Below are 115,343 nucleotides of genomic sequence, written 5' to 3'. Positions count from 1 at the left end.
TGCATTGGTGGTTACGGATGACATAATGAGTTTTGGTGTGTTGAGAATGCTTGATGAAATGGGTGTTAAAGTTCCTGAAGATTTATCTCTCGTTAGCTTTAATAATGTTATGATTTCTGAGTTTTCTTCTCCACCGATGACAACGGTTGATATTCATATTTATGACTTGGGATTTCGTGCAACAGAGCTACTTATCTCAGATGTTTTGCACCCTGAGCAAGCAAAGAGAAAGGAAATTATTTCTCATAAGCTTATTAAGCGTCAAACATGTAGTAAAGTTAAAAAAGGATAATAGGAAGGGCTTTGCATATCTTTATGCAAGCTCTTTTTTTTGAACGTAAATAGTAATTAATGATAAATTAACGAAGCATTTAACTTAAATTTGTAAAATGTAAACATTTGGATATTATACTTAGTTAAGGATAAGGGATGTCCCCAAGCACTCTTGAGATCCTTCGCATAATGTGAAGAATACAGGTATTTAAAATACATGATATGATTTCTGACCGAAATCAAGAATAATCAGGTTTAACCAACTAAAATAAGGGAAAGGAAAAAAAGTGGTTACACAATGTATGAAAAACCAAAATAACGAGAATCATAGGAATAATTTAATAGAAGCTAGGACAAAAACGAAGGAGGTATGTGAATGAAACAGTATATCTTTTTCAGTGATGTCGATCGGAAAAATGTACCGTGCCAGGAATATATAATTGAAGCTAGTGGTATGATGGAAGCTTTGTTAAAGGCAAAAGAAATGAAGGCTAGTCTTGAAGCGGAATCCTCCTCACAAATAAAGCTTCAGTTCAAAGGTGTTGTTTATTAAATGACATTCTTTGAAATAAGGAAACAAAAAACCGGGATTATTCCGGTTTTTTTGTGTTTAAGATTGAAAAATTGTATTACGTACGTTTCTAAATGAAAGAAAAAAGGATATCAATATAGTGCACCTTTTTAGTCAATTGCGTCACTATTTATACCGCTTGTAGGTGACTATAATGAAAGTAAGGAAAGCGATTACAAGATTAGGTGGTGAAGCTACGTGGGAAAGACCGTGAATGTTGAATTGAAAACGGATACAAAGGTGGGAGCAGTTTCGAAGAATAAACTAAAATGGGACAAAATTTTATCCTTTGTTGCTTTTGTGGGTCCGGCACTAGTATTATTCCTAATCATTCAAATTGTTCCTTTTTTTATGGGGGTTTATTATTCTTTCACCTCATGGAATGGTGTAAGTTCAACAGTTGAATGGGTAGGTTTAGATAATTATATAAAATTATTTACAAATGATCAGCGATTCTTTAACTCATTTATGTTTACTTCGAAATTTATGATTGCGGCTGTTATTATTAGTAATCTAATAGGGTTTTCACTTGCTTTACTATTAAACGCTGCTTTAAAAACGAGAAATATCCTCCGAACAGTGTTTTTTGTTCCAAATGTAATCGGCGGCTTATTACTCGGTTTTATCTGGCAATTTATTTTTGTTCGTGGCTTTGCTGCAATTGGAGATATTACAAACATTCCATTTTTCCAGCAGCCATGGCTTGGGGATGCAAGTACAGCATTTTGGGCAATCGTCATTGTTTTTGCTTGGCAAATTAGTGGCTATATGATGGTTATATATATAGCTGCGCTTCAAGGGGTAGATACATCACTACTAGAAGCTGCGAAAATTGATGGGGCAAATTCTTTTACAACGCTAACGAAAATTATCATTCCATTAATTTTACCAGCCTTTACTATTTGTTTCTTTTTAACGATATCAATGGCATTTAAAATATTCGACTTGAATCTTTCGTTAACTGGTGGTGGGCCGTTTAATTCGACACAATCGGTAGCAATTAATATTTATCAAGAAGCGTTCACAAATAATAACTATGGTTTAGGTTCAGCGAAATCAATATTATTCTTTATCATTGTAGCCATTGTAACAACTGTTCAGGTGATGGTTACGAAGAAAAGGGAGGTTCAAGCGTAATGAACCGATACACAAAAAAGACGTTTGGATTGGAAGTAATAGGAATTGTCTTAGGGATTATCTTTCTCATACCGTTTTACTTTGTTGTTGTTAATTCTGTTAAGAGCTTTGCAGAAATCTTAATTGATGCAGCTGCTTTACCAAGTGAAATTCTATTATCGAATTACGCAAAAGTATGGGAGATTTTAAACTTCCCATCAGCATTTATGAATTCATTTATCATCACATTCCTTAGTATCGTTGGATTAATTATCATTAGTTCTATGGCTGCGTGGAAGCTTGTCCGAACACCAGGTAAATTTAGTAGCTTTCTCTTTATCATGTTTGTTTCGGCAATGGTTATTCCCTTTCAAGCGGTCATGATTCCACTTGTGAAGCTTGGTGGAATACTCGGGATTATGAATAGCATTCCTGGTATAGTCATGATGTATTTTGGTTTCGGAGTTCCGCTTTCCATTTTCCTTTATCATGGGTTTGTGAAAACGGTCCCAATCGAAATTGAGGAATCGGCCCGAATCGATGGATGCTCGCAGTTTGGTGTGTTTTGGAGAATTGTTTTCCCGCTTCTTAAACCGATAACTGTCACAGTTATCATATTAAATACACTGTGGATTTGGAATGATTACTTATTACCGCTTCTTGTCTTGCAGGATGCATCATTACGTACAATCCCTCTAGCAACAAGCTCTTTCTTTGCACAGTATACGAAGCAGTGGGATATGGGGCTGGCGGCGTTAGTGCTAGGTATTACGCCCATTATCATTTTCTTCTTATTTCTTCAGAAACACATTATTAAAGGCATCGCAGCAGGCTCCATTAAGTAACTGAATCGTAGTTATGAATTTTGTAGTGATAAACACTGCAAAAGTTAAAATAGTAAGATAAAATGAAAATTTTAAGGAGGGCAATTATCTTATGAAACGTTTATTAATGCTATGTTTAACAATGCTATTGGCAATTGGGGTTCTCGCTGCATGTGGTGGAAACTCAGATACGTCCAGTGACTCTTCAACTGGAGGTGACGATGCAAGTACAGATAAAGAAGCGACAACAGGAAATGAAGAGCCTGTCACATTAGAATTCTTCAATTTTAAGGTTGAAATTGCTGACCAATTACGTGCGATGCTTGATGAATTTGAAGCTGAGCATCCTCATATTACTGTAAATCTTGAGACTGTTGGTGGTGGAGCCGATTACGGTGCTGCTCTACGTGCGAAATTTGCTTCTGGTGAAAAACCTGATATCTTCAATAATGGAGGTTTTAATGAGTTAAACCTTTGGAAAGAGCATTTAGCAGATCTTTCAAATGAGCCATGGGTTGAACATTTACTTCCGATTGGAGCTGTTCCAACGACAGATGAAGAAGGTACTCTTTACGGAATGCCTGTTAACCTAGAAGGTTATGGATTTATTTACAACAAGGATTTATTTGAACAAGCAGGTATTACTGAACCACCTGGTACCCTTTCTGAGCTTAAGGAAGCAGCTGAAAAGCTAGAAGCAGCTGGTATTACTGCTTTCTCAGCCGGCTATGCTGAGTGGTGGGTTATCGGACAACATTTATTAAATATCCCATTTGCACAACAAGAAGATCCAGAAGCATTCATTAAAGGATTATCTGAAGGAACTGAAACATTTGCTGGTAATCCGCAATTTGAGAGCTTTCAAGAAGTAGTTGATTTAGAGCTGAATTATGGTAATAAAAATCCGTTAACAACAGATTACAATACACAAGTGACACTGTTTGCAACAGGAGAAACAGCGATACTACAACAAGGAAACTGGACAGAAAATATGATTTACGAAATTAATCCAGATATTAACATGGCATTTTTACCGATTCCTTTAAATGATGAAGAGGGATCAAATCGTCTACCTGTTGGTGTACCAAATAACTATGTTCTTCACAAAAACTCTGAGCATTTAGAGGAAGCAAAGCTTCTTTTAAATTGGATGGTATCTTCTGAAACAGGTCAACGTTATATGACGGAAGAGTTTGCTTTCATCCCAGCGTTCGATCATATTGAGCCAAGTGGTTTAGGTGCCCTAGGGGAGTCAATTTTAGAGTATTCAGTTGCTGAGAAAACAATTCCTTGGACTTGGTTCCAATGGCCAGATGGTGCCAATCAAGATTTTGCAGCAGCTATTCAGGAATATGCAGCTGGACAAATCGATTTTGAAACAATGCTTGCGTACTTCCAATCTTCATGGGATAACTTAAAGTAAGTATATTGAATCATTGAGGTATCTCATATTTTTCCAGAAGGCATGTCTATACGTAGATGTGCTTTCTACTTTATACTAAGGCGTATATTGGGAAGGAGTGCCTTCAATGATATCATTTATAAAGAAAAGCATCCGTAATAAATTAATTTTTTTACTGTTTTTAACGACCGTGGTTCCCTTTAGTTTATCCTTAATTGTGACTTATTTTCATACATCTGAATCTTTAAAGGAAAACGCAATACAGGAAAACTTAAATCTTCTGTATCAAGGTAAAGTCAATATTGAAACAAATATAAAAGAATTAAATAGTTTAACTTTGTCCATTTATCGAAATCCAGATTTCATGAATTATTTAAAATCGTCGAGGTTTCCGTCTGATTTTATATCTCTTAATCATGTTAATAGTGTATTACAAACATTATTATATTCAGATGAAAGTATAAACAGGGTATATATGTCCATTATAGAAAGCCATCAATTGGTTTCTGTATCAAGACGTTCTGCTGTCGTTTATACAGAAAATGTAGTAGACATTGAAAAAGACTATTATCTAAAAGCAAGGGAAAATCAGTACAACATGTATTTGGAAGCGATGTATAATCCGAGTCCTGAGATTAAGCGCTCTAATTCGTTTACTTTGCATCGTGCGTTTATTAATGTACCAGGAGAGGATTTGCTCGCATACATTTCATTGGAGATTAAACCAGAAAAAATAGCGGAGTTAAGTCGAAATCTATACGATTCATCATCCGAAGAATTTTATATTATTGATCAAGAAGGTAACTTTATCTTTAGCTCGCAAAATGGTCAATATGGAAAAGACGATATGAAGTGGATAAACCTACTTTTAAATACTAAGAATGAACGTGGTTCTATTGAATGGAACGATGAACATTTTCAAGGAGTTATGGTTTACGATAAAATAGCCGAGTCAACAGGGAATTGGTTACTCGTTAAACGTCTTCCCTACACTACGTTACATGAAAGTGCTTATGATGTTGCTGTCATTAATATTATTTTCGGCGTTATCGGTTTAGTGCTAGTTATTTTAGCGACATTGTTTGTCTCTTTCCGTATTACGAATCCAATTCGGGTATTAGTTCAAAACATCCAACAGGTTGAACAAGGAAATATGCAAACTCAGTTTAAATCATTAGGTTCGGATGAGATAGGAATTTTAGGTGAGCGGTTTAGGCTCATGATTGGGAAAATTAATCATCTTATTAATCGAGAATATAAGCTTGAGCTAGAGAATAAAACGAATCAGTTAAAGGTACTTCAATCGCAAATAAATCCACATTTCTTATACAATGCGCTGCAATCAATTGGTACGATTGCCTTGAAAAATAAGGTGCCTGAGGTTTATACGTCGCTTACCGACTTGTCTCATATGCTACGTTACGGGATGAATATGGATGAAGGGATGGTTTCACTAGATAAGGAAGTAAATTATACGAAATCTTATTTCCTTTTACAAAAGCAAAGATTTGGTGATGATTTAGACTATTCCATTGAGGTTGATAAAGACGCGCTCAATGTTAAGGTTCCGAAAATGATGTTACAACCAATAATAGAAAATTATTTTAAACACGGATTTGATATTCGAGAAGGTGTAGGCAAAATACAGTTAAAATGTACATTAGAGGATTCTTTCTTACTTGTTCAAATCATCGATAATGGACTTGGTATTACGGAAGAGAGACTTATAGAGATTCGTCGCTATCTATACGAAGAAAACGCTAGTAGTTATCGAGATTGTAATATTGGTCTTAAAAACGTCTATGCTCGATTAAAGCTCTATTATTCAGACAAGGCTACGTTAGATCTGACAAATCTTGAACGGGGTGGCTTATGTGTGATGATGAAGCTCCCAGCCGAAATGGAGGGTAATACTTATGAAGGCGATCATTATAGATGATGAAAAGCATGTGAGGGAAGGGCTTATGTTGCTTGCTGAATGGGAGCGCTTTGGAATTGAGACCATTTTTGAAGCGTCAGATGGAGAGGAAGCTGTTGCGCTTATTTCACAGCATCAACCTGAAATCATTTTTACTGATATGAGCATGCCAAGAAAAGATGGAATTCACTTATTAAAATGGATACACGCTTCTAAAATACATTGTAAAACGATTGTTGTTAGTGGTTATGACGATTTTCAGTATATGCGAAATGCGATTGCATTTGGGAGCTTTGATTATATCCTAAAGCCTATCCAGCCAGATGTTTTAAATGAAACGTTAAGCCGTGCTGTTAAAGAGTGGAAGGAACAAGCGTCGAATCATTTATCGAATATAGAAAAAGCCCGTGTCATAAATGAAGTTAAGCCTCTGTATTGGGATTACCTTCTTTCGGGAATGTTAGATAAAGCGAAGCTTACTACTAGGGTAATTAAACAAATAAAAAATGAATTTCAGATTGATGTTAGCTTCTTACCAGTCGTGATTGCTGTTTTACCAATGAATATGATGATTAAGAACAAGTATCAAGGTGATGCCGACTTAGCGTTTTTTTCGCTACTTAATATTAGCAATGAAATATTAACGGAACAAAAGAGTGGGGTTGCATTTAGAAACTTAAATAAAGAGCAAGAAATTGTTCTTCTATTTTGGAAAACAGAAGCGATTGCTGATTTAGCTGGAAAAATTGCAATAGAAATTCACCGTTTTACAAAAATACATTGTACGATTGTTGTTGGCCAAAGCTCTATGCAAATTTCTGAAAGCTATGAATCTGCGGAAAATGCCCTTCTAAAACAGAATTTACTTGAGCATAATTGGAATACAACGATTGTGATCGATATTCCGAAGAATTCGAAGCCGCTCATTCACCCATTTGAATATTCTGAGGAAATTAAGTGGGCGATTCAAAGTGGAAGCACAGATCAAATTGATACGATCTTAGAGCGAGTATTTCAAACGTTTGAACGAAACCAGTACTTTTCTCGTGAACAAATTGCGATATGGGAAAGTCAATTTGAAATATTAAAGGAACATTGGTTAAAAGAATATCAAATTGAATCTGAAACTCCTTTTTACGAAGGGAAAGCTTATTGGAATGATGATGGCGTTTTCTCATTTAATAAATTCAAAGAGGAAAAGCGGAAGGAATTTCATGAGCTAATACGAATAGTGTATAATGTCCAGTTTAAAAAAGAAAAAAACAGTGTTCAAAAAATTGAAGAATATATTCGACATAACTACCAAAAGGATATTAAGCTCTCAGAAATTGCTGATCGTTTCTTTTTGAGCAGAGAATACATTTCGAGGAAATTTAAACAAGAGTATGATGCAACGATTACTGATTATTTAACAAAGATCCGAATCGAAAAAGCAAAAGAATTATTAGAAAATCCATTTTTAAAAATTTATGAAGTTGCTGATTCGGTTGGTTATCAAAATGATAAATATTTCATCAAAGTATTTAAGAAGTTTGCAGGAATGACCCCAAAAGAATATCAAGCTAAAATAAAGAGTGGGGAAAAATAGAAGGCATTGAAAAATAGGTTATTTCAGTAATCTACCTTTAATAGAATTTAGCTAAGAGATTAAATATGTAGAAACAGTATGAAATAATAATAAACTATTGTGTCTTGATGTAGTATCGATTAAAATGTAGTGTGAATTTTTATAACGGTTTCAGGTAGTGTTTTTTCATTATAGAAGGTAAAAAGATAGGTCGCATACGTAGAAAAGAAGGGGATATCATGGCAACGATAGAAGATGTGGCTAAATTGGCGGGTTTATCTAGATCCACTGTGTCTCGGGTAATTAATAATCATCCTTATGTTACTGATAGAAAAAAACAATTAGTCTACAAGGCAATGAAGGAATTGGAGTATTACCCTAATTCATCAGCTCAACGGTTGCGAAAACAGAGAACCGATACAATTGCTGTACTCGTTCCTCGTCTGACAAATCCTTTTTTCCCTTTTCTTATTGAAGGGATGGAAGCAATTGCAGTAAAGAATAATCTTCAATTACTAATTTGTCAAACACAACAGGACAAAGCAAAAGAACTGAATTTCCTAAATCTATTAAAAACAAAGCAGGTCGATGGTTTAATCTTTACGTCAATCGAAAATGAGTGGGCTACGATTGCTTCGTATCAAGAAGGTGGACCGGTGCTTTTGTGTAATGAATATAAATCAGAAGCTAAAATTCCAATCATTCGACTCGATCAAATTAAGGGAAGTTATATTGGAGCCCGCTACTTAATTGAAAAAGGACATAAAAGAATTGCTTATTGCGGTGGGATGAAAACGGAACTAGGTGCTGATCGTCAAAAAGGATTTATGAATGCACTGAGAGAACATAATCTAGAAATAAGCGAAAATTGGATTTTTCGAGATTTACACAGCATCGAATGCGGCAAGAAGTTGTTAAGGGAAATCTTAGCGATGGAAATCCGGCCAACTGCGGTATTTTCAGGAAGTGACGAAGTAGGAGCAGGGATTATAAAAGAAGCCAAAAGTCTTGGATTAAGAATTCCAGATGATATTGCGGTCCTTGGTTTTGACGATCAACCTATTGCAGAATTAATGGAACCAGCTCTAACTACGATTAGACAGCCAATTAAAGATATGGGTAAGAAGACAATGGAAGTTATGGTTTCAATGTTAGCAAATGAAATCAAGAATAATGAGAAACAAGTTTTCGAGTTACCAATAGAGCTTATAATTCGAGAGTCTGTGTAGGTAAATATGATACATTCTGGGATCGATCTCATAATCATCATAGGTATGGATACTAGCAATATTCTGGGATCGATTTCATAGAGGGGGTGTTAAAACTTTATTTTCAGTCGTATGAACATTTTAAATGAGAGAAAGCCATTGTCTAGCGAATGTATTCACATGGATAACATCATAATAGAATCTAAGGAGGAATTACTATGGTAAAGGTAACTGTATGGAATGAAAACCGCCACGAACAAAAGAATCCGGTCGTTCGAGATATTTATCCAGAAGGAATTCATGGAGCCATTTCTAGTTTTTTGAAGGGGGAGAAAGTACTTGTTAAAACAGCAACTCTTGACGAACCTGAGCATGGGTTATCTGATGCTGTATTAAATGATACCGATGTGCTCATTTGGTGGGGGCATCTTGCACATGATGAAGTTAGTGATGAGATTGTTGAGAAGGTGAAGCAACGTGTATTAGAGGGGATGGGGTTGATTGTTCTCCATTCTGGCCACTTTTCCAAAATCTTCAAATCATTAATGGGGACTACGTGTGATTTAAAATGGCGTGAAGCGGATGATAAGGAACGTCTTTGGGTTATTGATCCGAGTCACCCAATTGTAGAGGGAATTGGTGAATTCATCGAGCTTGAAAAGGAAGAGATGTACGGTGAACATTTTGACATACCTGCTCCTGAACAACTTATTTTTATGAGCTGGTTCGAGGGTGGGGAAGTATTTAGAAGTGGTTGCACGTACCAAAGAGGAAATGGGAAGATCTTTTATTTCCGTCCAGGCCATGAAACGTATCCGACCTACCATAATGAAGAAATTCAACAAGTTATTAAAAATGCTGTAAACTGGGTAGCTCCAACGAAAAGAGATTATCCTGTGTATGGTAACGCAAAGCCATTAGAAGAAATAAAACCGAAAAACTAAGAGATCGGGGGAGAGAAGATGAGTAAATTAAGAGTCGGAGTTATTGGTTGTGGGAGTATAGCAAAACACCGTCATTTACCTGAGTATGCGCAAAATGAAAACACGGAGATTATAGCTGTGTGTGATCTTGTAGAAGAACGGGTGCTAGCCTTTGCGAGCGAGTACGGCGTGTTGGCCTATACTAGTTATGAGGAGTTATTAGCTAATCCTGAAATTGATGCAGTTAGTGTTTGTACTCCAAACTACTTGCACGCATCGATTTCCATTGCTGCATTGCAGGCAGGAAAGCATGTCCTATGCGAAAAGCCGGTGGCAACTTCAAAGGAAGATGCGGAACAAATGATTCAAGCAGCAAAAATGGCGAATAAAAAACTGATGATTGCCCATAATCAACGGTTTGTTCCGTCCCATCAGAAAGCACGTCAGCTTATTGCAAATGGGGAGTTAGGAAAAATTTATAGCTTTCGCACAGCGTTTGGACATGGTGGTCCAGAAGGCTGGAGTGCAGATGGAAAGGAAAGCTGGTTCTTTAAAAAGGATCAGGCCTTTATCGGTGCGATGGGTGATTTAGGTGTACATAAAACAGATTTATTACGCTTTATTTTAGGTGAAGAATTTGTTGAGGTTGGAGCGTTTGTTGAAACGAGCGCGAAAGAAAATACGGATGTAGATGATACCGCTGTGTGTGTCCTAAAAACAGAAGGTGGAATTGTTGGTACGTTGGCTGCAAGCTGGTCCTATGTCTCAAAAGAGGATAATTCAACGATTATTTATGCGGAAAAAGCAATTGTTCGATTAGAGGACGATCCAACTAATTCTCTCGTCATTCAATACCAAACAGGTGAAGTAGTAAAATACGAGCTTGGTGGTATTCAAACGAATGATTCAGGTGGGCAAACGAATACACAGGTTATTGATCGATTTGTTGAAGCAGTTATCGAAAACAAAAATCCTGCTGTTTCTGGAGAAGAGGGGATGAGGTCACTTCAAGTTGTGTTAGCCGCATTAGAATCAAATGAAACAAAAAAAATAGTCAGCATATAAGAAGGTGGAGGAATATGACAAAACTAAAAGTGGGAGTAATTGGTGTCGGAGGAATTGCCCAGGATCGACATCTTCCTGCCTTACAACAACTAGTTGAGCACGTCAATATTGTGGCAGTTTGTGATGTGAATGAAGGGACAGTAAAAAAAGTAGTTGAGCAATTTCATGTACCACACGCTTTTACCGATTATCATGAGCTACTTTCTCACGTGGATGCAGTTATCATCTGCACACCAAATAAATTCCACGCAGAAATAACGATAGCCGCTCTTGATGCTGGTGTTCACGTATTATGTGAAAAGCCGATGGCCCTGAATGCTAAAGAGTGCGAAAAGATGATTGAAGCTGCAAAAAAGTCTGGAAAGGTGCTCTCCATCGCCTACCATTATCGTTATATGAAAGACTCGCAAGCTGCGAAACGAGTTATCTTAGAAAATGAAATAGGAGAACCGATCGTTGCACGAGCACAGGCTTTGAGAAGGCGTAAAGTTCCAGGTTGGGGTGTGTTTACAAACAAAGAGCTTCAAGGTGGCGGAAGTTTAATTGATTATGGCTGTCATTTTTTAGACTTAACATTATGGTTATTAGGGAATCCAAAACCAATAGAAGTAACAGGTACGGCGTATAATCGTTTAAGTAAAATTCCAAACCAGGTCAATCAATGGGGAACGTATAACCATGAGACGTTTGACGTTGATGACCATGTGACGGCGTATATTCGTTTTGAAAATGGGGCTTCACTTTTATTTGAAACGTCATGGGCAGCGAATATAAAAGAGGATAAAGAAAGTGTAAGTATCTCTGGATTAACTGGAGGCATTGATTTATTTCCTCTTGAACTGAATCAAGCGAAATACGGGACACTGTTTACAAGTCAGGCTGATTGGATACCAGGTGAAGAAAACCCGGGTATTGCTCAAGTTCAAAATTTTGTTAACAGCTGTTTAGGAGTTGAGGAGTTAGTTGTAAAGCCGCAAGAAGCATTACAAGTAACCCAAATTATCGATGCTATTTATAATAGCAGTGTATCTGGACATAGCATTCGTTTAACTTAGGAGGCCAAATATGAAATTAGGTGTATTTACAGTACTATTTTCTCAAAAGAATTTTGAAGACATGCTAGATACAGTAAAAAATGCTGGTGTGCAGGCAGTTGAAATTGGAACAGGTGGTTATCCAGGTAATGCTCATTGTGACATTGATCGACTTTTAGAAAATGAAAAGCTACGAGAGGATTACCTTGAGCAAGTAACATCACGTGGTCTTGAAATTAGTGCCTTTAGTTGTCATGGGAATCCTATTTCTCCAGATAAACAATTTGCTCAGGTTTCAAACGAAATACTAATAAAAACAATAAAATTAGCAAAATTAATGAACGTTCCCGTTGTTAACTGTTTTTCAGGTACTGCAGGTGATCATGAAGGAGCAAAATATCCTAATTGGCCCGTTACACCATGGCCAACCGAATATGGAGATATTTTAAAGTGGCAATGGGAAGAAAAACTAATTCCATATTGGAAAGGGATTGGGAAATTAGCAGAAGAGCATGGTGTCAAGATAGGTTTAGAGCTTCATGGTGGGTTCTTGGTGCATACGCCTTATACATTGTTAAAGCTGAGAGAAGAAACATCTGATGCGATCGGTGCAAATCTTGACCCAAGTCATTTATGGTGGCAAGGAATTGATCCTGTTGCTGCGATAAAAATTCTCGGAAAGCAACATGCTATTCATCATTTTCATGCAAAGGACACGTACATCGATCAGGATAATGTTAATATGTACGGCTTAACAGACATGCAACCATATGGCGAGGTTCAATCAAGAGCGTGGACATTCCGTTCAGTTGGTTGTGGGCACAGTATTCAAGAATGGTCTAATATTATCAGTGCTTTACGTACTTATGGTTACGACCATATTGTCAGCATTGAGCATGAAGACCCAATTATGTCAATTGACGAAGGGTTTGCCCGTGCAGTCAAAAACTTGAAATCCGTATTAATTGAAGAAAGACCTTCCGATATGTGGTGGGCATAATAACAAAAGGAGAACTCGTGTGTTGAGCTCTCCTTTTTCACTTTACAGGAAGTAAAAAAACAGGCAAGGAAGGACATTGCTTCGTTAGTTGAACAATCAGTGGTACTGTACTATAGTGAAAGAAACTACGTGAAAATGGGGGGATTACTATGAGTGAAAAAAAGTTTACCGTAGGCTCTTTAATACAGCAACAACGAGTCACAGCACCAATAGAAAAGCCATTAAGTGAGGAAAAAGAGGAAAAGGTACTCACTGTTTCACAACAGGGGAAAACCTATTTAATAAAGATGCCAGCTGAGAAGAAAACGTTGTTAGAAGCCGCATTTGAACAAAATCAGCTTCTTGATTATAAATGCCAAAAAGGAACCTGTGGGCGATGCGAAGTCCATGTGACAACAGGTAATGACTTATTATCACAGCCGACAGAAAAGGAACGCGAGAAATTAGCTGAAGCATTATCCTCTCAAAAACGTTTAGCCTGTCAGGCGGTTGTATCATCAAATTAAAATTTTACATAGAGGTTGTCCTAAAAGGTGAGTATTCCTTATTAGAACAACCTCGAAGCCGCTACTTTTTTGAAAGTCCTATTTCTCATAGTAGGAGCGAACGGAGTCATTGTCATTCAATTTTCTCCTTTTAGATAGCCCATTTTCTATGCCCAATGGGCTCCCCATAATTTCATTTCCTTTAAAATGTTTTTTAACGCATAACCTTTATCGGTTAAAGAATATTCAACAGTAACAGGTACGGTTGGATAGACGGTTCTATCAATGACTTGATTTTCCTCAAGATGACGTAACGTATCGGTTAGAGCCTTTGGGCTAATTTTTGGGATTGCTTTTTTCAGCTCTCCGAAACGTTTTTTTTCCTCAAAAAGCTCTTTTAAAATAAAAAATGACCATTTACCACCAAGGATATTTAAAGCTTTTTCAATTGAACATTCGATCGTAATATTTGTTTCGCCCATAAATATTCACCTACTATAAAAAGGATATATTACTATAAAAAATATACTTTGTAACTCGTTATTAATTATATCAAATAAATTTCAGTACTTGTAAAGAAAAGATAGAATAGATACGCTTTCAATAGTAGTAACACAAGAAATGACTAATTTAACGTAGAGGTGCAAAATGAAAAAAATTGTTGTTACGGGTGGTAGCGGTCTTCTAGGTACTAGTGTAATAAAAGAATTTGTTAAGAGTGGTTACGATGTCGTGAATGCAGATATCAAACATCCAAAAGAGTCACTATGTCCAACAGTCATTACTGATTTACAGCAATTAGGTGAGGTCTATGGTGTTCTAGCAGGGGCTGATGCAGTTGTCCATCTAGCAGCTATACCCGTAGCCTACTCTCACCCGAATGAAATGACATTTCGAAATAATGTAATGTCGACGTATAACATTTTAGAGGCAGCTGGGAATCTTGGTATTAAAAAAGCAGCGATTTCCTCGAGTGAATCTTCATATGGTGTAGTCTTCTCGAAACAAAGCTTACAGCCAAATTATGTTCCAGTTGATGAGGAGCATCCCCAATTGCCAGAGGAAAGCTATGGCTTATCTAAAATCGTAAATGAAGAAACAGCAGACATGATTCACCGTAGAACAGGAATGCAGGTCGTCTCCATGAGATTAGGTAATGTTATTACGCCGGAGATGTATAATAATTTTCCTAGCTTTATCCATGAACCTGAATTGCGTAAAACGATATTATGGAGCTATATTGATTCTCGCGATGCTGCTGTAGCATATCGAAAATCAATAGAAATAGATGGGCTTGGTTCCGTTGCCCTTAATATTTCAGCTGATGATACGAGCATGGATATACCAAGTAAAAAGCTTATGGAAACATGCTACCCGGGAGTAGAGATTACAAAGGAATTGGGAGAATTTGAAACACTCCTATCTAATGAAAAAGCAAAGCAACTCCTTAACTGGCAACCGGTTCATCAATGGAGAAATTATGTAAATCTAAAATAGTACTAGAAACGAGGGTAATCTAAATTAGATTATCCTCGTTTTTCGTTGAATCGCAATAGATTCCGTAACCGTTTATAGACAGCAAATATACGTAAAAGGTATAATTATAGACCTAACCAATTAATATTGTGAGGTGAAAACATGAAGGTAACGATAAAAGACATTGCTAATATTTGTGGAGTTTCTGCTGGGACTGTAGATAGAGCACTAAATAATCGAACAGGGATCAGCGAAAAGACTCGTAAAAAAGTCCTAAAAGTAGCAAAAGAGCTAAATTACCAGCCAGATTATATGGCTAGAAGTCTAGTTATGGGTAAAACAATGACTCTTGGGGTCGTATTATTTGACCTATACAATCGTTCATTTGCGCAATTAATGAATGCAATTGAACTAAAAGCGAGGGAGCTTGGGTACTTTGTCTATATTACACTTACGGATAAAGATCCTGAAAACGAGATAAAATGTATTAACTATTTAGTTAATAGAAAAGTTGATGGGATCATTCTTTTTACTGTAAATCATGGAGAAGAATTTGATGCTTATTTAAACAAATTTAATATACCGATCGTCACTGTTTTTAATTACATTTCCGAAAATTGGGAGTATGTAGGGATTCAGGAAAGAAAAGCGATGAAAGAGGCGATTGATTATATTGCTAGTTTAAATTACAAGAATTATATTTATGTTAGTCCACCACTTGCCTATTTAGGAAAAACAAACATTTACACTCAGGAAGAAAGACTGCATGGATTTTTAGAGGGTTTGCAAGAAAATGGTATTCAAGATGAGCCACAAATAATAAAAGAAGCAGAGTATATTGATGTCTTGTCAAACATAACCTTTAATGAGAATGAGAAAACGGCGATTATTTGTTCAACGGACTTATATGCTTTGGAAGTTATGAACCATTTAAAAGCTAGGAATTTAACGGTTCCAGGGTTTGTTGGTGTTATGGGATTTGATGATATTGATATGCTAAAATACATTACACCTAGATTGGCCACAGTTAAATACCCGATTGTAGAGGTTGGTGTGAAGGCGGTTGAAAGTATCCTTCATAAGATTGACCATGGGACGTATATTTCTACTCCGCTCCTTGATTACGAGATTATTAAAGGTGAGTCAATTTAAATAAATATTCAAAAAATATTTACTTAGTGATTGACGAATAGAATGAAGGGTGTTAAGGTAGACTTAACTTAATAAACATAAATGCTACTCTTTCTACTAACTATTAATGTGAAGAGTTTTTAAATCATAATATTCGTGTACGTACACGAATATCAAGGATTTAGTTGCATATGTTTAATAAGTCAATTATTACGTATAGCTGACAAATGTAGTTTCGGTGACAATCAGAATTAGAGGGTTTTTGTAAGCGTTTTCTCCTCTGGGTTGGAACGGATTTTTAATTTTGGTATTTCGTGTTCGAACACGCAACATGAAATTTAGTTTTAAGATACTACGTGTACGAACACGTTTTAGGGGGTGATCAAGAAACTTTAGGACATTTTTTTTCAATGAAGTCGAGTTTGATTTTTGAAAAGTAGAGGGGGAACTAATATGAAAAAAGTTAGTCTGCTAGTATTGCTATTAGGTTTAGCTATGATGTTAGCTGCTTGTGGCGGTGATGAGGAAAGTTCTGAGGCGGATGCTTCAGAAGTTATCGGTGAAGATCTTGAGGGTGCAACAGAATTAACATTTTGGACCTTCAACGAATTACACATGAACATCTTTAAGGATGCTGTTACTCGTTGGAATGAAGAACATTCTGATAGACCAATTAAGTTGACTGCTGAGACCTACCCTTATGACAATATGCATAATAATTTACTTTTAGCTCTACAATCTGGTAAAGGAGCTCCAGATATAGTAGATATTGAACTTGGTCGTTTTCCAAATTACTTACAAGGTGAACCACAGTTATTACCAATGAATGAATATGTTGAACCGGTTAAAGACCAGTTTATTGAGTCAAGATTCGATATTTATTCAAAAGACGGTACGTACTATGGTTTACCAACGCATGTAGGAGCAACCGTTGCTTATTATAATAAAGAAATTATGGATGCAGCTGGTGTAGATATTGATTCAATTGATACTTGGGATGACTATGTAGAAGCAGGTAAGCAAGTTGTTGATAAAACAGATGCAACTATGGTGACACTTGAAACGGAAGACTACTGGTCGTACTGGCCTTTACTTGCACAACAAGGTTCGGACTTCTTTGATGAAAATGGTGAAGTTATTCTTGATAATGAAACAAATGTAAAGACATTGCAGTTTATGCATGACATGGTTTATAAGCATGGAATTGCAGAGCTTACACCTGGTGGTGGTCACCATGCAGAAGAATATTATGGATTTATGAATGATGGTGGAGCTGCATCTGTCATTATGCCAATGTGGTATATGGGTAGATTCACAGATTACATGGAAGATTTAAAAGGAAAAATCGTGATTCGTCCAATGCCAAGATGGACAGAAGATGGAAATCGTTCTGCTGGAGCTGGTGGTACAGGAACAGTTGTCACAAATCAAACAGAGAATCCTGAACTTGCAAAAGAGTTTTTAGCTTATGCTAAGCTTACAGAAGAAGGAAATCTAGCACTTTGGGAAATTATGGGCTTTGATCCGCCGATGTGGACAGTTTGGGAGAGTGAAGCGATTCGGGAGGATAATAAATACTATCAATTTTTTGGTACTGATATTTTCGATACGCTTTTAGACATCCGTGATGAGATTAACTCAATTAACATTACGGCTCGAAATCCTATTGCTCAGCAACAATTAACGACAAATGTATTTAATAACGTTTTAAGAGCACAATCACAGTCTCCTGAGGAAGCGTTAAAACAAGCTGCGGATGAAATTCGTAATAACTAAAATGAGATGGGGAGGTAAGGTACATAATAATTATGTACCTTACAACCTGTCATGCATATGGGAAAGGAGTAAATCGTGATGAATCCGGTAACTTCAACTAAACAAGAGTCGATAAAAAAACGACCAGTGAAAGATTTACTTATGTCAAAGAAGATTGCACCTTACGTCTTTGTATCTCCGTTTGTCATCTCATTTTTAGTTTTATTTTTATACCCGCTAATTAACGGAGTTGTAATGAGCTTTCAGAGCATCCTCCCAGGACAAATTGAATTTGTTGGCCTAGCAAACTACGAGAAAATATTTAATACGACGTTCTATCGTGCCCTTTATAATACGACGATTTACGTTATATTAACGACAGTCATCTTAGTAGTATTACCTATGGTTATGGCAACTATATTAAATTCAAAGGTAATAAAATTTGCAAACTTTTTTAGAGCAGCATTATTTATCCCGGCTTTAACATCAGTTATTGTTGCGGGTGTTGTATTCCGTCTTATCTTTGCTGAATCTGATGCTGCAATTGCAAACTCAATTATTGGTTTCTTTGGAATGGAGCCTGTTCAATGGCGATATGGGGCAGGAACTGGGATGTTTTTGATGGTATTACTTTGTTCATGGAGATGGCTTGGGGTAAATATTATTTACTTTATGGCAGGTCTATCGAATATTTCGAAAGAGTTATATGAAGCAGCAGACATTGATGGTGCAGGGGTATTTCAAAAGTTTTTCCATATTACTTTACCTCTATTAAAGCCTGTAACGATTTATGTTGCAACCATTACAGTAATTAACGGATTTAGAATGTATGAAGAGAGCTTTGTATTTTGGGAAGCTGGTTCACCTGGGAATATAGGATTGACTGTTGTCGGTTATATTTATCAACAAGGGTTCCAGATGAACAACATGGGCTTTGGTTCGGCTATCGGTGTTGTGTTAATGGTTATCATCTTTATTGTTAGTATTATTCAACTTAAATTCTTTGGTGCTTTGAAGAAGGAGGGGTAAAAGAATGACACAATATGGAAAAGTACTATCATGGGTATTGGTCATAATGGTAGGAATCATCGCTTTTCTTGCAGTGTTTCCATTATTATCTCTCATTATTTCTTCATTTAGACCTTCTTCGGAATTAATGAGGAATGGGATTACGCTTGCAGTACCATTAGACCAGTTGAATTTCTCAAATTATACCCATATTTTTACTCAGGCAAGTAGTTATTGGACTTGGTATATGAATAGTATTCTGATTTCGGCATTAACGATTGTTCTATCATTATTCTTTTCATCAATGGTAGGTTACGCTTTAGCAGTTTATGATTTTAAAGGAAGGCAATTTATTTTCATTCTAGTTCTTTTGATTTTAATGGTTCCGTTTGAAATTCTAATGCTTCCTTTGTATCGATTAATGACAGCTTTAGGATTAATTGATACGTATATTGCCGTTATATTACCGATGGTTGTTGCCCCAATTGCTGTATTCTTTTTTAGACAATACGCTATTGGATTACCAAAGGAATTAATGGAATCTGCAAGAATTGATGGGTGTACAGAATACGGAATATTCTTTAAAGTAATGGCGCCGTTAATGTTACCTTCATTTGCTGCAATGGCCATTTTACAAGGTCTTGGAAGCTGGAACAACTTCTTATGGCCATTAGTTGTACTTCGTTCAAATAGTATGTTTACTTTACCTATTGGTTTGTCTACATTACTAACACCATACGGTAATAACTATGATGTACTGATTGCAGGTTCAGTAATGACTGTATTACCAGTTATCATATTGTTCTTATTCTTCCAACGCTATTTTATCTCTGGCTTAACTGTTGGTGGAGTAAAAGGTTAATAATATGTACCATAAAAATTAAAATATAAATATTAACTATGGAGTGGATAGGAATGAAACATAACGCAGTACTTAATGTTGATGTTGAGAAAGGAAAAATAAATAAGAATATTTATGGACATTTTGCTGAGCACTTAGGAAGATGTATTTATGAAGGAATCTGGGTTGGAGAAGATTCACCAATTCCTAATACGAAAGGGATTCGTAATGATGTACTTGAAGCATTAAAGAATATTAACGTACCGGTTCTACGTTGGCCAGGTGGTTGCTTTGCTGATGAATATCATTGGAAAGATGGTGTCGGTCCAAGGGAATCACGTAAAAGAATGGTAAACACACACTGGGGTGGCGTAGTCGAAAATAATCACTTTGGAACACACGAATTCATGCTCTTATGTGAACTACTCGAATGTGAGCCATATATTTGTGGGAATGTTGGAAGTGGTACGGTACAGGAAATGTCAGAATGGGTTGAATATATGACATTTAAGGGCGAGTCTCCTATGGCGAATTGGCGTCGTGAGAATGGTAGAGATGAAGCTTGGTCACTAAAATATTTTGGTGTTGGGAATGAAAACTGGGGTTGCGGCGGTAATATGCGTCCAGAATATTATTCTGACTTATATCGTCGTTACCAAACGTATGTAAGAAACTACGATGGAAATAACATCTATAAAATTGCTGGCGGAGCAAATATTGATGATTATAATTGGACGGAAGTTTTAATGCGTGAGTCAGCAAGGTTTATGGATGGCCTGAGTCTACACTATTATACAATTCCGGGTGACTTCTGGTTAGGTAAAGGTTCTGCAACCGGGTTCCCAGAGGACGAATGGTTTATTACGATGAAAAAAGCTCTGCATATCGATGAGCTTATTTCAAAACATAGCACGATTATGGATAAATATGATCCGGAAAAACGAATTGGTATGATTATTGACGAATGGGGAACTTGGTTCGATGTCGAGCAAGGTACGAACCCAGGATTTTTATACCAACAGAACACGATTCGTGATGCACTTGTGGCAGGGGTTCATTTCCATATTTTCCATGACCATTCAGACCGTGTTCAAATGACAAACATTGCTCAAACGGTAAACGTTCTTCAGGCAATGATTTTAACTGAAGGCGAAAAAATGATTTTAACACCAACGTACCATGTGTTTGAAATGTACAAAGTTCATCAAGATGCAACGAAATTAGCACTTGATGCTAAAGTTGATAGCTATGAGTATAACGGGGAGAAAATTCCTCAAGTTAGTCTATCAGCGTCAAAAAATAATGAAGGAACTACCCATGTAAGCTTGTGTAATCTTGACCATAAAAATGATGCAAGTGTAGATTTGGACATTAGAGGGTTAAATACTTCAGAGGTTACGATCACGGGAAGAATTTTAACTGCTTCTACAATAGATGCTCACAATACGTTTGAAAACCCTGAAAACATCAAGCCTGAAGCATTTAATGGCTTTACATTAGACGGCGATACACTTTCGATTAGTTTACCGCCAATGGCTGTTGTAGTTCTTGCCATTAAATAGAAGGGAGAGGCCAATGATGAGGGAACGGAATGTATGTAAAGGGTGTACAGGAAATGTGTCAACAATGAATTCAGAGCCAATTATTTACGATTCAGATCCCTCATTGGACGAGAATATTGTTGAGGAGGAGCAGTATAAGAGAAGGTTAAACCAATGTTTAGCCTGCTCCTCTTTACAAAATGGAACAACGTGTATTCATTCTGGTGCACTTGTTGCTTTTCGAGCAAGGTTTCGTGATAAAGATTGTCCTTTTCCGGGGAAGTCGAAATGGTGACAAAATCCAAGGTTTGGAGGAGACATAATGCAAACTAACGTCATAATGAGTAAGTTGAGCTCGATGCTATCGTGGGTAACAAAACTAGCTTATTTAAATGGATTATGGCTTCTTTTCAGTCTAGCTGGTTTCGTCTTCATTGGTTTTTTCCCGGCAACAGTAACAATGATGGCAATTTGCCGAAAATGGTTAAATGGTGAAGAGGACATTCCTTTATTTAGAACGTTTTCTCAAGGGTTTAAAACGGAGCTAGTTAAAGCGAATTTATTAGGATGGTTTTTTACTGCGATAGGCATCGTCTTATATTTAAATTTTCTAGTTCTCCAAGCTAATATGAATTCGGTGAATATCGTTTTTATCTCAGCATTTTACTTATTTGTTTTCTTATTTATTCTTGCGCTAACTCATGTGATACCGATGTATGTACACTATCATATGTCTTTATTGACTTGTATTAAAAACGCTTTTATTGTCGGCTTAGTTAATATGCATATTTCGTTGGCAATAATTGTTAGTCAATCAGCTATCTATTATTTATTGTTTTCTTATCCAGCGGGAGCTTTATTCTTTTTAGGAAGTGTTCTTTCTATGATTCAAATGTGGCTTGCCTTGCGTTCCTTCAAGAAAATAGATAATAAAATGAACAATACAAATCAATTTGAGCAGGCAACTATTTAATGTTAGTTGGGAGGTGATTGGAAAACACAATCATTAAAAATACTGAGTTTCTTACATTCATCAAATAACGTGTACGATCACGATAAAGAAGGGAAGATGAATAATGGCTATTAAAGCGTCAATGACGATAGATAAGGAATTTAAAATTGGTGAAATTGATAAACGAATTTACGGTTCATTTATTGAGCACTTAGGACGTGCTGTATATGAAGGAATCTATGAGCCGGGGCATCCAGCAGCAGATGAGCAAGGTTTCCGAAAAGATGTAATAGAGCTAGTTAAGGAATTAAAGGTACCTCTAGTTCGTTACCCAGGTGGTAACTTCGTATCTGGCTACAATTGGGAGGATGGTGTCGGTCCAGTTGCAGAACGACCAAGACGACTAGATTTAGCATGGAGAACGACAGAAACAAATGAAATAGGTACAAATGAATTCATGGATTGGGCAAAAAAGGTTAATGCTGAGGTCAATATGGCAGTTAACTTAGGGACACGCGGAATTGATGCAGCTCGTAATCTTGTAGAATACTGCAATCATAAATCTGGCTCTTATTGGAGTGATTTGCGAATTTCTCACGGTTATAAAGAGCCACATAAAATCAAAACATGGTGTCTAGGAAATGAAATGGATGGCCCTTGGCAAATAGGTCATCGTACAGCAGATGAATATGGACGAATTGCAGTTGAAACAGCTAAAGCAATGAAATGGGTTGACCCATCGATTGAGTTAGTAGCGTGTGGAAGTTCAAATCGTCATATGGCAACGTTTGCTGAGTGGGAAGCGACAGTTCTTGATCATACTTATGAGCATGTTGATTATATTTCCCTTCATACTTATTACGGTAATCGCGATAATGACCTAGGGAACTATTTAGCACAATCGATGGATATGGATCAATTTATCTATTCTGTTATTTCGATTGCAGACTATATTAAAGCGAAGAAGCGTAGTAAGAAAACGATTAATCTATCGTTTGACGAATGGAATGTTTGGTATCATTCGAATGAAGCAGATAAACAAATCGAGCCATGGTCAATTGCACCTCCGCAGCTAGAGGATATTTATAACTTTGAAGATGCCCTACTAGTTGGAAGTATGTTAATTTCGATGTTAAAGCGCGCTGACCGTGTCAAAGTTGCTTGTTTAGCTCAGCTTGTAAATGTCATTGCCCCAATTATGACAGAAAAAGGTGGGGAAGCTTGGAAACAACCAATCTTCTATCCTTATATGCATGCATCTGTCTTTGGCCGTGGTGTTGCACTAAACGCTATCGTTTCTTCGCCAAAATATGATAGTAAGGACTTCACAGATATTCCTTACTTAGACACTGTATCTGTTTACAATGAGGAAGATGAAACAGTAACTATTTTCGCTGTGAACCGTCATCAAACTGATACGCTTTCTCTTGATGCTGATATTAGAAGTTTCGAAGGCTATAAAGTAGTAGAACATATCGTGCTTGAAAACGATGATGTAAAAGCAACAAATCAACAAAAACGTGATAATGTTGTTCCGCACAATAATGGTGATGCGAAAGTAGATGGAGGATCTCTAACAGCGAATCTTTCAAAGCTTTCATGGAACGTTATCCGCTTAGCAAAGTAATACGCTATATTGAAAAGCTACCAGCCTAAGGTATAAACGACCTTGCTGGTAGCTTTTTCATTTTTTTAGAATAAAAATTATATAAACTAATTATGAAAATCCCCTAAAAATATAAAGGATATCGAATTATAATCTGATAATATAAGGAAAATTCAAACTTATAATGAACAATAATAGTTTTTGTTATATAATAAAAGGGTTACTTCAACGCTTTGCAGTGTTAATAGTCAAGCAAAGGTATAAATAAAGAGGGAAAATAGGGGGAAGAGAAATGAAAATGATGAAGGGACTTTTATGTGCAGCGGCATTATTGTTGTCCGCCTGTGGAACAATTGAGAAATCTACAAATGAAGAAGTGTCTAGTGAAAATAATGTAGAGGAAGAAGTATATACGTTTAAGGTTGGTCATATTGCACCACCCGAGGAGGCATACGCTTTAGGGTTTGAGGCTTACGCCGAGGCTGTTCGGGAAGCAACTGAAGGTCGAATCCAATTTGAAATTCATGGAAATGGTTCATTAGGTGGCGAAAGAGAACTATTGGAGGCTGTTCAATTAGGGACACTAGATATGAGTGTTATTACTACGGGCGTTGTTAGTAATTTTGTTCCAGATGTTACAGCTCTGGAATTTCCATTCTTATATAGAGATTTAGAGCATGCCTATAAAACATTGGATAGTGATATCGGCCAGGACATTTTAGACAAGATGTCAGAGGCAGGTTTTAAAGGAATTGCTTTTTGGGCTAATGGACAGCGACATTTAGCAAATAATAAGCGACCGATTCGCTCGCCAGAAGACCTTAAGGGTTTAAAAATGAGAACTATTGAAAGTGAGCTGTTAATTGATACATATAGCAGCATTGGAACAAACCCAACACCGATGGCCTTCCCTGAAGTTTACGGCGGATTACAGCAAGGAGTTATTGATGGGACTGACCAGTCTTATGGTGTTATTTGGAGTACAAAAACGTACGAGCAGCTTCCTTACTTTTCAGAGTCTGGACTTTATTATGCGTCAGCTACATTATTAATCAATCAAGAATTATTTGAGAGCTTACCAGAAGATCTTCAAGAAACAATTGTAAGTCTTGGGAAAGAATTTGCCAAGGTTCAACGGGAAATCTCAGAGGAGCTCGAGCAACAAAACCATGATCATTTAATTGAGAACGGTGTTGAAATTATTCCGTATGAGGAAGTAGACATCGAGGCATTTAGAGAGCTTGTTCAACCAGTTTATGAAAAGTATGCAGACGAATACGGACATTATATTGATAGAATTCAGGTAATTGAATAGGAAAAAGGGCGAAGGAACATGACGGTTCCCTCGCCTTTTTTATATGAAAATTTTCACCGTTTATAGGAGTGATTTAGGACAACCAGTTTCTTTTATCTCCATTCATGACGAGAAGAGGATAAACATACCTTCAATAATAAGAATGGGGGGATGGCAAATGGAAATATCGGTAAGACAGGGCGATACTTTTTGGTATTATAGTCAACTCTTACAAATTCCGTATCGCTTTATTGTAGATTCAAATCCTAACTTAAACCCAGAAAGGTTAAGAGTAGGAGTTAGGGTTTCTATACCTGGATATGTACTAACAATGTATCAAATTCAACCAGGTGATACGTTATGGGCCATTGCTCGGAGGTTCGCAATTCCGCTCGACTTACTATTATTGACGAACCAACAAATCGTTCCGCAGTTATTACAGGTGGGTCAAAACATTCTTCTTCCACAAAGAATAACGAGAAAAATTATACGTGGGCAAACCTTTTACTCGTCGGCTGTATTGCAACGGGATTTACGAGAACTAAGCGAAGCTTATCCGTTTATTAGACGTGAAGTAATTGGGTACAGTGTTATGGGGAAACCAATTGAAGAAATAAGAATTGGTCGAGGGTCAAAACGAGTTCATTTTAATGGCTCCTTCCACGCCCATGAATGGATTACAACTCCAGTGTTAATAGAATTTATTAACGAGTATTTACTTGCTTTAACAAATTCAACGCGAGTAAGAGGCTTAGATATGAGTCAATTTTACGAATCGGTAGAGCTTTCAATTGTCCCGATGGTGAATCCAGATGGTGTCGATTTAGTAATTAATGGGCTGCCGACTCAAGAGCCTTATCGACGGAATGTTTTAGCTATCAACCAAGGAAGCACAAATTTTTCTAGTTGGAAAGCGAATATCCGAGGTGTTGATTTAAACAATCAATATCCGGCAAAGTGGGAAGAAGAAGCAGCTAGAAAGCCTCAAGCTCCAGCTCCACGGGACTTTCCTGGTTATGAACCCCTTTCTGAGCCAGAAGCAATTGCTATGGCACAACTAGCTGGAGAGCGTCAATTTCAACGAGTATTAGCGTTTCATACTCAAGGCAAGGTGATATATTGGGGATTTGAAGGGTTAGAACCAGCAGAATCAGAGCGAATCGTACAAGAATTCACACGTGTTAGTGGATATCGCTCAGTTCAATATGTTGATAGCTTTGCGGGGTATAAGGACTGGTTTATTTTAGAATGGCAACGGCCTGGATATACGATTGAGCTGGGGCGAGGAACGAATCCATTGCCTTTGTCTCAGTATCCAACAATTTATCAAGAGGCGCTTGGAATTATGTTAGCAGGTATGTATTTGTAGTCAAGCAGTTGCTCGCTCAACTAGAGGTGATGTGACCCCCTAAAGTTAGAGTTTTATATTAGGCTGCTAATTGGCTGGTATGAATACGGTATTGAACCGGATTCATGCCTGCCAATTTTTGCTTTATGCGTTTGTTATTATAATAATTGATATAGTCTTCAATTCTCTTTTTTAATTTCTCAAATGAGCAGAGTGCCTCACCATAATACATTTCTTGTTTTAATAATCCGAAAAAGCTTTCCATAGGTGAATTGTCTAAGCAATTTCCTTTTCGTGACATACTCTGGAACACCTTATGTTTCTTTAGAGTTTTTACCCATTTTTTATGTTGATAATGCCAGCCTTGATCAGAATGAACAGTCGTTCTATACCTTGAATCTTTTACTATTTCTAAAGCTTCCTCAAGAGGTTTAAGAGCCAATTCTAAGGTTGGACGCATATTTATCTCATAAGAAAGAATTTCGCCATTAAACAAGTCCATAATTGGATTTAGGTACAGTTTTACACCATCTGAGCACTTGAATTCTGTGATATCTGTTGTTAATTTCTGATGACACACACTTGTGTGAAACCGACGATTGATAAGGTTCTTGGCAACAGTTCCAATTGTTCCTTTGTAAGAACTATATTTTCGTGACTTTCTACTAAATTTCTTGCATTTAAGCCCAAGTTTATTCATGATGCGTTGAACCTTCTTGTGATTCACTTTGAGCCCATCTTGTTTTAACTCCAAACAGATACGACGATACCCATAATTCCCATTATGTTCCTCAAACTTGGATTGGATGCATTCCTCGAGTTTCTGATTCGGATTCTCCTTCTTGATCTCTTTTATATGATAATGGTAGGAGGAATCAGGAATTCCGACTCTTTGTAGAACATCTTTTAGTTTGAACTTTTCTTTGAGTTCGAATGATAACGCTGCTTGTGCTTTTCGAGATAGCCCTCCGGATCCATCTGAAAAGCTCGCAACTTTTTTAAGTATTCTACCTCTAAACGTAGGAGCTCGTTCTCTCTTTCAAGCTTTTGTTCATACGTCATTTCTTTTTCTGTACGTTGTTTTTTTATATTTTTAGCTTTATCAGACATGGGTAGTCTTCCTTTCGTTCTATCCAGGGCTTCAGCACCATCTTCCAAAAAAACTTTCTTCCATGCACCTATCATCGAAGGGGTGGACAATCCAAAGTAAATAGCGGTATCCATCTCTGAAGATCCTGTTCTTTTCATAAAGCTTAATACATCGAGTTTGAATTGGACAGAAAAAGTTTCCCTCTTACTCTTTTTCATCAAACCTGTCGTCCCAAATTTATCGTAAACTTTCACCCATTTTTTTATGGCAGTGCTGTCATTCATACCGTGTTTTTTTGCCAACCTGTCAAACGATAAATGTCCTTTTTGATACTCATGTACCATCATTAATTTAAATTGGTCACTATATTTAGCCATAAAAAACACACCCCAAAGTCAGATTGTTAACTCTAACTTTTGGGGTGCAGTTCACTTTTTTAGTGGCCTTTAAGTAATGTGCGGAGTCGTTGCCATCTTTTTGAAAGCCTGCTATGAGTGAGATAGATTTATTAGAGTAGAGGAAGAAAATACGTTATGATATAAAAAAAGCTTCATAGTGAGAGATGTGGGGGACGTTCAATGTTAAAGGTTTTCTCTTTTTTAAAGCCGTATCGATTTCTTGTCTGGGTTGCTCTATTTTTAATGTTCATGGAGCTTATTGTCGAACTCGTTCAGCCTTTGCTTTTAGCGAAGATTATTGATGATGGGATTATGAATCAGGATTTGGATATGGTTTTAAAATGGGGAGGGATTATGCTTGCCATCTCTTTCCTTGCCTTTTTTTCAGGAATTATTAATTCTTATTATGCTGCTGATGTAAGTCAAAGTATGGGGTATGACATTAGAAATGCTTTATATCATAAAATACAAACCTTTACCTTTCGTAGCTTGGAACGCTTTGCGACTTCCTCTCTAATTACTCGGATGACGAATGATGTTGCCCAAATTCAAAATACCGTTTTTATGGGGCTACGAATTATGCTTCGAGCTCCTCTCGTTGTTATCGGTGGAATGATTATGATTATGACAGTTCATCTGAAAATCGGACTAATATTTATGATTATTATCCCTTGTCTTCTTGTGCTGTTATCGTGGGTATTAAAAAAGGGGAAAATGTTGTTTACGGACGTGCAAAAAAAGCTGGATCAGATCAATCATATCATGCGCGAAAATCTTGTCGGGATTAGACTTATTAAGGCATTTGTTAGACGTGAGCATGAAGGAAGACGATTTGTTAAAGGAAATAAAGACTTAATGCTACACACTATTACGGCTTTAAGGCTTATGGAAGTGACAATGCCATTGCTCTTACTCGTTATGAATGCGGGAATCATGGCCGTGCTATGGTTTGGACATATAACGATTGAAGCAGGTGGGGCAACAGTGGGAGAAGTGGTTGCTATCGTAAATTATGCAACAAGGATTACATCAGCATTTACTTTATTCTCAATGATAGTTGTTGTCTTTTCAAGGGCTCGGGCGTCTGCTGAACGTATAACCGATGTATTGGAAACGAAAAATGAACCAAGGACTCTAACTAAATCTGAGCATCAAGTAAATCAAGGAAGTATAAAATTCCAACACGTGTCCTTCCGGTATTCCTCAAGTGAACACGACATTTTAAATGATATTTCCTTTAACGTAAACCACGGTGAGACGGTTGCCATTATGGGGGCAACTGGGTCAGGGAAATCTACATTGTTTCAGTTAATTCCTAGGTTGTATGAGGTTAATCAAGGTGAGATATTCATTGACGGTCAACGAATTGAAGCGTATGAAGAGAAAGCATTACGAGAGAGCATAGGCTATGTTCCTCAAGAGACTTTTCTTTTCTCGGGAACAATAAAGGACAATCTATCGTGGGGAAATGAACAGGCTTCTTTAGAAGAGATGATCAATGCAACAAAGGATGCACAAATTCATGAGATGATCGAACGATTGCCAAATCAATATGATACGAAAATTGGTCAAAAGGGTGTTAATTTATCGGGAGGGCAGAAGCAAAGACTGTCAATCGCAAGAGCCCTGATTAGGAAACCGAAGATTCTTTTATTAGACGATAGTACAAGTGCTCTTGATGTGAAAACAGAGGCGAAATTTCTCGAATCATTACAGTCCTATTCGTGTACAACGTTAATTATTACTCAGAAACTGTCGACTGCTATGATGGCTGACCAAATTGTGTTAATGGATGAAGGGAAGATTATTGCAAAGGGAGATCATCAAACGCTATTAAAAGAATCTCAGCTTTATCTTACACTTTACCAATCCCAACATAGAAGGGGGGCAACTCTACATGCGTAATCAATTATTGCGTCCATTTCAGTATGAGAAAATCGAGTTGCCTAAGAACAACGAAACGACTAAGGGAAATAGTAAAACGAAGGATTGGGCAGGTACACTCAGGAGGTTATGGGGATATCTGGCGGCGTATCAGAGAAAACTTTTATTCGTTGTTTTATTAGTTATACTTAGTTCTGCATTAGGTTTATTAGGGCCATTTTTGATTGGTATCGCCATTGATCGCTACTTAGTGACGCTAGATGGACAAGGACTCATATACTGGCTCATTGGGTTGTTGGTTGTTTATATTCTTTACTCTGTTACACTATGGCTTCAAAATATGACAATGATTCAAATTGCTCAAAGGACGATTTATTCGCTCCGGACTCAATTATTTACACACCTACATAAGCTTTCCATTCCGTTTTTTGATAAGCGACAGCATGGTGAGTTAATGAGTAGGGCTACAAATGATATTGAAAACATCAGTTCAACGTTAAATACATCAGTGATTCAAATTATTTCGAGTGTCCTTACGTTTATCGGTATTTTAGCTGTAATGCTTTGGTTAAGCCCTTTACTAACCGCTTTAACACTTACAATTATTCCATTCATGGTATTTGGTATGAAGTGGATTACAAAACGGACGGGAACTTATTTTAAGGAACAGCAGCGACATGTGGGTGACATGAATGGCTATATCGAGGAGACGATATCAGGTCAAAAGATAGTAAAGACTTTTTCGCAGGAACAACGAGTCATTGATGAATTTTATAATAAAAATCAGCGATTGAGAAAAGCAAGTTTTTGGGCTCAAACATATTCTGGCTTCATTCCAAAGCTTATGAATGTGTTAAATAATCTAAGCTTCACAATAATAGCTGCTATTGGTGGAGTAATGGCACTTAATCAGATGATTTCAATCGGAGTCATTGTTATTTTCACGGAATATGCTCGTCAATTTACAAGACCATTAAATGATTTAGCGAATCAGTTTAATACACTTTTGTCCGCAGTAGCAGGGGCGGAACGTGTGTTTGAAATGCTAGATGAACCAATCGAACGAGATGTAGAGAATGCGATATCTCTCCCATCTATAAAAGGTGACGTAACCTTTAATAACGTATCATTTTCCTATGGAGAGGAAAAAACTTTATCTAATGTAAGCTTTGAAGCAAGGGCAGGTGAAACCATTGCTTTAGTGGGCCCAACTGGTGCTGGAAAAACAACTATTATTAATCTACTTTCACGCTTTTATGAATTTGATAGTGGGCAAATTCTACTGGATGGCTATGATATAACGAAGATGAAACGGGAAAACATACGTAAGCAGATGGCATTTGTGTTACAGGATACGTTTTTGTTTGAAGGGACAATTAGAGAAAACATTCGTTATGGAAAACTAAAAGCAAGCGATAAAGAGGTGGAAGAAGCAGCGAAACAAGCGAATGCCCATTCTTTTATTTGTAAAATGACAAATGGCTATGACACAGTTTTAAGTCAGGATGGGGGAGGAATTAGTCAAGGACAAAGGCAATTATTAGCCATTGCACGAGCAATATTAGCCGATCCGACCTTATTAATTTTAGATGAAGCCACGAGCAATATCGATACGATGACTGAGATAAAAATTCAAGAAGCGTTACAACGCTTACTGAAGGGACGAACGAGCTTTGTGATTGCTCATCGTTTGAATACGGTCCGTCAAGCCGATAAAATTCTCGTTTTACAGGAAGGAAAGGTAATTGAAATAGGGACGCATGAATCGCTAATAGAAGCAAAAGGGCATTATTTTGAAATGCAGGCAAGATAAAAAAGTGAAGGTGATCGCAAAAAAGTGCTAATTTAGTATTTTTTTGTTCATAGGAAGAAGGGCTTACTTCGTTCATGTCGAACAATTATAGATAACAAATATTGCTGGGAGAAACTAAGGATGAGTAGTGGTTTAGTAGTTGATGAAATACTTCTCTTAAATATACTAATTGTTTTAGCGCCAGTCCTGATTTATAGTGTTCTTTTTGAAGGGAAAGAAGTAGGACAATCATGGCAAATAAGAACCGCATTGCATTCGTTTGCGGCTGTTTTATGTATGGTTTACTCATTTAATTATTTTGATCTTTATTTAGATTTACGTTTTATTCCGTTAACTCTAGCGTTTCTATATGGAGGAGCAAAATCTGGATGGGTCGTTTTTACCATTATTATTATTGCTCGTACGTACATAGGTGGGGAAATGTTAATTGTTGGGTATATATCAACATCAATTGTTGCGATTTTATCTTATCTATTTTCAAAAAGATTTAACAATATAGTTGGAAAGTGGAACCGAGTAAAATATGCAACAACGATATCCGCTATACCTGGTCTTTTTCAATTGATTGCTATTTTCTATATTCTTGATCTTAAAGGATATCTCTCAATAAGTTGTGGTTTAACGATTTTTTATATTGGTGCCTATGCCTTTGCTATCGTTATTTCGATGATGATTGCGACTCTTCTCCATGAGGCCGTAAACGAAAAACAAAAAATTCGCGAAGAGATGATTCAGGTAACAAAATTAAAAACTGTGAGTCAGTTAGCGGCATCGATTGCTCATGAAGTTCGTAATCCGTTAACAGTGGTGAAAGGGTTTCTGCAATTAATGAAAGAGGAGGAAAAAGGAGGACGTTCTCAATATCTGAAATTAATTTTAAGTGAATTAGTTCGAGCTGAATTAATTATCACCAATTATTTGAATTTTTCAAAGCCGCATTTAAAAGAGCTCCAATTAGTTCAAGTGAAGGATTGTATAATGGATATCGTCTCTTTATTATCACCGTTAGCCTTAAAGGAAGGAATTGAATTGGAAGGGGAATACTGTGATACACCCGTTCAAATCGTGACAAACCGCGAACAGTTTCAACAAGCATTAATAAATTTTGTGAAAAATGCCATTGAAGCTACAGAAAAAGGCGGGAGGGTTCATATCCTTTTAAAAAAGAGTAATCAGGATGTGAAGCTATTTATTGTTGATAACGGAAATGGAATGACGAAAGAACAACTGGAGCAAATAGGGACACTCTTTTACACAACTAAAGATGCAGGAACTGGAATTGGAACAATGGTCTCAATCCAAATTATTGAAGCGATGAATGGAACGGTTCACTACCAAAGTGAAGTTGGAAAAGGGACTACGGTTAAAATAACAATACCGATTACAGAGTAAAAACAACAAGAGAGGGCAACGAGATGATGAGAATTCAGAAATACATAAGTGAAACGGGTTATTGCTCTAGAAGAGAAACCGAAAGATTACTATCAGCAGGTCGTATTACTATAAATGGGCAAAAGGCGGAACACGACAGTTTTGTAGAAGAAACGGACACAGTTTTAATTGATAATAAAGAGATAGTACGTAAGAATAAGGATATTTATTTGCTATTCAATAAGCCAGTCGGGATTACTTGTACAGCTCAACCTTTGGTTAAAGATAATATTATTTCATTTCTCAATTACCCTGAGCGAATATTTCCGGTTGGAAGGCTTGATAAACAATCTGAAGGGTTAATCCTGCTAACGAATGATGGCGATATAGTAAATAAGATGATGAGGGAAGAATATCATCATGAAAAGGAATACATTGTGACAGTTGACCGTCCAATCCCTGATGTGTTTTTACAAGAAATGGCTCAAGGAGTTCCGATCCTTAATAAGATGACGAAAAAGTGTCAAGTAAAAAGAGTAAATGAAGATACATTTCGGATTGTTTTAACTCAAGGTTTGAATCGTCAAATTCGTAGGATGACTAAATATTTCGATTATCGAGTGGTACGGTTACAGCGAGTTCGACTGATGAATTTAACCTTAAATGGACTAGCTTTAGGTGAATGGCGAGATGTAGCTAGCGAGGAGCTTGTTCTTTTGAAGAAGCTTCTAAATAATGGAGTTGCCCCATAAGTTCATTTTTATGAGGCAGCTTTTTTTTGTTCCTTAAAGGCGGAAAAAGAAAATCGAATATTCCCTACTATAATTCCTGACAATATAATCACCACGCCTAACCATTGGCTATATAATATCGTTTCAGCTAGGATTAGTGAGGACATCGTTACAGCGACGGGAAGTTCTACCGCTGATAAAATTGTGCCAAGACCAGATCCAATATGGGGCATTCCGATTGAAAATAAGAGAGGAGGTAGAGCTACACCGAAAAAACCTAGAAATACTCCGAATGGCAGTAGGCCGTTCATTAATTCCCCATTAACTAAATAAGTGGGAGGAAGGATAATTGAAACAATCAACAAACCACCAACTGAAAGCCATGCGCTCTTTTGGATAGCTGGAATATTTTTTCCGATAGAGCCGCTTGTATAAATGAAAATAGAGAAAGAAACGGAAGCTAATAATCCCAAAACAACACCAATCCAGGATAGATTCTCAATGTCGGTATTAACAATGCCTGCAGCCAAGAAAGAGCCAATCATCAGCACAAAGATTGAAAGCAGCTTTTTAAATGTTGGTTTCTTTCTTTCAATTACATATTCTAGTAAAGTCCCGATCCATACGAATTGAAATAAGAAAATAATGGCTAATGACGCATCAAGAGTTTGAAGGGATTGATAATAGAAAATCCCAGTTAAGCCCATCGGTATACCGCAAAGAACGATAGATACGATTGAGCGTAAAGTTAAGCGCGTTGTTTTTGAAAATAGAACCATGAGCCAAAGGAGAAGTGCACCGAACAAAAACTGACTCCCTGAAATAGCTGTAAGAGAAAACCCCTGAGCATAAGCTAGCTTTACAAAGGTCGAGAGAACGCCAAAGCAGCAGCCTCCTAAAAAAACAAGGAGTGCATAAACAGATGTCTTCATTTTCATATCTCCTTTTTCGAATACTAGAAAAGCCACACAGAAAGCCGCAAGGGCAACTGTGTGGCGAAAATAAGGCTTACCTTTAAAAGTCCACAGAACTTACAAGTTTTGGTGATATTAACTTAACTGATGTAAATTGTAGCTTGGGAGTAAAATGATGTCAAGGAATTGACGAAAGGAGGTTTAATAATTTATACTCAGAAAGCTAAATAAAGGCATTGTTTTTATAAAAGTGGGTATAAATAGTAGTGGGTTAAAAATAATTCAAATTTATAAAGAGGGGTGAAAGGAATGACTTGGATTAACCGAATTGTCGATACAGGAAACGATCTTCTTTGGACTTATGTTCTTATCGTATTGTTAATTATTCTTGGAATTTATTTCACATTTAGAACGGGTTTTGTTCAATTTCGTTTATTCCCGGAGATGTTTCGACTTATTGGAGAGAAAAAGGATGGCGATAAAGGAATATCTGCCTTTCAAGCGTTTACAATAAGTACTGCTTCTAGAGTAGGTACTGGAAATCTTGCCGGGGTTGCCATCGCTATTGCTTTAGGAGGGCCCGGAGCCGTCTTTTGGATGTGGGTTATTGCGCTCATAGGAATGGCCACTGCATTTGTCGAAAGTACGCTTGCTCAGGTTTATAAAGTTAGAGATGGGGAGCAATTTCGTGGAGGCCCTGCTTATTATATGGAGAAGGCTCTACGTGCCCGTTGGCTCGGTGTAGTATTTGCCATTCTTATCACATTATGTTTTGGGTTAATTTTTAATGCTGTTCAAGCAAATACAATAACGCTAGCTTTTGAAAATGCTTTTGGATTTAACCGTCTTGTACTAGGAGTGATTATTGCTGGTATTGCGGGGTTAATTATTTTCGGTGGGGTTAAGAGAATTGCAACGGTTACACAATATGTCGTACCGATTATGGCTATTCTTTATCTCCTAATTGCTTTGTATGTTGTTTTGACTAATATTACGCAGGTCCCGGCTCTTATTCAATTAATTATATCAAGTGCCTTTGGATTTAATGAGGTTGTTGGAGGAGGAATTGGAGCTGCGATCATGCAAGGTGTCCGTCGAGGCCTATTCTCAAACGAAGCCGGGATGGGAAGTGTTCCAAATGCTGCAGCAACTGCAAATGTCAGCCATCCAGCCAAACAGGGGTTAGTACAATCATTAGGTGTATTTGTTGATACAATAATTATTTGTTCGGCAACTGCCTTTATGATCCTATTAACAGATGTATACCAACTCAGTGATGTAAATGGTATTGAATTAACACAATCGGCATTAAGTCAGCATATTGGGGCATGGGCTCCGAGCTTTGTTGCTATTGCCATTTTATTGTTTGCGTTTAGTTCAATTATCGGAAATTACTACTATGGTGAAACAAATATTGAATTTATTCGGGAAAGCTCAAGTTGGCTTATCGTATATCGCGTTGCCGTATTATTAATGGTTTTATTAGGTTCTGTAGCAGAAATAATGCTCGTTTGGAATATGGCGGACTTATTTATGGGGTTAATGGCTGTTTTAAATCTCATCGTTATTTTCTTGCTCGGAAAAATTGCTTTTTCAGTACTTCATGATTATCTTGATCAGAAAAAAGCAGGAAAAGATCCAGTCTTTACTTCAAAGGCAATTCCAGGTCTTTCAAATACAGAAGTATGGGAAGAAGCTTCGAACAGGAAGGAACAATAGAAATAATCGTACACATAATTTAAAAGCTTGTGAATTCAACTCCTCATAAGAGGTTACTGAAAAAGGTTTCGAGGGCATTGAAAAAACCATTGAAAGTTACGCTAGTTGCAGCGATGGCTTCAATACCCTCAAAAACCAGCCTTTTTTAGTAATCTCAAAAAATGGGGGGTTTTTTCTTTATGTCCAACCATATTTTCTAAACTTGTCTCATAGAAATAAAAGAGAGGTTTGGAGAGGGAGAGAGGACATGAATCGATTTTTTCGCGGAGCCTTACTATTAATAGTTGCAGCATTTGTTGGAGAATGCTTAGAATTTTTAATCAATATGGTGCTTGCTAGAGAGCTAGGAGAAGAGGGGCTTGGGTTGTATATGTCAATTCTCCCCACTATTATTTTTGTTGTTGTTATTGCAAGTATCGAGCTTCCGATATCAATATCTAAATTTGTAGCTGAAAAGGATGAGATTTATCACAGAAGTATGCTGGTACATGCACTTCGCTTTGCGACACTTTGTGCCATCGTATTTATTATGATTGCTTTATTAGTATTTCCACTTATTCCGGTTTTCGATAATTACCATCCATGGGTTCACTGGCTCCTAGTCGTTTTAATCCCAACGATAGCCTATTCCTCTGTTGCTAGAGGCTATTTCATGGGAGCTCAAAATATGCGAAAGATTGCAATTGCTAACTTTTTGAGAAGAGCTGTACAACTCGTCTTTCTTGTTGGAGTGTTCATGCTTTTCTCATTTGAGTTGAACATTGCCATTTTTATCTCTCTATGTACGTTAGTGGCGACAGAAATGGTTGTACTTGCTTATTTAATGATTACGTTTATCGTTCAAATGAGAGTATTAAAACAGCAGCCACGTGCAACGTTAGACGGTAAAAAAGTACGGAAATCACTATTAGAAGTCTCGCTCCCTTCAACAGGGTTAAGAATTTTTCATGCGGCCTCTTTTGCAATTAAACCATTTCTCATTAAAGAGGCATTAATGCGGGCTGGAGTTCTTGAAACGGCAGCGATGGTACAGTATGGAAAGCTTGCTGGTGTTGCCTTTACAATCGGTTTTTTCCCAGCATTTATTGCTCATTCTCTGCTGATCGTTTTGATTCCAACAGTTTCAGAGGCATATTCGAAACGAGAAATTGAAAAGCTCACTAAGCTACTTAGACAAGTGATGCTAATAACAGCTGCATATGGTATACCAGTAATGGTTGTATTTTACTTATTTGCTGAACCTTTAACGAGCCTGTTTTTTGAGGATTCTCCGGCAGCAGGCTATTTAAAAATTCTAGTTCCTTATTTCTTGTTTCATTACTTTGTCATTCCAATGCAGGCGTATCTTATTGGTCTTGGTCTTGTAAAAGATGCATTTTTACATTCATTATGGGCCACAACGCTTTCATTTATCTTAATGTTCTTTCTTGGTTCCATGCCAAGTATGCAAATGGATGGAATTATCCTCGGAATGAATATGGGGGCCGTTTTATTAACCTTAATGCATTATTTTACGATTTGTGAAAAAATCGGGCTGAATATCTTTTTACAAAGGAAATAAAAAAAATCAACGATTGGGTATTCTAAGAAATAAGCTTCTTAGAATACCCTTTTTGATGTCCATTGTGATTCGATAAAGGTCGAGTCCGTTCACATGTTTAAACAGTTGACAACTTATATATAAGATTGTTTGAACACTAACATGGAAAAGGTTCCAGCCTTACTACGATGAATTGTACTTTTCGTTTTGTTGATTTTGCAAGACGTGTTCGAACATAATATATAATATAGAAAAGTTGATAGAGGAGAGGTTTAAATGTCTATACATGATTTCACGGTAAAAACACCAAAAGGGGAAGAAGTCTCATTATCGGTATACAAAGGACAAGTGCTCCTTATTGTTAACACAGCTACAAAATGTGGACTAGCTCCTCAATTTGAAGGGTTGGAGCGGCTATACCAATCTTATAAAGTGGAAGGCTTTTCAATATTAGGGTTTCCGTGTAATCAATTTATGAAACAGGAACCCGTTGGCAATAATGAGATGCAAGAAACGTGTAAGATTAACTTTGGAGTCACTTTCCCTCTTTTTTCTAAGATTAAGGTGAACGGTTCTGATGCTCATCCCCTGTATCAATATTTAAAACAAGAACAAAAGGGCTTGTTAAGTAATGAAATCAAGTGGAATTTCACAAAATTTTTAGTTGATCGGCAAGGGAATGTAGTGAAACGGTTTGGACCGAATATCTCTCCTGAAAAAATTGAAGATGATATCGTTGCCCTACTAAGATAAAGATAACGACATAAAGAGTTAATGCTCCTGTTCAAACATCGAATTGATATGAGAAAACGCCTTATTATCCAAAAGACAGCTTAAGAGCCTGTCTTTTTTGTTTTGATAACATTGTCGCATGCTATACAATAGAGGAAGTACATAATACAAAAAGGGCGGAAGTAGCAATGAGTATATTAATAGTTGAAAAGTTAACAAAGACGTATGGTGATAAAACATTATTTAATCAATTGTCATTTACGATTGAACCTAAACAAAGGATTGGGGTTATCGGAATAAATGGTACGGGTAAATCAACTTTATTAAAGGTATTAGCAGGGATTGAAGGAGCAGATAACGGGAAATTAATACATGCTAATGATTTTCACGTAGAGTATTTACCGCAGCAGCCGCAATTAGACGAGCAGCTCACTGTTCTTGAACAAATATATTATGGCGATTCACAAATTATGCGCACGATGAGAGCGTATGAGCAAGCAATGATTACTTTAGAACAGCAACCTAATAATGAAGAGCTACAAAAACAGTTTCTACGCTATCAGCAGGAGATGGATCAGGTAGAGGCGTGGGAAGCGAATACGTTGGCGAAAACCGTGTTGACGAAATTAGGAATTACAAATTTCACAGCAAAGATTGACACCTTATCGGGTGGACAAAAGAAGCGAGTTGCTATTGCTAAAGCATTAATTCAACCAGCAGATTTACTTTTATTAGATGAACCAACAAACCACCTTGATAACGAAACGATAGAATGGCTAGAGGGGTTTCTTGCACAATATACAGGCTCGTTAATGGTAATCACTCATGATCGCTATTTTTTAAATCGTATTACGAACCAAATGTTTGAGCTTGACCGTGGCAATCTGTATCAATACGAAGGGAATTACCAAACCTATCTTGAAAAAAAGGCGGAACGAGAGGAACAAGAATCACTGCAAGAGAGCAAACGTCAAAATTTATTAAGACGAGAATTAGCTTGGCTTCAGAGGGGAGCAAAGGCAAGGACAACTAAGCAAAAAGCACGAATCCAACGGGTTGAAGCTCTTAAGGAAGACAAGACTGAGACAATTGTACGCGATTTTGACTTCGCTATCGGATCGAAACGATTAGGGAATGATGTGATTGAGTTACAAGGTGTAACAAAACGGTATAATGAAAAAACATTAATTAATCAATTGGATTATTTAATTGTACCTGGGGAAAGACTCGGAATCATTGGTCCAAATGGAAGTGGCAAAACAACGCTATTAAATATTTTAGCGGGTCGAGTTCCTGTATCGGAAGGGTATGTGAAAATTGGGGAAACCGTAAAGATTGGTTACTATACGCAAGAGGATGAAGAGATTAATGGTGACTTACGTGTAGTGGAATATATAAAAGAAGTGGCTGAAGTTGTACATACTATTGATCATCAAGTAATAACAGCTGAGCAGATGCTTGAACGCTTTTTGTTCCCACGCTCCATGCAGTGGACTTATATTCGCCGACTCTCTGGTGGAGAACGTCGCCGGCTGTATTTATTGCGTGTTTTAATGACAGAACCAAATGTTTTGTTTTTGGATGAGCCAACCAATGACTTAGATACGCAAACATTAACGGTGTTAGAGGATTATTTAGAGCAATTTCCAGGTGTTGTTGTAACGGTTTCCCATGATCGATACTTTTTAGATCGTGTCGTCGATCATTTGCTCACGTTTGAAGGAAATGGTGTAGTTGAGCGTTTTCAAGGTCATTATAGTGACTATTTGGAGAAAAAGAGGCAGGAAGCGGCGATGCGTTCAGCTACTGAAAAAGTAGAAAAGGAACAGGTCAAAAAAGGACCAAGAAAAAAACTATCGTATCGTGATCAAAAGGAATGGGAAGGGATTGAAGACCATATTACGGAGCTTGAAGAGAAGCTCGTAAAAATTGAAGAGGATATTAGTAGTGCGGGAAGTGACTTTGGTAAGATACAGGATTTAATGAAGGAGCAGCAGAAGCTGAACGATGAACTAGAAAAAACGATGGAACGTTGGGAGGAGCTGTCGCTTTTAGTTGAGGAAATGGAGAGTTAATTGTTATAGACAAATCGATATGAGAAGACATAACAAAAAAAGATTAAGCCGTGTCTTAGCTTAATCTTTTTTTGTTATGTAGAGATCTGTTATAAAAAGGATAAAGAAAATTTCATAAAGATGATAGAAATTGATTGATTGTGATTGAAACTGATTGTATACTAAATTTTAAGAAAGATAAGAGGTGTTTTACTTGCTTACTTTTGAGCGTCAAGAGCGTATTCTTTCGCTATTAAAGGAAAAGTCAATAATAAAAATTCAAGAGATTGTAGAAGCTACCGGTGCTTCAGAATCAACAATTCGTCGCGATTTAACAGATCTAGAGACTGCAAGGAAGTTAAAGCGTATTCATGGCGGTGCGACATTACTGAAGAAAAAGCTAGAAGAACCAACCGTAGCAGAAAAAACAGTCAAAAACAATCAAGAAAAATTAAAAATTGCTGAAAAAGCTGCACAAATGGTCGATGATGGAGATTGTTTATTTCTTGATGCAGGTACGACGACAATTGAAATAATTCCTTACCTTAAGGGGAAAAATATTGTTGTTGTAACGAATGGTTTGATGAATATTTCAAAATTACTAGATGCTGAAATTGAAACACATGTAATTGGAGGCTACGTCAAGTCTGGTACGAGAGCTTTTGTCGGTAGAGGTGCTTTGCAAACGTTGGAGACGTTCCGCTTTGATAAAGCATTTATCGGGACAAATGGCGTTAGTATTGAGGACGGATTTACGACGCCTGATTCTCAGGAAGCATTTATTAAGGAAATGGCAATGAAATACGCAAGGGAGAGCTATATCTTAGCGGATCATACTAAATTTGGTGAAACCTCTTTCTCGAAGTTTGCCAAATTGTTAGAAGCTACGATAATCACGAGTGAGAAGGTTGAACAAGACTATTTAAATAAGCTAAGAGCTAAAACAACAATTGAGGTGGTTCAAGTATGATTTATACCGTGACCTTAAATCCTGCTGTAGATTACTTTATCCATGTTGATAAATTACAGCTTGGTCATGTAAATCGCTCAACATACGAAAATAAAGCTCCTGGTGGTAAAGGAATTAATGTTTCAAGGGTATTAAAACGTTTGGGACATCAAAGCCAAGCATTAGGTTTTATCGGTGGATTTACAGGTGAATATGTAAAAAATACGATTGAAGCAGAGGGTATTTTAACACGCTTTATTCAGGTGAAAGGTGATACGAGAATTAACGTCAAGATGAAAAGTGAAGATGAGACCGAGATAAATGGTAGCTCTCCATCTATTCAAGAACAAGATATTCAAACATTAACTGCCCAAATTAACCAACTTTCAGCTGATGACATTCTTGTTTTAGCCGGTAGTGTACCTAATAGTCTTAAAGAAGATATTTACAATGAATGGATTGTCGATGTTAAGGCTAGAGGGGCAGAGGTATTCATTGATACGAGTGGGCTACCACTAAAAAAAGCCATCGATGTTAAACCAACGTTTATTAAACCGAATCAGCATGAATTGGAAGAGCTTTTTCAAGTAAGTTTTGAAAAACCTGAGGATGCTATCCCCCATGTTCAACAGCTTGTTGATTTAGGTATTGAATATGTTCTCGTCTCTTTTGCGGGTGCTGGGGCTATTTTAGGGACAAAGGAAGCATTATTATTTGCGAATACGCCCAAAGGGGTCGTTCGTAATTCAGTTGGAGCTGGAGATTCCACAGTTGCTGGTTTCATAACGGCAAAGCTTGAAGGTCTTTCTTTAGAAGAATCCTTTAAATTTGCTGTAGCGACAGGTAGTGCTACTGCTTTCTCATCTGAGTTTTGTCGGAGGGAAGAAGTGTTAGCTTTAACAAAAGAAATAGAAATAACAACTTTAAGAAAGGGTGATTAAGATGAGAATATCAGAATTGCTTAAACGCGATACGATGCTTTTAGACTTAAAGGCAACGGAAAAAGAAGCAGTCATTGATGAGCTTGTCGATAAATTAGACAAAGCTGGTAGGTTAAATGACCGTAATGCTTATAAGGAAGCTATTTTAAAAAGAGAAGAACAAAGCACAACAGGAATAGGAGAGGGCATTGCGATTCCTCATGCAAAAACAGCAGCTGTTAAAACACCAGCGATTGCATTTGGACGCTCACAAAAAGGGGTTGAATATCAGGCGTTAGACAATCAACCGAGTTTCCTATTCTTTATGATCGCTGCATCAGAGGGAGCCAATAATGAGCATTTAGAAACATTGTCTCGTTTATCTACGTTCCTTATGGATGAAAACTTCAGAAGGAAATTAATGGAAGTGCGTACAGAGGATGACATTTTATCTGCAATTGATCAAAAAGAGCTTGAAGAAGGAGAAGAGCCACAACCTGATCTATCAGCACCGAATGATGGGCTACGCTTACTTGCTGTTACTGGCTGTCCAACGGGAATTGCTCATACGTATATGGCTGCTGATGCTCTTAAAGAACATGCGAAAAAGCTAGGTGTAGGAATTAAAGTTGAGACAAATGGTTCTGGTGGAATAAAGAATCGTTTAACAGCTGATGAAATTGAAAAGGCCGATGCAATCATTGTTGCAGCCGATACGAAAATTGAAATGGACCGCTTCTCAGGGAAGCCTGTTATTCAAGTAGGGGTCACAGATGGCATTCGTCGCCCACAGGAACTTATTAATCAAGCTCTTGAAGGCAAGGCTCCTATCTATAAAGGAGATGGGCAAGGCAAAAGAGAGGAAGGCTCGACAGGGAATCGTAAAGGCTTTTATAAGCATCTAATGAACGGTGTATCAAACATGCTTCCATTCGTTGTTGGGGGCGGGATTTTAATTGCGATTTCATTTATTTTTGGTATTGAGGCATTTGACCCAAATAGCCCAGATTATCATCCGTTTGCTGAAGCGTTAATGACCATTGGTGGTGGAAATGCTTTCGGATTAATGATTCCAGTTTTAGCTGGTTTTATCGCGATGAGTATTGCTGACCGTCCAGGCTTTGCTGCTGGTATGATTGGTGGTTTTATGGCAGCTACGGGTGGAGCAGGTTTCTTAGGTGGGTTAATCGCAGGTTTCTTAGCTGGTTACTTAGCTCTACTTGTAAAACAGGTTCTAGCAGGCTTACCACAGACACTTGAAGGAATTAAAACCATTCTTTTCTATCCGGTTCTCAATATATTCTTAACTGGTATAATTATGTACTATTTAATCGGTCCGCTTTCTGCTTTAAATACAGGAATGCAAAACTGGCTAAGTGGCATGGGAACGGCAAATATGATCCTTCTTGGTTTAATATTAGGTGGGATGATGGCTGTAGATATGGGTGGTCCAATTAATAAGGCTGCCTTTACATTCGGTATTGCGATGATCGATGCTGGAAATCTTGGTCCGCATGCAGCTGTCATGGCTGGAGGAATGGTTCCACCACTAGGAATTGCACTTGCAACAACGTTCTTTAGTCGTAAGTTCACAAAGCAAGAACGTGAAGCTGGAAAAACAAACTACGTGTTAGGGCTTTCCTTTATTACAGAAGGGGCAATCCCATTTGCGGCGGCAGATCCTGGCCGTGTTATTCCATCAATTATCGTCGGTTCGGCAGTTGCAGGAGCTTTAACGGCCATGTTCGGTATCGGATTACCTGCACCTCATGGTGGTATATTCGCTGCATTTTTTGTTGAAGGAAGTTTCTTAATGTATTTACTGGCGATTCTAATTGGTGCTGTTATTACAGCTGTTATGCTTGGAGTTTGGAAGAAAAAGACGGTTTAGGAAGCCACTGAAAAACCGCTTGAAGTCACTCTAGGAAGCAGCAATGGCTCCACGCGTTGCTTAGATGGCACAAAAAGGGAATTTGTTTCAAGGAGTGACTAAATAAGGGGGAAACCTTTTTAGTCACTCTTTTTTCATTAAATGACTTCTTTAAGGTTTGTATGTAGATCTTATGACGGTTCAGAAAAGTGAAACATCTCCAATCGAAAGCGATATTGGGGATAATCAAACAGCAAAAGAACTAGGATAAACTGATGTTACTACTACTATTACAAGGACATCAGGAACGAAGAATCTTTACCTTGTATTTAAAGATGGAGATATTCGAGTTGATAGCGTAAAAATGAATTAAAGATAGTAAAATAGAAATCGATTATTTAAAACAAAGTTTGATTAAAAACATCTCCTAAAGAACTGTTTAGGAGATGTTTTTGAATTGGATATTTATGTTAATATCGTTATAGAGATTGTGACTAATATGGAAACGCATTACTAATAAATAAATGGAGATGGTTCAATGTTGCCCTTATTTTTAACTTCTAATGGATTGTACGAGGACGATGTTTTTATAGAGTTATTGAAGGTTATAAAAGACCATAAAATTCAAAAAAAGATATGTTTTATAACAACAGCCATTAGAAAAAGTGATAGAGCTTTCCATCAAGACAAAACTAAAAATTTATTTAATAAAGCTGGTTTCAAAATAGTGGATTTTATAGACATAGAGGTAGATGATCCAAGTAAACTTAGAGAATATCCTATTGTATGTATTTTTGGTGGAGACCCATTTTTTCTTTTAGGACAATTAAGAGGTAATGGTGCTATTGAAATTATTAGAGAGTTACGAGAAAAAGGGCATTTTATTGTTGGTCACAGTTCTGGAGCAGCTGTTTTAGGCAAGTCTATAAGCCATGCACAACTGTTACATCCTGAATGGAATACAATAAACCTTGTTGATTTAGAAGGAATAGGATTAATTGATGGCGTTATACTACCACATAGCAATAGATACACGAAGAGTGAAGGATTAATTAAAGAGTATTTAGAAAAGAATCAATACAATATCATTAGAATTAATGACTATAAATACGAAATTGTTTAGTTGAGATAGATGGCAGTATTAGTATAAAAGAATATAAAGGGAGGGGTTTTTGAGATGTCTTTAATCAACCATTATTCTAACCAACTAGAGGGCATTAGCAAAACTTCTTTTAGCCCGTATAAATTCATTTAATTTTTCTCCATTCGTAATGAATGTGTTAGACTAAGGATGAAAAACCACTAGAGGTGTCATTTTGACTGAGAGAGGATGGTCCTCAACTCTTAGAACCTGATCTAGTTCATACTAGCGGAGGGAAGTGGTGATTGTCTAAGACTTTCGCCTATTTGAAGTGGCTCCTTCTTGTGGAAACAAAAGGAGAGATTTACATGAAACGTGAACGGTTAATTACAATGATTGAAGTAGCTGTTATGGCAGGTCTTGCACTTGTCTTAAGCTATGTAGAGTTCGGTGCTTTATGGGCGATGGGAGGCTCGATTTCCCTTGTTATGGTTCCTATTTTCGTTATTGCATTTCGTAGAGGCTGGAAGGTAGGTCTTGTAACGGGTTTACTAGTTGGTTTGTTGAAATTAATAACGGGAGGGTATGTTGTCCACCCAGTTCAGTTAATATTAGATTATCCGCTCCCTTACATGCTATTAGGCTTTGCGGGTTTGTTTGCTTCTGCAAAAGGTCTTGCACCTAAAATAGGTTCGTTAATAACCGGTTTACTAGTCGCAACAGTGCTTCGCTTTTTTAGTCATTATGCATCAGGTGTTATTTGGTTTGGTGAATACGCACCTGATGGTATGAATCCAAAGGTTTATTCTGTTTTTTATAATCTATCCTATTTAATTCCAGAAATGCTGATAACATTAGGAGTTTTAATACTATTGGCTAGATCATACCCGCAGTTTTTTATTGGATCAAAGAAAAATCCTCAATCGTCTTCAGCAGCTTAATTGGAAAGAGATGTTATGAACTTTCATGACATCTCTTTTTCATGATTTTAAAACATGTTATGCTCATTGTAGAATCGTTAACATCCGAGTTAATTCACCAAGTGGGAATGAATGAAAGTATTTCTAGGAGGGATGTAGCGTGCAAAGCGAAGAAACAAGACAGTTAATTGAGAATGTAATGGAAGAGTTATCTCAAAGACAGGGTTTTCTTGAGATAGAGGATGATCAAAAACGACGTTATGTTTGTGCCTCGGCAAAGGAAATCTTGAAAACAACTGATAAGGTCATAAAAAGTTACATAAGGGTATCAACTGAAAATAATGGCTTAATGAGAATCCCTGCTTATCGGGTTCAACATAATAATATTAGTGGCTTTTATAAAGGGGGCATTCGCTTTAGTGAGTTTGTCAACGAAGAAGAGGTAGAAAACTTGGCCATATTAATGACATTAAAAAATGCCTTACATCGACTACCTTTTGGAGGAGCAAAAGGGGGCGTTCATGTTGACCCGAGAAAATTTTCTGAAAAGGAACTAAATTTAATTAGTAAAAAATATGTACAACGTTTTGCAAGAGATATCGGCCCGAATCATGATATCCCAGCGCCGGACCTCGGTACAAATGAAAAAATCGTTGATTGGATGGTAGGTGAATATAAAACGATACATCCAGGACAAGCTTATTTAGGTTCATTTACTGGGAAGAGTGTTGATAACGGCGGGGCAAAGGGGAGAAGAGAAGCAACGGGTAAGGGAACCTTTCTAAGTTATGCTTGGTTGTTAAATGAGTGGCTAGGTGAACATGCCAAAGGTCAGGAAGTAAATCGGGAGTCCCAGTGGGAAACGGTACAAGATTTACGTGAACAGGAAAAACAGGGGAACGCAATCCGAGTTGCGGTTCAAGGCTTTGGTAACGTAGGGAGTGTAGCGGCATTAGAAGCATATAAATATAGCCCGATTAAGCATAAAGTTGTTGCTGTTTCTGATCGGTTCACAACACTTTATAACCACGACGGTTTAAATATTGAGAAACTTATTGAATTTACAAGAAAAGGTCGTGACTTACCTGCGAATCGTGATGAATTAGTAGCTGCAGGAATTGATGCAGAAGTGAAGCCTGTTAAAGCTGTGTTAACAATTGAGACTGATGTCTTAATTTTAGCGGCTGTTGAAAATCAAATTCTTGAAGAAAATATGAAGGAAGTACAGGCTAGAATATTAGTAGAAGGCGCAAATGCCCCAATTTCACTGGAAGCGGACCAGTATTTTGAGAAGGTGGGGAAAATTGTTGTTCCAGATATTCTTGCGAATGCTGGTGGTGTGATTGTTTCTTATTTAGAGTGGAAGCAAAGTCGAGTAACAGAATTGTATACTGAGGATGAAATTCTGACAGACATGTCGAAGCAGATGATCCAAACATTAAAAGCGGTCTATGATACGTATTTCTCGTCCGTCGAAAAAACAATGCGCTTTACGTGCTTCGCCCTTTCATTGGAGAGACTAACGAGCCTCCTATACAGACACGGCAAACTTTATTAGAGAGTTCATGCTCCCCGATCTTGGGAGCATGAACTCGAAGCTCCCCGATCTTGGGAGCATGAACTCGAAGCTCCCCGGTCTAGGGAGCATGAACACAAAGCTCCCCGGTCTAGGGAGCATGAAAGACACTCCCTGTACCTGGGAGCCAAATGTTTTTAAGAGAGAATGGACAGAAAGGGTCCCCTTTTGTTCATTCTCTTTCTCTTACTTACCAAAAATAGTATAATGAAACAAGAATTTGAGGAAGAAGGGAATAGTATGAATCCGGTTATTAAAAAGCTTCAATTAAAGGAACCTTCTAAACCGATTTTAATTGTTCAAGCTCCGAAAGAATATGAAGAAGTGATTTCGGCATTTGAGGCTGAGGTTCATCAATCGATTCAAATAGATAGCTATCCATTTATCCAAGTGTTTGGAATATCAATTGAGTCGTTACAAGAGGATGCAAAGAATGTGATAGATGTACTTGAAAATGATGGTTTGCTTTGGCTTTGTTACCCAAAGAAGTCATCAAAGGTGTATAAAGGCTCTGATTGTAGCCGTGATACGGTTGCCCCCTTATTAGCAGACTTTGGGTATGAGCCGGTTAGGCAGGTTGCCATTGATGAAGACTGGTCAGCTCTTCGCTTTCGTAAAGTAGAGCATATTAAGAAAATGACGAGGAAATTTGCTGCAACTGATGCAGGTAAAGCAAGAACTAAACATCAATCTGAATAATCAATTAAAGGAGAATCTTTTTTATGATTGTGGCCATGTACCAAATGAATATCGTTCCCGGAGACCCCGAAGCTAATAAAGAAAAGGTCGAAAAATGGGTCGAAACGATTTGCCATTCAAATGAAAAGCCGGACATTCTAGTTCTACCAGAAATGTGGACAACTGCGTATACATTAAGTGAACTTAATGTCTTGCTCAAAGCTGAGGGGGACGAGATAGAGGATTTTTTAAGTCAATTAGCAAAAACCTACGAAGTGAATATGGTTGCGGGTTCGATTGCTAAGCGGGAAAAATCAACGATCTTTAACCGAGCACTTGTGTATAATCGGAAAGGGGAGCTTGTCTATAAGTATGATAAAATTCACCTGGTACCCATGCTTGATGAGCACCTTTTCTTAACAGGAGGTCAAGAGAAAGTAACTACTTTTGAGTTGGATGGTCATAAAATGGGAGCTGTTATTTGTTATGATTTGCGCTTTCCTGAATTAGCTCGTCAGTTAGCACTTGAAGGGGCTGAGGTGCTTTTTATCTTAGCAGAATGGCCCGAGGCGCGTGCGACCCACTGGGAAATTCTGCAGCAAGCACGTGCGATAGAGAACCAATTTTATACGGTTTCCTGTAATCGCGTTGGTACTTACGACGGAGTAGAGTTTGCGGGACGCTCGATGATGACAAACCCTTGGGGAGAAGTGCTAGCTAAAGGCTCACAATCTGCTGAAGAGAGTGTTGTAGCATCCTTGGATTTGAGTCAAGTTGAAAAAATTCGTGAGGATGTTCCTGTTTTTAAGAGTAGAGTTCCACATTTATATAAGTAAACAAAGGATGCGAAATTTCGCATCCTTTGTTTTATCCCGATATTTTTTGTAACCTATCAATAAACCGTAATGATTTACCAGTGCCTATTGCGACGGATTCTAGTGGACTTGGAGCGAGATGGACGGGAACAGAAAGCTCTTCTGTTAACCAATCCTGAATCCCGTTTAATAATGCGCCACCTCCAGTTAAAATAACCCCACGGTCAACGATATCTCCACTTAGCTCTGGGGGGCAACTTTCTAAGGTTAAACGTATCGCTTCAAGAATTTGTAAAAACACTTCCTTCAAAGCCAATTGGAGCTCCGAAGAGGTTAATGAAATATTTTTTGGCAAGCCATTAACTAAATCACGGCCTCGTATTTCTGTTGTTAGTTCTTCGTGACGAGTAGGAGCATGTCCAATTTCAAACTTAAGTTGCTCAGCTGTTCGTTCTCCAATTAAAACATTATAACTCTTTCTTACATGCTGGATAATCATCTCGTCAATCTTATCTCCACCTATGCGAAGCGAGTTCGAAGTGACTACACCTCCAAATGAGATAATCGCAACTTCTGTTGTTCCTCCACCAATATCAACAATGACGTTAGCTGTCGGTTCCTCAACAGGTAAATTAGCGCCGATAGCAGCAGCGACAGGTTCTTCAATAAGATGAACTTGTTTCGCTCCGCACATTCTCACAGCATCCAATATTGCCCGTCTTTCCACAGAGGTAGAACCAGATGGTGCACAAACAATGACATTTGGTTTTCGAAGAGATAGTCCGAGTTTTTTGCTCGCCTTTTTCATAACTTCTTTAATCATTCTAGCTGTAATATCAAAGTCCGCAATGACACCATCACGAAGTGGGCGAATCGCAACAATATTTGTTGGTGTTTTCCCGATCATTCTTTTTGCGTCAATTCCTACTGCTAATACATTATTTGTTTCTGTATTTATCGCTACAACGGATGGCTCGTTTAATATGATTCCTTTTTCCTTACTGTAAACAATTAAATTTGCAGTTCCTAAATCAATACCGATATCAATGGTACTCCACATACTTTCAACAACCTTTCTTCCTGTCTAGTTGTAAAGTGTATCAAGTTGTTAAGAAGAAGAATAGTGACATTCCTCTTATCTTGTTTGTAAGAATGTAGAGGAATATGGGAGAATTTCAAACTGATAAGCAGGTAAATCGGTGTCTGTAAATCACTTAGAAAAGAATTAGGTACATCAAGATATGTCAAAAGAAAGAGAGGCTGTCCCAAAAGGTCAATGACCCCTTATGAGACACCTCTCTATAAATAGTAGATTTACTTATTCTCGTTATACATATTAGCTAGAATATGTGTTTTATAGCGTTCGATCTTTCTACCTTCTAGGTAACGAATCCCTTTTTCCTTCAATTTTTCCACATACCAACCTTTACTTCCGATATGCATATTTCATCCTCCTTTTCAAAAATAGTGCCCGAATAAAAGGAAAACGAGCAAGCGTAAGCGGCTCACTCGTTTTGTATTGTCGGAATCAGTGCTGATTGTAACATGAAAAAACTTGGCTATGAAAGGGGAACGTATATTTTTTTTTTATTTTTTTTGAATCGAAACAACATTCGTTTCACGAGCCGCAACTGAACCTTTTTTTGAAAGGTGAAGCAATTCATTATCTGCTAAATTAGTAAAAATAACAGGCGTGATTGTAGCTTTCGCATTCTCTTTTATAAAGTCTAAGTCAAAGCGAAGGAGTTCTTGCCCTTGTTCTACTTTATCACCTTGTTCAACAAAAGATTCAAAGCCTTCCCCCTTTAAGTGGACAGTATCTATGCCAACATGGATAAGAATTTCTTTTCCGTTGTCTGTTTCAATACCAAGAGCATGCTTTGTCGGGAATAAATTAACGATCGTTCCAGCGACAGGCGAAAGGACGATTCCATTTGTCGGTTCGATGGCAAAACCATCGCCCATCATTTTCGTTGAGAATACTTGATCTGGGACTTGGGATAATGGTAATAGTTCGCCTTCCAATGGGATAGCAAAATCTATTTCCCCATCAGCTGCAGGTTTATTTGTTCGCTCCTGTTCAATAGGAGCAGGAGTACGTCCTTTAATAATATCCTGAATTTGGCCTTTAATCTGGTCTGAGCGCGGACCGAAGATCGCTTGAATATTATTTCCCATCTGCATGACACCAGAGGCTCCTAGCTTTTTCAACGTATCTTTTTGAACATTTCCAACGTCCTTTACACTTACACGAAGGCGAGTGATACAAGCGTCAAGATTAGTTAGGTTTTCTTTGCCACCTAATGCTTGTAAAACTTTATAAGGTAGCTCTGAAGACTCTGTAGAGCCGCTTTGTTCTTCTGGTTCAACAACTTCTTCTCGTCCAGGTGTCATTAGATTAAACTTCTTAATAGCGTAGCGGAAACCGAAATAATAAATAACGGCAAAGACAAGACCAACTGGGATTACAAGCCACCAATCGGTTCTTCCTGGCAGTACACCGTATAGTAAAAAGTCAATAACACCGCCTGAGAAGGTCATACCGATCTTTACATCTAGAATGTGCATAATCATAAAAGAAAGACCTGCAAAAATCGTATGAACACCAAATAAAAGTGGTGCAACAAATAAGAAACTAAATTCAAGTGGTTCTGTAATACCAGTTAAGAATGACGTAAGTGCTGCAGACCCCATAATCCCTGCGACGACTTTCTTCTGTTCTGGTCGGGCACAATGATAAATTGCAAGAGCCGCAGCGGGTAGACCAAACATCATGAACGGAAACTTCCCAGTCATAAAGGTACCAGCCGTTAATTCTGCGCCTTCGCGAATTTGAGCAAAGAAAATTTGTTGATCGCCACGAACGACGTTTCCGGCAGTCGTAGTATAAGAGCCAAACTCAAACCAAAATGGTGAATAAAAAATATGATGAAGGCCAAATGGAATTAATGCTCGCTCGATAACACCAAAGATAAATGCTGCGAGTGTACGGTTTGAATCAACCATAATATATGAAAGGTTATTCATTCCAAGTTGGATTGTAGGCCAAATAAAATGTAAAATAACTCCTAAAAAGACAGCGAAAAATGCAGTTGCGATTGGTACAAAGCGTTTTCCTGCAAAAAAGCCTAGGTACGATGGAAGTTCAATATTATAATATTTTTTATACATTAATGCTCCGAGTAAACCGGCGATAACCCCGCCAAACACACCTGTTCCAAGTGTTGGAATCCCAAGGACTAATTGTGTGCCAGGATTATCAGCATTAACCATATCTGCTGTAATTCCACCTGTTACCCCTATGGTAACATTCATAATTAAGAACCCAATTAAGGCAGCTAATCCGGCAACTCCATCACCATCAGATAACCCAATGGCAACCCCAACTGCAAATAATAATGGGAGATTAGCAAAGACGATGTCTCCTGCATTTTGCATAATACTAGCTAGTAAAACGACCCAGTTTGCTTCTAGTGCTGGAATCGCAGCTGTAATATCGGGATTTTGTAGGGCATCACCAAATGCTAATAAAATCCCTGCGGCAGGCAAAAGAGCTACTGGAAGCATAAGTGCTTTTCCTACACGCTGTAAAACACCAAATGAATTTTTAAACATGTTAAAACCTCCGTAAAATCTAGTTAGTTGATCATTATGCAACAAAAAAAGGCATGAGTGGAAAAGAAGGACAACACAATAGAAGGCTAGTGTAACTAACCATTGTGCAATCGCTTCCTTCCCTCTCATGCCTGCATCACCAGTAACACGGAAAAGAAAAACGTGTGTTATTTTTTTGAAAGACGTTGAAGATGTAGCGTTAAATAAACAGCTTCAGCATCTGGAACCGGTTTCTTTAATGCTTGTTGCATAATTTTAATCAGTTTCCATGAGAGATTATAGCATACAGGATATTCTGCTTGCAAGATGTTCTTTAATGGATCTTGATTATCTATATAACCCCCATTGTGAATACGTTCAATTACATGATGAAGATGACGAACTAAACGTAAATAATTCACATCGTTTTTTGGAATGACGAGTTCAAGCGCTTGCTCAATCACTTGAACGAGCTGACCGATAAGCTGAGTGTGCCGATTTACTTCTTGCAACGAACGTCGTGTCAAGGCACTATGAATATGAAGAGCGACAAAACCGATTTCGCCAGGTGGGATGTCAATTTCTAATGCTTCGTTTAAATCGAGAATGATTTCAGATGCTAAATCGTATTCCTTAGGGTATGCAAGCTCTGTTTCTGCGAGAAAAGGGTTCTTAATATCTAAACCTTGTTTGACTCGCTTAACTGCATAAAAAAGGTGGTCGGTTAGAGCAATATGGATATGCTCGTGGAGCTTTACATCAAACCGTTGTTCGATTTTAACGATAGCATCATTCATTAGACCAATAAACGTCTCATCAATATAATGGAGAAGCTGGATATACTGCTCCTGTTCCTTCTCTTCTTTTAAAACAAAAAATTTCTCAGCTGTATCAGGTGTAACCTCATCGCCAGGGACTCGACCAAATCCTAATCCTTTTCCTATAAGAACGACTTCTTGATATTCAGGATGTGTTGCAACGAGAACGTTATTGTTTAATATTTTTTTTACGGTCAGCAAAAAGGACACCTCCTCTCTGGATCTAGATTAAGTGCTCTGATCATAGCGATAAAAAGAACGAGCGTCAACAAAAGGGATTCTGAATATTCTGTAAACAATTTCCAGATTAGAAAAATTGGTGGAATAAGAGGTTGAAATCCACTACGATAAAAGAAGGTATGTAAGGGAGTTGACATTTTGAGACATTATTTGAATTTTGATAAAATGAAAGAGAAAGTTCGTGTTATGAATGAAAGAAGCTATGATTATGAGGAATCTTTTTATAATAAAGTTGATGAGTTTCTTGAATCCAGCGAAGGACATCATGTGAAGGACGTCTTAGTAAAAGGATTTGAGCACGTTTTATCGCATGTTGATGAAGAAATAAAGGTCATTGAAAAAGAAGTAGGATTAAATAAAAGCTGTGAAATAGGTTGTGCTCATTGCTGCTATTTTCCGATTATGGTGACAAAACTAGAAGTTAAATTAATGCTGCAGTATATCGAGCAATTGCCTCTTGAACGAAAAGAAAAAATGATGGAGCATTTTCAACAGTATGTAAAGACGTTCGCTCCCCAACTTGAACAAATAAAAGATCTCGATTATCAAAAGGATGTAAACTTTAAACACCAATATAAAAAGCTAAACCTACCGTGCATGTTGTTGGATGAACAGACAAATACTTGCTTGGCCTATGAGGTTCGTCCGACTCCATGTCGTACGTATATGAATTATGTACCGCCAAAGGTATGCTCGGAACAGCATGTACCAAAGGAACCAATAAGCTATGAATTTTTGCATAACTTTTATGTTCAAGGTATGGACGAAATTATTCAAACGATATTAGAGGTAGTTGATGATACGGAGTTAGGATTTTCCTATCCGGCAGATGTAATGGAGGTTCAGTACTTGCCCCTCCTTTTAAAGGAAGAGCTTATAAACCGAGGTGTGTTCAAGTAAAGGAGCGCGAGGATGATGAAGGGTAAGGTAGAAGGGGTTATTGTTTTTGACGGTTCTTGCACGATGTGTCATACCGCTGTGCAATTTCTATTAAAACGAGATAAAGACCAATTTTATAAATTTACCTCCTCCCAGTCAGATGTAGGCAAACAACTAAAAGAAAAATACAAAATACCTGAAGACATTGATTCACTAATCGTGATTGAAAGCGACCGGGCCTTTATTTACTCGGATGCCGTATTGCAAATTATTCCGAAGCTTCCTTGGCCATGGCAGTTCGGACGTTTGCTTCGGTTTATTCCTCCAGTTATTCGACACCGGTTATATCGTTTAGTTGCAAAAAATCGTCACCGATTCTTTAAAAAAAGTGAGAACTGTCGCCTTCCAACACGAGAGGAAAGACAGCGCTTTTTGGAATAAATTCAATTGTAATCAAGCACTGATAGAACGATAATAGCTTAAAAAATTTACAACAATTTCTTATTTATATAAGTTTTGAATCACTAGAAGACGTGTTATTATAGACGTAAGAGAAAATAAGAAAAGCGTATGAATGCTTTTGCTTTTTTAGGAGGGGAACGTTCATGGAAGAGAAGAATATGCAAGCCTATTTTGAAGAACAGCTAGCTGCAGCGAAACGTCAATTTGAGCGTACCATCGATTGTAAGCATACGGAGTTTGATGACCTGTATCCATATATGACAGAGCAGCCACAATTCTTTTGGTATAAACGTTATGTGGCATGGCAAGAGCTTTTAACTGTTGTTAGAATTGTTTCTGATCTAGGATTGGACTGGAAATCGTCGTTTCTAGAAAAGCAAATCACTTATATTGAGTCTCGTGTTTTAGATGCGAAGGTGTTAGATAATTGGTATGAAGAACAAGAAATCGAAGCAGAACAATCCTCGCAAAATGAATAGTCTATAATTAAAGCCCTTAAAGCGCTGCTTAAGGGCTTTTCTTTAAAATAAAATTGCAAATGCTCAACTGATAAATAGCTTAAAAAGTTGTTGAATGTCGACATATGTCTATAATACTATGATAATATATATCATTTTTTTACAAATATTTTATTTTGAAATGGAACGGAAGCGACAAGAAAATGTCGGAGCGTAGGTGAGAGAATGACAAGGATGAACTTCCGTACAGTTGCGCATGATATTTTGCAACTGCTAAATCGTACACTTCAAGCAACTCATATTTACATAACAAAAAAAGATGGAAACCGTTTTCGCTTTTTATATGGGATTTGTGAGATGAATACGATACATTATACACATGCAAAGAACTTATTTGAAAATGAAGTTGATATGCTTCAATTTATTTGGAGTGAAGAGGAGTATGAGGAGAGGGAAATCATTGCTTCTACAGATAGAGGGCAATTAATAAGTAAACCTTTGTATTTATCAAATAAGGAAATGTTTGGAACATTAACGATTGTCTATCCTGCAACAGAAGAAGTAACTGATACGCATCGTCTCGTTATAAAGACAATGGTCAAGTTTCTAAACTATGCTCTCGAATTACGATCAATTGCAATAAGTGACTCCCTTACCGGATTATATAATCGATATTTCTTAGAAACCTATTTATCAAAAACCGATGATATTTTAGCAAAAGGGTATGCGATCATCTATTTCGATTTAGATGACTTTAAATATGTGAATGATAGTTTAGGACATAACACTGGTGATAAAATTTTAAGATATGTAAGTCAAAAGTTAAAAAAGAACTTTGCGGATTTTTTTGTATGTAGAATGGGGGGAGATGAATTCCTCATTTTCCTCCCTTGGGTTACTGAACAGGAGGTTTTAGAAAAATTTGCGAAGCGTATTTACAGTATGTTTAAAAAGCCATACTTAGTAGATGGCTTTGAAATATTTTTAAAGGCGAGCGTAGGAATTTCAATTTATCCAGACGATGCTTCTACTCTAGAAGATATGATTAAAAATGCTGATGCCGCGATGTATGTGGCTAAAGAAAAAGGAAAAAATCAAGCCGTCTTTTATAATAATGGGATGAATGAGGGCGCCTTAAAACGGCTCGAATTGGAGAGCTATTTAAACAAGGCTTTAGAATACGATGAATTTGAACTTTATTATCAGCCGCAAATTGAGGTAAGTACAAATCGTCTTATTGGTGTAGAAGCTTTAATTCGATGGAATCATCCGAAGTTAGGGGTTGTCTCACCGCAGGTTTTCTTAGATATTGCAGAGAAAACAAATTTAATTATTCCAATTGGCGAATGGGTCATTAGGACAGCTTGTTCTACTTTAAAACAATGGCTTGATTCAGGTCATCCTGAAATTAGAATGAGTGTAAATTTGTCAGCAAAACAGTTTTTACAGCATGGATTATCGGATATCATTGCGCAAATTTTAGAGGAAACTAATTTGCCTGCTCACTTATTAAACCTTGAAATTACTGAAACTGTTAGTGTAAATGATGCGAAAGTCGTAATCTCGATTTTAGATCAATTAAAGTCGCTAGGTCTTGAAATATCAGTTGATGATTTTGGGACAGGTTACTCTTCTCTTGCATATTTAAAGGATTTTCCAGTTGATTGTTTGAAAATTGATCAGATGTTTATTCGAGAAATTGAAAAAGATCCAAAGCATAAAGCAATTGTAAATGCTACGATTTATTTAGCTCATGCCCTAAATCTTCGTGTAGTAGGTGAAGCTGTCGAGACGAAAGAACAATTGGAGTTTTTAGAGCAAATGGGTTGTGATGAGGTGCAAGGCTATTTTTACTCAAAGCCACTCCCTTATCAAAAAATGATCCATCTTCTTGAAAAATATCGACAAGAGGGGAAATTCACGACGGAATAACTGGGATGGCCCAAAAGGTTAAGAACGGCCTTTTGGACGAAGCCGATGAAAAAGGTAAAAACTAGAGGCTACTGAAAAACTACTTCTTGGAACTTAAAGAAGAAGTAATGGCTTCGCACGTTACTTAAAGGGCATTGAATAAGGGAAAAGCCCCCTTTTTCAATGCCCTCTTTTGGACATCCTAGTTTTCGTTAAGCAGCTCCTTAATTAAGCGTGATATGAGAATCATGATGCTGATAGATTCCTTCTAGTTTTTCGCCAATATCTTCTTCAAGTTCTTTATTTGACGGTAGGGTATCATAGCTTTGAATAATGACAAACTTTTCTAAGCAAACAAGGTGATAAGGGTATTTTTCACCATCGTCTTCAATAATCGCGTACAATTTTTCTTTTTTTGTACTAATGATGTCACCAGCTTCTTGGACCGAGCGTTTACGGTTAATGGTAACTTTCATAAAAACTCCTCCAAAGATTTTTTTATCATTTTCGGAAAATTTCAAAGAGTTTATACTTCATAAAAAAAGATAATTCAAAAACCAAAGCTGGAATTTGAATTATCTTTTTTTGTTACTTTTTCCTTTTTTTATTTGCTTTGTTTGAGCCATTATCAATCATTTCACTTGCTACTTCTTCATTAAACATACTTTCGGTTGGAGTTTGGTTATTAGTAAGAGCTTTATTTGCTTGTTTGCGTTTGGTCATCTTATAGCCCCCTTTCATTGTTAAAAAAAGAATTCATTGTTACTATTTCTAATGAAGCCGTAAAATATGAGAAAGACGAGAAAATTTATAAATGCACAGTTAAACGAAAAATAGAGGTGTTATAATGGCAAAAAAATATTACGTCGTTTGGAATGGCCGGAAAAAAGGAATATTTACTTCTTGGGCAGAATGTGAAGCTCAAGTAAAGGGGTATGCAGGAGCAAAGTTTAAATCTTTTCCCTCTGAAGCTGAGGCTAAAGCTGCCTTTGCTGGGGGAGGGGTCTCTGCGAAAGGGCCGAAAAACAAGGCAAAAAGTAAACCGATAATTGAGTCTGCGACTGACGAGGTTATTTGGGATAGTATTTCTGTCGATGTCGGGTGTCGAGGCAATCCGGGGATCGTTGAGTACAAAGGCGTACATACAAAAACGGGAGAAGTTTTATTTGCTCATGATGAAATTCATATTGGAACAAATAATATGGGTGAGTTTCTTGCGATTGTTCACGGTCTCGCTTATTTAAAGGAAAAAGGGAGCGACATGCCCATTTATTCTGATTCAATGACAGCGATTAAGTGGGTGAAACAAAAGAAAGCAAAATCTACATTAGAGCGAAATGAGCAGACCGCCTATATATGGTCACTCATGGATAGAGCGGAAGCGTGGCTGCAAAATCATACATATTCAAATAAAATCTTGAAATGGCAAACGGAAAAATGGGGGGAGATTAAGGCGGATTATGGGAGAAAGTAAAGATGAACGAGCAGAAGATGGTGTTAAGTATTTTATTCGTTATAGTTGGGATTATCGTGATAGTAAATGCGCTGTTCATTCCGAAGAAAAACGGAGTAGAGCGTGAATCCTTTCTTCAATATGTCTTACTAAGTTTAATCGGATTATTATCAGTACCGTTTGATTATCGAGAGCCTACTCCCTATGAAGGATTATTGTTTTTCTGTCTTTTTCTGTTAGTCGGTTATTTTTCAATCAAAACATTCTTTAGGCTGCCGAAGATTACCGTATATAAAAGCTCTTGGCTGGATGTTGTGAAGGTTGTAACGATTGTGTTAGAAAGGTTGGAAATTCCCTTTGAAGGGAAGGCTAAAAAAAGCGCAATACTTGAGAAAAATTCTTATCATTTTCAATTGGTGGATCACGGGAATGCAACCATTGTTGTAACATGTAAAGGAAGTATGGACCCGGAAAGTGATAATAATGATGTGAGTGTCGAATTAAAAAAATATCGCAAGCTTCCTAGCTCTAAGTATGTTCACAACCAGCTTGTCCAGGCATTAATGCTGTACCGAAAAGGGCAAAAGTTTAAAGGAAGAGTTCTATTACATGTCTCATCAGGCGTTTTTTCCCTGATTATGGCAAGCTTATTATTTTATCTTTAGTGAGGTACCATGAAATCATATACTAGGTTACGTGAAAAACAAAAGCAATTTTTTTATTCCGGAATAACGAAGGAATATAGTTTTCGTATAAAGCAGCTAAAGTGCTTTTCGACTATGCTCAAGAATAATGAAAAAAAATTGTTGCAGGCATTAAATGATGATTTAAATAAGTCGTATGAGGAAGCTTTTTTAACTGAAATGGGGCCATTATATCAAGAGCTATCTTATATGATTAAGCATTTGCCTGAATGGACGAAAGCAAAGAAAGTGAAAACCGCAACCTCTCATGTTGGGTCCAAAGGCTATATTTATCATGAGCCATATGGTGTTGCGTTAATAATTGCTCCTTGGAACTATCCTCTTCAGCTCGCGTTAGCTCCAGTTATTGGGGCGTTAGCTGCTGGTAATTGTGTTGTGTTAAAGCCTTCTGAATTTACTCCTCACACGTCAAGTGTTTTAAGTGAAATCGTCAGGGATACCTTTTCAGATGAGTATTTCACGGTTGTAGAAGGTGCTGTTGAAACAAGTCAGCAGCTATTAGCGGAACCGTTCGATTATATCTTTTTTACGGGGAGTGTAAATGTAGGAAAAGCTGTAATGGAAGCAGCGGCCAAGCATTTAACACCAGTAACACTCGAGCTAGGTGGAAAAAGCCCTGCGATTGTACACGAGGATGCTAAGCTAGACTTAGCTGCAAAACGGATTGCTTGGGGAAAGTTTATTAATGCAGGTCAAACTTGTGTTGCGCCGGATTATGTCCTCGTTCATGAGCAAATAAAAGAGCAATTTCTTTCTAAGCTAAATCAATACATTGATCAGTTGTTTACTGCAAGCTTTGAGCGGAATCGATATCCAAGGATTGTGACAAACAGACATTTTACAAGGCTTTTGTCTTTTCTTGATGATGGGGATATTTATCTAGGTGGACATTTTAAGGAAGAGGATTGTGTACTTTCTCCAACGGTTTTAACGAATGTGTCTCTTGATTCGAATATTATGAAGGAAGAAATCTTTGGACCGATTTTGCCGATTATACCTTATCAAAAAATAGAAGAAGTCTTATATTTAGTACGAGAACAACCGAACCCATTAGCTCTTTATGTATTTACTGAGAATAAAGAGATTGAACAAAAAATTATTCATGGACTTTCCTTTGGGGGAGGCTGTGTAAATGATACGATATTGCATCTTGCTACACCTCATTTACCCTTTGGAGGAGTGGGGGCAAGTGGAATGGGAGCGTATCATGGTTATGAAAGCTTCAATACGTTCTCTCATCGGAAAAGCATTCTCAAGCAAACAACAGCGTTTGATTTGCCAATACGCTACAAGCAAGGAAAAGTGGCACTGGCATTATTACGTAAGCTATTTAAATAGGTTCTAGAAAGAGGTATTAAAGGTGGAAGTACGCTTTTAAATACCTCTTTTTTTTGGCTGAAAAATACTTCTAGAATAGAACTTCAATTAAATGATTTTCATTGTTTAATTAAAATAATTACAAATAACTGTTGACACCGTTTTTCTAGGTGTGTAGAATGATAAATGCAATCAAGTAATAATAATTATAAATAAACATTTGTTATAGACAAGCGTATGGTACAGAATTCAAATCATTAAATGTACGACACTTGTTAGAGAAGGAGAGAGTTTTCATGCGTTTAAGAGAAGAGATGCCAGAACTATCTGGAGCAACAAAATGGTTAAATGGAGAATTTACTAAGGAAGAGCTTATGGAGAGTGGGAAGGCGACACTAATCCATTTCTGGTCTGTAAGTTGTGGACTTTGTAAGGAGGCAATGCCAGAAATTAATGAATTCCGTGATGAATATGAGGACGAATTAAATGTAATTGCCGTTCATATGCCACGTTCGGAAAAGGATCTTGATATGGCTGTTATTGAGGCGATGGCTCAAGGTCATGATATTATACAACCTATTTACGTTGATAGTGAACATAAGCTGACTGATGCATTTGAAAATAAATACGTTCCTGCCTATTATGTGTTTGATAGTGAAGGGAAGCTTAGACATTTCCAAGCCGGGGGCAGCGGAATGGATATGCTTCGAAAAAAAGTCAACCGTGTCTTAGGCATAGAAGATTCAGCTGTGAAATGAATTGTTAAATAACACCATTGATAAGATTGGAATCTATTAAAAAGGGTGACGGTGCGATGGCGTTTAAACAACAACTAAGTAGTATTAACTATGAACCGAATCGTTATGAAGATACACCAAAGGAAGATGGTGCTTATACGGATCCGCAAACTCCAATCCAAGGTGTAACTGGAAGACAGAAATTTGAGAAGACGAATAACTTCGGTCAAGCGGGTAGAATCTATCGTAGCCATTCGAAAGAGGTGCAAGATACTCTTGTTAAGAATCTTATAAATGATTTGCAGGCTGTTGGAGAGCAAGCTCAATTGCTGGCCATATGTAACTTCTACCGTGCTGATGATGAACTCGGTAAACGTCTAGCTGCTGGGCTTAATATAGACATTAGCCCATATTTACAACACCTAACTAAATAAGGCTAAACAAAAAACCTCATGTTGGACGACATGGGGTTTTTTGTTTAAATGAAGTAATATTAAAATCTAGTTAAAATCATTTGGAAATCGCTTTTTTTGCTTTAAAGAATATATTTTAGCAGAAATTTCGCTAAAATACTTTTTATCTAAAGAATTCAATTAACAATATATCTTGAAAGAGGTCGAATTATATTAACTATTGTCAGAAAAAGAAGTCAGAAAAGTATTGTAATTCAAACTAGTTGATCATAGTATTTAATTACAATAATGGAAAGCGCTTTCAAACGTTGAACAAAATATAATTCAAAGAAGCTACCTTTGGAGGAAATTCTGGCTTTTCGAAACCGCTTTCTAAAAATGTAATTTTAGAAGAGAACTTTTACAATCCTTTTATTTGGGAAGGTGTTTAAAATGAAGCTAACTATACGCGATATAGCAAAAATGGCTGGGGTATCTCCAGCAACCGTTTCGAAGGTAATCAATAATTATGAAGGTATTGGCATAGAAACAAAAAATAAAGTTTTAAGTATTATTCAAGAAACAGGGTATAGACCTACCTTCTCTGCTAAAACATTAGCAACAAAAAAATCCTACCTAATTGGGTTGGTTTATGCAGGAAAGGAGGAAGTTGGCTTAAATCATCCGTTTTTTAATGAGGTTATAAATGCATTTAAAAAGGTGATTGGTGCAATGGGCTATGATCTTTTAGTCTTTTCAAATGAAAGATTTGAAAGTGAAGATTATTTAGCGAGATGTAGATACTTTGGCGTAGATGGATGTTTGATTATAACTGGTGATGAAATTAAACCTTCAATTTATGATCTAGTACAAAGTAACGTCCCTTGTGTAGGAGTAGATATCGAATTAAATGGGACAAAGTCAAGTTATATAGCTACAGATAATACAAAAATTTCTTTCCAGGTCGTTGAACATTTTTATATTAATTCAATTAGAAGTATAGCATATGTTGGTGGTACGAAAGAGGCGTATGTTGAAAAACTTAGAAAAGATGGATTTATAAAAGCAATGAAACAATTTAACTTACAAATTAAAAATGAATGGATAGTAAGAGGGGATTTTACTGAAAAAGGTGCTTACGAGGCCACGAAAAAAATATTATCTCTAGAGCCGTATCCCTGAAGCAATTTTTGCGATTTCAGATATCATGGCCTTGGGAGTTATTAAAGCGGTAAAAGAGCAAGGTTTACAAGTACCGTTTGATATTAAGGTCATTGGTTGTGATGATATTGAAGCGTGTATGTATAGCGATCCAGCGCTTTCGACAATTAGGCAAGAAAAAGAAAAAATTGGTATTTTAGCAGCTCGTATGCTAATGGATATCATTTCTGGTTTAACTGATTCAAGCTCTATTTTAGTAGATCCGAAGCTGATTATAAGGTCTTCCTGCGGTACAGCTTTAAACATGTCAAAGGGATAAAAAATTTTAAAAATATCGCTTAAAAATCTTATTAGAAAGGGGGGATTTGATTACGAAACCGATTTCGATAAACAGCATTGAAAACGCTTAATTTTGACGGTTGTTTCTCATTAATTAAAAGGGGGAATGTGTTATGAAAAAGCAATGGACGAAAAAGTTTTTTGTCATAATGGTCAGTATTTTGCTGTTAGCTGTTGTGGGGTGTAGTAATTCTAATGAACCAACTAACAATACTAATGATATTGGTAACAATGAAGAAAAAGCGTCTTCCGATAACGATAAAAAGGAACAAGTAAAGTTAGTCGTATGGCTATGGCCAGGGATGGGGATAGAAGATCAAATTAAACAATATGCAGATGAAAATGGGATTGAAGTTGACATACAGCTAGCGGAATTTGCAGATGTCCATAGTAATCTAACAACAGCCTTAGCAGCGGGTAGTGGGGCTCCAGATATTTCAGCTGTTGAAGTTAAAGGCATTAATAAAATGAGTGCGAATCCTGAACATTTCTATAATCTACTAGACCTTGGGGCTGATGAAATAGAGGGTGATTATTTAGATTGGAAATGGCAACAAGCGATGGCCCTAGACGGAACTTTATTAGGGATTCCTACTGATATTGGTCCTCAAACAATGTCATATCGTCTTGATGTGTTTGAAAAAGCTGGCTTACCAACAGACCGAGAAGAAGTAGCAAAGTTAGTTCAAACTTGGGATGACTGGATTGAACTTGGGGAACAAATTAAAGAAAAAACAGGAGCTGCAATGATCGATTCTGCACAAGGCTTATATTCAGTAATCGAGGGGCAAGGCGAAAATAAGTATTATGATGAACAAGGAAATGTAGTCATAGAGGAAAATCCTCAAATTGAAAAAGCGTATTCTATTACGATGGAGGCAATTGAAAAAGGGTTAACTTCTGGTTTTGAGCAATGGTCTACTGAGTGGGGAGCTGGTATGACCAATGGTGATTTTGCCACAGTATTAACACCAGCTTGGATGACTGGATTCATGAAAGAAAATGCACCAGATGCAGCTGGTTTATGGGATATGGCGCCATTACCTGAAGGCTCAGGGAACTGGGGTGGCTCATTCTTAACGATTCCAAAGCAATCAGAACATCCTGAAGAAGCGTATGCGTTAATTAAATGGTTACTTTCTCCTGAGCAACAGCTTGTAACATTCCAAAACAATGGAAACTTTCCTTCGACACCTAGTATCTATGAAAGTGAAGACTTGCAAAACTTTACCTCTGAATACTATAGTGGTGCACCGTTAGGTCAACTATTTGGTGAGGCGGCTAAAGAAGTTAAATTAGTACACGAAGGTCCTGCATCAATTCAAATTGAGGAAGCCATTCTTGATGCTGTTAAGAGAGTTGAAGACGGTCAAGCTACTCCAGATGACAGCTGGCAGCAAGCGATGAAGCAGTTAGAAAGACAGTTGAGACGCTAAATTTATAATGAGAGACTGATAGTTTCCTAATATCAGTCTCTCATTATATAACTGAAAGGGTGAAATAGATGAGTGGAAAGACGGAAATTCAACGTCATAAAACCGTAATTCACAAGGGTAAAAAAAGCTTAACTCAAAGCAAGAAGGATCATATTTCCGGTTATCTTTATATTGCTCCATTTTTTATTTTGTTTGGTATATTTGGTGTTTTTCCGATTATTTTTACAGCATATATTTCATTTCATAGTTGGGATGTCCTTGGTACTAAGGAGTTTATTGGTTTTCAAAATTATATTTGGCTTTTTACAGACCCATTATTTTGGAAAACGATTGGGAATACATTTAGTATTTGGATACTTTCAACCATTCCTCAGTTATTTTTAGCGCTCGTACTAGCATTTATATTAAACCAAGCATTTTTAAAAGGTAAAGAGTTCTTCCGTCTCGCGGTATTTTTACCTAATATCACATCAGTTGTTGCTGTTGCGATTATATTTGATGCCATTTTTGCTCAAAAATATGGTGTTTTAAATTATTTATTGTCCTTTATTGGAATTGACCCTATTAACTGGAAGGGGACATATATAGGATCTCATTTAGCGATTGCGGCAATGGTCATGTGGAGATGGACAGGTTATAATGCGGTCATCTATTTAGCAGCACTGCAGAGTATCCCAAAGGATTTATATGAGGCAGCGACAATCGATGGTGCAACTAAAGTACAGCAGTTCTTTAATATAACGGTTCCCATGATTCGTCCAATGATTATTTTTACGGTCATTTTATCAACAATTGGAGGGATGCAAATCTTTGCTGAACCGATGTTGTTTAATGGACCGGGTGGAGGTGCACTTGACCAAGGGCTAACAGTTACTCTTTATTTATATGAAGAGGCATTTGTTCGGAATTCATTTGGTTATGCATCCGCTATAGCATGGGTTTTATTTTTGATTATTGTTGTATTCTCGTTAATAAATTTATATATTACCAATAAAATTAAATCTGTTGAGTAAGGAAGTGAGTAAATGAAAGAGGTTGGGGTTAAAACACTTGCACCTGGTAGAATTTTTGTTTATGCGTTATTAACGGTCATGACATTTCTTTCGATCTTTCCTTTTTATTGGATGTTTGTTATTGGTTCAAATACAACTGCTGCTGTTAACAACTTTCCTCCAGCGTTGTTTCCGGGTTTAAATTTTTTTGAGAATGCTAGTAAGGTTTTTGAGAATATTAACTTTCTACGAGCGCTTTTTAACTCATTTGTCGTTTCAACAGCAATAACTGTATCTGTTTTATTCTTTTGTTCCTTGGCTGGTTTTGCTTTTGCAAAGTTAAATTTCACGGGGAAAAAATATTTATTCATCTTTATTATTGGAACGATGATGGTTCCGATTCAGTTGGGGTTAATCCCTTCATATATGATTATTAGTAAATTAGGCTGGATTAATGATCTGCGAGCAATTATAATACCAGCATCTGTAAACGCTTTCGGTGTATTTTGGATGCGACAATATATTACAGCAACAATTCCAAATGAATTGTTAGATGCAGGTAGAATTGACGGAGCATCAAATTTCCGTTTATATTGGAACATTGTAGTCCCGGCAGTTCGTCCAGCAATAGCGACTTTAGGTTTAATTACTTATATGCAAGTGTGGAACGATTTTCTATGGCCGCTTGTTGTTTTAAAGGATTCTAGTGTCCACACCATTCAAATTGCACTACGCTTATTAAACGGTGCATATTATAAAGATTTTTCTATGATTTTAGCCGGTACATTTATGGCTACAATCCCAATTCTAATAGTCTTTTTAATTTTTAGTAAACAGTTTATTGCTGGCTTAACAGAAGGATCTGTTAAGAATTAATGAGAAAAAGCGGGGGATTACAGGAGGAAACCTGTCGTTGCCTAAAAGAGGCTGTGCCAAAAGGTTGTTTGGCACAGCCTTCATGCAATGAGTAGCGGACGAAGCCATTGCTGTGCACGCTTTATGCTTTTGAAGCAACCCCTTTTTAAGAGTTCTCTGTTTTATTAGTCGCCTTAGTAAATGATCGGTAACAAATAGTGAAGATAACATAGGATCCTATACTAAAAACACCTAAAAAACTAATAGGAAACACTACGAACAAACCTATGCATAATCCAACAGTTAAAATAAGAAGAAGCGTAGTTGGTAAGTAATGTAATGAAAAGAGCATTGATTTTTTTATTACATTTATGGTGTTGAAATTAAAATGAACCATAACTGGAAATAAATAAGGAGTTGTAAATACTACTAATAAACCTAAGAAAAAAAAGACTGGATAAAGAATAAATCTAAAAAAAGAATTAATATCTTGAATTAGCCAAAAGTCGAGGACTAGTAAAATTACTAAAAGGCTCCATATAAGCCCTATTATAAAGCTAGTTTTAAAGTTTTCTTTAAAATACCGAAAGTAATTATTAAAAATTGCTGAATAATCTTTATTTCGTCTCCACTCTCGAACGACTCCAAATAAAGCTGCAGTAGCGGGGAATATCGTGATTATGGGAAGGCATGTGAGGACAAAGAGAATATTTAAGATAAAAAAACTCGTAATAAGCTCCAAAATTTGATGAAATCTACTATTAAATAGCCCGCTAAAAATATTCATTCGCATCACCTCACTTTTGTATAATTCATCTTTCAAAAATAACATATATGTCCTTGAAAAAAAAGAGAACTATTTTATAGCGTAGAACTAAATATCTTCGTAATTGAAAGGAGAAAAAATATGTTGCAAAATAAAGAGTTTCAACTTGGGGTTTGCTACTATCCTGAGCATTGGCCAGAAAACATGTGGGAAAATGATTTTAAACGTATGAAAGAAATGGGTTTTTCTATTGTTAGAATGGCAGAGTTTGCATGGTCTATCTTTGAACCAAATGAGGGGGAATTTTCCTTCGAGTTTTTCGATAGGGTAATCGATATTTGTAATAAATATGGATTAAAGGTTGTATTAGGGACGCCGACTGCAACCCCTCCTGCATGGCTAACTCATAAATATCCTGAGGTTTTAAATGCTTCTCAAGAAGGAATTAATTATCAGCATGGTCAAAGAAGGCACTATAATTATAATTCTTCTATTTATAAAGATTTGTCAGCAAGAATTGTCAAAGAAATGGTTACCCATTATAAAGACCATCCAGCGGTAGTGGGATGGCAAATAGATAATGAACTAAACTGTGAGACGGATGTTTTTTACTCTGAAGCGGATCACCGCTCCTTTCGAACATGGGTAAAAGAAAAATATCAAACGCTTAAAGAATTAAACAATGCATGGGGAACAGTTTTTTGGAGTCAAACATACACGGATTGGGAACAAGTTTTTCTTCCGAGAAAAACGGTAAGTGATTCACCTAATCCCCATCAAGCCTTAGATGAAAAGAGGTTTATTTCAGATAGTGCAATATCGTTTGCAGGTGTTCAACAGAAAATAATTAAAGAACTAGCTCCTCACCAATGGGTAACTACAAATGGGATATTTGGCCACATTGATAACCATCAAATGACAAGTAATTTATTAGATTTTATTGCTTATGATTCCTATCCTAACTTTGGTAATGTTATAACTGATGACACTCCTAATCCTTTGTTAGATCGCAGGTGGAGTTGGAATCTATCCGTTGTCAGAAGCATTTCACCGACTTTTGCTGTTTTTGAGCAGCAGTCAGGGGGCGGCGGATGGGTAAATCGCCTTTTGCAACCGGCTCCAAAGCCTGGCCAAATGAGATTATGGACATATCAGTCAATTGCTCATGGGGCAGATAGGATTCTATATTTTCGTTGGAGAACTGCTACAATGGGGACTGAAATCTATTGGCATGGAATTAATGATTATCATAATCAGCCGAATCGAAGAGTTAAGGAGGCTGAACAAATAGGAAAAGAACTAAAACGAATAGGAGATCGATTAGTTTGTTCTAAATACAGGGCAGAAGTAGCGATTGTAAAGGATTACGATAATGAATGGGACGGTGAGCTTGACAAGTGGCACGGTTCATTTGAGAAAAAAAGTTTACAAGCTTGGTTTAAAGCTTTTCAATACAGCCATATTCCAGCTGATGCATTGTATATACACAATACGACTAGTTTAGATGAACTGCTTAAGTATAAAATTCTAGTCTATCCTCATCCAACGATCCTTCCTGAAACAAGGGCAGAATTGTTAAAAGAGTATGTTCGCCAAGGTGGGAAAATTATATTCGGTTGTCGGTCGGGATATAAAAATATTAATGGGCAGTGCTATATGTTGCCATTTCCTGGGCCAATTGGTGATTTGTGCGGGATTACTATTGAGGATTACACGTTAATAGGTCCAAAAGAAGAGGCACCAGTGATAGAACTAGAAAATCAAAAAGCGAATGGTTTAAACGATGAAATAAAGGCGAATGATTTTAATGAGATAATTAATCCATATTCCTCTGATGCAGAAGTATTAGCTCGCTTTAAAGGCAGTTTTTATTCTGGAAAACCAGCATTAGTAAAAAATACTTATGGCCAAGGAGAAGCTTATTATTTTGGTGGGGTTTTTAATGAAGAACTAACGAATCAATTAGTAGATAGATTAGAAATACATTCACCAGTTGATTGGATTAAACTGCCTAAAGCTATTGAAATAAGTATAAGGGAACACCCTGAAAACGGTGAAAAATTTATTTTCTTATTGAATTTTTCAAATGAAAAACAAACAATTGAAATTAGAAAAACTGTTCATGAACTTATAACGAATAGTGAACTAAGTGGTGAAGTTTCTATCAGCTCTTATGGAGTCTTTATTTTAAAAGTGAGTTAAACCTCAAAGAAGAAATTCATTTGCTATTTTTCTATCTAAAAAATAAACTCAAAGCCCCTCAGAACATTTTAAAAGGGGCTTTAGAGTGTATTGAAAAGGGAAAAGCAGAGGCCACTGAAAAACTCCTTGAAAGTCACGCTAGGAAGAGCAATGCCCTCGCTTTGTCTATTTTATTATCTTCAGGAAAAAGTTTCTTGATATTTGAAAAAGGCTTCAGTACTACGTATTTATTAATTCATAGAACTCTTTCATACTCTCTTTCAAATCACAAAGGTCTTTACTTAACCAACGAGCATGGAGGCCCACAGGGTCGAGTGCAGTTACTGCAAATTGCATATCAGAATACTTAGTTATCGACTCTTGAATGAATCGAGTCTCTATCTCAAGTTGTGGTTTGAAGAACCAGGCGTTTGCATAATAGCAGTGGTTATCGAGCAGTCCTAATTGTTGATTAGTAAACGTTGCGGGTTCGAACTTTTGTCGATCAAAAGCAATACACTGATCATCATAGTCAATTTTTATTGTTGAATCTACGTTGTCATACAGGAATTTCTCTTCATGCCTCTCTCTTCCTGGTGATAAGATGTCAGCAAAATAGCATGAAGAGTGAGGTTTAAGTGAGATTAAGATATTTTGCTTAAAACGAGCATCTTTGTACGGGATCGTTGTCTCTGGATACCAAACTAAATGACCGTGATCTTCAATATTTAACTGTATGGATTGTTCTGTTTGTAAACTCCCAATACGAGATGGATAAATTTTAGTCGCTGATTGGGTAATAACTTGAACATGTGCAGAAGGAGATACGTGAATGCGAATATCGTTTCTATCGCCGCCGGCCATTCCTCCTGAAGTATCAACTAAATAGACTGTAGCAACATCATCATTATTTAGATAAAGAACGCGACTAACACGCAACGGTGGTTTTTGATAGGAGTCTAATAACCTCGTTTTCCCTCTTTTGAAGCCAAATTTAAGGTCTAGTTTTCCATTTAAAGACTGGTGCACTAGGGCATTCATGAAAGGGAAGGCTCCTCTGGTTCAAAATCCTCAAGTAAGAGCTGAGCTTGAATCCATGAAATAATCTCGTCGATCCCAATCCCTTTCTTTTGATTAGAGAAAACAAAAGGACGGTCTCCTCTCGCACGTGATGCATCTTCTTTCATCATTGCTAAATCAACTTCAACATAAGGGGCTAAGTCTATTTTATTAATAACTAGTAAATCAGAGCGGGTTACGCCAGGTCCTCCTTTACGAGGGATATCTTGTCCTTCTGCGACATCAATGACATAAATAAACCCATCAACAAGCTCAGGACTAAATGTAGCTGATAAATTATCGCCACCACTTTCTACAAAAATAATATCTAAATTGTCAAACCGGTTTTTAAGCTCGTGAATGGCTTCGAAATTCATTGAAGCATCTTCACGGATGGCGGTGTGTGGACAACCACCTGTTTCCACGCCGATAATACGTTCAGGTTCAAGTACACCATTTTTCGTTAAGTATTGTGCATCCTCTTGAGTGTAAATGTCGTTCGTAATAACTCCGAGCTCATATTTTTCGTGCATAGCACGAGTTAGGCGCTCGATAAGTGCGGTTTTCCCTGAACCGACCGGGCCTGCAACTCCGATTCTTACTGGTTTCATGTCTATCATCCTTTCATTATGAAATAAATAGTCTAGTAAATAAATGTTCATGCTCCATAGAAGCTAGTTCTATACCGATTGCCTGATTGGATAAATCATCAAGTGAACGCTGATTAATAGCCAGTGCAATTTGCTCACAGTCTGGTAGAATCTCCTCGATGGCTCGAACACCTGCAGTTTGCCCTAGAGGGATCGCTCTAACTGCATTGTGTATCAGATTAGCAACGGATGAATAGAGAAAGCTACTTATTGCTGCGTGCTGAGGTATACCTTGCACATATGTGAAAATTCCATATGAAATGGCGTGGTGACCGAGTGTCTTATTGATTTGTACGGCTTTTTGCCATTCGATTAGGATTTCGGATGAAGATAGAGGAGTAGCAGTTTCTAAAAACTGTCTCCCCATTTTCAAACTTCCTTGGCGTGATTCTTTGGCTATTTTCATAGTGTGACAAAGTCGGTCGAGTTTATATATATCGTCGATTGGTGCGGCTTTTGATAAGGCCTGCCAAGTTTCTTTTACGAAAATCCCATCCCCAAAAGCGAGGTTCTCATGTAAAAAGGTTCGACAAAACTCAAGCAACGTATCTTTATTAAAAATTGTGTTTTTTTGAATGTAGGTTTCCATTCCGAAAGAATGTGTATAAGCTCCGATCGGAAAAGCAGAATCATTTATGTGCATGAGCTGCAGAAGTTGTCTCGTGCTCATGCTTATGGTCGTTTGTGTGTGCGTGGTGGTGATGATGTCCCTTGTACTTAAAGGCTTGGTTAAAACGCTTTTCTGTTTCGACATACTCAACCCCCGTTTCGTTAAAGATGACTTCTAACGTCTTATCGAATCTAACTATAATTTCATCATTTTCTACGATACAAGGTGTATGGCGATTCCCGAGCTCGAATGCAACCTTGCCCATTTCTGCCATGCTTTTTGGTTTAATTAGATAAGCAGGTTCAAGCTTTGTCTGAACAACAATGGTTGTTTTTGCATCGTGATATAAGATGTCTCCATATTTAAGCCCTTGTTCGTCTAATACAAGCGCAATTTCTCGACCATTATCCGTGTTTTTGCGTAAAATTCGCTTATTTAACTCTTCCCAATCGAGTTCTACCCATTCAATTTTAGAGTTTCCGATATCGAATGTATCAAGGTTACCAATCACAGTATGAATTTTCATAATTATCCTCCTAGTTTAGTAGTTTGAAGCCAGAAGAAAAAGGAGAACCCCACTCCTTTTTCGAAGAAGTCAAAGGCTCCGCTCGCTGCGCGTCAGGAGGGAAGGGCACCTCCTGCCTAAAAAACAGGCAGCGGCTGCGCTCTTTGTAAGCCAGAAGAAAAAGGAGAAAATCGCTCCTTTTCGAAAAAGTCAAAGGCTCCGCTCGCTGCGCGTCAGGAGGGAAGGGCACCTCCTGCCTAAAAAACAGGCAGCGGCTCCGCTCTTTGCAAGCCAGAAGAAAAAGGAGAAAAGCGCTCCTATTCGAAGAAGTCAAAGGCTCCGCTCGCTGCGCGTCAGGAGGGAAGGGCACCTCCTGCCTAAAAAACAGGCAGCGGCTCCGCTCTTTGCAAGCCAGAAGAAAAAGGAGAAAAGCGCTCCTATTCGAAGAAGTCAAAGGCTCCGCTCGCTGCGCGTCAGGAGGGAAGGGCACCTCCTGCCTAAAAAACAGGCAGCGGCTCCGCTCTTTGCAAGCCAGAAGAAAAAGGAGAAAATCGCTCCTTTTTCTTCTGGCTAAAATAAAAAGTATCTTTGGGCCATTGAGACGGTTTTGAATGGTTCGCATGTTACGACGTTTCCGTCAACTTTTACTTCGTATGTTTCTGGGTGGATATCAATTTTAGGTGTTGCGTCATTTAACTTCATGGATGATTTACCGATGTTTCGGCAATTTTTAACGACTCCAATCCTATTTTGTAATCCGAGTTCTTTATGTACTCCTCTGTCAAAGCCTGCTTGAGATAAAAACGTCATCGTTGTTGCGTGACGAGCCTTTCCGAAGCTACCGAACATTGGACGTTGAAAGACAGGTTGTGGGGTCGGGATAGATGCATTAGGATCGCCCATTTGTGCGTGAGCAATTAAGCCACCTTTTACGATAATCTCTGGCTTTACCCCGAAGAAACGAGGGTCCCAAATGACTAAGTCAGCCAATTTGCCAACCTCAACTGAACCAACCTCATGACTAATTCCGTGGGTAATAGCAGGATTTATCGTATATTTAGCGATATATCGTTTAATACGGAAATTATCATTATCTTTTCCCTCATCCTCTTCTAAAGGACCAAATTGCTTTTTCATTTTATCTGCTGTTTGCCATGTGCGTGTTATCACTTCACCGACGCGCCCCATTGCTTGAGAATCAGAAGAGATAATACTAATGATCCCTAAATCGTGAAAGATGTCCTCGGCAGCAATTGTTTCAGGTCGGATTCGTGAATCTGCGAATGCAACATCTTCTGGGACGCGTGGATCGAGATGATGGCAAACCATAAGCATATCTAAATGTTCATCGATCGTGTTTACAGTAAATGGACGAGTCGGATTTGTTGAAGATGGTAGGACATTTGGAAATGCAGCAATTTTCATAATGTCAGGAGCATGCCCACCACCAGCGCCTTCCGTATGGTATGTATGGATCACGCTATCGCCAATGGCTGCAATTGTATCTTCGACGAAACCTGCTTCATTTAAAGTATCGGTATGAATCGCGACCTGGATATCCATCTCGTCTGCAACATCAAGACAAGTCCGAATAGCCGCAGGAGTTGTCCCCCAATCTTCATGTAATTTTAAGCCAATGACCCCGGCTTCAACTTGTTCGCGTAATGGTTCTGGAGCGGAGGCGTTTCCTTTTCCTAAAAAACCGAGATTTACAGGAAAAGAATCTGCTGCTTCAAGCATTCGACTAATATTCCATAACCCAGGGGTACACGTCGTCGCTTTAGAACCGGTAGCAGGACCTGTTCCTCCGCCTATCATCGTTGTTAAGCCTGATGAAATCGCGGTGTCGACTTGTTGCGGACTAATGAAATGGATGTGGGCATCAATACCGCCTGCAGTAACGATTAATCCTTCTCCGGCGATCGCCTCAGTGGCCGCACCAACAATCATGTTTTCGTTAACGCCATCCATCATTGTTGGATTACCGCCTTTACCTATCCCAACAATGCGGCCGTCCTTTATACCGATGTCAGCTTTGGTGATACCTGTATAATCAAGGATTGTTGCGTTTGTAATAATTAAGTCTAGAACACCTTCATCACGAGTGTGAATCCCGCTTTGTCCCATCCCGTCACGAAGAACCTTCCCACCACCAAACTTGCATTCATCGCCGTATACAGTAAAATCTTTTTCTACTTCTAACCATAAGTCAGTATCTGCGAGACGAACTTTATCACCAGCTGTTGGGCCGTAAAGAGCAGCGTATTGAGCGCGAGTTAATTTCATTCTTTATGTTCACCGCCTTTAAAGTTTCTTGAGGATGTACGTTGTAAAAAGACTTGGCGCATTTGTTCTAACTCTCCTTCAGTTAAACCGTTTAATCCAAAAATGGCTTTATTACCGCCGACGTCAACTAGCTCAACAATTTTATCCTCACCAGGCTCAAACCTTACAGCTGTGCCAGCAGCGATGTTAAGTCTCATTCCGTAAGCGTCTGAACGATTGAAGTCTAGGTCGCGGTTTACCTCGGCAAAGTGAAAGTGAGAGCCGACTTGGATTGGTCTATCACCTGTATTGGCAACACGTAACGTTCTAGTCCTTCTTCCTTCGTTTATAACAATATTGCCTGTGGGTGTCTTTATTTCACCAGGTTTCATAATAAGTCCTCCTATTGAATGGGCTCATGAATGGTTACTAGTTTTGTTCCATCGGGAAATGTCGCTTCTACTTGAATATCATCTATCATTTCTGGGATACCTTCCATTACGTCATCCGCTGTTAAGACTTGTTTTCCTTCCTTCATTAACGTTGCAACTGTTTTACCGGCACGTGCTCCCTCTAAAACATAACAAGTAATCATAGCCACAGCTTCTGGATAGTTCAGCTTTATTCCATTTTCTTTTCGTTGTTTTGCTAATTCACCAGCCATAAAAATAAAGAGTTTTTCCTTTTCGACAGGGTTTAATTTCAATGCTTATCACCTCATTGATTCAAAGATTCAAAATCATTATCTATTAATATAAACCTCATGTTATAAATACTCAACCCTATATGTCAACTTTTATGACGTGGGATTGGTAATAGGTCTGTCATAGAAAAGTCGTGTTTTTTGTTTTTTGGGAAAACATGCATACAAAATACATATTTGGTGTGAGGTGTATGTAATGCTTGTTCCATATAATCTTACAATCTTTGTAAGAAATTCTTGTGTTAGGTTATATGACATCATTGCTGTTTTGTGATACAAAGCTTGGTATTCTCGGAAATGTGAAAAAAATACAAAAGAGGGGGTAATACTTTGAGAAAATTAATTAGTAAATGGAAAATGGCTTTAGTCGGAATATCACTACTTGCCTTAGCGGCTTGTGGCGGTGGCGATACTACTGGTTCAACGACTGGTTCTGAAAATGTTGAGGTTGATACTGGTGAAGTTGTAGAAATTGATGAAAATGAACAAATTGCAGTTGGGATTCTACATTCGTTAAGTGGAACGATGGCAATGAGTGAAACATCTTTACGAGATGCAGAGCTTCTAGCGATTGAGGAAATAAATGCTGCTGGAGGTGTATTAGGTAAAGAGCTGGTACCTGTTATCGAAGATGGTGCATCAGACTGGCCTACATTTACAGAAAGAGCAACTAAATTATTACAACAAGATGAGGTAGCAGTTGTATTTGGTGGTTGGACGTCGGCGAGTAGAAAAGCGATGCTTCCGGTTTTTGAGGAAAATAACGGGTTATTATTCTATCCAGTTCAATACGAAGGTATGGAAGATTCCCCTAATATTTTCTATACTGGGGCCGCTCCAAATCAACAAATTGTTCCGGCGGTTGATTGGTTACTAGAGAACAAAGGTACCGAGTTTTTCTTACTTGGTTCTGATTATGTATTCCCGAGACTTGCAAATGCGATTATTAAAGCACAGCTTGATGAAAATGGTGCAACCCTAGTAGATGAACAATACACGCCACTTGGTCATACGGACTATAACACAATTATTTCGCGTATTCGTGAAAAGAAACCACAAGTTATTTTTAACACATTAAACGGTGATAGTAACGTAGCTTTCTTTAAACAATTATCCGATGCTGGAATCACGTCAGATGATGTTACAGTTCTTTCTGTAAGTGTTGCCGAAGAGGAAATTCGTGGTATTGGAGCAGATGTACTTGAAGGACATCTTGCAAGCTGGAATTACTATCAAACAACCGATACACCTGAGAATGAGACCTTTGTTGCTAAATACAAAGAAGCTTACGGTGAAGATCGTGTAACCGGGGACCCTATTGAAGCTGCTTATTTCGCAGTGCATTTATGGGCGCTTGCTGCAGAAGCTGCGGGAACAACTGAAGTTGATGCAGTCAAGGAAGCAGCAGCAGGAATTGAGTTTAATGCGCCGGGTGGACCGGTCAAAATTGATGGTGAGAACCAGCATGTTTATAAAACAGTTCGTATTGGAGAAGTTCAAGCAGACGGGCAGTTTAAGGAAGTATGGAATTCAGGTGAGCCTGTAAAGCCAGACCCATACTTAAAGGAATACGATTGGGCGAGTGCAATTAGCAGCTCAATAGCTCAATAAAAGAAGAGGAATAAGAGAGGTTTGCCGCCTCTCTTATTCAAAATATTTAAATAATAAGGGTGGGGCGCAATAGCGAGCCACTATTAGGTGAAGGATGTGAAACGTATGGAAGGGATAATAATGCAAGCTTTTAATGGAATAAGCTTGGGGTCCATTCTATTATTAATTGCTCTTGGGTTGGCAATAACATTTGGATTAATGAAAGTAATCAATATGGCCCACGGTGAGCTGATTATGATTGGTGCGTATGCAACGTATGTCGTTCAACAAATTTTTTCGAATTATATACCACCACATCTATTTGATTTGTATTTCATTTTAGCGATCCCGTTTTCGTTTATTGTTGCGGCATTAATCGGGATGTTATTGGAGTATGTCGTTATTCGACATTTGTACGGCAGAGCACTTGATAGCTTACTAGCAACATTTGGGGTCGGCTTAATATTACAGCAAACGGCTCGTTCAATTTTTGGAGCCCCTAACGTCGGTGTTGAAAGCCCGTCATTTTTAAAAGGTGGAATGCAAATAGCGGGGATGACATTACCTTATACTCGTATTTTCATTATCTCCCTTGTTAGTTTATGTTTTGTTAGCCTGGCTGTCTATTTATACAAAACAAATAGTGGTAGAAAGATTCGTGCTGTTATGCAAAATCGTGAAATGGCAATGTGTGTTGGGATTTCTTCACGCCGAGTCGATATGACGACGTTTGCGATTGGTTCGGGAATTGCAGGGGTTGCCGGTGCAGCCTTAACGTTAATCGGACCAATTGGACCTACAATTGGCACGTATTATATCGTAGATGCATTTATGGTTGTTGTTGTCGGTGGAGTCGGTATGTTAATAGGTACAGTTGCTGGAGCAATGGGAATCGGTGTATTAAATACAGTGTTTGAATATTGGACAAATGCTTCAATGGGGAAAGTATTAATCTTTGCACTGATCGTTTTATTCTTGCAATGGCGTCCGGCAGGGATGTTCTCATTAAGAACAAGATCGCTCGATTAGGGAGAAAGGAGGAGCATGATGAAATTTTCAGTTGCAAACTATCTTATGGATCGAAAGTGGTTGTTTATCGTCTTAGTATTAATTTTAATCGCAATGCCATTATTGTTATCGGATTTCCGCATTAATCTATTAGGTCGTTATATAGCATTTGCGATATTGGTCATTGGTCTTGACTTACTTTGGGGGTACACGGGAGTATTAAGTCTCGGTCATGGGATTTTCTTTGGTTTAGGTGCGTATATCATGGCGATTTATTTAAAAATGGAGGCGTCACCTGGGGTACCTGATTTTATGATGTGGAATGGCATTATGGAATTACCGTGGTTTTGGGTTGTTCTACAAAATCCGCTCATTGCCATATTGGCGGGAATCATGGTTCCGATGTTTTTAGCGACAATTCTCGGGTTCTTTACATTTAGAAATCGAATTAAAGATGTCTATTTTACAATTTTAACGCAAGCGTTAGTAATTGTAACGACAACATTAATTGTAAGTCAGCAAAATGTTACAGGTGGTACGAATGGATTAACGAATTTTACAACGATTTTTGGCTATTCATTATCAAACCCTTCAACGCAAAAAGTAATTTACTATATTTCAATTGGAATTCTTGTCGGAGTATTCTTCTTTTGCTACAAGTTAACGAATAGCCGTTTTGGTAAAGCGCTAATTGCGATTCGAGATGGAGAAAACCGCCTTCGTTTCTCGGGTTATGATACGTCAATGTTCAAAGTGTTTATTTTTGCTATCTCAGCTGGGATTGCAGGTTTAGCAGGTATGCTGTTTGTGATGCAAGTCGGAATTATTTCACCAACAATGATGGGAATTGTACCTTCTATTGAAATGATTCTGTGGGTTGCTATTGGTGGGCGTGGTACATTAATTGGACCAGTGATAGGAGCGATTATAACGAATACTGCAAAAACACTATTTAGTGAATCGTATCCCGATATTTGGCTTTACTTCTTAGGGGCTGTATTTGTCATTGTCGTTGTCTTTTTACCTGGTGGTTTAATGAGTTTATTTGAAAAGCTGAAGAGAAGGGGTGGAGGAAATGAGCAAAGTACAGTCGTCCGAAAGCAAGAAGTCAATCATCCTACAAGCTAATGGGATCTCAGTGAATTTTGGGGCTTTTTATGCAATAAGTGACTTTTCCTTCCGAATAACCGATGGAGAGCTTCACTTTCTTATTGGACCAAATGGAGCTGGGAAAACAACCTTTTTAGATGTTGTTTGTGGTAAGACCAAAAATAGTAAAGGTACTATTACGTTAAAAGAAAAGGATAATTTATCAAAACTAAAGGAATTTGAAATTGTCCGTAAAGGGGTAGGTCGTAAATTCCAAGCCCCTTCTATTTTTGGGAACTTGAGCGTATGGGAAAACCTCGAGTTGGCAATGAAGCAGGATAAACGATTGTTCAGTATTCTTAAAGCAAGGCCGAAGCAAGAGGAAGAAACAGAAATTCTTGAGATGCTAGGTCTTATTGGATTAATGGAACAGAAAGATAATGATGCACGCCTCTTGTCGCATGGGCAGAAGCAATGGCTTGAAATCGGGATGGTTATGATGCAAAAACCGGATTTACTAATGTTAGATGAGCCGATTGCCGGAATGACAGAAGAAGAGGAAGAAAAGACAGGAGAGCTACTTTTAAAATTAAAAGAGCAATGCGCCATTATTGTCGTTGAGCATGACATGGACTTTGTTAGGAAGTATTCAGAAAAGGTAACAGTTATGCATGGTGGTCAGTTACTATGTGATGGGACGATGGAAGAAGTCCAGACTAACGAACGAGTAATGGAAGTGTATCTTGGACGTAAGGGTGAGGATAAAAATGCTGCAATTAAAACAGGTTGAAGTAGCGTACGATGAAAGTACGGTTATTCGTGATGTATCAATGACGGTTAAGCCGGGGCAAGTTGTTTGTTTAATGGGGCGTAATGGTGTTGGTAAAACGACATTAATGAAGGCGATAATGGGTGTGTTAACGAGTAAGAATGGTCAAATTATATATGAAGATGAAGAGATAACGAAAAAGAATCCGACGCACCGTGCCAAAAAAGGGTTTGGCTATGTTCCTCAAGGAAGAGAAATTTTTAGTCATTTAACAGTATATGAGAATATTTTAATCGGTCTAGAAGCTAGAAATGATAAGAAACGTCATGTTGACCCTGTTATTTATGATTACTTCCCTGTTTTAAAAGAGATGAAAGATAGACGTGGGGGAGATTTAAGTGGAGGGCAGCAGCAGCAATTAGCAATTGCGAGAGCGCTTGTATCTGATCCTAAGTTTTTATTGTTCGATGAACCAACTGAGGGAATTCAACCAAATATCGTTGCAGATATTCAGAACGTAATAAAAGACATTAAGCAAAACAAAAAAGATACTTCGATTTTGCTAATCGAACAAAGCTTTGACTTTGCTCAAAGTGTAGCAGATTACTTCTATATTATCGATAAAGGTCGAGTTGTATATGAAGGAGAAGAATTAGTGGAAGAAGAAGTTAGCCGCTATTTAGCAGTATAGGGCCTGGCTCATCAAAGGCTGTGCCAAAAGGTTAAAAACAACCTTTTGGCACAGCCTCCTACGTTAATGAGGAGATTCCTCCTGCTTTAAGTAGCGTTTATCTTTCATAAATAATCGCCAGAACCAAAAGAAAATTGGCACGAGAACGGCCATACCAACACCGTACCCAATGAGTAGAGAATGGAACATGACTTCATTTGTAAATGCATCATAAATGGTTACATTTGGATAAAGGAAGTAAGGCATATGGGCTGAACCATACGCAAAGCTTGCCAAACCAAATTGTAAGGCTATAAATAAGACTGCTATACGCGGGTGGCCAACTGTTGTCTTTTTAGAAGGCCACCATAGTGCGCTATAACCAATGGCAAAAGCAAAAAGGGATAAAGAAAACCAAAGCCACTCGTTAACCATATTCTCGAACATCCAAAAAGCTTCTGGAATCAATGTCATAATAGCCGCTACTGCAAACGAAAGAGTGATCGGACCGAGAATAATCGCGTTTCGACGATAGACTCTATATGTTTCCTCGGAATTTGCTTCCCTCGCATAATCACTTAATAGAAGAGAGGACAAAAATAATTCTGTACTAAGTCCAAACCCTAAATGTGTATAAAAGGTTGGGCTCGTAAACAATTGGTCAATAAGCACATATTGCCGATTACCAACGGTCTCAATAAATCCTCCGATAGCAGCTGGTAAAATACTAACGAGTAAAGCAGGAATGAGTAAACCCGTTATGCCAGAGATGATTACGAGCATATTCGTGTATTTTTGAACGGAATACGAGTAAACCATAAATGCGCTACGTATCGTTAGTAAAAAGAGAACTAGACAAAATGGCACAATCATTAACGTTCCTAATGAAGAGGCTGCACCTGGGAAAAAACCAACTAACGCAACAACGAGTAATACGAGAAAAACATTTGTAACCTCCCAAGAAGGTGAGAGATAACGATTAGCGACGCTAGCGGCTTTCGTATCCGTACGTTTACGATAATACATCGCCCAAAAACCGGCACCAAAGTCAATCGACCCTGCAATTGCGTAAATAAATAAAAAAGCCCAAAGTATAATGATCGCGATATAAACATCTTCCATTTTTAAATCCTTTCTTGAGAACGTCTTTAAGAAGGTAGCATTTGCAACTCTTTTGAAACTGGATTGCGTTGAAAATAGAAATGCATAACTAAGGCTGTTATGACGAGTAAGACAAGATAAAGCGCCATAAACAGGAACAGAAGCATTCCTAGATTACCCGACTGTGTTGCTGCTTCTGATGTTAATTGGATTCCGTGGATAGTCCAAGGCTGTCTTCCGGTACAACTAAAAATCCATCCCGTTTCAATGCCGATCATCGCTAAAGGTCCTGAAGCAACGAGAGAGGCGAGCAGCCATTTTGGAAAGATTGTCTCTTTTTTTCTTCTAATAAACCAAATAAACCAACTAAGTGCGGCAATTGCTAATAAAAGCATACCGATCCCAACCATAATATTGAATAATGTATGGACATAGAGTGGAGGCCACTCTTCACGAGGAAAGTCATATAGACCTTGGATGACGCCTTCTGTCGTCCCTGTCGCAATCCAACTTAGCATCCCTGGAATTTCAATTCCCCCTACGACTCGACCGGCTTCCGGGTCAGGGGTTCCCATTATCGCGAGTGGTGCATTACTTTGTGTTTCAAAGAGTCCTTCTGCAGCAGCGAGTTTTATTGGGATTTCTTCATGTAGCATCACCGCTGTATCATGACCGTTAATTGACGTATAAAGTGTCATCAATAACGCAACCGCAAGTGAAAGCATTAACCCTTTTCTGTAATAAGAGGATTCTCTTTGCTCTAGACCACCTTTGTATAATTTAAAAGCAGCAACCGCAGCTAGTACAAAAGCTCCTGTTAAATAGGCGCTACTAACGACATGAAGTGAGGTAACGAATACACTCGGGTTAAATACAGCCTCAAGTGGTCTGACGTTACTGACTTGTCCGTTTATATAATCGAATCCTCTAGGGGTATTCATCCAGGCATGGGCATCGGTAATTAGAACGGCAGAAGCAGTTGCTCCTAGTGCGACAAAAAAGACACTAATGATTCTCATTGTAGAAGATAGTCGGTCGGCGGCATACACGTAAATGGAAAGAAACAAAGCTTCTAAAAAGAACGCGAATATTTCAACTTGAAATGGAAGGGCAATAACCTGACCGACAATTTCCATGTAGCCAGGCCATAGTAATGTTAACATTACACCAACAATCGTACCTGAAGGGATTGCGACACCGAGTAATATAGCTACTCCTTTCGTCCAACGTTTAGCTAGAAGCCCATACTCCTCATCTTTTCGAATGACTCTCATGATTTCCGCTAATAAGATCATCAACGTTATCCCGACACCTAGAGTTGCAAAAATAATATGGAAGGCCATTGATGAGCCAAAAAGCATCCGAGCTAATAAAACATTATCCATTCATCATTCTTCCCTTCGCTATAAATCGTACCAATATATCCATGCTTTTACTGTTTGTTAACAATAGAAATTCTATTCGTTTTTAGTAAATGTTGTATATAAAATTAAGGCAAGCTGAAGTGATTCTATTAACTGAGATCAAAACATAAATTGAAATAACGAATGGCTTGGTGGAGGTGCAACTATACAATGATGTATCATTTTATGCAGCGTGAGATTGACAAAGCAACAATTGAAGATTTAATGAAAACCGAAAGCTTTGATGTGCTTACTCTTGATTTCTTGTCCGTTTTAGCACAAACAGATCAGGAGCGTTATCTAATTAGACAGGTTCTTCGTAGTCGTAGACAACAGTATGATATACTTAGAAGCTTATATATGCAGATGTATCATTCACAGCCTCAAGTGGACCAAAACATTTTTCAAAAGCCAGAATCCTATATACACGGTATTAAAAGTCAGCAAGTACGTGTAGAGAATCGAAAAAGAATCTTATCGAACTTCAAAAGTCAGACAACCGATTCCACTGTCAGTCAAGTCATTCAAATGGTGTTAAACTTGAATCAATATGAAGGAATATTATTAAACCAGCTGGAAAGAATTATAGAGGACAATGAAAATTAGTTATCCACATTAAAATATAGACATATATAAGTGTTCAACACACTTATTAACATTATAAACAGAATAATTGTGGTTTTATCCACATGATGTAACCGTTATAACAACATATATCCACAGAGAAGTAGTGTTTACCCACAGTTGTTGTGGATTAATTGTGGGTAAGCTTGCCGAATTTTGGGGTTTACAAAAAACCTGTCTATTTGTTAGAATATTTCTAACAGTTAAAACAAATAAATTTTTTTTGGTATAAAATTGAGCGGGTGTTCAACGTAGAACACCTGTACTAAAAGGGGTTTATGAGAGGAGAGAAGGGAATGACGGTTTCAGAAAAAAAGAAGATCGAAGACTTACAAGAGAAAATAAATCGCTTATCAGTGGAATTAGATGAATTGAAAAAGGCAAATCGTGATGGTTTCGAGCCGCTTGAAACAGATGATTTCCTGATTCAAGCTTATAATTAGTGATAAATATATCCACATAGTAGAGGTCGCCAAAAGGAATGAGGAATCCTATAAAAGGCGATCTCTTTCTTTTTTTCAAAAAAACTTGGTAAAATAGGATTAAGAATGTTCAAAAGGAGGACATACATATGGAAAGGAAAGCATGTCGCTCGCTTTGTAAGGGGATATGGATAGGGGGAGCTGTTACTGTTGCTGCGCTTTTATTAAAGAAAGAGTGGCGTTCGAAACTAATAGAAGAAGCAAGTGAATTTAAACATCAATCTGCTGAGGTTATTACCTTTATTCGGGAAAATCGCGAAGATATTTTTAATCAAGTAAAAATGACAACATCGGAAGTCTCTAATGTTGTTCAAGGAATTTCTGATGATATTAAACAGCTAACATCTACGGTAAAACACTTAAAGGATAGTTCAGAGGAGCTTGTCAAAGTCACAAAAGAAGCGGCTAAGGAAGTAAGGGATTTAAAAAACATCGAAATTGATGAATAAGCTAAACAGTAATTAGCCATAGTAATAAACGAGAAGCAACAAGCTTCTCACTCACTAACACTAGTCAGGTGGTTGTTCAACATGCAATAGGCAAGAAGATTTTTGTTGGTGTTGTAAGAACTTCGATTGAGGTGATTACATTGGACAGCGCACAGGTAATTTCAAGATTGTGAATAGCAAGACTGAAATGAGGTGTCTCCGAAAAACAAAAATCGATTCGGCCCCATATTGTTGACTGAATAAGAAAGCTTGAAAGGTGTAGTGAATTAGAGGTGACCACTTTCGGTGGTCACCTCTTTTTTTCGTTGCGATGACTTGTACGGAAATGCTTGTTAAAATGAAAAAGGGGTAATAAAAATGAACATGAGATTTAATATGACCGAGACTGGATTTTATACAGAAACTGAATATGGCGATCTTCACATTTCAAGTAACGTTGAGAGTGGATACCGTCCTTTTCAACTTTTTGTATCATCTGTTGCGACGTGTAGTGGAGGACTTTTTAGAACAATCTTAGATAAGAAACGGATTGACTTTGAACATATTTATATTGATGTTAAAACAAAAAGAAAGGAAATAGGTGCTCGCGAAATAACGGATATTCATCTTCACTTTATTTTAGTAGGGGCAAATGTAGAGGAGCATACATTAGAAAAAATACTAAAATTAGCAAAAAAGCACTGTCCTATTGTGCAAAGTGTGAATAATAGTATAAGGGTTACCGAGACGTTTGAAATGAAATAATGGCTAGGGAAAAAAGAGAGGAAAGCTATGAAGAACAATCAACTTGATTTTACGGAGGGGAATATTGCCAAGAAAATGTTCATTTATGCTTGGCCGATTTTTTTAAGTAATTTATTGCAAACGTCATACCAGTTAATCGACTCACTGTGGGTAGGGAATTTAATTGGGGCAACAGGATTAGGAGCAGTCGCCATTTCTGGTACGGTTATTTTTACAATTTTGTCTTTTATTATTGGGGTAAATGGGGCAACACTCACAGTTCTTTCACAAAGAAGAGGGGCGAATGATGAAAAAGGGTTGAAGGACTCTTTGAATGCTTTTGTTTTTGTGCTTGGTGGTCTAGCCATATTATTAGGGCTTGTAGGTTTTTTATTCTCAGGAATGATATTAAAAGCAATGGGGACTCCAGCTGAAATATTCCCTATGGCAAAAACGTATTTACGAATAAATTTTATTGGTATCTTGTTTTTATTTGGATATAACTTTATCGGAACGGTTTTGAGAGCGTTGGGAGATAGTAAAACCCCGATTCGGTTTATTACCGTCGCTGTGTTACTAAACACGATTCTCGATCCAATCTTTATTCACTCGTTCGGCCTAGGAATTAACGGTGCAGCTTATGCCACGATTTTATCTCAAGCAATTGCGTTTTTATACGGTTTATTTTATTCGATCTATAAAGCGGGTGTTCCGTTTTCCACACCTACTTTGCCAGAAAAAAGATACTTTTTAGTTTTACTTAAAATGGGTTTGCCATCAGGCTTATCTATGATGGCGATATCAGCAGGTATTCTGGCGATTATGTCTGTTGTTACAAGCTTTGGAGAGGACGCTGTCGCAGGTTTCGCAGCTGCCCAGAGATTAGATAGTTTAATCATGCTACCGGCTTTAACACTAGGGTCGGCTGTTAATAGCATGGCAGGACAAAATATTGGAGCACGGCTGTGGCAAAGAGTTCATGATATCGAAAAGCAAGGAATCATTTTAATTTTACTCGTATCCATTTCAATAAGTACATTAATTTTTATAAGTGCAGAATGGCTCGTGACAATGTTTGTTCAAGAGCGCTCGACGATAGAATTTGGGACACTTTATATTAAAACAATTGCGTTTTTCTATCCTTTTTTAGGAATTAACTTTGTTCTTAATGGAATTGTACGAGCGTCTGGTGCAATGGTTCAAGTGCTCGTTCTAAATATTATTTCCTTTTGGCTTTTACGATTTCCATTAACATTTCTTTTCGCAAGCTCATTTGGTGAAATAGGCATTGCACTAGGGATGGGAACGAGCTTTGTTATAAGTAGTTTTATAGCTACATGTTATTATTTCCTCGGAAATTGGCGAAATGAAAGCGAGAAGGTTGACGAAATGACACGAGGAGAAACGGCTGCCGCGAAAGATGACTAATGCTGGAAAGTTTGCATTTCCAATTATTGACACGGTGTGAGTGGATATTTTTTTTGTTTCCGTTCACACTATTTTGTAACAGCATAAAGTTTCCAAGGAGGAATTCTCGATGAAACGACTCATCGCAGCACTCGTAGTGCTTTTTGTTATGTCTACATCATTATCGGTTTTCGCTGAAGAAGGTAAAAAAGAAGAAAAAGGCTTGGAAATTCCTGACTCTGTCTTAAATATAGCAAAGGAAAATACGTATACAAATCCAACACAGGATCTTCCTTATTTACAACCAAGTACGTTAGCCCAAGAATTATTAGATAGTACTGATGTAAGCATTGAGAATCCTGATTTAATCCGTATTTTTAATGAATCCACAATAAATAATAATAAGCTAGCTATCGGGTTTCGCGCTTCGGTTTATCTAGGTGAATGGCCATTAGCCTATCACTCTGAAGGTACTGATGTTAATTGGCAATTCAAAAAAGTAAATACTAATTTTATTGACAACCGTGGAGGAAATACCCCTCAAAAACTGACTTATACACAGGAACAACAAAAGAAGGTTGTTGGTGGTTTAACTGCTAAAATCCCTAACAGTGATGCAGTTAAAAAGATGATGATGATCAAGGCTGCAGAACAAATTAATGTCCCTTTAGCATTTGAAACGGTCATCGGACAAGGTACGAAAAAAGGGCAAACGTATAACATTCCAACAAAACAACTTGGTTACTTACACAGCTTTGTTCCAGCGGTTAATGAAAAAGGGAAGGTCACGTACGGGGAAGTATACTTGACATTTAAAGGCGGAAAACGAAAGCTTGAAGTCAAAAACGTGACTAAACAAGGAATCGGAGCTTGGATACCAGTCCAAGACCACTTATCCTTCTCATTCATATCCTCAAACCAACCAAAATAACAGAAGAGGGCATTGAAAAAGGGTGGTTTTTGACCTTTTTCAGTACCCTCTTAAAGCCCAGCTCTATGAGGAGGCCACTGAAAAACCTTCTTAAGTAACTCAAAGAAGAAGTAATGGCTTCGCACGTTGCACGCCTTGCTACGAAAAAACCACTCGTAGCAAGGCTTTCAAAATCGGGCAACGGCTACGCACATTACTTAAAGGACACTGAAAAAAGGGAAACCCACCCTTTTTTCAGTGCCCTATATATTACAGCTTGCTTTTACGTGTTGAAAAATCGATATCCCGATAATATGTGTCTTTAACGAGAACATTTGGTCCAAGACATTTCACACTAGGACAATGGCAAGATAATGATTTTGCTGTTGAGGATGCTTGCCAAGTATGATAGGCATCCTCTAATTTGGTTGTTTGAATATTTCCTAATAGTGGCGTATCACCAAAATCAGTAACAATAATATTTCCATCGAAAATGTTGACATTTAACCGTGACCGACCATCCGGATCATTTCGGACGGTGACATTTTTTTCGGAGTATAAACGCTTTTGTAAAATGAGATCTTCTTCTTCAGAGCTACATGGATAAAAAGGGAGAGTTCCAAATAGCATCCATGTTTCAGGGTTTCGTGTATCTAACAGACGATGAATCCCCTCTCTAATCTCCTCTAGGCTTGCCACCTCTAACTGACTAGCAAAGTCACTTGGATACATGCTATATTTAACATCTTGCATCTTCGTGGGCTCAGTCATACCAACAAATCCACTATCATACATAGGGTGAATTTCATGTCTTTTACAGCCCATTTCCTCAACTACCTGCTTATGAATTTTTTCTAAGTGGGGTAGTGTATTCATATTAATCATTGTTTCAGCAGATACTAACACTCCCATTTCAGATAAAGCCTTAGAATTAACAATCATCTTGTCAAATAGTGCTTTTCTTTGTTCCCTAGTGGGCTTTCTTTCCATCATAGCAAAGCCAGTGTCTATAAACTCATCCTCTGTACCCCAGTTATGTGAGATATGTAATACATCTAAGTAGGGTGCTATTAGCCTGTATCTATCTAAATCTAAGGTTAAGTTAGAGTTTATCTGAGTGTACATTCCTCTCTCATGAGCATATTTCAATAAAGGTAATACATAATTTTCTACTGACTTTAAGGACATCATGGGTTCTCCCCCTGTGATGCTCATTGTTCGCAGGGTAGGTACTTCCTCTAATCTTTGCAGTAATAACTCTAATGGAAGTGCTTTAGGGTCTTTATGTGAAAGAGTATGTCCTACAGCACAATGTCTGCATCTCATATTACAGAGGTTTGTGGTAGTAAACTCTATGCTAGAAAGAGTTGTTTTTCCATATTTATCTATATCTAAGTAAGCCTCCCAAGCATCATTCTGAGGTGTGCTTTTGAGTTTGGTTCTTAATTCAGTCATTTCAATTACTCCTATCTTATTTCTAATACCTCTTACCTGAGAATAAGTACAGATAATGCTACTTGAACCTTTAACATATAGATAGCTCTCCAAATGTTTTGATATTCTCATAAGCTTCCCGCGGATTATGGGAAGGTGTGATTTGAGGCAATGTTGTATGTACCATTAATAATCGCTCTCCTTAATCAAAAGGGTGCCTTTATCATCATAACGCAAAAAGGCTAGTTACAAAAGCTTATTAAGCGAATGATGCTTACGTTAAAAATAGGAATAAATAGTCGAGGGAGTTTATTGAGATAACAGGTTGAATTTGATAAACTTTAAACGATTGTAGCTTGAAATAAAAAGGAGCGAGTATATTGGGCGGACCCATTCATGATAAAAAAAATCAAATGAAATATTTGCAAGGACGTTTAGATATGGTTATGACAGTACTTGAATCGATTGATCCGGAGGAAGCTGGTGTCGAAGAAATTGATCGATTATTGGCGATGTTAGACGACATTGAATTAAAGTGTAAGCAATTTCGTCATGATTGGGCTGAATAGGGAGGAGAATATGAACCTTTATTTAATTCGCCACGGTGAGTCAATGGGCAATAAGCTAGGGAAAATTCAAGGATGTTCTGAGTTCCCTTTATCAGAAGCGGGAACTTTACAAATAGAAAAGCTAGGACTTTATTTTCAAAATGTTCAACTAGACTTTATTTATAGTAGTGACCTATCACGGGCATATGATAGTGCATGTGCAATTGCAAAACGAAAAAACATGACGGTTCATAAGTGGGAGAAGGTAAGAGAAGTAAATCTCGGTCCATTTCAGGGCAAAACCCGTGAAGAGATTTTTAGTTCGTACCCTGAAGTAAAAGAAAAATCGATCTTAACATCGGGTGTTAAGGGGACGGAAAGCACTGAACAATTAACAGCACGATGTAAATCAATTGTTGAACAGCTTATGCTTGCACATCGTAGACATCATGTTGCTATTGTGTCACACGGTGGGCTCATTAGTATCTTTCTCATGTATTTGATGTTTGGGGAACGATGGGAGGAGCTGCATCGACCATTTCAAATTGGAAATACAAGCATTACTCATATTGAATGGCCTAGCTCTAGTAATAAACCGTTGATTCATTATGTTAACCGGAATAATCATTTAGATATGACGACAGATGAAGGAAAGAAGTGTGGTTTGCTATAAAGGAAATGGTGAAAAGTAATCCGCTTTTCACCATTCTTTACGTTAAAACTTTAATAAGTATTGAATCCGTTTTCAAAATATGAGTGAACCTTTGTTTAAAGCCTTTCGGAATGTTTAGACTAGCAGTATAATAGATTGGAGAGAGAAAAAGCTGAAATGAAAAGGGAGATGTGAGAAGTGGAGAAGTTACAAGAAAGCATTTATCAACTTATTGTCGAAACATCTACGAATTTACCAAATGATGTCCGTCGTGCTATAGCGGCTGCCAAAGAAAAAGAAAATGCGGGAACTCGTGCAGCGCTATCACTCTCGACAATTTCAGAAAACATACAGATGGCTGATGAAAAGGTATCACCGATCTGTCAGGATACGGGAATGCCAACGTTTGAAATCAAAACGCCTGTTGGTGTCAATCAAATTAAAATAAAAAAAGCTATATATGCTGCTATGGAACAAGCAACAAAGGACGGAAAGCTACGTCCGAACTCAGTTGATTCATTAACTGGTCAAAATAGTGGGAATAACCTTGGAGAAGGTACACCTGTTATTCACTTCTCACAGTGGGAAGAAGATGTGATTGATGTTCGACTTATTTTAAAAGGTGGCGGCTGTGAAAATAAAAACATTCAATATAGTCTTCCAGCTGAACTTGAAGGGTTAGGACGTGCAGGTCGAGACCTTGATGGGATTCGTAAATGTATTATGCACTCTGTTTACCAGGCGCAAGGACAAGGGTGTAGCGCAGGGTTTATTGGAGTTGGTATCGGTGGAGACCGTACAACAAGCTACTCACTTGCAAAAGAACAATTATTCAGAACAGTTGATGATGTAAATCCAAATGAAGACTTAAAAAAGCTCGAAGATTATGTAATGGAAAATGCAAATAAGCTTGGTATAGGTACGATGGGCTTTGGTGGTGAAGCGACATTATTAGGCTGTAAAGTAGGAGCAATGAACCGCTTACCAGCAAGCTTCTTTGTCTCCGTTGCCTATAATTGCTGGGCTTACCGTCGTCTTGGGGTTGTTCTTGATCAACAATCGGGTGATATTAAAGAGTGGCTTTACAAAGATGGTGAACGCATTGATTTAAATGACACTACTGAGGAAGTAGCAGCAGCGGCTGAAAAGAAAAATGTGCGTGAAGTTGTTCTCGAGGCACCGGTTACAGAGGAACAAATTCGTGAGCTGAAGGTCGGTGATGTTGTTATCATCAATGGAATGATGCACACAGGCCGTGATGCGATTCATCACCATTTAATGGAGCATGATGCACCGATTGATTTAAATGGTCAAATTATTTATCACTGTGGTCCGGTTATGTTAAAAGACGACCAAGGCAATTGGCATGTGAAAGCTGCAGGTCCGACTACGAGTATTCGTGAGGAGCCGTATCAAGGTGATATTATGAAGAAGTTTGGTATTCGTGCAGTAATGGGTAAAGGTGGCATGGGACCGAAAACGTTAAAAGCTCTTCAAGAGCATGGCGGTGTTTATCTTAATGCAATCGGTGGAGCAGCGCAATATTACGCAGATTGTATTAAAGCAGTTAAAGGCGTTGACTTAATGGAATTTGGTATTCCAGAAGCGATGTGGCATCTTGAAGTGGAAGGCTTTGCGGCAATTGTTACTATGGATTCCCATGGCAATAGTTTGCACGCAGATGTAGATAAATCTTCTCTTGAGAAGTTGGCGGAATTTAAAGAGCCTGTATTTAAATAAACGATAAAGGCTAATCCAAAAAGCTAATTAAGTGCTGTTAAAGCGTACGCTCTGTTCGCTACATTGCATCAAGGCTGTACTACAAGGTTATAAAAACCTGTGGCACAGCCTTTTTCTTTATCATTGTCTTTTCTTTTCAACAATACATAAACGATTTTTTTATGTGACAAACTAAGAAAAAACATATGAGGGAGAATGATATCAATGCTTAGAAAAACAACGGTCCTCGCTTCAGTACTTCTTCTTTTCGTTATAAGTTGTTTATCAGGATATGCACATGCATACGAAAATAAAACATATAACTGGAGCTTTAAACCAGCAAAAGATAATAAACCTGTAACGACAGAACCACACTTCATTGAATTGCTAGAAAACAATGGAGGGTTTTTTATTGGAGACACATCAAAAAAAGAGTTATTTCTAACTTTCGACAATGGGTATGAGAATGGTTATACGAAAGAGGTTCTTGATGTTTTAAAAGAAAAACAAGTCCCGGCTGCCTTCTTTGTGACCGGTCATTATTTAAATGATGCGGAAGATTTAGTTAAACGAATGGTTGCTGAGGGACATATTGTTGGGAACCACTCTTGGCATCATCCTAGTTTGCCTGAAGTAGGGGATGGCCGATTGATGGAGGAATTAAACAAAGTAAAAGCTAAATTTACCGAACTTACGGGCGTGAAAGAAATGAACTATTTGCGACCGCCAAGAGGGCAATTTAGTGAACGCTCTTTAGCACTTTCTCATAAGCTTGGTTATACGAATGTGTTTTGGTCAATGGCTTACAAAGATTGGGAAATCGATAAGCAAAAGGGAGGCCAATATGCTTATGACCAAATCATGAAACGAATTCATCCAGGAGCGATTCTGCTCATCCATTCAGTTTCAAGTGATAATGCTGAAGCATTACCGCGAGTTATTGATGATGCAAGAAAGCTTGGCTATGAATTTAAGAGCTTAGACGATTTAATGCTTCAAAAGGAAATGGAAAAACTGCCTTTCCCTTAATGAAAAAAGGTGCCCCAAAAGATTTCAAACCTTTTGGGGCACTCCCTTGAAAAGTAAGTATAGGTTAATTTGCAAAACTTTCTTGTCCGATTGCTTCAGCAATGGTTTCAAGTGTACTTACATCCGTTACATCAAAGGCAATTGGTTGACGACTGCGGACAATCAGCATACCAATTTCTTTCTCTGATGAGCTTTTAATTGGGAACTTTAATTCTCCATTGCATTCCCATCTTAAATCGTCCTCAAGGTCCGAAGCGGCCACTAGCTTATGATCAAGATTCTCGTACATATAAATACCAGCCCAATCAATATAAGGGACGGTAGACACTAGACTTTCAACCGTCTTATTAAAAATTGATTGAAGACTTTCCTTCTTGTAAACATGGGCCATAATTTGTAATGATGCAACATCTGTTGGTATAGACAAAATTATCTCTCCTCACTGATCATTTCCTTTTCCCATTTTATCAGAAGATATCGATTGAAAGGGCTAGTAAGTTTAGGAAGAATAGCAGGATCATGCTATAATAGGTACGCAAAAAAATGGACGGAGTTGAAAATTGTGAAAAAAGACAAGAAAAATGAGGGAAAGAACGAAGCGGTATCCATTCAGACTGGCCAAAAAATTCCTTTAACAATAAAAAGGCTTGGCATAAACGGTGAAGGTGTTGGTTATTTTAAACGAAAAGTAGTCTTCGTTCCAGGGGCACTTCCGAATGAAGAAGTTGTAGCAGAAGTGACTAAAACAAATCCACGTTTTTCAGAAGCAAAAATATTGAAAATCCGCAAAGCATCTAAAGAGCGAGTCAAACCACCCTGTCCGGTATATGAGCAATGCGGTGGCTGTCAGCTGCAGCATATGGAATATCAAGCGACATTGCGTGAAAAACGAGATATAGTGAAGCAAGCCTTTGAACGTCACACACAGCTCGATGTCAATAAACTAAAACTAAAGGATACATTAGGTATGGAGGATCCTTGGTACTACCGCAATAAAAGTCAATTACAAGTCGCTAAAAAAGGTGAAAAGGTGTTGGCTGGCCTTTACGCAATGAATTCTCATAAACTGATAGATTTATCAGAATGCATGGTCCAGCACCGAACGACAACGAGTGTGACAGCTGTTGTGAAGCAAATTCTTGAAGATTTAAACGTATCAATTTATAACGAGCGCAAGCATACTGGGGATATTCGTACTATTGTGACCCGGGTAGGATTTGAAACGGGTCAAACCCAAATCGTTTTAGTTACGACGAGGGCGGAAATTCCTCGTTTGAACGCCATTGTTTCGGAAATAAGAACGAGGCTTCCTGAGGTGACGTCGATCCTACAAAATGTAAATGGAGAAAGGACATCTTTAATTTTCGGAGACGAAACGATTCATCTTGAAGGAGAAGAGGTCATCCAAGAAACATTAGGTGATGTTTCTTTCCGATTATCAGCTAGGGCATTTTTTCAATTAAATCCTTTGCAAACGGTTCATCTATATAATGAGGTCAAAAGAGCGGCTGACCTTAATGGGAATGAAAACGTAGTTGATGCGTATTGTGGTGTTGGAACCATTGGTCTTTGGTTAGCAGATCGAGCTGGTGAAGTGCGTGGAATGGATGTTATTGAAGATTCGATTATTGATGCTAGAAGAAACGCAACGGACCATGGGTTTACCCACATGACTTATGAAGTTGGGAAAGCAGAATATTGGCTTCCGTTATGGGTAAGGAATGGCTGGAAACCAGACGTTGTCGTCGTTGACCCTCCTCGAACAGGTTGTGACGAAGGGCTACTACAAACATTAATTGAAGTAAAGCCAAAGCGAATTGTTTACGTGTCATGTAATCCATCAACGTTAGCGAAGGACGTTGAACGTTTACGGAAAAAAGGGTACCGCGTCCGTAACATTCAACCAGTAGATATGTTTCCGTGGACAGCTCAAGTAGAAAGTGTGACCTTGCTTTCGTTATAGTGTACGAACAAATAAAAATTCTACATGAAACTCTTTCCATTTTCCCTTACGAGTGAGAGTAAAAATTGTGTATGAAACAACCCAACCTAGTTAAATAAACGTTTGTTTAATAAGTAAGAACTATGTTTTAACTCAATAAAACGTGAAAAAAGCTATAAGGGTGAAAAAGTGAGGTTTGAAGGAAATCGTCTTTTTTAACTGAAACGGTTGAAAGGGGTGCATCAGAAGGCTTAAGCCTTTTAATGCACCCCTTGTTTTCTAATCTGAATTTGCTCTGTCCGTCATACGCCAGTTAATCACACCGATAATGAGGAAGAGGAAGAACAATGACATATATACCCTTGTAGACCAATTTCCGATTCCTGTGAAAGAAAGAAATGCCCATAATAAGGCTGCAATAAACAAAATGATGCTTCCAACTGGTATTCTTTTCATAAGTGATCCCCCAAAAAGAAAGCGATATATCATTAGTATCTAAAAATCCCCAAAAAGTATACATATTAAAATAAAGAGTGAAATGGAAAACAAACAAATAGAACACGAATATTTGGTCAAAATAAGAAAGCGGAAAATTAATAAACAAAGGAGTGCCGAAATGAAAAAAAAGCTAACGCAACATGACGCTAATACAGTAGCTGAGAATAACTTTCAAGTTACGGACTATAACAGTTCAGAAGAAACTGAACAAGGGCTTGCGATGACTCATGAACAGGTGAAAGATATGTATGTAGAAGGAACCGTTGATGGCGAAATCGATGAATATCGCGGTAAAGACATTGACTTACCAAAAGGTGGATTTAAAGAGGACGTATTTAAAGAAAAATAGGATAAAATATAGGGCATCCTAAAAGCACTGAAAAGGAACGGGTTCAGTTATACGGGAGAAAACATTAAATAACATAATAATTAGGAGTGCAAAGTGCACTCTTTTCAGGGGGGGAAATAAATGACAGGAAGAAATGCTCTGATATTTCTTCCTGTTTTTATAGCCCACTGGAAACGGAAAACCACCCTATTTCAGTGACTTCTATTTATATCAGGATAATTTTCTGTATAACAAAAAATCAAATGGCTTTTTTCTCTTCTACGACATCAAATTGTTCTCTTCCTGATTGTGGTAACGTTTGTTTAAATCCTTTCGTTAAGAACCCAAGGTAGATTAAGCCGAGCGCAACCCAGATGAATCCGCCGATTAACGTAGGAAGGTCTAATAAGAATAGGAGCCAAGCAATAAAGGCTGCGCCAACAAGTGGTGAAATTAGGTTAATCACTACTCCTTTAACGGAGCGGCTACTCTGCTTTTTGTTCTTAAAATACATAGTGATGACACAGAGGTTAACAAAGAAGAAAGCTGTTAGTGCACCAAAATTAACAAAACGAAGGGCTGCATCAATTGAGATAAAAATCGCTGATAACGTGATGACAGATGAAAAGATAATGTTTAGCACAGGTGTTTTGTATTTAGGGTGAACATAGCCGAAAAACTTTTTCGGAAGCATAGTATCACGCCCCATAACGTACAAAAGTCTTGAGACTGCTGTTACTGAAGCTAAACCTTGCGTAAAAATCGCTGCGATGAGAACAGTAATAAAAATTGAACCTAACAGACTCCCGCCAACAAAATTGACTAATTCTAAAGCTGCTGAGTCTTGGTTTTGAAACGTAAAGTTTGGAACAATTAATTGTATAAAATAAGATGTGGTAACGTGTAGAATACCGACGATTCCAATCATAATAAAGATGGCACGCGGGATCGTTTTCTTTGGATTGATGGTTTCTTCCGATAAAGTCGTCATCGTATCAAACCCTAAAAATGAGAAGATGACAATTGATGCACCTGCTAAAACAATGGAGAGGGACATGTCGCTATTGATGAAGGGGTTTATTGATAAAAGTGTTCCGCTTCCTGTACCGTTAACCAAACCTTTAATCATAAAGCCACAGAAAACGACAATAAAGATAATTTGTAATAGAACGAAGAAGCTACTAATGTTCGCTGAAGAATTTACGCCTAAAATGCTAATTAGGGCTAGAAGGATTGTTAATCCGATAATCCAAGCATATGGAGGTACTTGTGGGAATTGGGCATTTAGGAAAATTCCAAATGTAATGCAAGCAATAATTGGGGCAAAAAGGTAGTTAAATAGTAAAATCCAACCGACAATAAAACCAAGCTTTGGGTTCATTGTTTTTTTGACAAACGTATAGGCTGAGCCTGAAATCGGTAGTTTTTTCGCCATAACAGCATAACTCGCTCCTGTAAATAGTACAGCTAGGACTGCTACTGCGTAAGCGGGAGTTAAAAAACCGCTCGAGCCCTCGTAGGCAACTCCAAAAACAGAAAAATAAATCATAGGGGTATTCCACGCAAGACCAAGTATGACAACTTGAAATAAGGTCAACGTTCTCTTTAAATCTGTTTCTTTACTCACTCTCTAACAGCTCCTTTTGGTGTTAACTACTCACCTCTAAATTTTCCTACAATACTAATTTTGGTTCGCCGGCGTTTGAAAAAGATTATGTTGTTAATTCTTGTTTGAAATGGGTGAATAGTGCAACAAGTGTGTAATATAACCTGACACACTTTTCGAGCAATTAAGATTTTTCACATTTGAGGAAATATTGTCATGTTTTCTTACAAACTTCTTGTTGTCGGTTTGATTATTCTTTATACTTCCAATTAAGTTAATCGAATAAAGGTTCTCACAAAGCGTTGAGGACGAAAAAGCTTTCTAGGGTTCCGTTGATGAATCATCAAGCCTGGTCCGAGAGAGAGCGGTACAGATACTCTGTATTACACGGAAGGATAAAAGCCTGGGAGACGTCTCCCAACGCTTTTATCCTTTTTTTATTACCATTTACAAATAGGGAGGTAACGGAAATGAACTGGAATAAAACGATTCCTGCAGGAGGAAAATGGTCTGGCGTGATTAGTAAAGGGAAACAAGTTCGATTTACAGCACTTGAGGGAGGGGCAAATCTTTCTATGCTGCTCTATAATCCGAATGATTTAAGCGAGCGCTACAATATGCCGGATACCTTAAAGGCACAACATACAGCTCATTTAACGACAGGGCATGTCCTAATGAGTGACAACGGACGTGCGATTGCAAGTATTGTGGATGATACACTTGGCTGGCATGATTCCATCTCTGGTTACACAACGAGGGAATTGACAGATGCGAAATATGGAAAAACAACGTATCAGGAGTTGCACAATGAGTGGCACCGCAGCGGGCAAGAAAACTTTTTAGTCGAACTTGTGCGAAACGGATTGGGAAAGAGAGACTTAGTTCCAAACTTGAATCTATTTTCCAAAGTGTTTTGTGACGAAGCGGGGGACATGAATTATGTACTTGACCATTGTCAAAAAGGAGCAACGGTAACATTGAGAACGGAGATGGATTTGCTTTTTGTGTTATCAAATACACCAAACCCACTAGATCCAAGAACATCGTATCCTTCTGTTCCGATCAATATTGAGGTGCTAGATGCAGATGAAGTTACAGATGAGGATTATTGTATAAATTTCCGCCCTGAAAACCGTCGTGCTTTTGAAAATACATGGGAATACGAAACATTAGTGAAATAAAGGAGGAGATCATATGGCAGTTTTTAATCGAGTTGAAAGTGAGCGCAAAGTAGAAGAAGCGATTTACAGTGAGGTCATTCAAGCGGGAGATGGCTGGATGCGTGAATTAGAGCCAGGCGAAGTACTTAGAATAGAAGATTTAGAGGGAAATCAAGCAGCTGACACGTTATTTTTTGATGCCGAGAACCCGGATGACCACTATAGTGCAGTTGCTACCATTTCCGGGCAACAAAATATCTATCTATCAACAGGCTCTGTCCTTAGAGCAGAATCTGGTAAGCCATTAATGACGATTGTTGCTGATACTTGTGGTCGCCATGACACATTAGGCGGGGCGTGCTCAGCTCAAAGTAATACCGTTCGTTACGCACATGACAAGCTACCAATGCACAATTGTCGTGATACGTTCATGCTGCAAATGGCAAAATACAACGGCAATTATACGAAGCGCGATTTAGCACCGAACATTAACTTCTTTATGAATGTCCCCGTTACGCCAGAGGGTGGCCTCACATTCGCTGACGGAGTATCAGGTCCGAATCGTTACGTTGAAATGAAAGCAGAATGCCGCACGACAGCGTTGATCAGTAATTGTCCGCAATTAAACAACCCCTGTAATGCTTACAATCCAACACCCGTACGTGTACTAATCTGGGAAAAGTAATCACTTTTCCCGAGATGGTTCAAAAAGGGAGGGAGAGCTTTTTGAACCATCTCCCCAACAAACGAAGAGAGTGGAGGTTTTCATATGTTTAAGAAAGTCTTAATTGCAAACCGCGGTGCCATTGCAGTTCGAATAGAGCGAACATTGAAAAAATTAGGAGTCCAATCCGTTGCTGTTTATACGGAAGCGGACCAAGACAGTCTACATGTCGACCATGCAGATGGAGCGGTGTTAATCGGTGAGGGCCCAGCAAAGGACAGTTATCTTAATGCTAATCTTATTTTGGAAACAGCCGTTAAAACAGGGGCTGAGGCCATTCACCCAGGCTACGGATTTTTAAGTGAGAATGCTGATTTCGCTCGTGCCTGTCAAGAAAAGGGCATTGCTTTTATCGGACCAACTGGGGAGCAAATGGAGATGTTCGGGTTGAAGCACTCGGCTCGTGAAATTGCTATTAAAGCAGGTGTTCCATTGTTACCAGGAACGAATTTACTGACAGAATTAGATGAAGCGTTACTAGAAGCCAAAAAAATCGGCTATCCAGTTATTTTAAAAAGTACAGCGGGCGGTGGCGGAATAGGTATGCGGGTTTGTGAAGACGAGGATGCATTAAGGCAAGCATATGAAGGGGTTCGTCACCTTGCTGAAACAAACTTTAATAATGGCGGACTCTTTTTAGAAAAATATATTGCAAGAGCGCGTCATGTGGAAGTACAAATCTTCGGAACAGCTTTAGGGGAAGTCATCACATTGGGAGAGCGCGACTGCTCGATCCAGCGCCGAAACCAAAAGGTGATTGAGGAAAGTCCAGCTCCCAATCTATCAGATTCCGTTCGTGAAAAAATGTTTGCTGCGTCAAAGAGCTTAGCTGAAGAAGTTGGCTACCGTAGTGCTGGCACGGTCGAATTCTTATATGACCCAGAAACGGAGGAGTTCTACTTCCTAGAAGTGAATACGAGACTTCAAGTTGAGCACGGCGTTACAGAAGAAGTGTTAGGCGTTGACCTAGTAGAATGGATGGTCAAAGAAGCGGCAAATGAACTCGTAGATTTACCATCACTTGTTCAAAACCCTGTAGGACACAGCATTCAAGCTCGTATTTATGCAGAAGATTGCCTACAAAACTTCCGGCCAAGTGCTGGTCAATTGGATAAAGTTATTTTATCGAAAAAAGCCCGTGTTGAAACATGGCTACGCGACGGTGTGACAGTGACTTCGCTTTATGATCCGATGCTGGCGAAAATCATCGTTCACGGTGATAACCGTGAAGATGCCCTTAACAAGCTTCATCAAGCATTAGAGGAAACACGGTTTTACGGGGTAACGACTAACCTTCAATACTTACAAGCGTTATTACTAGATGAAGAATGTAAAGCGGGTCGTGTATTTACGCAAATGTTAAATGGCTTTGAACCGCCAGAAAATGCAATTGAAGTCTTAGACGGTGGTGTTCAAACGACAGTACAAGATTTCCCTGGACGGACTGGACACTGGGATGTTGGAGTTCCGCCATGCGGACCAATGGACCCACTATCATTCCGAGTTGGAAATAAGTTACTTGGAAACGACGATACTGCACCAGGACTTGAGCTTACATTACGTGGTGGCTCGTACAAATTTAGAAATGACATCTGGTTTTGCTTAACAGGAGCTGACATGGAAGCACATTTAGATGAAGAAACTGTTCCGCTTTATCAGCCAATTTTAGCAAAAAAAGGTCAAGTACTTCAATTCGGTGAAGCGAAAACGGGGATGCGTAGCTACTTTTTAGTTGCCGGGGGGTTTGATATGCCACTCACCCTCGGAAGTGCTGCAACGTTTACATTGGGCGGCTTTGGAGGTCATGGTGGTCGTGCTCTTCGCCCTGGTGATGTGTTAAACGTTAACCGTGGAGTGGAGCCGGTTGAAACAAAAGAGCTTGATCTTCCTTCAAGACCGGAAATGACTAACACATGGACGATCGGCGTTATTCCTGGGCCGCATTGTACCGAAGAATTTTTGCAGCCAGAATACTTAACTCAATTAACCGAAACAAACTGGGAGGTACATTTTAACAGCTCTCGTACTGGTGTCCGTTTAATTGGACCTGCGCCTAAGTGGACGCGCGAAGACGGCGGCGATGCGGGCTTGCACCCATCGAACATCCATGATAATGCGTATGCAGTTGGAACGCTTGATTTAACAGGAGATATGCCGATTTTACTTGGTCCAGATGGCCCGAGCTTAGGGGGCTTCGTTTGTCCAGTCACAACGGCATCGGCTGAATTCTGGAAGCTTGGACAATTGCATCCAGGTGATAAAATCCGCTTTGAACTGCTAACTCTTGATGATGCGAACGAACTTCGTCAGCAACAAGAAAAGCAATTAACGGCAATTGGAGAAGGCGTCAGAACAGATGCTCGTGTCGAAAGTGTTCTACCAGCGATCCGAGAGATCGATTCCAATTATCCAATTTTAGCACAAGAAGAAGAAAACAGAAGATTCCCAATGACAATTCGCTGCTCAGGCGATGAGTATCTTTTAGTCGAATACGGAGAAATGGAGCTTGATTTATTGCTTCGTTTCCAAGCGCATGTATTAATGGATGCGATCAAAGAAAGCGGTGAAATTCCATACGTTGATTTAACACCGGGTATTCGCTCGTTACAGGTTCATATTGACCCAACGAAAACAACAGTACAAGAAGCAGCCGCAAAAATTATGGAGCTTGACAGCCAGCTTCCACCGCTTGAGGAAATCGAAGTGCCATCTCGTATTGTCAAGCTTCCATTATCTTGGGATGATCCGGCGACACAGCTTGCAACGGACCGATATCAAAAAAATGTCCGTCCAGATGCACCATGGTGCCCGAGTAACTTGGAGTTTATTCGCCGCATTAACGGCTTGAACAATTTAGATGAAGTAAAAGATGTGGTTTTTAATGCGAACTATATAGTCATGGGCTTAGGAGATGTGTATTTGGGGGCACCAGTTGCGACTCCAATGGACCCGCGTCACCGTCTTGTGACAACAAAATACAACCCAGCACGTACGTGGACTCCGGAAAATGCGGTTGGAATCGGCGGCGCGTATATGTGCGTTTACGGAATGGAAGGCCCTGGTGGCTATCAGTTTGTGGGCCGGACAATTCAAATGTGGAATAAGCTTCATTCATCAAAGAATTTTGAAGAAGGCAAGCCATGGCTGCTTCGTTTCTTTGACCAAATTCAGTTCTATCCAGTTGGAGCTGATGAGCTGCTTAAGCTTCGTGAAGATTTCCCGCGCGGCCGCTTTGAAGCAGATATTACCGAAACGACATTTAAACTTGGCGACTATTTAGCCTTTTTACAGTCAATTGAAGAAGACATTACAGTGTTCCGTAAGAAGCAGCAAGATGCGTTTAGAGCTGAGCGTGAAAGCTGGAAGGAACTAGGGCTTGCAGAGTACATCTCTGAGCAGGATGCAGTTGTTGAAAGTGAAGAAGAAGAGCTTCCTGAAGGAGTCGTTGCTGTGCGTTGCTCGATGCCAGGAAGTGTTTGGAAAGTATTAGTGGAACCAGGTCAATTCGTGAAAAAAGGCGAGAGTATTTTAATAGAAGAAAGCATGAAAATGGAGTTTCCTCAGCATGCAACGTGCGACGGCTATATCGACAACATCTACGTCAAGCCTGGTGATGAAGTGCATGCTGGTCAACTCATTGTTGGCATTCGCGAAGAAAAAGAAGAGGCGGTGTCTGTATAATGAACCTACCATATCATTTAACGGTAGAATGGCTGAGAGAACAATATCATAAGAAGGAACTCACTCCAAAAGAAGTCGTTCTGGAGATTATTGAACGAGCGAAAGTAGATGCGGACATGAATATTTGGATTACACCGCCTTCGCTTGAACTAATTAATCCTTACTTAGAAAGGCTGAACTCTCTTGATATCGAGAGCTCTCCTCTATGGGGAATTCCGTTTGCAATTAAAGATAATATTGATTTAGCAGGGGTTTTAACAACGGCAGGTTGCCCAGAGTATGCGTACGAACCTAGTGAAAATGCACCAGTTGTGGAGCGATTGATTGCTAAAGGTGCGATTCCGGTTGGAAAAGCGAACCTTGATCAATTTGCAACAGGATTAGTCGGAACCCGAAGTCCATATGGTGAAACTCATAATTCATTACGTCCAGAACTAATTAGCGGCGGTTCTAGCTCAGGATCAGCTGTTGCAGTTGCACGCGGTCAAGCTGTTTTTAGTTTAGGAACCGACACAGCAGGATCTGGCCGGGTTCCAGCGTTGCTTAATAATCTTGTTGGTTATAAACCGAGTCTTGGGGCTTGGTCAACTAAGGGTGTTGTTCCAGCTTGTGCGAGTTTGGATTGTGTGACGGTATTCGCTCATCGTTTTGAAGAAGCCATCCTAGTAGATAGTGTTGCACGTGGCGTCGAGGAACAGGATCCGTGGTCTCGAGAATTACCAGTGCCAAATGCATCCGTCCCTAAGCGAATAGTTTTGCCTAAGGACACACCTAGGTTTTTTGGGCCTTTTGCTGATAAGTATCAGGAGGCTTGGGAATGTGCTGTTGCTAAAATCGACCGTTTGGGTGTGCATGTTGAATATGTCGATACCAAGTTCTTATCAGATGCAGCGGCACTTTTATATGGTGGGCCGATTGTAGCGGAACGCTGGGCGGCACTCGGGGAGTTTGTCGAAGGACATCCTGACGCGACGTTTCCAGTGACAGAAAAGGTGCTTCGTTCTGGTTCCGCAAGCCAATATGATGCAGCTGCCGTTTTCCGAGCGCAGCATCAGCTTCAAGCTTATAAACTTCAAGCAAAGAAGCTGCTCGTAAATGGCGTTTTAGTTCTTCCGACAGCCGGTGGAACGTGGACACGCGACCAAGTACGTAAAAATCCAATTGAAACAAACAGTGATATGGGCCTTTATACGAATCATTGTAATTTGCTAGATATGTGCGCAGTTGCGATTCCTGCTGGAGAAGCTGATGTTAATTTACCGTTTGGAATTACGCTATTTGGCTTAGCGGAGGGGGAAGGTTTGATTCGCGGGGCAGCAGATTTGTTCTTGCAATCAAGCGCTGATTCCGAAGAGAAGACTTTGGTTGCTGTTTGCGGACTACACATGAGAGGGTTTCCGTTAGAAAAGCAAATGCAGGAATGCCGTGCTCGTTTTATTCGTGAAGACATTTCGGCCCCTGTGTATCAATTCGTTAAATTGCCATCTGAGCCAGCAAAGCCTGGAATGATAAAAAAGAATGATGGCAGCGGCGGAGCAATTGAGCTTGAAATTTGGGAAATGCCGCTTTCTGAATTTGGAAAATTTGCAACGATGATTCCAGCACCGCTTGGCATTGGCAAAGTCGAGCTTGCTGATGGAAGCGAAGTTCCGGGCTTTGTCTGTGAAGCTTATGCTGCAGAAGGAGCAGAGGATATAACTGAGTTAGGTGGCTGGCGCAAGTTGCTGCAAGTAAATTAATAGATGATTTTAGGATGCATGCCCTTCCTTGGTGGGAGGGCATGCAGTTTTTTATTTATACGATCTTCAACACTTTGAATGAACAATTTTAATCATTATTTTAAAAAAAGAGGTAAGACAATGACTAGGAACATTAAAGTAATAATATTCGATTGGGGAGATACTCTAATGTGGGATTTTCTTTAATCAAAAGGTGCAATGGCATATTGAGAATAATGAAGAAGTCATTCCAGAAATAAATGATGCACTAGTGAGTATCCAGAATAAGTGAATGCTTTTTTTAGAGAATTATTCTCAATCGAAATTATTGTTAAAAAACGATATAATATGAGTTATGAGGTTTTTAAAAAAAAACGAGGAGGATTTATAAAATGACTTCAATTGGAAACTTATCCTCTATTAATGACGCAACAAAAATATTAGAAGCTATTGGAGAAAATATTATCGTTGCTGATGTGGATTATAATATAGTTTGGATTAATCCTAAAGCAGTTAACTTGTTAACAAAGGTTATCTCATTTTTTAATATCGAAAAAGTAGAAGACATAATAGGAACTAATATGAGTCACTTCCATCGAAATCCAGCTCATCAAAAAAAAGTTATGGACAAATTAACTGATACTCATTCTTCAAGAATAAATATTAAAGATGAATATGTAGCCGATATAATTATTAATCCAATTAAAATGGATAAAAGCATTGTTGGTTATGTTGTTATGTTAATGGACGTGACTACTGTGGTAGAAGAAGAGAAAAGAAAGGAAAAAGTTATTCAAGAACTATCAGGTCCTATTCTACATGTATGGGATAATACCCTTGCTATCCCTGTATTAGGAATTGTAGATAAAAGTCTTTTTAACATAATATTAAAGAAATTATTAAAACAGTGTGAACAAGAAGATATAGAACATGTAATCATTGATTTTAGTGGGATTAAGCAATGGAATGAAGAACTACCCAATCAAATTAATGAAATGATAAGCTGTTTATCTATTATGGGGATTCAAGGTTTTATCGTGGGGGTTAAGCCTGAATTAGCTCAAAGTCTAGCAATTGAAAAAGGTTTGGTTAACATTCCTAAATTCGGAACAGCTAAGGCAGTGATCAAACATATTATTTCATTAGAGTAATTCATATATCCAAATCTTTATTGAAACTGTAACAGGTAAATAGTTATAACTGATACTTACATACGATACTTGTTTTAGATGTTACATAGATATCTTTTATTTGAGGATGTAACTAAAGTGACAGGGTAGTTGAAGAAAGAAAGGTTTAAAAATTGAACAATTATTCAATTTTTAAACCTCTTTTAATTAACACGCTAATGTTGCTACCTCTCAAATTTGCCTTGGCTGTTAATGCTATTCATAAAAAGATTCGTTTACCAGTATGTGTTCCTCTTTATAATTATTTATATCTTTTACTTCTAAGAACTTTAGTATATCTTTGTAATACTCTATATGATCCTCTTTATATTCAGCCAACCTATTAATGTCACCTTTATCTAATGGAAATATAAAAACAGGTACATCTCCTTGGTTTGCTAGCATTTCCTTTAATTTTTGTAGTTTCTCTATGTCACCATTTGTTTCAATCCAATGTGATTTTCCATCGATTAGACAAGCGATTTTTAGTTCAAAGGTCGTTTCCCTTCTACCCACACGATAACTAGGAACAAAGGCTACTTCCTCCATCTCTTCCCATTCTATAAACTTAGGAATCACCTGAAAATAAGGACTAGCTTTTACACCATCTAAAGTTACTAGATAATAATTAAAAAATAGCATTACCCAAGCTGCAAACGGAACGGTCATTAATAATAACAAAAGCTTTCCACCTTTTACAAAATACAGACAAAGAAAAAACCATAGAATGATAAAAATCATAACCAATATCGTAACATTATACTCAGTAGCAAAAGCAATTGCGCCTTCGGTATTAAAAAGTAATTCTTTTACAAACAATGGGCCGACAAAAAAGAAGGCAAGTAAGAAAATACCAAATAGTATCAATAAAATAATTCCCATACAGCTGAAAAATGAATTCGTTGAAAGCTTTTTCGATTCTTCATTGGTTTCTATAATCTTTTCATTTCGTTTACTATCATTCATTTTGACACCTCGTAGTTAGCATACTAAAAACATTCTTAGTATATTCGACACGTTTTGCATTCTTCCTTTTTTAGCTGTTGTTGCTGTTGAGCTTTCATGTCTTGTTCAACTATCGGGTTGCTTTTCTGCAAGGCCTTTTAGAAGCTGGTTACACGATTTCTAGACGTCGATTAGGGAGAATGATGGAGGAGCTTGGAATCCTATCGAAGTGTGCACAACCGTCCTACAAATCAATGAGCTCTCGACCAAATGAAGAATCCGTTGGAAATGTGTTAGATCGGGAATTTCAAGTAGATGAAGAGATGTCTGTCTTAGTGAGCGATTTAACGTCTGTCAAAGTAGGTCAGCATTGGAATTACGTCCGTTTTTTAATTGATCTACATATAAAAAGTATTAAAGAGTTAGAGAGAAAATCTCCAACCCTTTAATTAAAGGTCTCATTCCAGATTAGTAGTCGTAATTATTATCATAGGGGTAGTAGTCATCTCTACAACGGCGTACCCATCTACATTCACGAACCCAACGACAGCGTGGTGGTCGAGGGGGATAAGGGGGATAATAAGGGGGATAATAAGGCGGCTGTCCATAGGACTGTCCAATAGGCTGTCCCTCAAGTTGCCCAAAACGCTGTTGTCCATTTAAAGAATCAACGTAATAATATTGTTGTAGTTCGTTAGGATTCATTAGGGGTTGGTTATGGTAATTCAATAAAATCTCTCCTTTCTAATAAGTTCACTATACATCAACACTATATGTTTAAATAATGAAATTAAGTGGACTTATACCCAGAAAACAAGCCTGATTTTAGGTGAATAAACTAAAAAAGCTCTTTAGGTAAACATAATGATAAGAGTAAATTAAAAGGAGGGATTTGTATAAGAAAGTCTGGTGGTTAATATAGCAAACTTTAAAATCCATGAACGTATACCATCTGTCTCTGAACACAGATTTCTATGGGAATCAGTCGGTTGGGGCAGTATTAATACAGAAATGTCCAAAGGTTCATTAAATAATTCTCTTTATGGGATTGTCGTAACAGTCAATGGTGAACCTGTTGGAATGGGTCGAATAGTCGGTGATAATTATATGTTTTTTTATATTCAAGACGTAGCTATTCTACCTGCTTATCAAGGTTTGGGATTAGGAAAAGAAATCCTAAAATATTTACTTTCTTACATCAAAAAGCGTAACGGAATTTTTGTCGGACTGTTTGCATCAGAAGGTAAAGACGGTTTTTACGAGAAGTTTGGTTTTAAAAACCATTACCCACACATGACAGGGATGTTTTCCGTATTTGAAAATTAGTTAATCAAACTATATTTTAAAGCAACAAAAAAGGCATAGAGAATTTCTCTATGCCTTTTTTGTTGTGAAAATGAAGTGATTTTTTCTCGTTTGCACCTCTTAAGTAACCCGTTATTTACAATGGAAGGGACTTTTATTTCATAAGAATTACTATTGTTTTAGAAGCTCTTTGACAGTTAACTTTATTATTTTTTATTTGAAACTTTTTTCCTTATCGATTGTCTATACAGTACGAGCTCATAGAAAATAAGAGAAGGTGTATAGGAATGGAGATTATTAGCAGGTTCGTCTTGCATATTGAAAACTATTTTATATTGAGTCATTTTAGTAAAGCCATTATCCAATGGACGTTAACGGCATTAGCCATTTACGGTCTAGTAACGTTTTTGCTGAGAAACAAGGATGAAACGCGAACATCAATTTATGTTGGCTTTGCTGTTCGTTTTGTGTTACTTATCGGTTTGTCCATTGAAATGCTTCATCAAGTAAGCATAACGGAAATTACGACTGTTTTTTATGAAAGACAGCCGTCTTTACGACAGTTTCTCCACTTTTTGTTTTTTGGCTATATCATTGTCGTAGGATTTTACTATATCGTTACCCTTAAGCAAAAAAAGAATCAAGGGATCTTTTATACTTTTGATATTGCGGTCATGACGCTACCTGCGTTACAGCTTCTAACTAGTTTTTTCATTTTTGCGATCAAAGGGGAAGTTATTTTAGCTGATGTGGTTGGCTTTCTCATAATTCTTACTATTATTGGAGCAAGTTTGTATTTGTTTTTCCTTAACTATTGGAAGTTTCACTGGAAAACCATTATCCCATTTTATTTGATTATAGGAATTTGTTTGTTAATGTTTTACCTGTTTAGACGTAATACGGGTATGGTGGATCTGTTGGAAGTGTTCAATCTTGTTGTTTTCTTAGGTTTATTATTGGCGTATCATCTAATTAATAGAAGTCATTTCCAGTTACTCGATAAGTTAAAACGGCCTTTTCAGCTAACGATGGCTTTTCTTTTTCTTGTCTTGTGTAATCCCCTTTACAATGCAGCCGATGCGGCTCTTGCTACCACTGACGCTGAATTAAGACTACGCTATTTCGAAACAACTAATTTAATACAATTAGATGAAGCGAAAGCATTAGCAACCAAGATTACGAATGATGAGCAATTTTCATTCCGCCAGCCTAGTAATGAGTTTAGTTAAAGAAGGGGTTTATTTCCTTTTGGCGAACTTGTATTAAAATACTTAAAAGGAGTGGTTTTTAATGTGTGGGATTAGTAAATAAACATCGTGAAAGAGATTTGAAAATTCCTAAGTATCGTCAAACTATGTTGATAGAAATAGAGCAAGACTTAATAACCGATGAAAATGTATTAGCTGTTTTTTATGGCGGTTCAATAGGAAACCGAAATACAGATATATATTCTGATATTGACCTTCGCATAGTTGTTAAAGATGATGTGTTTGAAGAATATAGGTTAAACAAAAAAGAGAGAGCTAAAAACTGGGGAAAAGTATTGTACTTCGAAGACTTTCCTTGGACAACTTATAGCGTTGCTCATTATGATACTTTCGTAAAGGTTGATACTTTTTATTATAAAACAAAAGATGTTCAACCATCTGTATGGCTCCAAAACATTAGCATTGTTTATGATAAAACAGAATTTTTGGAAGATGTTTTAAAAAAATCAAACCAAATTTCTTATCGTCCATCTGTACAAGAAGTTGAGATTTGGAGAACAAAATTTTTTGCATATGTTCATGAAGCTTATCGAAGAGTAAATAGAAAAGAAATGTATTATGCCTTAAATTGCTTGGATAATTTAAGAATGTCTATGGCGACGGCTTGGTATATGGATAAAGGATTACAACCGAATTCATTCGGGGATTGGGCAAAATATGAAGGTGTAAGAAGTGAATTACAAAGTTGGCAGCTTTCACTTTTAGCAGATTGGCATAGCAGTAGAGAGCCGAATGATTTAATGAGTGTAATTAAAAAAATTATTCCTGAATTTTTAAAAATACATAAGAGTTTATGTGAAAAGGTTGAAATTGAAGAAAATCCTGAGTGGGTTGATGAAATTTTAGCGATGGTTCTATGAAGTTAACAAGCACCACAAAAATGGGTGTTTGCTTATCTTGTTCAATTATCGGGTGCTTGAATTCAACAAGGAGTTGCGGATCAATTGTAGCTCCTTTTTGTTATTGAGCTATAGGTGCAGAATAGTGGAACAAGGGGTATTAAAATTTTGCAAAAAAGGTGATATATATGAATAGTGTGACGAATAAATCAATTAGGGATGACATTTTCGAAGCGATAAATAATATATTTGGATTTAATATTATTAAGTTTTCTAAAATTGAATTAGGTCATATGAATTTAAAATGGCATATAAAGACCGATATAGGTGATTTATTTGTAAAGCAATATAATAAAACCCGGTATCCCGAACAAATGATACAAGGGTTAGAAACTTCATTAAATCATCAAAACAATCTATATAATGAGGGGATTCCTTGTCCTGAACTATACTCACATAAAGGAAATTATGTAATGAAATCTTCATATGGTGAGCGCTTTGTTTTAATGGGATTATGTGAAGGAAGTAATATTAAGGCAGGAACGGCAAATGAAGGACAAATGTATAGTTTGGGTAAAGTAATTGGAAAAATGCACAAACTTTTAAATAGCAATAAAACAGTTCACTTACCACTACACTGGAATGTTCGGTCTAAAGAAAGTATGATTGATCTATGGAAAGACAGATGGAATGAAGCTATTAGTTTGGATTGTAGCAATACACTATCAAAATTGGAAATACAAAGAGAAATCATAGAAAAAAACGATGTGGATATTTTCTCGGAATGTGAAAAAGGTTGGGGGCATTGGGATTTATTTGTAGATAACATTCTATTTAAAACTAATAGTGTATCTGCACTTCTTGATTTTGATAGAATGCATTATGTTTACCCTGAATTTGATATATCAAGACCTATTTTATCTTGTTGTCTTGAAAAAGGACAAATACATATAAACAGAGTTTCAGCATTTGTTAAGGGTTATCAAGAATATCAAGCATTAACAAATCAAAAACTAGTACGCTCAATTAAATTAACATGGTGGAAAGAAGCGGAATGGCTCCGAGCTAATATACAAAATTCATCCCCGTTAAATAGATTTAATGAAGAAAATACTTGGGTTGCTGAAAATTGGGATGATTTAGATAGTTTATTTGCTAATATTGATTTTTTAGAATAGTAAGTAAAAATGTGAAATACTTCACTTAAAGTAACGGGGAGTGTTTCTGTAACAGGAGCAGAGTTGAGGATTCTCTATACAAGGTGGTGTATCCATGGGTATATTTGGTATTATTGCTTTTGCATTACTAATGTCTACGTTATTTGCAATAGAGCGTAAATTAAGTAAGGCAAATGAACAAAATAAAGAAATAATAGAACTACTTAAAAAAAAGGATAGCTAAATTTCACTTGACGATTTTTTTTACCGTTTTGTTCAAGTAACGGAGGGCATTCCTTCAAAAATGAATGTCTTTTTCTTATTGAGCAAATGAAGCAAGTTAGTACAAGAAGGACTTTCTAACCTCATAGTCGAATTTTGTCTATTGAGAAGATTTTAGATTAGATGAGAGAGGTTGAGCAGAGATGAAGTTTGAGATAAGTCAAGTTAAAGGAGTATTATTTGATTTAGATGGAACTTTAATCAACAGTGAATGGTTAGGAACAGAGTCTTATAATTATGGAATACAGAAAATATTAAACAAAGAATTGACCAAGAGTGAAAAGCAGTATCTATTAGGAAAGCCATTCAATGCATTAAATGATTTATTTCCCTTTTTAACAGTAACAGAAACAGAGAAGATTATAGAAGAGACATTAGGATATTATCGCAAGTATAACCATCAAATTAAAGAATATGAAGGAATTAAGGAAATGCTTAAAGGACTTAAGGATAAAGGATATAAATTGGGTCTGGTTACAGCTAAACTAAAAAACAATGCAACAAAGGAATTAGAGAACACTGGCTTATTCCCTTTTTTTGAAGTGATTATGGGAAAGGAAGATTGTAACGAATTTAAACCAAGTCCTGTTCCATTACTACAAATGGCTGAAAAACTTTATCTTGAGCCATTTGAATGTTTATATATTGGAGATCAACCAACAGATATTCAAGCTACACATTCCGCAAATATGATAAGTGTTGCAGCTCTATGGGGAGCAGGGGAGTTGGAGAGATTGTGCCCTTTAAATCCAGCCTTTTTATTTAAAAGTCCAAAACAATTAACGGAATTGTTATTATAAATTAAGGACCGTCATCAGGCGGTCTTTTATATATGTTTTTATTCAGCTAAAGGGTGCTTGTGTTTAAGATAAGTGGAGTTGCCTTCCAACTCTTTTTTTGTCTTATTGAAGTAAAGAAGCAGGATAGTTTAACAGCAATATAACAATTAATGGTAAAATAAATAGGAGTTAAAAGTAAGTGGAGTGATTATATGCCATTAGTTAAAGTATTTTTGAAAAATAGACAGGGTATTGATAAGAGAGGGATTGCACTTAATTTAAGAAATATAATGCAAAACGTCTTAAATGTACCTAAACAAGATGGACCAGTAACTTTTTTAGAAATTGATTCAGCAAACTGGTTTATGCCAGAGGGTTGGGAAGAAGAAATGGTTTTTGTAGAGGTTGTAATGTTTCCAGGACGAAAAAAAGAGACAAAAGAGAAATTAATCAAAGAATTTGCGGACGTACTATCTGAGTCGTTATCCATAAGTAAGAGTTCTATTATCACAACATTACATGAACCTAGCCTTGATAATTGGGGAATTAGAGGTGGGGAGCAAGCATCTAATGTGGGGATTAATTTCAACTTAGATGCGTGATGCGTTTGTTCTTCAACTTAAGGGGGCATTACCACAACAACGGTAATGCTTCTTTTCTGTACTAATAAAAAGGAAATTAATGTTAAACTATAGAAGTTTAGTTGAAGAAGGCAAAGAACTTAGAGTGCAGTAAGAGAATAGAAAATAGATAACTTATACTTTGGGGGATTTTATGTCATTTGAACAATGCCATAGTATTAATTCATTAATGTTGGGTTTTGATAGAAAGTGGTTTTTTGCTGGAGGTTGGGCGATTGACCTTTTTATTGGTAAAGAAACAAGGGAACATACAGATATAGAGTTTGCTGTTTTTCGAAAAGACCAATTATATCTAAAAGATTATCTCAAAGAATGGGAGTTCAAAAAGGTCATTAACGGTGAATTCCAACTTTGGGAAAATGAGTTTTTAGAGTTACCAATTCACGAAATACACGCTTCGAATATGATAAACGGAGACAAAATAGAAATTCTACTTAATGAAACAAAAGAAAATGATTGGATATTCAGAAGAGATTTAAGGATTTCCTATCCACTCAATTCCGTTAGGAGTATTACTAAAACAGGTATTCCTTACCTAAATCCAGAAATTGTACTTTTATATAAGGCGAAAAACCCAAGAGAAAAAGACCATCAAGACTTTTTTGCCATAAAGGATTATCTTGGCCACGAGAAGAAAAAATGGCTTCGAAATGCTTTAGAACTACACGAACCAGAACATAAGTGGATTAAATTTTTAATCTAAAGTTTAGTTCAACAAACGGGTGCGAATGTTAAATAAGGAGTTGTGCAGACAACTCCTATTCTTTATTGAAGTAACGAGCAGATTAGTGGAAGAAGCAAATTTATAAAAATAGAAAAAATGATAACATATTTGTAGTAGGTCGTTGAAGGAGTGTTCTTTATGAAAAAATTTATTTTTTTATTATTATTTTTAATCGGTAGTTTGATTGCTTGTTCTTCTGAATTAGAAAATGAAAGTACAAGTTATGAAATAGGTATCATTGGAAGTTCCACATTAGACCTTGACGGGCATAATGTTATAGAGGTTTCTCTCAATGAATTAAGGAACAATGAATATATATTTGATGCACTTCTTATAGCAAAAGAGGAACTTTCTTATGCCTTATCTCCAGAAAATCAAAGTGTGTACAAAGACTTAAAATTTCCAGTTTTTTTTATTGGTTTACAAGAGCCTTTGTATGATTATATAGCTCACGAGAGTAATTATGAAGAAGAGTATTTAGGAGATAGTGACTTAAATGACTTATTAGCTCAATATGTTTATACACTAAGTGGAGAAATAGTGTTTGGCGAAATTCGTGGTGATCAAGGTTCGCTTGAACATTCTTTAATTTTGACATTAGATAGACAGAATTAGTTAAAGTAAAATTGTGAAGAATGGCTCTTGAACTAATGGGGGCATTCCTTCAACAAGGGATGCAGTTTTTCTTATTAAACAAACGAAGCAGGATAATTGAATAACCAAATATTGGTTTAATAATGTTATCCTTTGAGAGAGGTGAAAAAAATGAAAAAAGTAAAGACACTACTATTATTTTTAATTCTTATAGCTATTGTAGGTTGTAGTAATAGTAATGAAAGTGATTTTGAAGGTTCTTCATCTTTTCCTGAGTTTCCTATACCTGTTGAAGCTGAACTTGCTGAGAGTAGAGAAGATGGGTATGAAAAATATCTTTATAATGCGATAGGTAATAACGGAGGTATTAGGGAAGATTATTATGAAATAATCGAAAGTTGGGGATGGGAGATACAAGAAGATTTACAAATGGGTAGCTACTATGTATTTAAAAAAGACGGACAGTTTATAGGTATGACTATTCATGGGTCGAGTG

Annotated in this window: 111 protein-coding genes, 1 pseudogene and 2 riboswitches (1 of these 114 cut by a window edge); of the genes and pseudogenes, 87 read left to right on the top strand and 25 right to left on the bottom strand. The window is 37.7% G+C overall.

All coding sequences use genetic code 11. The annotated features are described in order from the left end of the window. The 13 genes from B1R93_RS07470 to B1R93_RS07415 all read left to right on the top strand — a co-directional run. Window positions 1–292, top strand: partial view of a LacI family DNA-binding transcriptional regulator gene (locus B1R93_RS07470; protein ID WP_088103264.1) — the 3' portion only. The gene continues 740 nt to the left of window position 1, outside the view; 292 of the gene's 1,032 nt are visible here — the last part of the coding sequence; the start codon falls outside the window, past its left edge; its stop codon occupies window positions 290–292. A 357-nt stretch (window positions 293–649) separates the two neighbouring features. Continuing rightward, a complete protein-coding gene (locus tag B1R93_RS22945; protein WP_165763751.1) occupies window positions 650–826 on the top strand; it encodes a hypothetical protein in 177 nt (58 codons plus the stop codon). Between the two features lie 258 nt (window positions 827–1,084). Next, window positions 1,085–1,981, top strand: a complete 897-nt coding sequence (locus B1R93_RS07465; RefSeq protein ID WP_245308236.1) for a carbohydrate ABC transporter permease — start codon at window positions 1,085–1,087, stop codon at window positions 1,979–1,981. Next, window positions 1,981–2,805 carry a carbohydrate ABC transporter permease gene (locus B1R93_RS07460; protein ID WP_088103262.1) on the top strand — a complete coding sequence of 275 codons (825 nt, stop codon included), beginning with the start codon at window positions 1,981–1,983 and terminating at the stop codon, window positions 2,803–2,805. The genes B1R93_RS07465 and B1R93_RS07460 overlap by 1 nt, the downstream gene beginning before the upstream one ends. Window positions 2,806–2,896: 91 nt before the next feature. Then, complete coding sequence (locus B1R93_RS07455; RefSeq protein ID WP_088103261.1) at window positions 2,897–4,207, top strand: ABC transporter substrate-binding protein; 1,311 nt, start codon at window positions 2,897–2,899, stop codon at window positions 4,205–4,207. Between the two features lie 106 nt (window positions 4,208–4,313). Then, on the top strand, window positions 4,314–6,125 hold the full coding sequence (locus tag B1R93_RS07450) for a cache domain-containing sensor histidine kinase (RefSeq protein WP_088103260.1): 1,812 nt from the start codon (window positions 4,314–4,316) through the stop codon (window positions 6,123–6,125). Further along, a complete protein-coding gene (locus B1R93_RS07445; RefSeq protein ID WP_088103259.1) occupies window positions 6,103–7,692 on the top strand; it encodes a response regulator transcription factor in 1,590 nt (529 codons plus the stop codon). The genes B1R93_RS07450 and B1R93_RS07445 overlap by 23 nt, the downstream gene beginning before the upstream one ends. A gap of 218 nt (window positions 7,693–7,910) precedes the next feature. Continuing rightward, window positions 7,911–8,900 carry a LacI family DNA-binding transcriptional regulator gene (locus B1R93_RS07440; RefSeq protein ID WP_088103258.1) on the top strand — a complete coding sequence of 330 codons (990 nt, stop codon included), beginning with the start codon at window positions 7,911–7,913 and terminating at the stop codon, window positions 8,898–8,900. Between the two features lie 197 nt (window positions 8,901–9,097). Further along, window positions 9,098–9,823, top strand: a complete 726-nt coding sequence (locus B1R93_RS07435) for a ThuA domain-containing protein (protein ID WP_088103257.1) — start codon at window positions 9,098–9,100, stop codon at window positions 9,821–9,823. Between the two features lie 18 nt (window positions 9,824–9,841). Continuing rightward, window positions 9,842–10,867 (top strand): Gfo/Idh/MocA family protein, encoded by a 1,026-nt coding sequence (locus B1R93_RS07430; protein WP_088103256.1) that lies wholly within the window; start codon window positions 9,842–9,844, stop codon window positions 10,865–10,867. Window positions 10,868–10,881: 14 nt separating this feature from the next. Next, complete coding sequence (locus tag B1R93_RS07425) at window positions 10,882–11,922, top strand: Gfo/Idh/MocA family protein (RefSeq protein ID WP_088103255.1); 1,041 nt, start codon at window positions 10,882–10,884, stop codon at window positions 11,920–11,922. A 10-nt stretch (window positions 11,923–11,932) separates the two neighbouring features. After that, window positions 11,933–12,901: a sugar phosphate isomerase/epimerase family protein gene (locus B1R93_RS07420; protein ID WP_088103254.1), complete on the top strand. Its 969-nt coding sequence runs from the start codon at window positions 11,933–11,935 to the stop codon at window positions 12,899–12,901. Window positions 12,902–13,050: 149 nt separating this feature from the next. Next, window positions 13,051–13,407 (top strand): 2Fe-2S iron-sulfur cluster-binding protein, encoded by a 357-nt coding sequence (locus B1R93_RS07415; RefSeq protein ID WP_088103253.1) that lies wholly within the window; start codon window positions 13,051–13,053, stop codon window positions 13,405–13,407. Window positions 13,408–13,553: 146 nt separating this feature from the next. Here the strand turns inward: B1R93_RS07415 and B1R93_RS07410 are convergent, their stop codons facing one another. After that, on the bottom strand, window positions 13,554–13,868 hold the full coding sequence (locus B1R93_RS07410) for a winged helix-turn-helix transcriptional regulator (RefSeq protein WP_088103252.1): 315 nt from the start codon (window positions 13,866–13,868) through the stop codon (window positions 13,554–13,556). Between the two features lie 166 nt (window positions 13,869–14,034). Between B1R93_RS07410 and B1R93_RS07405 the strand changes: the two genes are divergently transcribed. The 11 genes from B1R93_RS07405 to B1R93_RS07355 all read left to right on the top strand — a co-directional run bounded on the left by B1R93_RS07405 (window position 14,035) and on the right by B1R93_RS07355 (window position 26,359). Next, window positions 14,035–14,883 carry an NAD-dependent epimerase/dehydratase family protein gene (locus B1R93_RS07405; protein ID WP_088103251.1) on the top strand — a complete coding sequence of 283 codons (849 nt, stop codon included), beginning with the start codon at window positions 14,035–14,037 and terminating at the stop codon, window positions 14,881–14,883. 141 nt (window positions 14,884–15,024) lie between these two features. After that, window positions 15,025–16,014: a LacI family DNA-binding transcriptional regulator gene (locus B1R93_RS07400; protein WP_088103250.1), complete on the top strand. Its 990-nt coding sequence runs from the start codon at window positions 15,025–15,027 to the stop codon at window positions 16,012–16,014. A gap of 432 nt (window positions 16,015–16,446) precedes the next feature. After that, window positions 16,447–17,769 carry an ABC transporter substrate-binding protein gene (locus B1R93_RS07395; protein WP_088103249.1) on the top strand — a complete coding sequence of 441 codons (1,323 nt, stop codon included), beginning with the start codon at window positions 16,447–16,449 and terminating at the stop codon, window positions 17,767–17,769. A gap of 78 nt (window positions 17,770–17,847) precedes the next feature. After that, window positions 17,848–18,777 carry a carbohydrate ABC transporter permease gene (locus tag B1R93_RS07390; RefSeq protein WP_088103248.1) on the top strand — a complete coding sequence of 310 codons (930 nt, stop codon included), beginning with the start codon at window positions 17,848–17,850 and terminating at the stop codon, window positions 18,775–18,777. Window positions 18,778–18,781: 4 nt separating this feature from the next. Continuing rightward, entirely contained in the window at window positions 18,782–19,618 is an 837-nt protein-coding gene (locus B1R93_RS07385) for a carbohydrate ABC transporter permease (protein ID WP_088103247.1), read from the top strand. A gap of 53 nt (window positions 19,619–19,671) precedes the next feature. Then, a complete protein-coding gene (locus B1R93_RS07380; protein WP_088103246.1) occupies window positions 19,672–21,159 on the top strand; it encodes an alpha-N-arabinofuranosidase in 1,488 nt (495 codons plus the stop codon). 13 nt (window positions 21,160–21,172) lie between these two features. Then, window positions 21,173–21,433, top strand: a complete 261-nt coding sequence (locus B1R93_RS07375) for a hypothetical protein (RefSeq protein ID WP_133058618.1) — start codon at window positions 21,173–21,175, stop codon at window positions 21,431–21,433. 27 nt (window positions 21,434–21,460) lie between these two features. Next, window positions 21,461–22,111 (top strand): YesL family protein, encoded by a 651-nt coding sequence (locus B1R93_RS07370; protein WP_088103244.1) that lies wholly within the window; start codon window positions 21,461–21,463, stop codon window positions 22,109–22,111. A gap of 103 nt (window positions 22,112–22,214) precedes the next feature. Beyond that, on the top strand, window positions 22,215–23,717 hold the full coding sequence (arfA, locus tag B1R93_RS07365; RefSeq protein ID WP_088103243.1) for an arabinosylfuranosidase ArfA: 1,503 nt from the start codon (window positions 22,215–22,217) through the stop codon (window positions 23,715–23,717). A gap of 271 nt (window positions 23,718–23,988) precedes the next feature. Then, window positions 23,989–25,011, top strand: coding sequence for a TRAP transporter substrate-binding protein DctP (gene dctP, locus B1R93_RS07360; RefSeq protein ID WP_088103242.1), 1,023 nt, complete (start codon window positions 23,989–23,991; stop codon window positions 25,009–25,011). Between the two features lie 157 nt (window positions 25,012–25,168). After that, the gene (locus B1R93_RS07355) at window positions 25,169–26,359 is read left to right on the top strand and encodes a M14 family metallopeptidase (RefSeq protein ID WP_088103241.1); all 1,191 of its coding nucleotides are present in this window, start codon (window positions 25,169–25,171) and stop codon (window positions 26,357–26,359) included. A 58-nt stretch (window positions 26,360–26,417) separates the two neighbouring features. Here the strand turns inward: B1R93_RS07355 and B1R93_RS07350 are convergent, their stop codons facing one another. After that, complete coding sequence (locus B1R93_RS07350) at window positions 26,418–27,344, bottom strand: IS3 family transposase (RefSeq protein WP_133058600.1); 927 nt, start codon at window positions 27,342–27,344, stop codon at window positions 26,418–26,420. Next, the gene (locus tag B1R93_RS07345; protein ID WP_088103240.1) at window positions 27,245–27,805 is read right to left on the bottom strand and encodes a transposase; all 561 of its coding nucleotides are present in this window, start codon (window positions 27,803–27,805) and stop codon (window positions 27,245–27,247) included. Before B1R93_RS07345 ends, B1R93_RS07350 begins: the two co-directional genes overlap by 100 nt. Before the next feature lie 201 nt (window positions 27,806–28,006). Between B1R93_RS07345 and B1R93_RS07340 the strand changes: the two genes are divergently transcribed. From B1R93_RS07340 to B1R93_RS07325, 4 genes are all read left to right on the top strand, one after another. Next, on the top strand, window positions 28,007–29,731 hold the full coding sequence (locus B1R93_RS07340; protein ID WP_088103239.1) for an ABC transporter ATP-binding protein: 1,725 nt from the start codon (window positions 28,007–28,009) through the stop codon (window positions 29,729–29,731). Further along, the gene (locus tag B1R93_RS07335) at window positions 29,724–31,523 is read left to right on the top strand and encodes an ABC transporter ATP-binding protein (RefSeq protein WP_088103238.1); all 1,800 of its coding nucleotides are present in this window, start codon (window positions 29,724–29,726) and stop codon (window positions 31,521–31,523) included. Before B1R93_RS07340 ends, B1R93_RS07335 begins: the two co-directional genes overlap by 8 nt. 120 nt (window positions 31,524–31,643) lie before the next feature. Further along, the gene (locus B1R93_RS07330; protein ID WP_088103237.1) at window positions 31,644–32,915 is read left to right on the top strand and encodes an ATP-binding protein; all 1,272 of its coding nucleotides are present in this window, start codon (window positions 31,644–31,646) and stop codon (window positions 32,913–32,915) included. Between the two features lie 26 nt (window positions 32,916–32,941). Next, window positions 32,942–33,646, top strand: a complete 705-nt coding sequence (locus B1R93_RS07325; RefSeq protein ID WP_088103438.1) for a pseudouridine synthase — start codon at window positions 32,942–32,944, stop codon at window positions 33,644–33,646. 8 nt (window positions 33,647–33,654) lie between these two features. On the opposite strand, the gene B1R93_RS07320 is transcribed toward B1R93_RS07325, so the two are convergent. Continuing rightward, window positions 33,655–34,557 carry an EamA family transporter gene (locus B1R93_RS07320; RefSeq protein ID WP_088103236.1) on the bottom strand — a complete coding sequence of 301 codons (903 nt, stop codon included), beginning with the start codon at window positions 34,555–34,557 and terminating at the stop codon, window positions 33,655–33,657. 291 nt (window positions 34,558–34,848) lie between these two features. Between B1R93_RS07320 and B1R93_RS07315 the strand changes: the two genes are divergently transcribed. The 12 genes from B1R93_RS07315 to B1R93_RS07260 all read left to right on the top strand — a co-directional run bounded on the left by B1R93_RS07315 (window position 34,849) and on the right by B1R93_RS07260 (window position 49,414). Then, window positions 34,849–36,258: an alanine/glycine:cation symporter family protein gene (locus tag B1R93_RS07315; protein ID WP_088103235.1), complete on the top strand. Its 1,410-nt coding sequence runs from the start codon at window positions 34,849–34,851 to the stop codon at window positions 36,256–36,258. Window positions 36,259–36,505: 247 nt separating this feature from the next. Then, entirely contained in the window at window positions 36,506–37,819 is a 1,314-nt protein-coding gene (locus B1R93_RS07310; protein ID WP_088103234.1) for a polysaccharide biosynthesis protein, read from the top strand. 255 nt (window positions 37,820–38,074) lie between these two features. Beyond that, on the top strand, window positions 38,075–38,551 hold the full coding sequence (locus tag B1R93_RS07305) for a glutathione peroxidase (RefSeq protein WP_088103233.1): 477 nt from the start codon (window positions 38,075–38,077) through the stop codon (window positions 38,549–38,551). 167 nt (window positions 38,552–38,718) lie between these two features. Continuing rightward, window positions 38,719–40,605: an ABC-F family ATP-binding cassette domain-containing protein gene (locus tag B1R93_RS07300; protein ID WP_088103232.1), complete on the top strand. Its 1,887-nt coding sequence runs from the start codon at window positions 38,719–38,721 to the stop codon at window positions 40,603–40,605. A gap of 193 nt (window positions 40,606–40,798) precedes the next feature. Next, complete coding sequence (locus tag B1R93_RS07295; protein WP_088103231.1) at window positions 40,799–41,554, top strand: DeoR/GlpR family DNA-binding transcription regulator; 756 nt, start codon at window positions 40,799–40,801, stop codon at window positions 41,552–41,554. After that, window positions 41,551–42,474, top strand: coding sequence for a 1-phosphofructokinase (gene pfkB, locus B1R93_RS07290; RefSeq protein WP_088103230.1), 924 nt, complete (start codon window positions 41,551–41,553; stop codon window positions 42,472–42,474). The genes B1R93_RS07295 and pfkB overlap by 4 nt, the downstream gene beginning before the upstream one ends. A 1-nt stretch (window position 42,475) precedes the next feature. Then, window positions 42,476–44,344 (top strand): PTS fructose transporter subunit IIABC, encoded by a 1,869-nt coding sequence (locus B1R93_RS07285; protein ID WP_088103229.1) that lies wholly within the window; start codon window positions 42,476–42,478, stop codon window positions 44,342–44,344. Window positions 44,345–44,861: 517 nt separating this feature from the next. Continuing rightward, entirely contained in the window at window positions 44,862–45,446 is a 585-nt protein-coding gene (locus tag B1R93_RS07280) for a Type 1 glutamine amidotransferase-like domain-containing protein (protein WP_088103228.1), read from the top strand. 171 nt (window positions 45,447–45,617) lie between these two features. Next, a riboswitch (TPP riboswitch) is annotated at window positions 45,618–45,718 on the top strand. 54 nt (window positions 45,719–45,772) lie between these two features. Continuing rightward, window positions 45,773–46,345 (top strand): energy-coupled thiamine transporter ThiT, encoded by a 573-nt coding sequence (gene thiT / locus B1R93_RS07275; RefSeq protein ID WP_088103227.1) that lies wholly within the window; start codon window positions 45,773–45,775, stop codon window positions 46,343–46,345. A gap of 139 nt (window positions 46,346–46,484) precedes the next feature. Further along, on the top strand, window positions 46,485–47,882 hold the full coding sequence (locus B1R93_RS07270; protein WP_088103226.1) for a Glu/Leu/Phe/Val family dehydrogenase: 1,398 nt from the start codon (window positions 46,485–46,487) through the stop codon (window positions 47,880–47,882). Between the two features lie 258 nt (window positions 47,883–48,140). Further along, the gene (locus B1R93_RS07265; protein ID WP_088103225.1) at window positions 48,141–48,599 is read left to right on the top strand and encodes a DUF3052 domain-containing protein; all 459 of its coding nucleotides are present in this window, start codon (window positions 48,141–48,143) and stop codon (window positions 48,597–48,599) included. Window positions 48,600–48,622: 23 nt separating this feature from the next. Then, window positions 48,623–49,414 carry a carbon-nitrogen family hydrolase gene (locus B1R93_RS07260; protein ID WP_088103224.1) on the top strand — a complete coding sequence of 264 codons (792 nt, stop codon included), beginning with the start codon at window positions 48,623–48,625 and terminating at the stop codon, window positions 49,412–49,414. 31 nt (window positions 49,415–49,445) lie between these two features. Here the strand turns inward: B1R93_RS07260 and mreBH are convergent, their stop codons facing one another. The 4 genes from mreBH to glcT form a co-directional block, all read right to left on the bottom strand. Continuing rightward, the gene (mreBH, locus tag B1R93_RS07255) at window positions 49,446–50,453 is read right to left on the bottom strand and encodes a rod-share determining protein MreBH (RefSeq protein WP_088103223.1); all 1,008 of its coding nucleotides are present in this window, start codon (window positions 50,451–50,453) and stop codon (window positions 49,446–49,448) included. 254 nt (window positions 50,454–50,707) lie between these two features. Further along, window positions 50,708–50,836 carry a YflJ family protein gene (locus B1R93_RS07250; protein ID WP_088103222.1) on the bottom strand — a complete coding sequence of 43 codons (129 nt, stop codon included), beginning with the start codon at window positions 50,834–50,836 and terminating at the stop codon, window positions 50,708–50,710. A 144-nt stretch (window positions 50,837–50,980) separates the two neighbouring features. Next, the gene (ptsG, locus tag B1R93_RS07245; protein ID WP_088103221.1) at window positions 50,981–53,008 is read right to left on the bottom strand and encodes a glucose-specific PTS transporter subunit IIBC; all 2,028 of its coding nucleotides are present in this window, start codon (window positions 53,006–53,008) and stop codon (window positions 50,981–50,983) included. Window positions 53,009–53,175: 167 nt separating this feature from the next. After that, window positions 53,176–54,006 carry a glucose PTS transporter transcription antiterminator GlcT gene (gene glcT / locus B1R93_RS07240; RefSeq protein WP_088103220.1) on the bottom strand — a complete coding sequence of 277 codons (831 nt, stop codon included), beginning with the start codon at window positions 54,004–54,006 and terminating at the stop codon, window positions 53,176–53,178. A 177-nt stretch (window positions 54,007–54,183) separates the two neighbouring features. Here glcT and B1R93_RS07235 point away from each other — a divergent pair, with 177 nt between their 5' ends. The 4 genes from B1R93_RS07235 (at window position 54,184) to B1R93_RS07220 (ending at window position 57,776) form a co-directional block, all read left to right on the top strand. Beyond that, window positions 54,184–54,945, top strand: a complete 762-nt coding sequence (locus B1R93_RS07235; protein ID WP_088103219.1) for a YkgJ family cysteine cluster protein — start codon at window positions 54,184–54,186, stop codon at window positions 54,943–54,945. A 12-nt stretch (window positions 54,946–54,957) separates the two neighbouring features. Beyond that, the gene (locus B1R93_RS07230; RefSeq protein ID WP_245308207.1) at window positions 54,958–55,365 is read left to right on the top strand and encodes a thiol-disulfide oxidoreductase DCC family protein; all 408 of its coding nucleotides are present in this window, start codon (window positions 54,958–54,960) and stop codon (window positions 55,363–55,365) included. A 164-nt stretch (window positions 55,366–55,529) separates the two neighbouring features. Beyond that, window positions 55,530–55,865 carry a hypothetical protein gene (locus B1R93_RS07225; RefSeq protein ID WP_088103218.1) on the top strand — a complete coding sequence of 112 codons (336 nt, stop codon included), beginning with the start codon at window positions 55,530–55,532 and terminating at the stop codon, window positions 55,863–55,865. Between the two features lie 204 nt (window positions 55,866–56,069). After that, a complete protein-coding gene (locus B1R93_RS07220) occupies window positions 56,070–57,776 on the top strand; it encodes a putative bifunctional diguanylate cyclase/phosphodiesterase (protein WP_088103217.1) in 1,707 nt (568 codons plus the stop codon). 203 nt (window positions 57,777–57,979) lie between these two features. Here B1R93_RS07220 and B1R93_RS07215 read toward each other — a convergent pair whose 3' ends face one another. Both B1R93_RS07215 and B1R93_RS23630 read right to left on the bottom strand, forming a co-directional pair. Then, window positions 57,980–58,231 carry a hypothetical protein gene (locus B1R93_RS07215; RefSeq protein WP_088103216.1) on the bottom strand — a complete coding sequence of 84 codons (252 nt, stop codon included), beginning with the start codon at window positions 58,229–58,231 and terminating at the stop codon, window positions 57,980–57,982. A 112-nt stretch (window positions 58,232–58,343) separates the two neighbouring features. After that, a complete protein-coding gene (locus B1R93_RS23630) occupies window positions 58,344–58,478 on the bottom strand; it encodes a hypothetical protein (RefSeq protein WP_280949461.1) in 135 nt (44 codons plus the stop codon). A 124-nt stretch (window positions 58,479–58,602) separates the two neighbouring features. Here B1R93_RS23630 and rnhA point away from each other — a divergent pair, with 124 nt between their 5' ends. The 9 genes and pseudogenes from rnhA (at window position 58,603) to B1R93_RS07170 (ending at window position 67,162) form a co-directional block, all read left to right on the top strand. After that, entirely contained in the window at window positions 58,603–59,229 is a 627-nt protein-coding gene (rnhA, locus tag B1R93_RS07210; protein WP_207634124.1) for a ribonuclease H, read from the top strand. 2 nt (window positions 59,230–59,231) lie between these two features. Then, window positions 59,232–59,873: a hypothetical protein gene (locus B1R93_RS07205; protein WP_088103214.1), complete on the top strand. Its 642-nt coding sequence runs from the start codon at window positions 59,232–59,234 to the stop codon at window positions 59,871–59,873. A 9-nt stretch (window positions 59,874–59,882) separates the two neighbouring features. Beyond that, window positions 59,883–61,250, top strand: coding sequence for an aldehyde dehydrogenase (locus B1R93_RS07200; RefSeq protein ID WP_088103213.1), 1,368 nt, complete (start codon window positions 59,883–59,885; stop codon window positions 61,248–61,250). Between the two features lie 275 nt (window positions 61,251–61,525). Further along, window positions 61,526–61,987 (top strand): TlpA family protein disulfide reductase, encoded by a 462-nt coding sequence (locus B1R93_RS07195; RefSeq protein WP_088103212.1) that lies wholly within the window; start codon window positions 61,526–61,528, stop codon window positions 61,985–61,987. Window positions 61,988–62,043: 56 nt separating this feature from the next. Next, window positions 62,044–62,400 (top strand): catalase-related domain-containing protein, encoded by a 357-nt coding sequence (locus tag B1R93_RS07190; RefSeq protein WP_088103211.1) that lies wholly within the window; start codon window positions 62,044–62,046, stop codon window positions 62,398–62,400. Window positions 62,401–62,811: 411 nt separating this feature from the next. Next, window positions 62,812–63,838: pseudogene (locus B1R93_RS07185) on the top strand (LacI family DNA-binding transcriptional regulator). 133 nt (window positions 63,839–63,971) lie between these two features. Further along, on the top strand, window positions 63,972–65,294 hold the full coding sequence (locus tag B1R93_RS07180) for an ABC transporter substrate-binding protein (protein WP_088103210.1): 1,323 nt from the start codon (window positions 63,972–63,974) through the stop codon (window positions 65,292–65,294). A 68-nt stretch (window positions 65,295–65,362) separates the two neighbouring features. Beyond that, the gene (locus B1R93_RS07175; RefSeq protein ID WP_088103209.1) at window positions 65,363–66,307 is read left to right on the top strand and encodes a carbohydrate ABC transporter permease; all 945 of its coding nucleotides are present in this window, start codon (window positions 65,363–65,365) and stop codon (window positions 66,305–66,307) included. Between the two features lie 12 nt (window positions 66,308–66,319). After that, window positions 66,320–67,162 carry a carbohydrate ABC transporter permease gene (locus B1R93_RS07170; protein ID WP_088103208.1) on the top strand — a complete coding sequence of 281 codons (843 nt, stop codon included), beginning with the start codon at window positions 66,320–66,322 and terminating at the stop codon, window positions 67,160–67,162. A 145-nt stretch (window positions 67,163–67,307) separates the two neighbouring features. Here B1R93_RS07170 and B1R93_RS23910 read toward each other — a convergent pair whose 3' ends face one another. Further along, window positions 67,308–67,928, bottom strand: coding sequence for a YesL family protein (locus tag B1R93_RS23910; protein ID WP_165763749.1), 621 nt, complete (start codon window positions 67,926–67,928; stop codon window positions 67,308–67,310). Between the two features lie 120 nt (window positions 67,929–68,048). Between B1R93_RS23910 and B1R93_RS07160 the strand changes: the two genes are divergently transcribed. Beyond that, window positions 68,049–70,109 carry a beta-galactosidase gene (locus B1R93_RS07160; RefSeq protein WP_088103206.1) on the top strand — a complete coding sequence of 687 codons (2,061 nt, stop codon included), beginning with the start codon at window positions 68,049–68,051 and terminating at the stop codon, window positions 70,107–70,109. Between the two features lie 219 nt (window positions 70,110–70,328). Here B1R93_RS07160 and B1R93_RS07155 read toward each other — a convergent pair whose 3' ends face one another. From B1R93_RS07155 to ureA, 7 genes are all read right to left on the bottom strand, one after another. Continuing rightward, entirely contained in the window at window positions 70,329–71,129 is an 801-nt protein-coding gene (locus B1R93_RS07155) for an urease accessory protein UreD (RefSeq protein ID WP_088103205.1), read from the bottom strand. After that, window positions 71,126–71,758: an urease accessory protein UreG gene (ureG, locus tag B1R93_RS07150; protein ID WP_088103204.1), complete on the bottom strand. Its 633-nt coding sequence runs from the start codon at window positions 71,756–71,758 to the stop codon at window positions 71,126–71,128. The genes B1R93_RS07155 and ureG overlap by 4 nt, the downstream gene beginning before the upstream one ends. Window positions 71,759–71,774: 16 nt before the next feature. Beyond that, the gene (locus B1R93_RS07145) at window positions 71,775–72,467 is read right to left on the bottom strand and encodes an urease accessory protein UreF (protein WP_088103203.1); all 693 of its coding nucleotides are present in this window, start codon (window positions 72,465–72,467) and stop codon (window positions 71,775–71,777) included. Then, a complete protein-coding gene (locus B1R93_RS07140; RefSeq protein WP_088103202.1) occupies window positions 72,427–72,933 on the bottom strand; it encodes an urease accessory protein UreE in 507 nt (168 codons plus the stop codon). Before B1R93_RS07140 ends, B1R93_RS07145 begins: the two co-directional genes overlap by 41 nt. A 549-nt stretch (window positions 72,934–73,482) precedes the next feature. After that, window positions 73,483–75,198 (bottom strand): urease subunit alpha, encoded by a 1,716-nt coding sequence (ureC, locus tag B1R93_RS07135; RefSeq protein ID WP_088103201.1) that lies wholly within the window; start codon window positions 75,196–75,198, stop codon window positions 73,483–73,485. Beyond that, window positions 75,195–75,569, bottom strand: coding sequence for an urease subunit beta (ureB, locus tag B1R93_RS07130; protein WP_088103200.1), 375 nt, complete (start codon window positions 75,567–75,569; stop codon window positions 75,195–75,197). Before ureB ends, ureC begins: the two co-directional genes overlap by 4 nt. Before the next feature lie 11 nt (window positions 75,570–75,580). Further along, a complete protein-coding gene (gene ureA, locus B1R93_RS07125) occupies window positions 75,581–75,883 on the bottom strand; it encodes an urease subunit gamma (RefSeq protein ID WP_088103199.1) in 303 nt (100 codons plus the stop codon). 327 nt (window positions 75,884–76,210) lie between these two features. Here ureA and urtA point away from each other — a divergent pair, with 327 nt between their 5' ends. From urtA to urtE, 5 genes are all read left to right on the top strand, one after another. Then, window positions 76,211–77,491: an urea ABC transporter substrate-binding protein gene (urtA, locus tag B1R93_RS07120; RefSeq protein WP_342587507.1), complete on the top strand. Its 1,281-nt coding sequence runs from the start codon at window positions 76,211–76,213 to the stop codon at window positions 77,489–77,491. Between the two features lie 105 nt (window positions 77,492–77,596). After that, window positions 77,597–78,499, top strand: coding sequence for an urea ABC transporter permease subunit UrtB (gene urtB, locus B1R93_RS07115; RefSeq protein ID WP_088103198.1), 903 nt, complete (start codon window positions 77,597–77,599; stop codon window positions 78,497–78,499). A 15-nt stretch (window positions 78,500–78,514) separates the two neighbouring features. After that, a complete protein-coding gene (urtC, locus tag B1R93_RS07110) occupies window positions 78,515–79,606 on the top strand; it encodes an urea ABC transporter permease subunit UrtC (RefSeq protein WP_425348926.1) in 1,092 nt (363 codons plus the stop codon). Continuing rightward, window positions 79,554–80,357, top strand: a complete 804-nt coding sequence (urtD, locus tag B1R93_RS07105; RefSeq protein ID WP_088103196.1) for an urea ABC transporter ATP-binding protein UrtD — start codon at window positions 79,554–79,556, stop codon at window positions 80,355–80,357. Before urtC ends, urtD begins: the two co-directional genes overlap by 53 nt. Then, the gene (gene urtE / locus B1R93_RS07100; RefSeq protein WP_088103195.1) at window positions 80,335–81,027 is read left to right on the top strand and encodes an urea ABC transporter ATP-binding subunit UrtE; all 693 of its coding nucleotides are present in this window, start codon (window positions 80,335–80,337) and stop codon (window positions 81,025–81,027) included. The genes urtD and urtE overlap by 23 nt, the downstream gene beginning before the upstream one ends. Before the next feature lie 63 nt (window positions 81,028–81,090). Here urtE and B1R93_RS07095 read toward each other — a convergent pair whose 3' ends face one another. Further along, window positions 81,091–82,128 carry a cytochrome d ubiquinol oxidase subunit II gene (locus tag B1R93_RS07095; protein ID WP_088103194.1) on the bottom strand — a complete coding sequence of 346 codons (1,038 nt, stop codon included), beginning with the start codon at window positions 82,126–82,128 and terminating at the stop codon, window positions 81,091–81,093. 26 nt (window positions 82,129–82,154) lie between these two features. Beyond that, window positions 82,155–83,492 carry a cytochrome ubiquinol oxidase subunit I gene (locus B1R93_RS07090; RefSeq protein WP_088103193.1) on the bottom strand — a complete coding sequence of 446 codons (1,338 nt, stop codon included), beginning with the start codon at window positions 83,490–83,492 and terminating at the stop codon, window positions 82,155–82,157. A 189-nt stretch (window positions 83,493–83,681) separates the two neighbouring features. Between B1R93_RS07090 and B1R93_RS07085 the strand changes: the two genes are divergently transcribed. The 6 genes from B1R93_RS07085 (at window position 83,682) to B1R93_RS07065 (ending at window position 88,126) form a co-directional block, all read left to right on the top strand. Beyond that, window positions 83,682–84,116 carry a hypothetical protein gene (locus B1R93_RS07085; RefSeq protein WP_088103192.1) on the top strand — a complete coding sequence of 145 codons (435 nt, stop codon included), beginning with the start codon at window positions 83,682–83,684 and terminating at the stop codon, window positions 84,114–84,116. A 314-nt stretch (window positions 84,117–84,430) separates the two neighbouring features. Next, a complete protein-coding gene (locus B1R93_RS22940; RefSeq protein ID WP_165763748.1) occupies window positions 84,431–84,577 on the top strand; it encodes a hypothetical protein in 147 nt (48 codons plus the stop codon). 128 nt (window positions 84,578–84,705) lie between these two features. Further along, window positions 84,706–85,065, top strand: coding sequence for a YtxH domain-containing protein (locus tag B1R93_RS07080; RefSeq protein WP_088103191.1), 360 nt, complete (start codon window positions 84,706–84,708; stop codon window positions 85,063–85,065). A gap of 357 nt (window positions 85,066–85,422) precedes the next feature. Beyond that, the gene (locus tag B1R93_RS07075; protein WP_245308206.1) at window positions 85,423–85,809 is read left to right on the top strand and encodes an OsmC family protein; all 387 of its coding nucleotides are present in this window, start codon (window positions 85,423–85,425) and stop codon (window positions 85,807–85,809) included. A 27-nt stretch (window positions 85,810–85,836) separates the two neighbouring features. Further along, on the top strand, window positions 85,837–87,216 hold the full coding sequence (locus tag B1R93_RS07070) for an MATE family efflux transporter (protein WP_088103190.1): 1,380 nt from the start codon (window positions 85,837–85,839) through the stop codon (window positions 87,214–87,216). Between the two features lie 109 nt (window positions 87,217–87,325). After that, window positions 87,326–88,126, top strand: coding sequence for a YfkD famly protein (locus tag B1R93_RS07065; protein WP_088103189.1), 801 nt, complete (start codon window positions 87,326–87,328; stop codon window positions 88,124–88,126). Between the two features lie 249 nt (window positions 88,127–88,375). Here B1R93_RS07065 and yfkAB read toward each other — a convergent pair whose 3' ends face one another. Further along, window positions 88,376–89,560 carry a radical SAM/CxCxxxxC motif protein YfkAB gene (gene yfkAB, locus B1R93_RS07060; RefSeq protein ID WP_088103188.1) on the bottom strand — a complete coding sequence of 395 codons (1,185 nt, stop codon included), beginning with the start codon at window positions 89,558–89,560 and terminating at the stop codon, window positions 88,376–88,378. A 359-nt stretch (window positions 89,561–89,919) separates the two neighbouring features. On the opposite strand from yfkAB, the gene B1R93_RS07055 reads away from it, so the two are divergent. From B1R93_RS07055 to pdaA, 4 genes are all read left to right on the top strand, one after another. Beyond that, window positions 89,920–90,108, top strand: coding sequence for an SE1561 family protein (locus B1R93_RS07055; protein WP_088103187.1), 189 nt, complete (start codon window positions 89,920–89,922; stop codon window positions 90,106–90,108). 10 nt (window positions 90,109–90,118) lie between these two features. Beyond that, window positions 90,119–90,760, top strand: a complete 642-nt coding sequence (locus B1R93_RS07050; RefSeq protein ID WP_088103186.1) for a histidine phosphatase family protein — start codon at window positions 90,119–90,121, stop codon at window positions 90,758–90,760. A gap of 177 nt (window positions 90,761–90,937) precedes the next feature. Beyond that, entirely contained in the window at window positions 90,938–92,479 is a 1,542-nt protein-coding gene (locus B1R93_RS07045) for a fumarate hydratase (protein WP_088103185.1), read from the top strand. A 204-nt stretch (window positions 92,480–92,683) separates the two neighbouring features. Beyond that, complete coding sequence (pdaA, locus tag B1R93_RS07040) at window positions 92,684–93,487, top strand: delta-lactam-biosynthetic de-N-acetylase (RefSeq protein WP_088103184.1); 804 nt, start codon at window positions 92,684–92,686, stop codon at window positions 93,485–93,487. A 64-nt stretch (window positions 93,488–93,551) separates the two neighbouring features. On the opposite strand, the gene B1R93_RS07035 is transcribed toward pdaA, so the two are convergent. Next, the gene (locus tag B1R93_RS07035) at window positions 93,552–93,914 is read right to left on the bottom strand and encodes a GAF domain-containing protein (RefSeq protein WP_088103183.1); all 363 of its coding nucleotides are present in this window, start codon (window positions 93,912–93,914) and stop codon (window positions 93,552–93,554) included. 132 nt (window positions 93,915–94,046) lie between these two features. Here B1R93_RS07035 and rlmD point away from each other — a divergent pair, with 132 nt between their 5' ends. Continuing rightward, window positions 94,047–95,450, top strand: a complete 1,404-nt coding sequence (rlmD, locus tag B1R93_RS07030) for a 23S rRNA (uracil(1939)-C(5))-methyltransferase RlmD (protein WP_088103434.1) — start codon at window positions 94,047–94,049, stop codon at window positions 95,448–95,450. A gap of 258 nt (window positions 95,451–95,708) precedes the next feature. Here rlmD and B1R93_RS22695 read toward each other — a convergent pair whose 3' ends face one another. Next, window positions 95,709–95,885, bottom strand: a complete 177-nt coding sequence (locus B1R93_RS22695; protein WP_133058616.1) for a DUF1328 domain-containing protein — start codon at window positions 95,883–95,885, stop codon at window positions 95,709–95,711. 160 nt (window positions 95,886–96,045) lie between these two features. Between B1R93_RS22695 and B1R93_RS07025 the strand changes: the two genes are divergently transcribed. Beyond that, on the top strand, window positions 96,046–96,276 hold the full coding sequence (locus B1R93_RS07025) for a YozQ family protein (RefSeq protein ID WP_088103182.1): 231 nt from the start codon (window positions 96,046–96,048) through the stop codon (window positions 96,274–96,276). A gap of 238 nt (window positions 96,277–96,514) precedes the next feature. Here B1R93_RS07025 and B1R93_RS07020 read toward each other — a convergent pair whose 3' ends face one another. Further along, window positions 96,515–97,882: an APC family permease gene (locus B1R93_RS07020; RefSeq protein ID WP_088103181.1), complete on the bottom strand. Its 1,368-nt coding sequence runs from the start codon at window positions 97,880–97,882 to the stop codon at window positions 96,515–96,517. Between the two features lie 289 nt (window positions 97,883–98,171). Then, window positions 98,172–98,273, top strand: a riboswitch (guanidine-I (ykkC/yxkD leader). 58 nt (window positions 98,274–98,331) lie between these two features. On the opposite strand from B1R93_RS07020, the gene B1R93_RS07015 reads away from it, so the two are divergent. The 5 genes from B1R93_RS07015 to B1R93_RS06995 all read left to right on the top strand — a co-directional run bounded on the left by B1R93_RS07015 (window position 98,332) and on the right by B1R93_RS06995 (window position 106,295). Further along, on the top strand, window positions 98,332–99,042 hold the full coding sequence (locus B1R93_RS07015) for an urea amidolyase associated protein UAAP1 (RefSeq protein ID WP_088103180.1): 711 nt from the start codon (window positions 98,332–98,334) through the stop codon (window positions 99,040–99,042). A 13-nt stretch (window positions 99,043–99,055) separates the two neighbouring features. Then, complete coding sequence (locus B1R93_RS07010; RefSeq protein ID WP_088103179.1) at window positions 99,056–99,706, top strand: urea amidolyase associated protein UAAP2; 651 nt, start codon at window positions 99,056–99,058, stop codon at window positions 99,704–99,706. A gap of 84 nt (window positions 99,707–99,790) precedes the next feature. Beyond that, window positions 99,791–103,426, top strand: coding sequence for an urea carboxylase (uca, locus tag B1R93_RS07005; RefSeq protein WP_088103178.1), 3,636 nt, complete (start codon window positions 99,791–99,793; stop codon window positions 103,424–103,426). Next, window positions 103,426–105,165 (top strand): allophanate hydrolase, encoded by a 1,740-nt coding sequence (atzF, locus tag B1R93_RS07000; protein ID WP_088103177.1) that lies wholly within the window; start codon window positions 103,426–103,428, stop codon window positions 105,163–105,165. Before uca ends, atzF begins: the two co-directional genes overlap by 1 nt. Window positions 105,166–105,536: 371 nt before the next feature. Further along, on the top strand, window positions 105,537–106,295 hold the full coding sequence (locus B1R93_RS06995; protein WP_088103176.1) for an STAS domain-containing protein: 759 nt from the start codon (window positions 105,537–105,539) through the stop codon (window positions 106,293–106,295). 234 nt (window positions 106,296–106,529) lie between these two features. Here the strand turns inward: B1R93_RS06995 and B1R93_RS06990 are convergent, their stop codons facing one another. Beyond that, complete coding sequence (locus B1R93_RS06990) at window positions 106,530–107,279, bottom strand: hypothetical protein (RefSeq protein ID WP_088103175.1); 750 nt, start codon at window positions 107,277–107,279, stop codon at window positions 106,530–106,532. A 101-nt stretch (window positions 107,280–107,380) separates the two neighbouring features. On the opposite strand from B1R93_RS06990, the gene B1R93_RS06985 reads away from it, so the two are divergent. The 11 genes from B1R93_RS06985 to B1R93_RS06935 form a co-directional block, all read left to right on the top strand. Next, window positions 107,381–107,707 (top strand): hypothetical protein, encoded by a 327-nt coding sequence (locus B1R93_RS06985; protein ID WP_133058615.1) that lies wholly within the window; start codon window positions 107,381–107,383, stop codon window positions 107,705–107,707. A gap of 469 nt (window positions 107,708–108,176) precedes the next feature. Further along, window positions 108,177–108,584 carry a GNAT family N-acetyltransferase gene (locus B1R93_RS06975; protein WP_245308235.1) on the top strand — a complete coding sequence of 136 codons (408 nt, stop codon included), beginning with the start codon at window positions 108,177–108,179 and terminating at the stop codon, window positions 108,582–108,584. A 266-nt stretch (window positions 108,585–108,850) separates the two neighbouring features. Continuing rightward, a complete protein-coding gene (locus B1R93_RS06970) occupies window positions 108,851–109,792 on the top strand; it encodes a hypothetical protein (RefSeq protein WP_088103172.1) in 942 nt (313 codons plus the stop codon). 65 nt (window positions 109,793–109,857) lie between these two features. Then, entirely contained in the window at window positions 109,858–110,691 is an 834-nt protein-coding gene (locus B1R93_RS06965) for a hypothetical protein (RefSeq protein WP_088103171.1), read from the top strand. A 167-nt stretch (window positions 110,692–110,858) separates the two neighbouring features. After that, a complete protein-coding gene (locus tag B1R93_RS06960) occupies window positions 110,859–111,848 on the top strand; it encodes a phosphotransferase (protein ID WP_088103170.1) in 990 nt (329 codons plus the stop codon). Between the two features lie 94 nt (window positions 111,849–111,942). Continuing rightward, window positions 111,943–112,071 (top strand): hypothetical protein, encoded by a 129-nt coding sequence (locus tag B1R93_RS23625; RefSeq protein WP_280949460.1) that lies wholly within the window; start codon window positions 111,943–111,945, stop codon window positions 112,069–112,071. Between the two features lie 181 nt (window positions 112,072–112,252). After that, complete coding sequence (locus B1R93_RS06955; RefSeq protein WP_088103169.1) at window positions 112,253–112,909, top strand: HAD family hydrolase; 657 nt, start codon at window positions 112,253–112,255, stop codon at window positions 112,907–112,909. A gap of 191 nt (window positions 112,910–113,100) precedes the next feature. Further along, window positions 113,101–113,490, top strand: a complete 390-nt coding sequence (locus tag B1R93_RS06950; RefSeq protein WP_088103168.1) for a tautomerase family protein — start codon at window positions 113,101–113,103, stop codon at window positions 113,488–113,490. A 172-nt stretch (window positions 113,491–113,662) separates the two neighbouring features. After that, the gene (locus B1R93_RS06945) at window positions 113,663–114,232 is read left to right on the top strand and encodes a nucleotidyltransferase domain-containing protein (RefSeq protein WP_088103167.1); all 570 of its coding nucleotides are present in this window, start codon (window positions 113,663–113,665) and stop codon (window positions 114,230–114,232) included. A gap of 159 nt (window positions 114,233–114,391) precedes the next feature. Further along, the gene (locus B1R93_RS06940; protein WP_088103166.1) at window positions 114,392–114,868 is read left to right on the top strand and encodes a hypothetical protein; all 477 of its coding nucleotides are present in this window, start codon (window positions 114,392–114,394) and stop codon (window positions 114,866–114,868) included. A 150-nt stretch (window positions 114,869–115,018) separates the two neighbouring features. Next, window positions 115,019–115,343: hypothetical protein (locus B1R93_RS06935; RefSeq protein ID WP_207634123.1), on the top strand; the 325-nt coding region annotated here is incomplete at its 3' end.

Origin of the sequence: Halalkalibacter urbisdiaboli (assembly GCF_002156385.1) — a bacterium.
Classification (GTDB): Bacteria; Bacillota; Bacilli; order Bacillales; family Bacillaceae_D; genus Halalkalibacter_A; species Halalkalibacter_A urbisdiaboli.
The sequence above is the reverse complement of the archived record's forward strand: the minus strand, read 5'-3'. Positions and strand labels throughout refer to the sequence as shown.

Coding starts and splice junctions, on each gene's coding strand:
- B1R93_RS22945 (WP_165763751.1), top strand. CDS start 650: ATGAAACAGTATATCTTTTTCAGTGATGTCGATCGGAAAAATGTACCG.
- B1R93_RS07460 (WP_088103262.1), top strand. CDS start 1,981: ATGAACCGATACACAAAAAAGACGTTTGGATTGGAAGTAATAGGAATT.
- B1R93_RS07455 (WP_088103261.1), top strand. CDS start 2,897: ATGAAACGTTTATTAATGCTATGTTTAACAATGCTATTGGCAATTGGG.
- B1R93_RS07450 (WP_088103260.1), top strand. CDS start 4,314: ATGATATCATTTATAAAGAAAAGCATCCGTAATAAATTAATTTTTTTA.
- B1R93_RS07445 (WP_088103259.1), top strand. CDS start 6,103: ATGAAGGCGATCATTATAGATGATGAAAAGCATGTGAGGGAAGGGCTT.
- B1R93_RS07440 (WP_088103258.1), top strand. CDS start 7,911: ATGGCAACGATAGAAGATGTGGCTAAATTGGCGGGTTTATCTAGATCC.
- B1R93_RS07435 (WP_088103257.1), top strand. CDS start 9,098: ATGGTAAAGGTAACTGTATGGAATGAAAACCGCCACGAACAAAAGAAT.
- B1R93_RS07430 (WP_088103256.1), top strand. CDS start 9,842: ATGAGTAAATTAAGAGTCGGAGTTATTGGTTGTGGGAGTATAGCAAAA.
- B1R93_RS07425 (WP_088103255.1), top strand. CDS start 10,882: ATGACAAAACTAAAAGTGGGAGTAATTGGTGTCGGAGGAATTGCCCAG.
- B1R93_RS07420 (WP_088103254.1), top strand. CDS start 11,933: ATGAAATTAGGTGTATTTACAGTACTATTTTCTCAAAAGAATTTTGAA.
- B1R93_RS07415 (WP_088103253.1), top strand. CDS start 13,051: ATGAGTGAAAAAAAGTTTACCGTAGGCTCTTTAATACAGCAACAACGA.
- B1R93_RS07410 (WP_088103252.1), bottom strand. CDS start 13,868: ATGGGCGAAACAAATATTACGATCGAATGTTCAATTGAAAAAGCTTTA.
- B1R93_RS07405 (WP_088103251.1), top strand. CDS start 14,035: ATGAAAAAAATTGTTGTTACGGGTGGTAGCGGTCTTCTAGGTACTAGT.
- B1R93_RS07400 (WP_088103250.1), top strand. CDS start 15,025: ATGAAGGTAACGATAAAAGACATTGCTAATATTTGTGGAGTTTCTGCT.
- B1R93_RS07395 (WP_088103249.1), top strand. CDS start 16,447: ATGAAAAAAGTTAGTCTGCTAGTATTGCTATTAGGTTTAGCTATGATG.
- B1R93_RS07390 (WP_088103248.1), top strand. CDS start 17,848: ATGAATCCGGTAACTTCAACTAAACAAGAGTCGATAAAAAAACGACCA.
- B1R93_RS07385 (WP_088103247.1), top strand. CDS start 18,782: ATGACACAATATGGAAAAGTACTATCATGGGTATTGGTCATAATGGTA.
- B1R93_RS07380 (WP_088103246.1), top strand. CDS start 19,672: ATGAAACATAACGCAGTACTTAATGTTGATGTTGAGAAAGGAAAAATA.
- B1R93_RS07375 (WP_133058618.1), top strand. CDS start 21,173: ATGATGAGGGAACGGAATGTATGTAAAGGGTGTACAGGAAATGTGTCA.
- B1R93_RS07370 (WP_088103244.1), top strand. CDS start 21,461: ATGCAAACTAACGTCATAATGAGTAAGTTGAGCTCGATGCTATCGTGG.
- arfA (WP_088103243.1), top strand. CDS start 22,215: ATGGCTATTAAAGCGTCAATGACGATAGATAAGGAATTTAAAATTGGT.
- dctP (WP_088103242.1), top strand. CDS start 23,989: ATGAAAATGATGAAGGGACTTTTATGTGCAGCGGCATTATTGTTGTCC.
- B1R93_RS07355 (WP_088103241.1), top strand. CDS start 25,169: ATGGAAATATCGGTAAGACAGGGCGATACTTTTTGGTATTATAGTCAA.
- B1R93_RS07345 (WP_088103240.1), bottom strand. CDS start 27,805: ATGGCTAAATATAGTGACCAATTTAAATTAATGATGGTACATGAGTAT.
- B1R93_RS07340 (WP_088103239.1), top strand. CDS start 28,007: ATGTTAAAGGTTTTCTCTTTTTTAAAGCCGTATCGATTTCTTGTCTGG.
- B1R93_RS07335 (WP_088103238.1), top strand. CDS start 29,724: ATGCGTAATCAATTATTGCGTCCATTTCAGTATGAGAAAATCGAGTTG.
- B1R93_RS07330 (WP_088103237.1), top strand. CDS start 31,644: ATGAGTAGTGGTTTAGTAGTTGATGAAATACTTCTCTTAAATATACTA.
- B1R93_RS07325 (WP_088103438.1), top strand. CDS start 32,942: ATGAGAATTCAGAAATACATAAGTGAAACGGGTTATTGCTCTAGAAGA.
- B1R93_RS07320 (WP_088103236.1), bottom strand. CDS start 34,557: ATGAAGACATCTGTTTATGCACTCCTTGTTTTTTTAGGAGGCTGCTGC.
- B1R93_RS07315 (WP_088103235.1), top strand. CDS start 34,849: ATGACTTGGATTAACCGAATTGTCGATACAGGAAACGATCTTCTTTGG.
- B1R93_RS07310 (WP_088103234.1), top strand. CDS start 36,506: ATGAATCGATTTTTTCGCGGAGCCTTACTATTAATAGTTGCAGCATTT.
- B1R93_RS07305 (WP_088103233.1), top strand. CDS start 38,075: ATGTCTATACATGATTTCACGGTAAAAACACCAAAAGGGGAAGAAGTC.
- B1R93_RS07300 (WP_088103232.1), top strand. CDS start 38,719: ATGAGTATATTAATAGTTGAAAAGTTAACAAAGACGTATGGTGATAAA.
- pfkB (WP_088103230.1), top strand. CDS start 41,551: ATGATTTATACCGTGACCTTAAATCCTGCTGTAGATTACTTTATCCAT.
- B1R93_RS07285 (WP_088103229.1), top strand. CDS start 42,476: ATGAGAATATCAGAATTGCTTAAACGCGATACGATGCTTTTAGACTTA.
- B1R93_RS07280 (WP_088103228.1), top strand. CDS start 44,862: ATGTTGCCCTTATTTTTAACTTCTAATGGATTGTACGAGGACGATGTT.
- thiT (WP_088103227.1), top strand. CDS start 45,773: ATGAAACGTGAACGGTTAATTACAATGATTGAAGTAGCTGTTATGGCA.
- B1R93_RS07265 (WP_088103225.1), top strand. CDS start 48,141: ATGAATCCGGTTATTAAAAAGCTTCAATTAAAGGAACCTTCTAAACCG.
- B1R93_RS07260 (WP_088103224.1), top strand. CDS start 48,623: ATGATTGTGGCCATGTACCAAATGAATATCGTTCCCGGAGACCCCGAA.
- mreBH (WP_088103223.1), bottom strand. CDS start 50,453: ATGTGGAGTACCATTGATATCGGTATTGATTTAGGAACTGCAAATTTA.
- B1R93_RS07250 (WP_088103222.1), bottom strand. CDS start 50,836: ATGCATATCGGAAGTAAAGGTTGGTATGTGGAAAAATTGAAGGAAAAA.
- ptsG (WP_088103221.1), bottom strand. CDS start 53,008: ATGTTTAAAAATTCATTTGGTGTTTTACAGCGTGTAGGAAAAGCACTT.
- B1R93_RS07230 (WP_245308207.1), top strand. CDS start 54,958: ATGATGAAGGGTAAGGTAGAAGGGGTTATTGTTTTTGACGGTTCTTGC.
- B1R93_RS07225 (WP_088103218.1), top strand. CDS start 55,530: ATGGAAGAGAAGAATATGCAAGCCTATTTTGAAGAACAGCTAGCTGCA.
- B1R93_RS07220 (WP_088103217.1), top strand. CDS start 56,070: ATGACAAGGATGAACTTCCGTACAGTTGCGCATGATATTTTGCAACTG.
- B1R93_RS07215 (WP_088103216.1), bottom strand. CDS start 58,231: ATGAAAGTTACCATTAACCGTAAACGCTCGGTCCAAGAAGCTGGTGAC.
- B1R93_RS23630 (WP_280949461.1), bottom strand. CDS start 58,478: ATGACCAAACGCAAACAAGCAAATAAAGCTCTTACTAATAACCAAACT.
- rnhA (WP_207634124.1), top strand. CDS start 58,603: ATGGCAAAAAAATATTACGTCGTTTGGAATGGCCGGAAAAAAGGAATA.
- B1R93_RS07205 (WP_088103214.1), top strand. CDS start 59,232: ATGAACGAGCAGAAGATGGTGTTAAGTATTTTATTCGTTATAGTTGGG.
- B1R93_RS07200 (WP_088103213.1), top strand. CDS start 59,883: ATGAAATCATATACTAGGTTACGTGAAAAACAAAAGCAATTTTTTTAT.
- B1R93_RS07195 (WP_088103212.1), top strand. CDS start 61,526: ATGCGTTTAAGAGAAGAGATGCCAGAACTATCTGGAGCAACAAAATGG.
- B1R93_RS07190 (WP_088103211.1), top strand. CDS start 62,044: ATGGCGTTTAAACAACAACTAAGTAGTATTAACTATGAACCGAATCGT.
- B1R93_RS07180 (WP_088103210.1), top strand. CDS start 63,972: ATGAAAAAGCAATGGACGAAAAAGTTTTTTGTCATAATGGTCAGTATT.
- B1R93_RS07175 (WP_088103209.1), top strand. CDS start 65,363: ATGAGTGGAAAGACGGAAATTCAACGTCATAAAACCGTAATTCACAAG.
- B1R93_RS07170 (WP_088103208.1), top strand. CDS start 66,320: ATGAAAGAGGTTGGGGTTAAAACACTTGCACCTGGTAGAATTTTTGTT.
- B1R93_RS23910 (WP_165763749.1), bottom strand. CDS start 67,928: ATGAATATTTTTAGCGGGCTATTTAATAGTAGATTTCATCAAATTTTG.
- B1R93_RS07160 (WP_088103206.1), top strand. CDS start 68,049: ATGTTGCAAAATAAAGAGTTTCAACTTGGGGTTTGCTACTATCCTGAG.
- B1R93_RS07155 (WP_088103205.1), bottom strand. CDS start 71,129: ATGAATGCCCTAGTGCACCAGTCTTTAAATGGAAAACTAGACCTTAAA.
- ureG (WP_088103204.1), bottom strand. CDS start 71,758: ATGAAACCAGTAAGAATCGGAGTTGCAGGCCCGGTCGGTTCAGGGAAA.
- B1R93_RS07145 (WP_088103203.1), bottom strand. CDS start 72,467: ATGAGCACGAGACAACTTCTGCAGCTCATGCACATAAATGATTCTGCT.
- B1R93_RS07140 (WP_088103202.1), bottom strand. CDS start 72,933: ATGAAAATTCATACTGTGATTGGTAACCTTGATACATTCGATATCGGA.
- ureC (WP_088103201.1), bottom strand. CDS start 75,198: ATGAAATTAACTCGCGCTCAATACGCTGCTCTTTACGGCCCAACAGCT.
- ureB (WP_088103200.1), bottom strand. CDS start 75,569: ATGAAACCTGGTGAAATAAAGACACCCACAGGCAATATTGTTATAAAC.
- urtB (WP_088103198.1), top strand. CDS start 77,597: ATGGAAGGGATAATAATGCAAGCTTTTAATGGAATAAGCTTGGGGTCC.
- urtC (WP_425348926.1), top strand. CDS start 78,515: ATGATGAAATTTTCAGTTGCAAACTATCTTATGGATCGAAAGTGGTTG.
- urtD (WP_088103196.1), top strand. CDS start 79,554: ATGAGCAAAGTACAGTCGTCCGAAAGCAAGAAGTCAATCATCCTACAA.
- urtE (WP_088103195.1), top strand. CDS start 80,335: ATGCTGCAATTAAAACAGGTTGAAGTAGCGTACGATGAAAGTACGGTT.
- B1R93_RS07095 (WP_088103194.1), bottom strand. CDS start 82,128: ATGGAAGATGTTTATATCGCGATCATTATACTTTGGGCTTTTTTATTT.
- B1R93_RS07090 (WP_088103193.1), bottom strand. CDS start 83,492: ATGGATAATGTTTTATTAGCTCGGATGCTTTTTGGCTCATCAATGGCC.
- B1R93_RS07085 (WP_088103192.1), top strand. CDS start 83,682: ATGATGTATCATTTTATGCAGCGTGAGATTGACAAAGCAACAATTGAA.
- B1R93_RS22940 (WP_165763748.1), top strand. CDS start 84,431: ATGACGGTTTCAGAAAAAAAGAAGATCGAAGACTTACAAGAGAAAATA.
- B1R93_RS07080 (WP_088103191.1), top strand. CDS start 84,706: ATGGAAAGGAAAGCATGTCGCTCGCTTTGTAAGGGGATATGGATAGGG.
- B1R93_RS07075 (WP_245308206.1), top strand. CDS start 85,423: ATGAACATGAGATTTAATATGACCGAGACTGGATTTTATACAGAAACT.
- B1R93_RS07070 (WP_088103190.1), top strand. CDS start 85,837: ATGAAGAACAATCAACTTGATTTTACGGAGGGGAATATTGCCAAGAAA.
- B1R93_RS07065 (WP_088103189.1), top strand. CDS start 87,326: ATGAAACGACTCATCGCAGCACTCGTAGTGCTTTTTGTTATGTCTACA.
- yfkAB (WP_088103188.1), bottom strand. CDS start 89,560: ATGACTGAATTAAGAACCAAACTCAAAAGCACACCTCAGAATGATGCT.
- B1R93_RS07050 (WP_088103186.1), top strand. CDS start 90,119: ATGAACCTTTATTTAATTCGCCACGGTGAGTCAATGGGCAATAAGCTA.
- pdaA (WP_088103184.1), top strand. CDS start 92,684: ATGCTTAGAAAAACAACGGTCCTCGCTTCAGTACTTCTTCTTTTCGTT.
- B1R93_RS22695 (WP_133058616.1), bottom strand. CDS start 95,885: ATGAAAAGAATACCAGTTGGAAGCATCATTTTGTTTATTGCAGCCTTA.
- B1R93_RS07025 (WP_088103182.1), top strand. CDS start 96,046: ATGAAAAAAAAGCTAACGCAACATGACGCTAATACAGTAGCTGAGAAT.
- B1R93_RS07015 (WP_088103180.1), top strand. CDS start 98,332: ATGAACTGGAATAAAACGATTCCTGCAGGAGGAAAATGGTCTGGCGTG.
- B1R93_RS07010 (WP_088103179.1), top strand. CDS start 99,056: ATGGCAGTTTTTAATCGAGTTGAAAGTGAGCGCAAAGTAGAAGAAGCG.
- uca (WP_088103178.1), top strand. CDS start 99,791: ATGTTTAAGAAAGTCTTAATTGCAAACCGCGGTGCCATTGCAGTTCGA.
- atzF (WP_088103177.1), top strand. CDS start 103,426: ATGAACCTACCATATCATTTAACGGTAGAATGGCTGAGAGAACAATAT.
- B1R93_RS06995 (WP_088103176.1), top strand. CDS start 105,537: ATGACTTCAATTGGAAACTTATCCTCTATTAATGACGCAACAAAAATA.
- B1R93_RS06990 (WP_088103175.1), bottom strand. CDS start 107,279: ATGAATGATAGTAAACGAAATGAAAAGATTATAGAAACCAATGAAGAA.
- B1R93_RS06970 (WP_088103172.1), top strand. CDS start 108,851: ATGGAGATTATTAGCAGGTTCGTCTTGCATATTGAAAACTATTTTATA.
- B1R93_RS06960 (WP_088103170.1), top strand. CDS start 110,859: ATGAATAGTGTGACGAATAAATCAATTAGGGATGACATTTTCGAAGCG.
- B1R93_RS23625 (WP_280949460.1), top strand. CDS start 111,943: ATGGGTATATTTGGTATTATTGCTTTTGCATTACTAATGTCTACGTTA.
- B1R93_RS06955 (WP_088103169.1), top strand. CDS start 112,253: ATGAAGTTTGAGATAAGTCAAGTTAAAGGAGTATTATTTGATTTAGAT.
- B1R93_RS06950 (WP_088103168.1), top strand. CDS start 113,101: ATGCCATTAGTTAAAGTATTTTTGAAAAATAGACAGGGTATTGATAAG.
- B1R93_RS06945 (WP_088103167.1), top strand. CDS start 113,663: ATGTCATTTGAACAATGCCATAGTATTAATTCATTAATGTTGGGTTTT.
- B1R93_RS06940 (WP_088103166.1), top strand. CDS start 114,392: ATGAAAAAATTTATTTTTTTATTATTATTTTTAATCGGTAGTTTGATT.